At 58.0% G+C, this 115,343-nt stretch carries 99 protein-coding genes (1 of these 99 only partly in view); 62 read left to right on the forward strand and 37 right to left on the reverse strand.

All coding sequences use genetic code 11. The features are described 5' to 3' along the window. Positions 1-307 precede the first annotated feature (307 nt). The 3 genes from gntR to gntU all read left to right on the forward strand — a co-directional run bounded on the left by gntR (position 308) and on the right by gntU (position 3,324). Complete coding sequence (gene gntR, locus F3J41_RS20130) at positions 308-1,303, forward strand: gluconate operon transcriptional repressor GntR (RefSeq protein ID WP_021507996.1); 996 nt, start codon at positions 308-310, stop codon at positions 1,301-1,303. A 141-nt stretch (positions 1,304-1,444) separates the two neighbouring features. After that, a complete protein-coding gene (gene gntK, locus F3J41_RS20135) occupies positions 1,445-1,981 on the forward strand; it encodes a gluconokinase (protein ID WP_010615889.1) in 537 nt (178 codons plus the stop codon). Between the two features lie 2 nt (positions 1,982-1,983). Continuing rightward, entirely contained in the window at positions 1,984-3,324 is a 1,341-nt protein-coding gene (gntU, locus tag F3J41_RS20140) for a gluconate transporter (RefSeq protein ID WP_021507994.1), read from the forward strand. Between the two features lie 81 nt (positions 3,325-3,405). Here the strand turns inward: gntU and F3J41_RS20145 are convergent, their stop codons facing one another. From F3J41_RS20145 to F3J41_RS20170, 6 genes are all read right to left on the reverse strand, one after another. Next, a complete protein-coding gene (locus F3J41_RS20145) occupies positions 3,406-5,031 on the reverse strand; it encodes a Na/Pi cotransporter family protein (protein WP_058757573.1) in 1,626 nt (541 codons plus the stop codon). Between the two features lie 108 nt (positions 5,032-5,139). Beyond that, positions 5,140-6,132: an ABC transporter ATP-binding protein gene (locus F3J41_RS20150; protein WP_021507867.1), complete on the reverse strand. Its 993-nt coding sequence runs from the start codon at positions 6,130-6,132 to the stop codon at positions 5,140-5,142. A gap of 2 nt (positions 6,133-6,134) precedes the next feature. Further along, positions 6,135-6,920, reverse strand: a complete 786-nt coding sequence (locus F3J41_RS20155; RefSeq protein WP_166712214.1) for an ABC transporter permease — start codon at positions 6,918-6,920, stop codon at positions 6,135-6,137. A gap of 1 nt (position 6,921) precedes the next feature. Next, positions 6,922-7,773, reverse strand: coding sequence for an ABC transporter permease subunit (locus F3J41_RS20160; protein ID WP_166712216.1), 852 nt, complete (start codon positions 7,771-7,773; stop codon positions 6,922-6,924). Then, a complete protein-coding gene (locus F3J41_RS20165) occupies positions 7,773-8,582 on the reverse strand; it encodes an alkaline phosphatase family protein (RefSeq protein ID WP_058770008.1) in 810 nt (269 codons plus the stop codon). The genes F3J41_RS20160 and F3J41_RS20165 overlap by 1 nt, the downstream gene beginning before the upstream one ends. 141 nt (positions 8,583-8,723) lie before the next feature. After that, complete coding sequence (locus tag F3J41_RS20170; RefSeq protein ID WP_058770009.1) at positions 8,724-9,785, reverse strand: ABC transporter substrate-binding protein; 1,062 nt, start codon at positions 9,783-9,785, stop codon at positions 8,724-8,726. A gap of 226 nt (positions 9,786-10,011) precedes the next feature. On the opposite strand from F3J41_RS20170, the gene F3J41_RS20175 reads away from it, so the two are divergent. The 4 genes from F3J41_RS20175 (at position 10,012) to ubiA (ending at position 12,693) form a co-directional block, all read left to right on the forward strand. Next, entirely contained in the window at positions 10,012-10,710 is a 699-nt protein-coding gene (locus tag F3J41_RS20175) for a UTRA domain-containing protein (protein ID WP_021507862.1), read from the forward strand. Positions 10,711-10,780: 70 nt separating this feature from the next. After that, the gene (psiE, locus tag F3J41_RS20180) at positions 10,781-11,191 is read left to right on the forward strand and encodes a phosphate-starvation-inducible protein PsiE (RefSeq protein WP_010616618.1); all 411 of its coding nucleotides are present in this window, start codon (positions 10,781-10,783) and stop codon (positions 11,189-11,191) included. A gap of 92 nt (positions 11,192-11,283) precedes the next feature. Further along, the gene (gene ubiC / locus F3J41_RS20185; RefSeq protein ID WP_010616617.1) at positions 11,284-11,802 is read left to right on the forward strand and encodes a chorismate lyase; all 519 of its coding nucleotides are present in this window, start codon (positions 11,284-11,286) and stop codon (positions 11,800-11,802) included. Positions 11,803-11,826: 24 nt separating this feature from the next. Continuing rightward, a complete protein-coding gene (gene ubiA / locus F3J41_RS20190) occupies positions 11,827-12,693 on the forward strand; it encodes a 4-hydroxybenzoate octaprenyltransferase (RefSeq protein ID WP_021507861.1) in 867 nt (288 codons plus the stop codon). 135 nt (positions 12,694-12,828) lie between these two features. Here ubiA and plsB read toward each other — a convergent pair whose 3' ends face one another. After that, a complete protein-coding gene (plsB, locus tag F3J41_RS20195) occupies positions 12,829-15,252 on the reverse strand; it encodes a glycerol-3-phosphate 1-O-acyltransferase PlsB (protein WP_031279763.1) in 2,424 nt (807 codons plus the stop codon). A gap of 125 nt (positions 15,253-15,377) precedes the next feature. Between plsB and F3J41_RS20200 the strand changes: the two genes are divergently transcribed. The 4 genes from F3J41_RS20200 (at position 15,378) to F3J41_RS20215 (ending at position 18,292) form a co-directional block, all read left to right on the forward strand. After that, positions 15,378-15,746, forward strand: coding sequence for a diacylglycerol kinase (locus F3J41_RS20200; protein ID WP_021507859.1), 369 nt, complete (start codon positions 15,378-15,380; stop codon positions 15,744-15,746). Between the two features lie 105 nt (positions 15,747-15,851). Beyond that, the gene (gene lexA / locus F3J41_RS20205) at positions 15,852-16,466 is read left to right on the forward strand and encodes a transcriptional repressor LexA (protein ID WP_031279762.1); all 615 of its coding nucleotides are present in this window, start codon (positions 15,852-15,854) and stop codon (positions 16,464-16,466) included. Positions 16,467-16,594: 128 nt separating this feature from the next. Continuing rightward, positions 16,595-17,920: an MATE family efflux transporter DinF gene (gene dinF / locus F3J41_RS20210; RefSeq protein WP_132465716.1), complete on the forward strand. Its 1,326-nt coding sequence runs from the start codon at positions 16,595-16,597 to the stop codon at positions 17,918-17,920. A gap of 159 nt (positions 17,921-18,079) precedes the next feature. Then, positions 18,080-18,292 (forward strand): CsbD family protein, encoded by a 213-nt coding sequence (locus F3J41_RS20215; RefSeq protein ID WP_021507857.1) that lies wholly within the window; start codon positions 18,080-18,082, stop codon positions 18,290-18,292. 70 nt (positions 18,293-18,362) lie between these two features. Here F3J41_RS20215 and zur read toward each other — a convergent pair whose 3' ends face one another. Beyond that, a complete protein-coding gene (gene zur, locus F3J41_RS20220; protein ID WP_132465719.1) occupies positions 18,363-18,884 on the reverse strand; it encodes a zinc uptake transcriptional repressor Zur in 522 nt (173 codons plus the stop codon). Between the two features lie 448 nt (positions 18,885-19,332). Between zur and traF the strand changes: the two genes are divergently transcribed. From traF to pspG, 3 genes are all read left to right on the forward strand, one after another. After that, positions 19,333-20,580, forward strand: coding sequence for a conjugal transfer protein TraF (traF, locus tag F3J41_RS20225; protein WP_058780893.1), 1,248 nt, complete (start codon positions 19,333-19,335; stop codon positions 20,578-20,580). 90 nt (positions 20,581-20,670) lie between these two features. Then, the gene (gene dusA / locus F3J41_RS20230; protein ID WP_132465722.1) at positions 20,671-21,666 is read left to right on the forward strand and encodes a tRNA dihydrouridine(20/20a) synthase DusA; all 996 of its coding nucleotides are present in this window, start codon (positions 20,671-20,673) and stop codon (positions 21,664-21,666) included. Between the two features lie 209 nt (positions 21,667-21,875). Further along, positions 21,876-22,142, forward strand: coding sequence for an envelope stress response protein PspG (gene pspG / locus F3J41_RS20235; protein WP_058770016.1), 267 nt, complete (start codon positions 21,876-21,878; stop codon positions 22,140-22,142). A 191-nt stretch (positions 22,143-22,333) separates the two neighbouring features. Here the strand turns inward: pspG and F3J41_RS20240 are convergent, their stop codons facing one another. After that, positions 22,334-23,317 carry a quinone oxidoreductase gene (locus F3J41_RS20240; protein ID WP_152391425.1) on the reverse strand — a complete coding sequence of 328 codons (984 nt, stop codon included), beginning with the start codon at positions 23,315-23,317 and terminating at the stop codon, positions 22,334-22,336. A 73-nt stretch (positions 23,318-23,390) separates the two neighbouring features. Here F3J41_RS20240 and dnaB point away from each other — a divergent pair, with 73 nt between their 5' ends. The 7 genes from dnaB to F3J41_RS20275 all read left to right on the forward strand — a co-directional run bounded on the left by dnaB (position 23,391) and on the right by F3J41_RS20275 (position 30,185). Beyond that, positions 23,391-24,797: a replicative DNA helicase gene (dnaB, locus tag F3J41_RS20245; RefSeq protein ID WP_021507851.1), complete on the forward strand. Its 1,407-nt coding sequence runs from the start codon at positions 23,391-23,393 to the stop codon at positions 24,795-24,797. Between the two features lie 128 nt (positions 24,798-24,925). Further along, a complete protein-coding gene (locus F3J41_RS20250; protein WP_031279759.1) occupies positions 24,926-25,417 on the forward strand; it encodes an Lrp/AsnC family transcriptional regulator in 492 nt (163 codons plus the stop codon). A 228-nt stretch (positions 25,418-25,645) separates the two neighbouring features. Continuing rightward, positions 25,646-26,260 (forward strand): YitT family protein, encoded by a 615-nt coding sequence (locus tag F3J41_RS20255; RefSeq protein ID WP_021507849.1) that lies wholly within the window; start codon positions 25,646-25,648, stop codon positions 26,258-26,260. Between the two features lie 45 nt (positions 26,261-26,305). Continuing rightward, positions 26,306-27,499, forward strand: coding sequence for an amino acid aminotransferase (locus F3J41_RS20260; RefSeq protein ID WP_031279758.1), 1,194 nt, complete (start codon positions 26,306-26,308; stop codon positions 27,497-27,499). A gap of 315 nt (positions 27,500-27,814) precedes the next feature. Next, positions 27,815-29,302 (forward strand): catalase, encoded by a 1,488-nt coding sequence (locus tag F3J41_RS20265; RefSeq protein WP_371815516.1) that lies wholly within the window; start codon positions 27,815-27,817, stop codon positions 29,300-29,302. A 106-nt stretch (positions 29,303-29,408) separates the two neighbouring features. After that, complete coding sequence (locus tag F3J41_RS20270) at positions 29,409-29,825, forward strand: secondary thiamine-phosphate synthase enzyme YjbQ (RefSeq protein ID WP_021507846.1); 417 nt, start codon at positions 29,409-29,411, stop codon at positions 29,823-29,825. A 3-nt stretch (positions 29,826-29,828) separates the two neighbouring features. After that, on the forward strand, positions 29,829-30,185 hold the full coding sequence (locus tag F3J41_RS20275) for an MmcQ/YjbR family DNA-binding protein (protein WP_021507845.1): 357 nt from the start codon (positions 29,829-29,831) through the stop codon (positions 30,183-30,185). On the opposite strand, the gene F3J41_RS20280 is transcribed toward F3J41_RS20275, so the two are convergent. Together F3J41_RS20280 and uvrA are read right to left on the reverse strand one after the other, a co-directional pair. Beyond that, on the reverse strand, positions 30,186-31,250 hold the full coding sequence (locus F3J41_RS20280) for an NAD(P)-dependent alcohol dehydrogenase (RefSeq protein ID WP_104187843.1): 1,065 nt from the start codon (positions 31,248-31,250) through the stop codon (positions 30,186-30,188). Positions 31,251-31,526: 276 nt separating this feature from the next. Continuing rightward, positions 31,527-34,355 (reverse strand): excinuclease ABC subunit UvrA, encoded by a 2,829-nt coding sequence (gene uvrA, locus F3J41_RS20285; protein WP_021507843.1) that lies wholly within the window; start codon positions 34,353-34,355, stop codon positions 31,527-31,529. A gap of 221 nt (positions 34,356-34,576) precedes the next feature. Between uvrA and ssb1 the strand changes: the two genes are divergently transcribed. After that, complete coding sequence (ssb1, locus tag F3J41_RS20290) at positions 34,577-35,119, forward strand: single-stranded DNA-binding protein SSB1 (RefSeq protein ID WP_021507842.1); 543 nt, start codon at positions 34,577-34,579, stop codon at positions 35,117-35,119. 50 nt (positions 35,120-35,169) lie between these two features. Here the strand turns inward: ssb1 and F3J41_RS20295 are convergent, their stop codons facing one another. The 3 genes from F3J41_RS20295 to F3J41_RS20305 form a co-directional block, all read right to left on the reverse strand. Next, entirely contained in the window at positions 35,170-35,634 is a 465-nt protein-coding gene (locus F3J41_RS20295) for an RES family NAD+ phosphorylase (protein WP_058774932.1), read from the reverse strand. After that, entirely contained in the window at positions 35,631-36,074 is a 444-nt protein-coding gene (locus tag F3J41_RS20300) for an antitoxin Xre/MbcA/ParS toxin-binding domain-containing protein (protein WP_058774931.1), read from the reverse strand. The genes F3J41_RS20295 and F3J41_RS20300 overlap by 4 nt, the downstream gene beginning before the upstream one ends. Positions 36,075-36,147: 73 nt before the next feature. Next, entirely contained in the window at positions 36,148-36,675 is a 528-nt protein-coding gene (locus F3J41_RS20305) for an isochorismatase family protein (protein ID WP_166712218.1), read from the reverse strand. Between the two features lie 126 nt (positions 36,676-36,801). Here F3J41_RS20305 and F3J41_RS20310 point away from each other — a divergent pair, with 126 nt between their 5' ends. Beyond that, positions 36,802-37,632: an AraC family transcriptional regulator gene (locus tag F3J41_RS20310; protein WP_058757554.1), complete on the forward strand. Its 831-nt coding sequence runs from the start codon at positions 36,802-36,804 to the stop codon at positions 37,630-37,632. 72 nt (positions 37,633-37,704) lie between these two features. Continuing rightward, positions 37,705-38,658: a DMT family transporter gene (locus tag F3J41_RS20315; RefSeq protein ID WP_166712220.1), complete on the forward strand. Its 954-nt coding sequence runs from the start codon at positions 37,705-37,707 to the stop codon at positions 38,656-38,658. Positions 38,659-39,568: 910 nt separating this feature from the next. On the opposite strand, the gene F3J41_RS20320 is transcribed toward F3J41_RS20315, so the two are convergent. Further along, entirely contained in the window at positions 39,569-39,964 is a 396-nt protein-coding gene (locus F3J41_RS20320) for a transposase (RefSeq protein ID WP_031279757.1), read from the reverse strand. A 527-nt stretch (positions 39,965-40,491) separates the two neighbouring features. On the opposite strand from F3J41_RS20320, the gene F3J41_RS20325 reads away from it, so the two are divergent. Further along, positions 40,492-41,748: a polysaccharide biosynthesis C-terminal domain-containing protein gene (locus F3J41_RS20325; RefSeq protein ID WP_058757552.1), complete on the forward strand. Its 1,257-nt coding sequence runs from the start codon at positions 40,492-40,494 to the stop codon at positions 41,746-41,748. Positions 41,749-41,756: 8 nt separating this feature from the next. Then, positions 41,757-42,707: an ATP-grasp fold amidoligase family protein gene (locus F3J41_RS20330; RefSeq protein WP_031279756.1), complete on the forward strand. Its 951-nt coding sequence runs from the start codon at positions 41,757-41,759 to the stop codon at positions 42,705-42,707. 54 nt (positions 42,708-42,761) lie between these two features. On the opposite strand, the gene F3J41_RS20335 is transcribed toward F3J41_RS20330, so the two are convergent. After that, entirely contained in the window at positions 42,762-43,043 is a 282-nt protein-coding gene (locus F3J41_RS20335) for a YjcB family protein (protein WP_058770027.1), read from the reverse strand. Positions 43,044-43,287: 244 nt separating this feature from the next. Then, entirely contained in the window at positions 43,288-43,716 is a 429-nt protein-coding gene (soxS, locus tag F3J41_RS20340; RefSeq protein ID WP_058757551.1) for a superoxide response transcriptional regulator SoxS, read from the reverse strand. A gap of 99 nt (positions 43,717-43,815) precedes the next feature. Here soxS and soxR point away from each other — a divergent pair, with 99 nt between their 5' ends. From soxR to F3J41_RS20360, 4 genes are all read left to right on the forward strand, one after another. Continuing rightward, positions 43,816-44,292, forward strand: coding sequence for a redox-sensitive transcriptional activator SoxR (soxR, locus tag F3J41_RS20345; protein WP_021507832.1), 477 nt, complete (start codon positions 43,816-43,818; stop codon positions 44,290-44,292). A gap of 43 nt (positions 44,293-44,335) precedes the next feature. Next, positions 44,336-45,004: a glutathione S-transferase family protein gene (locus F3J41_RS20350; RefSeq protein ID WP_021507831.1), complete on the forward strand. Its 669-nt coding sequence runs from the start codon at positions 44,336-44,338 to the stop codon at positions 45,002-45,004. Positions 45,005-45,360: 356 nt separating this feature from the next. Next, positions 45,361-46,710 carry an NCS2 family permease gene (locus F3J41_RS20355; RefSeq protein WP_166712222.1) on the forward strand — a complete coding sequence of 450 codons (1,350 nt, stop codon included), beginning with the start codon at positions 45,361-45,363 and terminating at the stop codon, positions 46,708-46,710. 136 nt (positions 46,711-46,846) lie between these two features. Further along, positions 46,847-48,496, forward strand: coding sequence for a Na+/H+ antiporter (locus F3J41_RS20360; protein WP_021507828.1), 1,650 nt, complete (start codon positions 46,847-46,849; stop codon positions 48,494-48,496). A 60-nt stretch (positions 48,497-48,556) separates the two neighbouring features. Here the strand turns inward: F3J41_RS20360 and F3J41_RS20365 are convergent, their stop codons facing one another. Beyond that, entirely contained in the window at positions 48,557-49,459 is a 903-nt protein-coding gene (locus tag F3J41_RS20365) for a LysR family transcriptional regulator (protein ID WP_021507827.1), read from the reverse strand. A 103-nt stretch (positions 49,460-49,562) separates the two neighbouring features. Here F3J41_RS20365 and F3J41_RS20370 point away from each other — a divergent pair, with 103 nt between their 5' ends. From F3J41_RS20370 to F3J41_RS20385, 4 genes are all read left to right on the forward strand, one after another. Next, positions 49,563-49,988: a CidA/LrgA family protein gene (locus tag F3J41_RS20370; protein WP_021507826.1), complete on the forward strand. Its 426-nt coding sequence runs from the start codon at positions 49,563-49,565 to the stop codon at positions 49,986-49,988. Next, positions 49,981-50,676 (forward strand): LrgB family protein, encoded by a 696-nt coding sequence (locus F3J41_RS20375; RefSeq protein WP_021507825.1) that lies wholly within the window; start codon positions 49,981-49,983, stop codon positions 50,674-50,676. The genes F3J41_RS20370 and F3J41_RS20375 overlap by 8 nt, the downstream gene beginning before the upstream one ends. A gap of 82 nt (positions 50,677-50,758) precedes the next feature. After that, positions 50,759-51,304, forward strand: a complete 546-nt coding sequence (locus F3J41_RS20380) for a YfaZ family outer membrane protein (protein ID WP_166712224.1) — start codon at positions 50,759-50,761, stop codon at positions 51,302-51,304. A 139-nt stretch (positions 51,305-51,443) separates the two neighbouring features. After that, a complete protein-coding gene (locus F3J41_RS20385) occupies positions 51,444-51,989 on the forward strand; it encodes a YfaZ family outer membrane protein (RefSeq protein WP_166712226.1) in 546 nt (181 codons plus the stop codon). 157 nt (positions 51,990-52,146) lie between these two features. Here F3J41_RS20385 and F3J41_RS20390 read toward each other — a convergent pair whose 3' ends face one another. The 3 genes from F3J41_RS20390 to acs all read right to left on the reverse strand — a co-directional run bounded on the left by F3J41_RS20390 (position 52,147) and on the right by acs (position 56,254). Then, complete coding sequence (locus F3J41_RS20390; RefSeq protein ID WP_058774927.1) at positions 52,147-53,799, reverse strand: cation acetate symporter; 1,653 nt, start codon at positions 53,797-53,799, stop codon at positions 52,147-52,149. Further along, positions 53,796-54,125 (reverse strand): DUF485 domain-containing protein, encoded by a 330-nt coding sequence (locus F3J41_RS20395; RefSeq protein WP_021313201.1) that lies wholly within the window; start codon positions 54,123-54,125, stop codon positions 53,796-53,798. The genes F3J41_RS20390 and F3J41_RS20395 overlap by 4 nt, the downstream gene beginning before the upstream one ends. Before the next feature lie 173 nt (positions 54,126-54,298). Further along, positions 54,299-56,254, reverse strand: a complete 1,956-nt coding sequence (gene acs, locus F3J41_RS20400) for an acetate--CoA ligase (RefSeq protein WP_166712228.1) — start codon at positions 56,252-56,254, stop codon at positions 54,299-54,301. A gap of 579 nt (positions 56,255-56,833) precedes the next feature. Here acs and gltP point away from each other — a divergent pair. The 5 genes from gltP to murP all read left to right on the forward strand — a co-directional run bounded on the left by gltP (position 56,834) and on the right by murP (position 61,507). Beyond that, positions 56,834-58,135 carry a glutamate/aspartate:proton symporter GltP gene (gene gltP, locus F3J41_RS20405; RefSeq protein WP_021507820.1) on the forward strand — a complete coding sequence of 434 codons (1,302 nt, stop codon included), beginning with the start codon at positions 56,834-56,836 and terminating at the stop codon, positions 58,133-58,135. A 172-nt stretch (positions 58,136-58,307) separates the two neighbouring features. After that, positions 58,308-58,487, forward strand: coding sequence for a type II toxin-antitoxin system HicA family toxin (locus F3J41_RS20410; RefSeq protein WP_371815511.1), 180 nt, complete (start codon positions 58,308-58,310; stop codon positions 58,485-58,487). 118 nt (positions 58,488-58,605) lie between these two features. Next, positions 58,606-59,010 (forward strand): type II toxin-antitoxin system HicB family antitoxin, encoded by a 405-nt coding sequence (locus F3J41_RS20415; protein WP_058780883.1) that lies wholly within the window; start codon positions 58,606-58,608, stop codon positions 59,008-59,010. A 146-nt stretch (positions 59,011-59,156) separates the two neighbouring features. Beyond that, positions 59,157-60,068: an N-acetylmuramic acid 6-phosphate etherase gene (gene murQ, locus F3J41_RS20420; RefSeq protein WP_166712232.1), complete on the forward strand. Its 912-nt coding sequence runs from the start codon at positions 59,157-59,159 to the stop codon at positions 60,066-60,068. Then, positions 60,068-61,507 carry a PTS N-acetylmuramic acid transporter subunit IIBC gene (gene murP / locus F3J41_RS20425; RefSeq protein WP_166712297.1) on the forward strand — a complete coding sequence of 480 codons (1,440 nt, stop codon included), beginning with the start codon at positions 60,068-60,070 and terminating at the stop codon, positions 61,505-61,507. The genes murQ and murP overlap by 1 nt, the downstream gene beginning before the upstream one ends. 94 nt (positions 61,508-61,601) lie before the next feature. Here the strand turns inward: murP and F3J41_RS20430 are convergent, their stop codons facing one another. Next, complete coding sequence (locus tag F3J41_RS20430) at positions 61,602-61,841, reverse strand: hypothetical protein (protein ID WP_166712234.1); 240 nt, start codon at positions 61,839-61,841, stop codon at positions 61,602-61,604. Between the two features lie 132 nt (positions 61,842-61,973). On the opposite strand from F3J41_RS20430, the gene F3J41_RS20435 reads away from it, so the two are divergent. Beyond that, positions 61,974-68,033, forward strand: coding sequence for an autotransporter outer membrane beta-barrel domain-containing protein (locus F3J41_RS20435; RefSeq protein ID WP_166712236.1), 6,060 nt, complete (start codon positions 61,974-61,976; stop codon positions 68,031-68,033). Positions 68,034-68,369: 336 nt separating this feature from the next. Then, positions 68,370-69,914 carry a PAS domain-containing methyl-accepting chemotaxis protein gene (locus F3J41_RS20440; RefSeq protein ID WP_166712238.1) on the forward strand — a complete coding sequence of 515 codons (1,545 nt, stop codon included), beginning with the start codon at positions 68,370-68,372 and terminating at the stop codon, positions 69,912-69,914. A gap of 3 nt (positions 69,915-69,917) precedes the next feature. Here the strand turns inward: F3J41_RS20440 and F3J41_RS20445 are convergent, their stop codons facing one another. Beyond that, positions 69,918-70,874, reverse strand: a complete 957-nt coding sequence (locus tag F3J41_RS20445) for an AraC family transcriptional regulator (RefSeq protein WP_021507815.1) — start codon at positions 70,872-70,874, stop codon at positions 69,918-69,920. A 102-nt stretch (positions 70,875-70,976) separates the two neighbouring features. On the opposite strand from F3J41_RS20445, the gene F3J41_RS20450 reads away from it, so the two are divergent. The 4 genes from F3J41_RS20450 (at position 70,977) to F3J41_RS20465 (ending at position 75,693) form a co-directional block, all read left to right on the forward strand. Further along, on the forward strand, positions 70,977-72,164 hold the full coding sequence (locus F3J41_RS20450; protein ID WP_058757539.1) for an MFS transporter: 1,188 nt from the start codon (positions 70,977-70,979) through the stop codon (positions 72,162-72,164). Positions 72,165-72,454: 290 nt separating this feature from the next. Further along, positions 72,455-72,664 (forward strand): DUF1471 domain-containing protein, encoded by a 210-nt coding sequence (locus tag F3J41_RS20455; protein WP_058757538.1) that lies wholly within the window; start codon positions 72,455-72,457, stop codon positions 72,662-72,664. A gap of 211 nt (positions 72,665-72,875) precedes the next feature. Next, positions 72,876-73,931 carry a YncE family protein gene (locus tag F3J41_RS20460; RefSeq protein ID WP_021507812.1) on the forward strand — a complete coding sequence of 352 codons (1,056 nt, stop codon included), beginning with the start codon at positions 72,876-72,878 and terminating at the stop codon, positions 73,929-73,931. A gap of 121 nt (positions 73,932-74,052) precedes the next feature. Beyond that, positions 74,053-75,693, forward strand: a complete 1,641-nt coding sequence (locus F3J41_RS20465) for a dihydroxyacetone kinase subunit DhaK (protein WP_166712239.1) — start codon at positions 74,053-74,055, stop codon at positions 75,691-75,693. A 283-nt stretch (positions 75,694-75,976) separates the two neighbouring features. Here the strand turns inward: F3J41_RS20465 and sbmA are convergent, their stop codons facing one another. Beyond that, positions 75,977-77,212, reverse strand: a complete 1,236-nt coding sequence (sbmA, locus tag F3J41_RS20470) for a peptide antibiotic transporter SbmA (protein ID WP_021507809.1) — start codon at positions 77,210-77,212, stop codon at positions 75,977-75,979. A gap of 294 nt (positions 77,213-77,506) precedes the next feature. Here sbmA and F3J41_RS20475 point away from each other — a divergent pair, with 294 nt between their 5' ends. From F3J41_RS20475 to F3J41_RS20490, 4 genes are all read left to right on the forward strand, one after another. Next, positions 77,507-78,244 (forward strand): gluconate 2-dehydrogenase subunit 3 family protein, encoded by a 738-nt coding sequence (locus F3J41_RS20475; RefSeq protein WP_058780874.1) that lies wholly within the window; start codon positions 77,507-77,509, stop codon positions 78,242-78,244. A 2-nt stretch (positions 78,245-78,246) separates the two neighbouring features. Next, positions 78,247-80,031 (forward strand): GMC family oxidoreductase, encoded by a 1,785-nt coding sequence (locus F3J41_RS20480; protein ID WP_021507807.1) that lies wholly within the window; start codon positions 78,247-78,249, stop codon positions 80,029-80,031. A gap of 11 nt (positions 80,032-80,042) precedes the next feature. Then, positions 80,043-81,362, forward strand: coding sequence for a cytochrome c (locus F3J41_RS20485; RefSeq protein ID WP_141496171.1), 1,320 nt, complete (start codon positions 80,043-80,045; stop codon positions 81,360-81,362). Positions 81,363-81,559: 197 nt separating this feature from the next. After that, the gene (locus F3J41_RS20490) at positions 81,560-85,063 is read left to right on the forward strand and encodes an Ig-like domain-containing protein (protein ID WP_166712241.1); all 3,504 of its coding nucleotides are present in this window, start codon (positions 81,560-81,562) and stop codon (positions 85,061-85,063) included. A 139-nt stretch (positions 85,064-85,202) separates the two neighbouring features. On the opposite strand, the gene F3J41_RS20495 is transcribed toward F3J41_RS20490, so the two are convergent. The 4 genes from F3J41_RS20495 to F3J41_RS20510 all read right to left on the reverse strand — a co-directional run bounded on the left by F3J41_RS20495 (position 85,203) and on the right by F3J41_RS20510 (position 91,257). After that, complete coding sequence (locus F3J41_RS20495) at positions 85,203-86,612, reverse strand: MFS transporter (protein WP_166712243.1); 1,410 nt, start codon at positions 86,610-86,612, stop codon at positions 85,203-85,205. 186 nt (positions 86,613-86,798) lie between these two features. Further along, positions 86,799-88,319: a p-aminobenzoyl-glutamate transporter gene (abgT, locus tag F3J41_RS20500; RefSeq protein ID WP_150360480.1), complete on the reverse strand. Its 1,521-nt coding sequence runs from the start codon at positions 88,317-88,319 to the stop codon at positions 86,799-86,801. Positions 88,320-88,501: 182 nt separating this feature from the next. After that, positions 88,502-89,947 (reverse strand): M20 family metallopeptidase, encoded by a 1,446-nt coding sequence (locus tag F3J41_RS20505; protein ID WP_166712245.1) that lies wholly within the window; start codon positions 89,945-89,947, stop codon positions 88,502-88,504. Beyond that, positions 89,944-91,257, reverse strand: coding sequence for an amidohydrolase (locus F3J41_RS20510; protein ID WP_059011921.1), 1,314 nt, complete (start codon positions 91,255-91,257; stop codon positions 89,944-89,946). The genes F3J41_RS20505 and F3J41_RS20510 overlap by 4 nt, the downstream gene beginning before the upstream one ends. 113 nt (positions 91,258-91,370) lie before the next feature. On the opposite strand from F3J41_RS20510, the gene F3J41_RS20515 reads away from it, so the two are divergent. Further along, complete coding sequence (locus F3J41_RS20515; protein WP_127833580.1) at positions 91,371-92,270, forward strand: LysR family transcriptional regulator; 900 nt, start codon at positions 91,371-91,373, stop codon at positions 92,268-92,270. 71 nt (positions 92,271-92,341) lie between these two features. Beyond that, positions 92,342-92,779 (forward strand): VOC family metalloprotein YjdN, encoded by a 438-nt coding sequence (yjdN, locus tag F3J41_RS20520; protein WP_058774910.1) that lies wholly within the window; start codon positions 92,342-92,344, stop codon positions 92,777-92,779. A 45-nt stretch (positions 92,780-92,824) separates the two neighbouring features. Here yjdN and F3J41_RS20525 read toward each other — a convergent pair whose 3' ends face one another. The 3 genes from F3J41_RS20525 to F3J41_RS20535 form a co-directional block, all read right to left on the reverse strand. Next, complete coding sequence (locus F3J41_RS20525) at positions 92,825-93,691, reverse strand: nucleoside-specific channel-forming protein Tsx (protein ID WP_021507798.1); 867 nt, start codon at positions 93,689-93,691, stop codon at positions 92,825-92,827. A 331-nt stretch (positions 93,692-94,022) separates the two neighbouring features. Beyond that, a complete protein-coding gene (locus F3J41_RS20530) occupies positions 94,023-95,381 on the reverse strand; it encodes a HAMP domain-containing sensor histidine kinase (RefSeq protein ID WP_058759279.1) in 1,359 nt (452 codons plus the stop codon). Further along, positions 95,378-96,037 (reverse strand): response regulator, encoded by a 660-nt coding sequence (locus tag F3J41_RS20535; RefSeq protein WP_021507795.1) that lies wholly within the window; start codon positions 96,035-96,037, stop codon positions 95,378-95,380. Before F3J41_RS20535 ends, F3J41_RS20530 begins: the two co-directional genes overlap by 4 nt. A gap of 189 nt (positions 96,038-96,226) precedes the next feature. On the opposite strand from F3J41_RS20535, the gene F3J41_RS20540 reads away from it, so the two are divergent. The 3 genes from F3J41_RS20540 to F3J41_RS20550 all read left to right on the forward strand — a co-directional run bounded on the left by F3J41_RS20540 (position 96,227) and on the right by F3J41_RS20550 (position 98,918). After that, a complete protein-coding gene (locus F3J41_RS20540) occupies positions 96,227-96,595 on the forward strand; it encodes a helix-turn-helix domain-containing protein (RefSeq protein WP_021507794.1) in 369 nt (122 codons plus the stop codon). Positions 96,596-96,703: 108 nt separating this feature from the next. Further along, positions 96,704-97,594 carry a LysR family transcriptional regulator gene (locus F3J41_RS20545; protein WP_058770045.1) on the forward strand — a complete coding sequence of 297 codons (891 nt, stop codon included), beginning with the start codon at positions 96,704-96,706 and terminating at the stop codon, positions 97,592-97,594. 112 nt (positions 97,595-97,706) lie between these two features. Then, positions 97,707-98,918 carry an MFS transporter gene (locus tag F3J41_RS20550; RefSeq protein WP_104187877.1) on the forward strand — a complete coding sequence of 404 codons (1,212 nt, stop codon included), beginning with the start codon at positions 97,707-97,709 and terminating at the stop codon, positions 98,916-98,918. A gap of 71 nt (positions 98,919-98,989) precedes the next feature. On the opposite strand, the gene F3J41_RS20555 is transcribed toward F3J41_RS20550, so the two are convergent. Further along, the gene (locus F3J41_RS20555) at positions 98,990-101,377 is read right to left on the reverse strand and encodes a glucose/quinate/shikimate family membrane-bound PQQ-dependent dehydrogenase (RefSeq protein ID WP_058770114.1); all 2,388 of its coding nucleotides are present in this window, start codon (positions 101,375-101,377) and stop codon (positions 98,990-98,992) included. Positions 101,378-101,659: 282 nt separating this feature from the next. Then, entirely contained in the window at positions 101,660-102,259 is a 600-nt protein-coding gene (locus tag F3J41_RS20560; protein ID WP_166712247.1) for a hypothetical protein, read from the reverse strand. A gap of 418 nt (positions 102,260-102,677) precedes the next feature. On the opposite strand from F3J41_RS20560, the gene F3J41_RS20565 reads away from it, so the two are divergent. The 6 genes from F3J41_RS20565 (at position 102,678) to F3J41_RS20590 (ending at position 109,941) form a co-directional block, all read left to right on the forward strand. Then, positions 102,678-103,916, forward strand: a complete 1,239-nt coding sequence (locus F3J41_RS20565; protein WP_031279748.1) for an MFS transporter — start codon at positions 102,678-102,680, stop codon at positions 103,914-103,916. Between the two features lie 310 nt (positions 103,917-104,226). Beyond that, complete coding sequence (locus tag F3J41_RS20570) at positions 104,227-105,648, forward strand: sodium:solute symporter family protein (RefSeq protein ID WP_058770048.1); 1,422 nt, start codon at positions 104,227-104,229, stop codon at positions 105,646-105,648. Position 105,649: 1 nt separating this feature from the next. Further along, positions 105,650-106,840, forward strand: coding sequence for an exo-alpha-sialidase (locus F3J41_RS20575; protein ID WP_021507787.1), 1,191 nt, complete (start codon positions 105,650-105,652; stop codon positions 106,838-106,840). Further along, entirely contained in the window at positions 106,837-107,514 is a 678-nt protein-coding gene (locus F3J41_RS20580; protein WP_021507786.1) for an SDR family NAD(P)-dependent oxidoreductase, read from the forward strand. The genes F3J41_RS20575 and F3J41_RS20580 overlap by 4 nt, the downstream gene beginning before the upstream one ends. Before the next feature lie 210 nt (positions 107,515-107,724). Beyond that, positions 107,725-108,693, forward strand: coding sequence for a glycosyltransferase family 8 protein (locus F3J41_RS20585; RefSeq protein ID WP_166712249.1), 969 nt, complete (start codon positions 107,725-107,727; stop codon positions 108,691-108,693). After that, entirely contained in the window at positions 108,694-109,941 is a 1,248-nt protein-coding gene (locus tag F3J41_RS20590) for an O-antigen ligase family protein (RefSeq protein ID WP_349844023.1), read from the forward strand. It abuts the gene before it with no gap. Positions 109,942-109,970: 29 nt separating this feature from the next. Here the strand turns inward: F3J41_RS20590 and F3J41_RS20595 are convergent, their stop codons facing one another. Then, positions 109,971-110,900: a glycosyltransferase family 2 protein gene (locus tag F3J41_RS20595; protein ID WP_166712251.1), complete on the reverse strand. Its 930-nt coding sequence runs from the start codon at positions 110,898-110,900 to the stop codon at positions 109,971-109,973. 205 nt (positions 110,901-111,105) lie between these two features. Between F3J41_RS20595 and F3J41_RS20600 the strand changes: the two genes are divergently transcribed. After that, complete coding sequence (locus F3J41_RS20600) at positions 111,106-112,200, forward strand: YncE family protein (protein ID WP_166712253.1); 1,095 nt, start codon at positions 111,106-111,108, stop codon at positions 112,198-112,200. Positions 112,201-112,275: 75 nt separating this feature from the next. Here F3J41_RS20600 and F3J41_RS20605 read toward each other — a convergent pair whose 3' ends face one another. From F3J41_RS20605 to F3J41_RS20615, 3 genes are all read right to left on the reverse strand, one after another. Further along, entirely contained in the window at positions 112,276-112,566 is a 291-nt protein-coding gene (locus F3J41_RS20605) for a DUF1330 domain-containing protein (protein ID WP_021507781.1), read from the reverse strand. After that, positions 112,566-113,447: a glutathione-dependent disulfide-bond oxidoreductase gene (yghU, locus tag F3J41_RS20610; protein ID WP_021507780.1), complete on the reverse strand. Its 882-nt coding sequence runs from the start codon at positions 113,445-113,447 to the stop codon at positions 112,566-112,568. The genes F3J41_RS20605 and yghU overlap by 1 nt, the downstream gene beginning before the upstream one ends. A 101-nt stretch (positions 113,448-113,548) precedes the next feature. Then, positions 113,549-114,568 (reverse strand): LacI family DNA-binding transcriptional regulator, encoded by a 1,020-nt coding sequence (locus F3J41_RS20615; protein WP_021507779.1) that lies wholly within the window; start codon positions 114,566-114,568, stop codon positions 113,549-113,551. Positions 114,569-114,668: 100 nt separating this feature from the next. Here F3J41_RS20615 and F3J41_RS20620 point away from each other — a divergent pair, with 100 nt between their 5' ends. Further along, positions 114,669-115,343, forward strand: the 5' portion of a protein-coding gene (locus F3J41_RS20620) for a Gfo/Idh/MocA family oxidoreductase (RefSeq protein WP_166712255.1). Its footprint extends 336 nt past the window's final position; 675 of the gene's 1,011 nt are visible here — the first part of the coding sequence; it begins with the start codon at positions 114,669-114,671; its stop codon lies beyond the right edge, outside the window.

Consider the following 115,343-nt stretch of genomic DNA (forward strand, 5'->3'; position numbering starts at 1 on the left):
CATCAGGGAATTCGAGCGCAGCGTCAACGGTAAAAAAATCGGGAAAGGGCTTTACAGACGCGAATGATAATGATTATTATTGTCAACGCGAATCCGGCTGCGTCTCCTGACAAACCGGGTAAGCACGACATTGCTCACATTGCTTCCAGTGTTTCTTAGCCAGCTCGGGTGCTGGCTTTTTTTTTGCCTGCGCCTCAGGCGAACGCCGTCCTTGGCACTTTATCCCTCTTCTCCTTCCGTGGCCGCAACGGCATAACATGACAAAAAAATGATAAACTCAGCGTATCTCTGACCTCAGGCGCACACGATGAAGAAGAAAAGACCGGTATTACAGGATGTTGCCGATCGCGTCGGCATCACAAAAATGACCGTCAGCCGCTATTTGCGGAACCCCGATCAGGTCTCTGCGGCGCTGCGCGATAAAATCGCCGTGGCGCTGGATGAACTCGGCTATATCCCCAACCGTGCGCCCGACATGCTCTCTAACGCCACCAGCCGCGCGATTGGCGTGCTGCTACCCTCGCTCACCAACCAGGTATTTGCCGACGTGCTGCGCGGCATTGAAACCGTGACCGATGAAGCGGGCTATCAGACGCTGGTGGCGCACTTCGGCTATAACCCGCACAAAGAGGAGCTGCAGCTGCGTTCACTGCTGGGCTGGAATATTGATGGCGTGATCCTCACCGAACGTTCCCACACGCCGGGCACGCTGCGCATGCTGGAAGTGGCGGGCATTCCGGTGATCGAAATGATGGATTGCGTCACGCCGTGTCTTGATATGGCCGTGGGCTTCGACAACGTCGAGGCGGCGCGGCAGATGACGCATGCTATCCTCAGGAAAGGCCATCGTCACACCGTCTATCTGGGCGCGCGCCTCGATGAGCGTACGCTGCAAAAGCAGCAGGGCTACGAACAGGCGATGCGCGAAGCCGGGCTGACGCCACACAGCGTCATGATGGAAGATGCCTCCTCCTTCAGCGCCGGTGCCCAGTTGCTGCGCGAGGCGCAGAAGCGCTATCCGCACACTGACAGCCTGTTCTGTACCAATGATGACCTGGCGGTAGGCGCGATGTTTGAGTGCCAGCGCCAGGGGTTGCGCGTGCCGGAGCAGATGGCGATCGCCGGCTTTCACGGCCACGACATCACGCAGGTGGTCAATCCGCGGCTGGCTACGGTGCTGACGCCACGCGAACGCATGGGGCGTGAATCAGCCGCCATGCTGCTGGCGCGGATTGGCGGCGATCGCAGCGTGACCGCGCCGCTGGATGTTGGTTTTGAGATTGCCGAAGGTGGCAGCATCTGATTTTGGCGATTTTTTGAGTCAGTTCACACTTTCGTGCTTTTCCGCCTGACAAGGGTTGCCAGCGTCTGAGCGCGCTCGGACAATGGCAATCAAAATTGTTATCGGTAACATTGGCAGCTTAACCTGCCGGAGCGCAAAACCATGACCACGCCATCTCCATCGCACCACGTCTTTATCCTGATGGGTGTTTCCGGCAGCGGAAAGTCTGCCGTCGCCAATCAGGTGTCTCATCAGCTCAGCACCGCGTTTCTGGATGGTGATTTCCTGCATCCGCGCAGCAACATTACCAAAATGGCGGAAGGCCATCCGCTGAACGACGACGATCGCCAGCCGTGGCTGCAGGCGCTGAATGATGCGGCGTTCGCGATGCAGCGTACCCAGGCGATCTCGATCATCGTCTGTTCAGCGCTGAAAAAGTCCTATCGTGACATCCTGCGTCAGGGCAATCACAACCTGAAATTCATCTATCTGAAGGGTGATTTTGCCACCATTGAGTCTCGTCTCAAGGCGCGCAAAGGCCACTTCTTCAAACCGCAGATGCTGGTGACACAGTTTGAAACCCTGCAGGAACCGGGTGCCGACGAGCCGGATGTACTGGTTGTCGATATCAATCACTCACTGGATGAGGTAGTTGCGGCCACGGTTGCGACCATCGAGGGCGCAATCAACAAGGGCTAGTCATGAGTACCGCAACGCTGGTGTTAACCGCAGCAGGCTCTGTCCTGCTGCTGCTGTTTTTGGTGATGAAAGCGCGTATGCACGCCTTTGTCGCCCTGATGTTAGTGTCGATGGGTGCCGGTCTGTTCTCCGGTATGCCGCTGGATAAAATTGCCGAGACCATGCAAAAAGGCATGGGCGGCACGCTCGGCTTTCTCGCCATTGTGGTGGCGCTGGGCGCCATGTTCGGCAAAATTCTGCACGAAACCGGTGCGGTCGATCAGATCGCCATCCGCATGCTGAAAACCTTTGGCGAACGGCGCGCGCACTATGCGATGGGCATTGCCGGGCTGATCTGTGCGCTGCCGCTGTTCTTTGAAGTGGCCGTAGTGTTGTTGATCAGCATCGCCTTTGCCGTGGCGCGTCGCACCCACGATAATCTGGTCAAACTGGTGATCCCGCTGTTTGCCGGCGTCGCCGCCGCGGCGGCCTTTTTGCTGCCCGGACCGGCACCAATGCTGCTGGCGGCGCAGATGCACGCTGACTTTGGCTGGATGATCCTGCTGGGATTGTGCGCGGCGATTCCCGGCATGCTGATTGCCGGTCCGCTGTTCGGCAACCTGATTGCACGCCATGTGACGTTCAGCGCGCCGCCGGAAGATCATCAGCCGGACGTCAGCGAGGGCCAGCTGCCGTCGTTTGGCTTTAGCCTGTCGCTGATTCTGTTCCCGCTGCTGCTGGTCGGGCTGAAAACCATCGGCGCGCGCTTTACCACACCGGATTCACGTCTGTATGCGTGGCTGGAGTTTATCGGCCATCCGTTTACCGCCATCCTGCTGGCGCTGCTGGTAGCGATTTACGGCCTGGCTTACCGTCAGGGCATGGATAAAGAGAAGGTGATGCAGGTATGCGGCAGCGCGCTGCAGCCGGCGGGGATTATTCTGCTGGTGATTGGCGCGGGCGGCGTGTTCAAACAGGTGCTGGTGGATTCCGGCGTTGGCCCGGTGCTGGGCCACGCGCTGACCGGTGCCGGCATGCCGATTGCGCTGGCCTGTTTTATTCTCTCCGGCGCGATTCGGGTGATTCAGGGCTCGGCCACGGTGGCCTGTTTAACCACCGTCGGGCTGGTGATGCCGGTGATTGAACCGTTGCATTACAGCGGTGCGCAGCTGGCGGCACTGTCGATCTGCATTGGCGGCGGCTCGATTATTATCAGCCACGTCAACGATGCCGGTTTCTGGCTGTTCGGCCGCTTCACCGGTGCCACCGAAGGCGAGACGCTGAAGACCTGGACGCTGATGGAGACGATTCTCGGCACCACCGGCGCCATCGTCGGGATGATCGCGTTTAGTTTGTTGTCGTAATGGCAATGCGCAATAAATTGCGCCGTTACAGATTAATGCACAGCCTGTAGCGGCGCGATTTATCGCGCGTTGTAAAAATGATTAATCCACCTCGCGCTCATCGTCCGGCTGATCCAGCACGGTGTACGCCACCGCACAGAACAGCGAATTCAGGCGCTTCATATCTCCCAGCAAACCTAAATGCAGCGAACTGGTTTCGATGCTTTGCACATTCTGCCGGTGCAGGCGCTCGACGTGGGCGTGGGAATAACGGCGAATCAGGATGCGGAAACGGTGCTTGGCACGGCGCAGGCGCTTGGCGCTGCTGACGTCGTGCGACAGAAACACCGACAGGCTCAGGCGTAGGTTGCTTAACACTTGCTCCTGCAGCGAATTCAGCTCCTCCAGCCCTTCCGGCGAAAACGCCCGGCGCGCCTGCAGCGATTTGTCCGCCACGTCGGCGCTCATGCGTTCGATAATGTCGCCTGCCTGCTCCAGATTCAGCGCCATCTCAATCACCTCGGCCCAGCGGCGTGAATCCTCTTCCGCCAGGTCCTCCTTCGGCATGCGCGCCAGATAGAGCTTAATGGCGGTGTACAGCACATCCACATCATCATCCAGCCGCCGCACTGCGCGCTCCTCGCGCAGTTCGCCCATCACCACCTTGTTGAAGCTCTCCAGCATCTGCTCCACCACATCGCCAATGCGCAGCGTCTCCCGCGCCGCGTTGGCCAGCGCCAGCGCCGGGGTATCCAGCGCGCTGCTGTCGAGGTGCTTAGGTTTGAGATGGGTCTGGTTTTCCGCATCGTCGGCGATCATGCGGCGGCACAGGCGCGCCATCGGTTCGGCAAACGGCACCATTACCAGACAGCGCACCAGGTTGTAGAACACGTGGAAGAAGATCACCATCTCTTCATCGTTAACCGGCAGCTTATCCAGCAGGTCGGCGATGTAATCGACAAACGGCAAAATAACGATGCTGCCAATCAGCTTGAACAACAGGCTGCCGAGCGCCACCCGCTTGCCGGCAGCATTCGATCCGCTGGCGTTGATCATTGCCAGCAAGCCGCTGCCGAGGTTAGCGCCAATCACCAGACACAGCGCCACTTTGAACGAGATAACGCCGGTGGCGGTCAGCGTGGCGGTAATCAGCACCGCAGCCAGGCTGGAGTAGCTGATGATGGCGAATACCGCGCCAATCAGCGCATCCAGCATGATATCGCCGGTCAGCGTGGAGAACAGTACCTGCACGCCGGCGGCCTGGGTAATGGGTTTGGCGGCGGCGACAATCAGCTGCAGCGCCAGCAGAATCAGCCCGAGGCCGATGGCCGCGCGTCCGATCTGACCGGCGCGCGTCTGTTTGCGGCTGAGGAAAAATACCACGCCAAAAAAGATAAACAGCGGCGACAGCCAGGAGAGATCGAAGGTCAGGATGCGCGCCATGATGGCGGTACCGACGTCGGCACCCAGCACCACCACCAGCGCGGGCGTCAGGCTGACCAGATTCTGCGCCACAAACGAGGTGACTAATAACGTGGTGGCGTTACTGCTCTGCACCAGCGCGGTAACGCCGATCCCGGCAAGAAACGCCATCGGTTTTTTTTCCACGCTGCGGCTTAACACGCGACGCAGATCGGCACCGTACACGCGCATCACGCCGGTGCGGACAATGTGGGTGCCCCATACCAGCAGGGCGACGGCGGAGAGAAGGTTAAGCAGGGTTAGCACGAATAAAGGCTCCTATGCGCCAGGCAGAAAACAGGCGGCTGCCTGCCTGGCGATAAGCACAGCCGATAAATACCTGCGTCGCGCTGCGTTGCCAATTTTTCGTTTAATTTAAGCGACCTGGCGCAACGTCGACATCTCTAACTGTAGTCCAATCTGCATGCCGGCGGGGTGTAAATCTGCCACGCTGCGGTTGAGCACATCCACCGACAACTCGACCTGATTTGCCAGCACGCGATAGCGGATCACGTTCCCGAGCAGGCTATGGCTGAGAATGGTGGCCGCGATGCCTGCCTGCGGTGCGCACAGCTGGATGGATTCCGGACGAATCGCCACCTGGCTGCTGAACGGCTGGCCGGTCAGCTGCGTTGCCTGTTCGGCGCTCAGCAGGTTGTAGTTGCCAATAAAGCCGGCGGCGAACAGATCCACCGGCTGGGTATAGAGCGTTTCCGCGTTGCCGTTTTGCACAATGCGACCGCGGTTCATCAGCACAATCCGGTCCGAGAGCGTCAGCGCCTCTTCCTGATCGTGGGTGACAAAAATGGTGGTCAGCTTCAGCTCCTGCTGAATGTGGCGAATCTGCTCGCGCAGATGGCGGCGAATGCGGGCGTCCAGCGCCGACAGCGGTTCATCCAGCAGCAGCAGGCGCGGCCGCGTCACCAGCGAACGCGCCAGCGCCACGCGCTGACATTGACCACCTGACAGCTGGTGCGGATAGCGGCGCGCGAAGTCGGTCAGCTCCACCAGCGCCAGCGCTTCCATCACGCGTTGCTGAATCTCACCGGCGGGCAGTTTCTGCATCTTCAGGCCAAAGGCGACGTTCTTCTCTACCGTCATATTGGGAAACAGCGCATAGCTCTGGAACACCATGCCAATGGTACGTTTCTGCGGCGGCAGCGGCACCAGATCCTGGCCCTGCAGCAGAATGGTGCCGCTGTCGACATCGGTCAGGCCGGCGATGCAGCGCAGCAGCGTTGACTTGCCGCAGCCGCTCGGGCCGAGCAGGGTGACAAACTCACCTTCGTCGGCGCTGAAATCGATGTTTTCAAAAATGGTGGTCGGGCCGTAGCTTTTATTCAGTTGGGTAACGTTCAGGTAACTCATGGTCAGCCTCGTTCAGGATTGAGGGCATTGGCCAGCCAGGTGACCAGCAGGACAACCGCAAAATAAGAGATCACCAGCGCGCTGGTGAAATGCCCGCTGCCGTTGCGCATGTTGTAGAGATAAACCTGCAGCGTTTCATAGCGGGTGCCGACCAGCAGGTTAGCAAAGACAAACTCACCAATCAGAAACGAGAAGGAGAGCAGCACGGCAATGAACACCCCTTTGCGCAGATTTGGCAGCACCACAAACAGGGCTGCCTGCCAGGTGCTGGCGCCCAGCAGATGAGCCGCGTCAATCAGCTCTTTCAGGTTGATGGCCTGCATGTTGTTGGCAATGGCGCGGTAGATAAACGGCAACGCAATGGTGAAGTAACAGCCGATGAGAATCCATGGCGTGCCGGTCAGCATCAGCGGGCCTGAGGAGTAGAGCTGCAGCAGCCCGACCGACGAGACCACCGGCGGCACGGCAAACGGCATCAGAATCAGCACGTTCATCACCGCGTCCAGTTTTGGATAATAGTAAGCGATTACAAACATCGCAGGCAGCACCAGCAGCAGGGAGAACAGCAGCGCACCCAAGCAGATCAGCAGCGAATGACCGAGCGCAGTGAGGAAGCGCGGATCGCTCCACAGCTGCGTCAGCCACTTCAGGGTAAAGCCCTGCGGCAGAATGGTATCGCTCCACTCGCTGGAGATGCCGTACAGCAGCGTCGCCAGCAGCGGTGCGGCGAGCACGATCAGCAGCAGCCAGACAATCAGGCGATGGTAGAGTTTTTCGACGCGAGACATGTCAGGACTCCTGTACGCGGGCATGCAGATAGCTGCGACGCACCAGATACTGCTGCACCATGGTAATCAGCGCCATAATCAGCACCAGCAGCATCGCCAGCGCGCCGCCGGTATTGGGATCGAGCGAGATATCGCCTGACACCAGCGCGGCGATGCGCACCGGCACCACGTTGAAGTTGCCGGTGGTCAGCGCGTAAATGGTGGCGTAGGCGCCCAGCGCGTTGGCCAGCAAAATTACAAAGGTGCCGAGCAGTGCCGGAAACAGAATCGGCAGGCCGATGTGCCACCAGTAGCGCCAGCGGCTGGCACCGAGCAGTGCCGCCGACTCTTCCCAGTCTTTCCGCAGCCCGTCAAAGGCCGGGTAGAGCAGCAGAATACCGAGCGGAATCTGGAACCAGGTGTAAACCAGCACCATGCCGTCGCGCGAAAACAGCTTAAAGCTGTCCAGCCAGCCGTAGTGGCGCAGCAGCAGCGTCAGGCAGCCGTTCAGTCCGAGCAGGATGACAAAGGCGAAGGCCAGCGGCACGCCGGCGAAGTTGCTGGTCATATTGGTGAACGACAGCAAAAAGCGCTGAAAACGCCCGGTGCCGAGCTTGTGCAGCGAATAACCGGCAAGCAGCGCGATCAGCAGGCCGTAAACGCTCGACCATAGCGAAATATCCAGCGACAGGCGAAAGGCCTGCAGGTAGAACGGTGAAGTGAGGATATCGCTGTAGTTATCGATGCCCCAGCGCTCGTTGATATCACTCCAGAAGCTGTTGATGGCAATCCACAGCAGCGGCGCGAGCTGGAAGGCGATCCAGAACAGCACGAACGGCAGCAGCAGCAGCGAGGCCAGGGTTTTGCCCTTCATCAGCGCGGCTCCGCCAGCAGACCGCGACACAGCGGTTTGTCGTGCGGGACGCCGAGCAGGGTGCAGACGGTGCCGCACAGGTCGGTTTGCTGCGGTTCCAGGTCGGGCTGCAGCGAGAAGCCGCGGCCAAAAACAAACAGCGGCACCTGCGTCTCTTCCGGCAGAATACCGCCGTGCGAGCGATCGTCGTTCATGCCGTGATCGGCGGTGACAATCACCTGATAACCGGCGGCCAGCCAGCCGGGCATCCACTGCGACAGATAGCCATCCGCCATTCGTGCCCGGTTACGGTACTGCGGTGATGACAGGCTGTGCTTGTGCCCGGCATCGTCGATGTTCATTGGGTGAATCAGCAGGAAATCGGGATCGTGCTGCAGGCGCAGGCTTTCGGCATCCTCAAACAGATGCGAGTCGGGGTAACCGTCGTCCCAGTAGAAATGGCCGTACTGGATCGGCAGGTCGGGTGCGTTAGTGTGGCGATCGCGCGCAGCGTTGAACGGCGAGCGGTTATACAGTTCGCTCACCCAGTGATAAGCGGCAGCGGCGGTAGTGAGTCCGGCGTCGCGCGCATAGTGGAAGATGCTGCGCTGATTGCTCAGGCGATTGACGCCGTTGTGAATGATGCCGCTGCGCACCGGTGGAATGCCGGTCAGAATGCATTCGTACAGCGGACGCGACAGCGACGGCAGTTCGCAGGTCAGCGTGTAATAGTGGCCGTTGCCCTGTTTGCATTCGGCAAACAGATAGCCCATGGCGTGCTGCGCTACCTGATTACTCAGCCCATCGAGTACCACCAGGATTGTTTTCATCCCCGCTCCCTCAGGTGCGCATGAATGCGCACCCTGTAAAAATTGGTGATAGGTACCGGCGCAATGTATCGCGCATTGCCGGAAAACGGATGCGCGATACATCGCGCCGCTACGGTATGTGCGACTGGCAGAACGTCTGCGTTACTGCTTCATGTTAATAACCACATTCTCCTGCCATAGGCGCGGCAGCAGTTTTGAGGTCTTATCCCAGGCAGCCTGATCTTTGATCGGACGGGCATTTTTATATTCCGACTGCGGCAGCAGTTTGGCCTGCACGTCTGCCGGCAGCGTTAAATGCTCGGCGCGAATCGGGCGCGCATAGCCTTTCGCCAGGTTGATCTGGCCCTCATCCGACAGAATGTATTCACGCGCCAGCTTCGCCGCGTTCGGGTGGCGGGCGTATTTGTTGATAATGGTGGTGTAGCCAGAAGTCACGGACCCGTCCGACGGAATCACCACTTCGTAGCGATTTTTATCAATCTGATCGCGGTAGTTCAGGCCGTTGAAGTCCCACACCACGGCGACCTGAATCTCACCTTTTTCGATGTTGGCGATCACCGGGTCGGTCACGCCAAGGCGGCCCTGTTTCGCCAGCTCGCCAAAGAACGCCAGCGCCGGCTTGATGTTCTTCTCGTCACCGCCCAGCGCATAGCTGGCGGCGAGGACGCCGTTTGCCGCCTGAGCAGCCGTGCCGACGTCCCCGATAGTGACCACATACTTACCTTTTTTCAGATCGGCCCAGCTGTGCGGTGCGTCTTTCACCTGCTGCTTATCGATCAGGAAAGCGATGGTGCCGGTGTAGGCCAGCATCCAGTTGCCATCGGCGTCTTTCGCCCACGCCGGAATCTGATCCCAGTGCGTCGGTTTGTAGGGTTGCGCCACGCCTTTGGCGACGGCAATCGGACCGAAAGCGGCGCCCACGTCGCCGATATCGGCGCTGGCGTTATCCTGCTCGGCGGCAAACTTCGCCAGCTCCTGCGCCGAAGACATATCGGTATCGCTGTGCTTGAGACCGTATTTGGTGCTGAGATCGTTCCAGGTATCTTTCCAGTTGGCCCAAGTGTCAGGCATACCGACGCTGTTAACCTGGCCTTCGGCGCGCGCGGCTTTTTCCAGCGCGGCAACATCGTTATCGGCGGCATGCGCGGCGGGCAGCGCAAGCAGAACGGCACTGGCTACTACAGAAGAGATAAACGCTTTCATCTCGGTTGCTCCGGGTGTAAGTTGTGGGTCGTCGTGGTCTAGTCCAGCAAGAACCGAGCCAATGTAGCCCGGATAGATGAAGGTTTTATGACCGGGGTGTTGAAATGGGATGTGGCGCGTCGTTCCACATGCGGTTACAGCGCGCTAAAGCGTGGGATGTGCCTTGTCACATTGTAGTCATCGAACTGTCATAGTGCAGATTTGCCCCAAAATGAGGCTGAAAAAAATGTCGTCGAAAACCGCAGATGTGATCGCCGCCGCACTATGCGAACGGATTGAAAACGGAGAGTTTGTCACCAGACGATTGCCGGCCGAGCGCGCGTTGAGCGAACAATATTCCACCACGCGCATCACGCTTCGTGAAGCGCTTGGCCTGCTGGAAGCGCAGGGCGTCATCTACCGCGAACTACGGCGCGGCTGGTTTATTGCGCCGCCGCGCCTCATCTATAACCCGGCACATCACAGTCACTTTCATGCCATGGCGCTGCAGCAGGGGCGCATTGCCAGCACTGAGGTGATGGAGGCGCGCGAGGTGCCGGCGCAGCTGGCAATTGCGCGTCATCTGCAACTGCTGGAAGGCGATCAGGTGTACCGCATTCGCCGCCTGCGCCGCATTGATGGCCGCGCGGTGTTGTACGTCGAGCATTACCTCAATCCGGCCTTCTTTCCCGGTCTGCTGCGTGAAGATCTCACCCGCTCGCTGACCGATCTGTATGACCAGCGCTACGGCATTCACTACGGCGGTGCGCGATTTACTATTGTACCCGGCCCGCTACCGGCACGGGCGGCGCCAGCGCTCAATGTGGCGAGCGGTACGCCCGGCCTGCTGATTACGCGTATCAACCGTGACCAGCATAAGCGGGTGATTGACTGCGACTGCGAGTACTGGCGTTATGACGCGCTATGCGTTGATGTTGAGGTGTAATGTATTGTGATTTAGATCACATTACAGCATGATAGCGCCAGAAGAATCTCGTCATCTGAGGCGCAAAATAATGACAACAAAACCAGCGGCGGGGCAGCTTATTGCTTCGGTATTACAGTGGGTACTGAACATTGGCCTGGTGATTCTGGCCGTTATTCTGGTGGTGTTTCTTGGTAAAGAGACCATTCACCTGGCGAATGTGCTGTTCAGCACCGGTGAGCAGGCGTCCTCGTATCTGCTGATCGAAGGCATTGTGATCTACTTTCTCTATTTCGAGTTTATCGCGCTGATTGTGAAGTACTTTCAGTCCGGCTATCACTTTCCGCTGCGCTACTTCGTCTATATCGGGATCACGGCGATTATTCGTTTGATCATTGTCGACCATAAAAATCCTTTCGATACGTTGTGCTACTCGGCGGCCATTTTGATTCTGGTGGTGACGCTGTGGCTGGCCAACAGTAACCGCCTGAAACGCGAGTAATTCCTCCCGTGACGCCAGCGTGGCACAAGCAGATGTGTCACGCTGAGCGCGGTGCGCTACACTAGGGCAACTTTTTTACCGGAGATGTCCTGATGTCGCATGACGCGCTGCGCCAGTTACGCGCACTGCACTGGCTGCCAGCCTCTTCCCCGTTACTTTCACCGCCGCTGCTTGACTGGCTGCTGGAAGAAGACTCAATGACGCGCCGCTTTGAGCAGCACTGCCAGCAGGTTACCGTACAACTGCTGCGGGAAGCGTTCATTACCGCCGATGAGATGCCGCAGGAAGCAGCGTTTCTGCCTGCCGACACGCGCTTCTGGCTGCGTGAAATCGTGCTGTGCGGTGACAATGAACCCTGGCTGATTGGCCGTACCGTGGTGCCGGAGAGCACGCTGAACGGCCCGGAACAGATGCTGCAAAATCTCGGCACGCGACCGCTGGGACGCTACCTGTTTTCCTCCTCGACGCTGAGCCGCGATTTTATCGATCCGGGCCAGATTGATGACCTGTGGGGACGCCGCTCGCGGCTGCGCCTGTCCGGCAAACCGCTGCTGTTAACTGAACTGTTTTTACCGGCGTCGCCGCTGTACCGCGCGCTGAAGCAAGGATAACGCCCCGTGCAAAAGACTTTAACCATGAGCAAATGGCAGGCCTATAGTCGCCTGATGCGTATTGATAAACCGATTGGCACGCTGCTGCTGCTATGGCCGACGCTGTGGGCGTTGTGGCTTTCCGGCATGGCGATTCCGCCGCTGTCGGTGCTGCTGGTGTTCGTACTGGGGGTGTTTGTGATGCGCGCGGCGGGCTGCGTGATTAATGATTACGCCGACCGTAACGTCGACGGCCACGTGAAACGCACCGCCGCGCGACCGTTAGCCAGCGGCGCGGTAACGGAGAAAGAGGCGAAGCTGCTGTTTGCCGGCCTCGGTCTGCTGGCGTTCCTGCTGGTGCTGACCATGAACCGCATGACCATTCTGCTGTCGTTTGGCGGGCTGGCGCTGGCGTGGGTTTATCCCTTTATGAAGCGCTATACCCATCTGCCGCAGGTAGTGCTGGGCGCGGCGTTTGGCTGGGCGATTCCGATGGGCTGGGCGGCGGTTAGTGAGTCCTTACCCTTTGTCTGCTGGCTGGTGTTTCTTGCCAATATTTGCTGGACGGTGGCTTATGACACCCAGTACGCCATGGTTGACCGCGACGACGATCTGAAGATTGGCGTGAAATCGACGGCGATTCTGTTTGGGCGTTACGACAAGCTGATTATCGGGCTGTTACAGCTGGCCGCGCTGGGCCTGATGGCGCTGGTGGGCATTTTACTGCATCTGAACGGTGCGTTTTACTGGTCGCTGCTGCTGGCGGGCGGGCTGTTTGTGCATCAGCAGAAACTGATTGCCGGGCGTGAACGTGAGCTGTGCTTCCAGGCATTCCTCAACAACAACTACGTTGGCCTGGTGCTGTTTATTGGCGTGCTGCTTAATACCCAGCCGTTTGTTGCGCTGTTTTGATGACGGGGTGATTAACCCCGGCGGCGCGCCGGTCGCCGTAGTGGGAAGCGCGTTCTTTTCACGCCTGAATTCTGACAACAAAAACCGCGGCGCAATCTGGCGTGTGACAGATGCGCCGCGGTTTTCAGTCGCCCATTAGTCGTGCGCTACGGCACTCTCAATGGTCAGACGGACATCGCTGGTGACCAGTTCGGCCAGCATCTGCCACATCATATTGGTACGTTCAGCATCCGCATCACCGGAATCACTGATATAGCCTTCATCACGCAGCGACAGCACCAGCGCGGTAAAGACCGCCTTGTCGAAGAACTCCGGCGCATTGATACCGTGCAGCACTGACAGACGCTGAGCCAGCGTGCGGCTCTCTTTCTCCAGCGTGCCACGGTTAATGGTCGGCTTGGCGCTGAGAATGGCGAAGGTGATGGCGAAACGCTGCAGCGTTTCACGAATCCCGGCCGCCAGCAGCTGCAGCGTACGGTAACGCGCCGCACTCATTTTCAGCTGGCCTTCCTGTACGGTGATCAGCCCCTGCCGCGCCATTTCGGCGCAGAGCGCATTCAGCAGGGCTGGCAGTTCGGCACTGTCCCAGCGCAGGAACAGTTCGCTCTTCAGCATCGGATAGACCAGGCTGACCTGGCGCAGCAGTTCCGCCTCGCTGATCTCCCGATGCTGCTGCACGATAGCGGCAATCAGCGACGGCATCACCAGCATATGGTGGATGTTGTTGCGATAGTAGGTCATCAGCACCGCCTGCTCGCGCGGCAGAATGATGATCTCGCCAATACTGTCCTGCTCGGTCTCGAACTTGTTCATGCCCATGGCGTGATCGAGCAGCGCTTCAGCGCTGAGATCCGGCACGGTTGACTCGGGTGAGTACGGCACATTGCGCAGCAGCTGGGTGTAGCACTCCAGCTGTTCCGTCAGCTGTTCACGCGTCAGCGAACGCTGGCGCGATGCCAGCAGCGCGGTCACGCACAGGTTCATGGCGTTGGCCGCGCCGGCTTCGTTGATGCGTACCATCAGACGTGCCGCGATATCGTTCACTACCGGCGTCATCCACGCCGGACGCTGAGGATCGATAGGGTCAATCGCGTCGCGCCACTCCGGAACCTGTTTGTTAAGATAGTTAACCAGCGACAGCGGCTCACCGAAGTTCACATAGCCCTGACCGAGGTTACGCAGCTTGCGCAGGCCGCGCACCATCTGCATGAAACCCTCTTTCTCTTTCGCGGCACCGCGCAGCTCTTTGGCATAAGTGCCGACTTCCATCACGTGCTCATAACCGATGTAGATCGGCACAAAGGTGATAGGACGGCTGCCGCCGCGCAGCAGCGCCTGTAACGTCATCGACAGCGTGCCGGTTTTCGGGTCGAGCAGACGGCCAGTACGTGAGCGCCCGCCCTCAACAAAATACTCAACCGAATAGCCGCGGCTGAACAGCTCGCCCAGATACTCGCGGAACACCGTGGAGTAGAGCTTGTTGCCTTTAAAGGTACGACGAATAAAGAAGGCACCGAGGCGACGGAAAATCGGTCCGGCTGGCCAGAAGTTGAGATTGATACCGGCAGCAATGTGCGGCGGCACCAGGCCCTGATGATAGAGCACGTAGGACAGCAGCAGATAATCCATGTGGCTGCGGTGGCATGGCACGTAAACAATTTCGTGACCATCCTGCGCCAGCTGGCGCACGCGTTCGCCGCCGTGCACGTTAATGCCCTGATAGAGTCGACTCCACAGCCAGCCCATCACACGGTCAGTCACGCGGATCGCTTCGTACGAGAAATCCGCCGCCACTTCTTCCATCATCTCGATGGCGTTCTGCTGCGCTTTTTCATGCGAAATTTTCTTGCTGCGCGCTTCGTCTTCAACCGCTTTCTCAATCGCTTTGGATTGCAGCAGCTTGTTGAACAGATCCTGGCGTGCCGGCAGACGCGGGCCGACGGCTGCCAGCCGCTGGCGGGCAAAATGAATGCGCGCGACACGTGCCAGCTTCTGCGCGATCGACTGATCGGTACCGTGTTCGGTGGCCATCTGACGCAGTGAAACCGTGGGCGAGAAGCGGACAAAGCTGTCGCGACCGTGCCACAGGATGGCAAAGAACTTCTGTATACCGTTAAGAATACGCAGATGTGGCGTCGGTTCGCCCTGAATTTCACGGCCTGGCGCACGGCCAAACATCACGGAAACCGGCAGCATCTGTACGTCCAGCGCCGCATTATTGCGGTGCAGATCGAGGTAGTCATGGAAAAGCTTGACCGACTCCGGGTTCGCCACGAAATAGGGGAAGACGCGCGGCCCATCGTGAATAAATACGTGGCGCGGCAGCAGGGTGCCGTCAATCTCCAGCGGCGCCAGCGGATCCGGCAGATCGTGCTTCAGGCACTGTGCGCGTAGCGTGAGCAGGTCCGCCTTTGAATCATAAGGCAAAACATACATCACCGGACGGGTCGGATCGATACCGTGTTCCGAGATCGGATCGGTCGGAATGACCTTACTTTTTACCAAAATAGAGAGTGGTAAATTCAACAATTTGTAATAGAGTTTACGCCAACCTGACATAGACAACTTGAAGCCTCTTGTTAGCAAAGCGCGGCAAGCATACCAGAAAGTGCGGCGAAGATCTGTGGCTGTGCCACCTCGCGCGCCCAGACATTGACGTCAAAAACAGTTAAGGGTTCCACAACATGGCAAATAACGTCACCGGTTTCCTGAGAATCATTAAAGCCGCCGGTTATTCCTGGCAGGGGCTGCGCGCTGCCTGGCAGCATGAAGCCGCTTTTCGCCAGGAGGCGATTGCCGCACTGGTCGCGGTTGCCATTGCCTGCTGGCTGGATGTCGATGCCATCACGCGTGTGTTGCTGATTGGCTCGGTGGTGCTGGTGGTCATTGTTGAGATCCTTAACAGTGCCATCGAAGCCGTGGTGGACCGCATCGGTCAGGAGCGCCATCCGCTGGCAGGACGCGCCAAAGACATGGGCTCGGCGGCGGTACTGCTGGCTATCTTACTGGCTCTGTTTGTCTGGATCGCGCTGCTTTGGTCGCATTTGCGATAAACATTCCACATTCATCAAGCCGCTGATTTTTCCCTCTGTTTCGGTTTTCATTTCGCCAATACCTGTATATACTCACAGCGACTGTATAAACAACCAGGGGGCGGGATGAAAGCGTTAACCAGCAGGCAGCAACAGGTCTATGACCTGATTCGCGACCATATTAATCAGACCGGCATGCCGCCAACGCGTGCTGAAATTGCTTCGCAACTGGGCTTCCGCTCGCCTAACGCTGCTGAAGAGCACCTGAAAGCGCTGGCGCGTAAAGGTGTCATTGAAATCGTCTCCGGTGCATCGCGCGGTATCCGCCTGCTGATGGAAGAAGAGGCGAGTGAAGGGCTGCCGCTGATCGGTCGCGTCGCCGCCGGTGAACCGCTGCTGGCGCAGGAACATATCGAAGCCCACTATCAGGTCGACGCCAACCTGTTCAAACCCTCTGCCGATTTCCTGCTGCGCGTCAGCGGTATGTCGATGAAAGATATCGGTATTATGGACGGCGATCTGCTCGCAGTGCATAAAACGCAGGAAGTGCGCAATGGCCAGGTGGTGGTTGCGCGTATCGATGATGAAGTCACGGTGAAACGCTGGAAGAAGCAGGGCGCGATTGTCCAGCTGCTGCCGGAAAACAATGATTTCCAGCCGATTGTCGTGGATACCCGTGAACAGTCGCTGACCGTGGAAGGGCTGGCCGTAGGCATCGTGCGCAACGGCGAGTGGCTCTGAAACCCGGTTGATCTCCCCCGCTGCGGCGGCGCACGCGCGCTGGCCGCAGTCTGCTTTAATCATACTTTTGTTCCCGGCCCGTAAGGCGCTCGCTCAGGCCGACTACCGTAACCCTCGGGATGGGGCTGATGCAGCTATTTTCCTCTTCTGATAAAGCGCTGTGGCGACTGGCGTTGCCAATGATCCTCTCCAATATCACCGTGCCGCTGCTCGGCGTGGTCGATACCGCCGTGATTGGCCATCTTGATAGCCCGATCTACCTCGGCGGCGTGGCCGTAGGCACCACGGCAACCAGCTTCATCTTTATGCTGCTGCTGTTTCTGCGTATGAGCACCACCGGTTTAACCGCGCAGGCGTTCGGGGCCGGCGATAAACAGGCACTGGCGCGCGCACTGATGCAGCCGCTGCTGATCGCCCTCGCCGCCGGGTTGCTACTGGCGCTGCTGCGTTCTCCTGCCAGTAGCCTGGCGGCAACGCTGATGGGCGGCAGCGCGGAAGTCCAGCAGCAGGCGCAGATCTTCATTGAAATCCGCTGGCTGAGCGCACCGGCTACGCTGGCTAACCTGGTGATTCTCGGCTGGCTGCTGGGCGTGCAGTATGCGCGTGCGCCGATGGTTCTGCTGATTGTCGGAAACCTGGTTAACATCCTGCTCGATCTGCTGCTGGTGCTGAAACTGCACTGGGGCGTTGCCGGTGCCGCCGCCGCCACGGCGCTGGCCGAATACGTGACGCTGGCAGTGGGATTAAGGATGGTGGCGCGCGTGTTGAAACTGCGCGGCATCGATTTCAAACTACTGAAACACAGCTGGCGCGGTGACGCGGCGCGGTTATTTCGCCTTAATCGCGACATCATGCTGCGCTCGCTCATGCTGCAGATTTGCTTTGCCTCACTGACCCTGCTGGGTGCACGCATCGGACCGGATGTGGTTGCGGTTAATGCGGTGCTGTTGATGTTCCTGACGTTTACTGCCTATGCGCTGGACGGCTTTGCTTACGCGGTGGAAGCCTGCTCGGGTGAAGCGGTAGGGGCAAAAGATCGCAGCCGGCTGCTGCTGATCTGGCATGCCGCCTGTCGCCAGGCGGGTATCGTTGCGCTGCTGTTTGCGGTTATTTATGCGCTCAGCGGCCCGCACATTGTTGCACTGCTTACCTCGCTGCAGCCGCTGCGTGAGATGGCCGATCGCTTTCTGCTGTGGCAGGTAATTTTACCGCTGGTCGGCGTCTGGTGTTATCTGCTGGACGGCATGTTCATCGGCGCGACACGCGGCCGCGAAATGCGTAACAGCATGATCATGGCAGCAGCCGGTTTCGGTATCACTTTGCTGACGCTGCCGTGGTTAGGGAATCACGGTTTATGGCTGGCGATCACGGTGTTTCTGGCGCTGCGCGGCCTGACGCTGGGATGGATGTGGCGCCGCCACTGGCAGCGTGACAGCTGGTTCAGTCAGCCATAAGCGCAGCGCAGGCACCAGAATAATCTGTAATTCCGTGCACAATCCGAAGCGGCTACTATAATTATCTCAAACGGCGCAGATAAGTAGCGCGTTATATGGTTATTTCCGGCATTACATGAGAAATACACCATCTCACTCAGGAAGACGTGGAGGATTGTTATGAACAAAGACGAAGCGAGCGGAAACTGGAAGCAGTTTAAAGGGAAGTTTAAAGAGAAATGGGGCAAGTTAACCGATGACGATTTGACCGTGATCGAAGGGAAACGCGATCAGCTGGTGGGTAAAATCCAGGAACGTTACGGTTACGCCAAAGATGAAGCTGAACGTGAATTGAAAGACTGGGAAAGTCAAAACAAAGATTACCGCTGGTAAGTCTCCCGCTTTAAGGATGATGCTCCTACCCGCTGATCGTTACAATCGGCCTGGCACACGGACGTGCCAGTTACCCTTTACGCACCTTCTTCTTACTTTCCACTTCATGATCGTGCTGACAGCTACCCGGCTGCGTGCAGGCCGCCACTTCGGCACAGTTTTCACACAGGCCGTGCGCCTCAATAACGCTATGACGTAAGGTAAAACCTGCCTGATCGGCCAACCCGGCAATGATCTTTTCCACGCCGTGCGCGTGCTTCTCACTGACGGCGGCACAGTTGTCGCACACCAGCATCACCGATGTGTGCGCCGGCTCGTCGAAATGGTGGCACACCACATAACTGTTATTTGACTCTACCCGATGAATAAATCCCTGCTCCAGCAGGAAATCCAGCGCGCGATAAATAGTCGGTGGTTTCGCCTGGGGTTCACTGATGCGCAGCTGGTCCAGCAAATCGTAAGCGCTAATGGAACCGTTCTGCTCCGCCATCAGGCGCAGCACTTCTGCGCGCTGCGTAGTGAGGCGCACGCCACGGTCAAGGCACAGAGATTCAGCCTGCGTGAGCAGTTTTTCGGGCGTGAGGTTTGGCATAAGCATTCTCCAGGTGATGGGTGATGTTATTTTATCACACAAACTTTTACGCTGCTGCCATTGCTTTTTTACCTTATATCATCCAGGAAATGTCCGGCTTTCAGCCACTTATCTGCCGCGTTACGTCCTGGTACCTCCTTCTGTTAAGCCATGCTTTTCCTTCCCGAGTTTTTTCTCACAGATTAACCCATCTTTTTGCTTTGCAACTCACTGACTTAGTGGCTATGGTTCAAAAGGTTTTAAGTAATTTCTGGCATCAATTTAGCTGACGTTCATATTTCTGCATAAAACAACAGCAGAATGGTGCGGGCGTGACCAATTCTGCGAATAGCAATGCTAATTCCTTTCAATTCACAGCAATAAAGCGTTAGCCAGCGTTCAGAATAGGGCTAATAAACTATTCCGTCGTAGAGACAGTCCACGACAATTAAAAGGTGATGGCAGACTCATGGTGAAGACATTATTCAGACGCAAGAAAATTGCTTATGTTGTTGGTTTTAATGCGGTATTTGTTACCTCATCAGCATTTGCTGCTGGCACCTGGTACGATGCGCGTAACGATGCCATGGGGGGAACCGGTGTCGCTTCCTCAACCTGGAGCTCGGCAGTGCTGGCTAACCCGGCATTGATGACCAAAGCGCAGCCTGAAGATAACGTCAGCATCATTTTTCCTTCAGCAGGTGTGCAGATTACTGACAAAGACAAATTAGTGGATCGCGTAGACGAAATTACTGATACGGTGGACCGCTATCGTGACGTGATCAACAACATCACGCTGCCGGAGATCATCAATGGCGCGCCTCAGGTCAGAGCCGCGGCAGGTGATATGGCCAATCAGCTGCGCGATCTGCGCGGTGATAAAGCGAATGGCACCGCAGGCGTGGCGTTAGCCGTCAGCATTCCCAACGAGACCCTTCCTTTCGCCTTCATCACCAAAGCCTACGGCACGGCGCACATCCGCGCTAACGTCGTACAGAGCGATATTGATTATCTGGATCAGGTCGCAAATGGCCGCATTCCTTTGCCGGGCGACCAAAATAATCTGCGATCCAGCGCCAACGGCTTGGCTGCGCTGATCACCGATTACGGTGTCGCAATGGCACATGAGTTCACCATCGCCGGTCACCCGGTCTCCGTTGGCGTCACGCCGAAGCTGCAGAAAACCTGGCTGTATAACTACACCGCCAGCGTTTATAACTACGACAAGAATGATATTAACGACAGCCGCTATCGCAGCACCGATACCGGTTTCAACGTCGATGCCGGTATCGCTACCGACTTCGCGGAGAACTGGACCTTCGGCGTGACCGGGCAGAACCTGGTCTCGCGCGATATCGACACCAAAGAGGTTAACGGCTATCGCGATACGTATCAGATTCGCCCACTGGTAACCACCGGACTGGCGTGGAATCGCGGACCCTTTACTCTGACCGGCGATGTCGATCTGACCGAAACCAAACGTTTTAAATCGCAGGAGAGCAGTCAGTACGCTGGCGTGGGTGGTGAATATCGCGTGCTGGACTGGCTGGCGCTGCGTGCCGGCTATCGCGCGGATATGAAGTCGAATGACACCGATGTGTTTACGGCCGGTCTCGGCGTGTCGCCGTTCAACAACGCGGTGCATCTGGACCTAGCCGGTTCGGTCGGCAAAGACAATACCTGGGGGGCCATGGTGCAGCTCGGGTTTAACTTCTGACCACACGATGACGGGCGGCTGTGTCGCCCGTCACAGCTGTGATATCATTGCGCAGTTTCTCATCACTTAACTGCGGATTTACTGCGTTTCATGACCGATACATTCTCTTCGCAACGTTTCTCCATCGCCCCAATGCTGGACTGGACCGACCGTCACTGTCGCTATTTTCACCGTCAGCTGAGCGGCGACACGCTGCTGTACACCGAAATGGTGACCACCGGGGCCATCATCCACGGCAAAGGCGACTATCTGGCCTATAGCGAGGCGGAGCATCCGCTGGCGCTGCAGCTGGGCGGTAGCGATCCGGCTGCGCTGGCAACCTGTGCAAAGCTGGCAGAAGCGCGCGGATACGATGAGATCAACCTGAACGTCGGTTGTCCGTCCGATCGGGTACAGAACGGCCGTTTTGGCGCGTGCCTGATGGGTGAGGCGGCGCTGGTCGCGGACTGTATCAAAGCGATGCGCGATGTGGTCAGCATTCCGGTCACGGTGAAAACCCGCATCGGTATTGACGACCAGGATAGCTACGCCTTCCTGTGCGATTTTGTCGGCACCGTGGCGCAGCAGGGCGGTTGTGATACGTTCATTATTCATGCGCGTAAAGCGTGGCTATCGGGTCTCAGCCCGAAAGAGAACCGTGAAATTCCACCGCTCGACTATCCGCGCGTGTATCAGCTGAAGCGGGATTTCCCGGCGCTGACCATAGCCATTAACGGCGGCGTTAAGACGCTCGATGAGGCCAAAGCGCATCTGCAGCACCTGGACGGCGTGATGATGGGGCGCGAGGCCTATCAAAATCCCGGCATTCTGGCGCAGGTTGATCGCCAGCTGTTTGGCCGCGAGACACCGGTGGCCGATCCGGTCGCCGTGGTGCGTTCCATGTACCCTTACATCGAAGCCGAACTGGCACAGGGCACCTATCTGGGACACATTACGCGCCACATGCTGGGCCTGTTCCAGGGCATTCCCGGCGCGCGCCAGTGGCGCCGTCATCTGAGCGAAAATGCCCACAAACCGGGCGCAGACGTCCGCGTGCTGGAAGCGGCGCTGGCGCTGGTGGCTGACCGCATCGTGCAGGAAGCCTGATCCCGCGAGCGGGCCTGGTCAGGCTGGCAGGACGGTTTAAACCGCACGGTTTCGTCGTGCGGTTTTTAATTCACCACCAGTTAGTCAATTTCACCAAATTAACTTCTCCTCTGTCCTGCATCAAAGCGATAATTCAATGGCTTAGCGATTGGCACGACCTGGCACGTATCTTGTAATACCTTCTGCATTACTGATACAGGAGAGCGCTCGTGGAAATATTATTCGTTATCGGCTTTTTTATGATGCTGCTGCTGACTGGCGTATCGCTGCTGGGCGTGATCGCCGCGCTGCTGGTGGCCACCGTGGTGATGTTTCTCGGCGGGCTGTTTGCGCTTGTTATAAAATTGTTGCCGTGGCTGGTGCTGGCGGTGGTCGCCGTGTGGCTGTATCGCGCATTTACCACGCCGCAGGGAGAGGTGAAACTTAACCGGCTGAAAAGGAAAATCAGCGACTTAGAGAAGAGAAGCTGGCGCTAAATGCGGTTACGATCACAGAGTTGGTGATTGCTTAGTACGAATTCGCAATTAAACATATTTTTTACTTATGTTTTCTGTCAGGATAGGTAAAGAAATTCAGACGAATTCATCGCCGCTGTCCCTACACCAGCGCGAACTATAAAAAAGAAAGAAAAGGGCTTCCTTCGGGAAGCCCTTCGTCATTTCTGCTATCAGGGAATCAACAGGCTGGAACCCTGAGTGGCACGACTCTCCAGCACCTGATGCGCACGTACCGCATCGCTCAGGGCAAATTTCTGCTGCTCCGGCACGTTAAGCTGAATAGCGCGGCTGGCGATGAGCGAAAACAGTTCGCCGCTGGCGCGATCGAGCTCTTCACGGTTGGTGATATAGCCAAACAGGGAAGGGCGGGTGACAAACAGCGAGCCTTTCTTGTTGAGAATGCCGAGGTCAACGCCGGTCACCGGGCCGGAGGCATTACCAAAGCTCACCATCAGGCCGTGGCGGCGCAGGCTGTCGAGGGAGGGTTCCCAGGTATCTTTACCCACTGAGTCGTACACTACCGCCACTTTTTCACCGTTGGTCAGTTCGCTGACGCGCTGGGCGATATCCTCTTCGCGATAATTGATGGTGGCCCAGGCGCCGGCATCTTTGGCGATCTGCGCTTTCTCCGCAGACCCGACGGTGCCAATCAAATGCGCGCCCAGCGCTTTCGCCCACTGGCAGGCAATCAGGCCCACGCCGCCTGCGGCGGCATGAAACAGGAAAATTTCATCAGCTTTTACTTTGTACGTCTGACGCAGCAGATATTGCACCGTCAGGCCCTTGAGGAAAGAGGCCGCAGCCTGCTCAAAGCTGATGCTGTCCGGCAGAATCACCAGCCGATCTTCTGCCACATTGTGCAGCTCGCTGTAGGCACCGAGCGCGGCCTGGCAATACACCACGCGATCGCCCGGCTTGAAACGCGAAACCGCGCTGCCCACTTTTTTCACGATGCCTGCCGCTTCAGTGCCCAGGCCGGACGGCAGCGAGGAGACCGGATACAATCCGCTGCGCACGTAGGTATCGATGTAGTTAATACCAATCGCCTTGTTCTCCACCTGAACTTCATAGTCGGCGGGATCGGCTGGTGTGAAATCGACCCAGTGCAATACTTCCGGGCCGCCGTGCTGGTTGAACTGAATTCGCTTTGCCATTCTGACTCCTGTGATTGTTCATCCTGGGACGGTATACTTGCGCGTCCCTTTCACGATCGGTAATGCATTCACTATGGCAGGAAATAAACCCACCAACAAATCGAACGAACCCCGCGATCGGCAGCTCGAAGGCGTGAAAATGCCGCCGCATTCTCTCGAAGCGGAGCAGTCGGTGCTCGGTGGGTTGATGCTGGATAACGAACGCTGGGATAACGTCTCCGAGCGCGTGGTCGCGGAAGATTTCTTCAACCGTTCGCACCGCATGATTTTCTCTGAAATGCAGCGCCTGCTAGAAGCCGGTCAGCCTATCGATCTGATCACCCTGTCAGAGTCGCTGGAAACGCGTGGCGAGCTGGAGATGGCGGGCGGCTTTGCCTATCTGGCCGAGCTGGCAAAAAATACCCCAAGTGCGGCAAACCTCGGTGCTTATGCCGACATCGTGCGTGAACGTGCGGTAGTGCGTGAGATGATTTCGGTGGCTAACCAGATCGCTGATGCCGGTTACGATCCGCAGGGCCGCAGCAGCGAAGAGCTGCTGGATTTCGCCGAATCGAACGTCTTTAAAATCGCTGAACAGCGCGCGAATAAAGATGAAGGCCCGCAAAATATTGAGCAGATCCTCGAAGCGACGGTATCGCGCATTGAAGCGCTGGTATCAACGCCGCATGATGGCGTCACCGGCGTCGATACCGGCTATCAGGATCTCAACAAGAAAACCGCCGGTCTGCAGGGTTCAGATCTGATCATTGTCGCGGCGCGTCCGTCGATGGGTAAAACCACTTTCGCCATGAACCTGTGCGAAAACGCCGCCATGCTGACAGACAAACCGGTGCTGATTTTCAGTCTCGAGATGCCCAGCGAACAGCTGATGATGCGTATGCTGGCCTCGCTGTCGCGCGTTGATCAGACGCGTATCCGTACCGGTCAGCTGGAGGATGAAGACTGGGCGCGCATCTCGGCCACCATGGGCATCCTGTTAGAAAAGAAGAACATGTTCATCGATGACTCGTCCGGTCTGACGCCAACCGAAGTGCGTTCACGCGCGCGCCGCGTGTTCCGTGAAAACGGCGGCCTGAGCATGATCATGATCGACTACCTGCAGCTGATGCGCGTACCGGCGCTCTCTGACAACCGTACGCTGGAGATCGCCGAGATCTCACGCTCGCTTAAAGCGCTGGCGAAAGAGCTCAATGTACCGGTGGTGGCGCTGTCGCAGCTTAACCGCTCGCTGGAGCAGCGCGCCGATAAGCGTCCGGTTAACTCGGATCTGCGTGAATCGGGCTCGATCGAGCAGGATGCGGACCTGATCATGTTCATCTATCGTGACGAGGTGTATCACGAAAACAGCGATCTGAAAGGCATCGCCGAGATCATCATCGGTAAACAGCGTAACGGCCCGATCGGCACAGTACGTCTGACGTTCAACGGCCAGTGGTCACGCTTTGATAACTACGCCGGACCGCAATACGACGACGAATAATCGCGCTTCCGCAGTTGCATGCACGATTTGTGCATGCATTTCACGTCATCAGAAAATAGTGTTGGACAACCTCGTCAATTATCAGGTTATCTGTAGCAAAGCGAATCCTATAACGCTGTGGATACAGAATGACTCAGGTAGACGATTACGACCTTAAGATACTGACACTACTACAATCTAACGGCCGCCTTACCAACCAGGAACTCAGTGATTTAGTCGGACTTTCGGCGTCGCAATGTTCACGCCGGCGCATTAATCTCGAACAGGCAAATCTTATTCTTGGCTATCACGCGCGGCTCTCGCCAGACGCGGTAGGGCTGGGCATGGTCGGCTTGATCGAGGTGCGACTAAAAAATCACACGCCCGATTACGAAGAGAGTTTTCACCGCATGGTGGAGCAGGAAACGGCGATTGTCGACGCGTTCAAAACCACTGGTGACGCCGACTATCTGTTAAAAGTCGCGGTGGCCGATTTAGCGGCGCTGAGCGCGCTGATCAGTCAGCTCGTCGCTGGCCATCAAAGCGTGGCGCACGTGAAAACCTCGGTGGTACTCAACCGTTTAAAAGAGAACGGCTTGATGATGATCCCCGAGCACAAAGTGCGCCAAAAGAGTGCATGATGTGCCAGTGTGGTGCATATTTGTGCCGTTTTTCGCGCAAAGCGCGCACCAAAAACCGAATTTGTGCATGAATCGATTATTTTACAGCAGATTGATGCACATAAACCTGCAATAAAGCGCCTTAGTTATCAATTGGATAATCGCTGGCACCCATCGGCGGCGACAGGAAGCCGCCGATGTGGTGCGTTTTTTGCAAATGAACGCCATCATTTGCAAAGAGATCGCGCCATGGATAACGCTGTACAACCTTCCCGCATTCCCCACACCCGTACAGAAGATGCGCTGGCTATCGTGCTTGGCACGCTGATGGTGTCGTTTGGCGTCATTTTGCTGAAACAGGCGGGCGCGCTGACCGGCGGTACGGCGGGCGTGGCTTTTCTCATTAGCTACCTGTCGCCGCTCTCGTTCGGCAGCGCCTTCTTTCTGATTAACCTGCCGTTTTACTGGCTGGCCATTCGCCGCATGGGCTGGGAATTTACCCTGAAAACCTTCTGTGCGGTGGGGCTGGTATCGCTGTTCACCCATCTGCACCCGCTGTTTATCCATTTTTCTGCGCTAAATCCGTTTTATGCGACATTGTTCGGTAACGTGGTGATGGGGATTGGGTTTATAGTGTTGTTTCGTCACAAAGCCAGCCTCGGTGGTATCAATATTCTGGCGCTCTGGCTGCAGGATCGCTCTGGTCTGCGCGCCGGCAAACTGCAAATGGCGCTGGATACCTGTGTGGTACTGGCCTCGCTTTTTGTGGTATCGCTGCCGATGCTGCTGGCCTCCATTGCCGGCGCGGTGATGCTCAATCTCATCATCGCCATGAATCACCGTCCCGGCCGCTATTTTGTTTGATGACGTCGACCCACACATTTATGAATAATCATGGAGATCTGCACCGTGTTTCAAAACGTTGATGCCTATGCTGGCGATCCGATTCTGTCGCTGATGGAAACCTTCAAACAGGACCCGCGTGACCACAAGGTGAATCTGAGCATCGGCCTCTATTACAACGAAGCCGGCATCATTCCTCAGCTGCAGGCGGTGGCCGCCGCGGAAGAGCGTTTGCAGGCGCAGCCACATCAGGCTTCGCTCTATCTGCCAATGGAAGGGCTGGGTCCGTACCGTAACGCCATTGCGCCGCTGCTGTTTGGTAAAGAGCACCCGATGCTGCAGGCGGGGCGCATTGCTTCCATCCAGACGCTGGGCGGATCCGGCGCGCTGAAAGTGGGCGCAGATTTCCTGAAGCGTTACTTCCCGGACGCCAGCGTATGGGTCAGCGATCCGACATGGGAAAACCATGTGGCGATCTTTAACGGTGCCGGTTTTAACGTTAACACCTACCCGTGGTACGACGACGCCACCAACGGCGTGAAGTTCGATGCCTTCATCGCCAAACTGAAAACGCTGCCGAAGCAATCCATCGTGTTGCTGCATCCGTGCTGCCACAACCCGACCGGTGCGGATCTGACCAACGCGCAGTGGGATCAAACCGTTGAGGTCCTGAAAGCGCAGGAGCTGATTCCGTTCCTCGATATCGCCTACCAGGGCTTTGGTGCCGGTATGGAAGAGGACGCTTACGCGATTCGCGTGATTGCCGCGGCGGGCCTGCCGGCGCTGGTGAGCAACTCCTTCTCGAAAATCTTCTCGCTGTACGGTGAGCGCGTGGGCGGGCTGTCGATTGTCTGCGACAGCGCAGAAGAGTCGGCACGCGTGCTGGGTCAGCTGAAAGCGACCGTACGTCGCAACTACTCCAGCCCGCCGAACTTCGGTGCTCAGGTGGTTTCCTGCGTGCTGAACGACGAAGCGCTGCTGAACAACTGGCTGGCGGAAGTGGAAGCGATGCGCCTGCGCATCATCGAAATGCGCCAGGTGCTGGTCAATGTGCTGAACAGTAAACTGCCCGGCAAAAACTTTGATTATCTGCTGAAACAGCGCGGCATGTTCAGCTATACCGGCCTGAGCGCGCAGCAGGTGGACCGCCTGCGCGAAGAGTTCGGTGTGTACCTGATCGCCAGCGGCCGCATGTGTGTCGCCGGTCTCAACAGCCGTAACGTCAATCAGGTGGCCGAAGCCTTTGCTGCCGTAATGTAACCGACGCGGTGCCTGTCAGCCCGCGGCTGGCAGGCACTCGTTCAGCCATCCACACATTGTCTGTTCCCGCTGTACCTTCTGCCGCACCCCGCTTTTCCACGCTTCTCTTTGCCGGCGATGCTGGCTGACGGCCGCATTCCGCATGGGTATAACACCTTAACCCCGGGTAATCGGGACGGGTCTTGTGTGTTCCTGTTAGTGAGGGCGCTATTTTTTGCCGGCGCGCTTTGGCGCACTGCCAGAGCGCTCGCCAATCACAATAAGGAACCGCCCATGAGCTATTTCCCTTCCGCACTGAAACCCCTCTGCATTGCCATGACGCTGGCGCTCGCACTGCCTGCTGCGGCCGTTGAGCTGACGCGTGATAACGGCGCGCCGGTCGGCGATAACCAGAATTCACAAACTGCCGGCGCCAATGGCCCGGTGCTGTTACAGGACGTGCAGCTGATTCAAAAGCTGCAGCGTTTTGATCGTGAACGTATTCCGGAACGTGTGGTGCACGCACGTGGCACCGGCGCGCACGGTGAATTTCGCGCCAGCAAAGATATCAGCGATCTGACTATCGCTGAGGTGTTTAAACCGGGAACGGTGACGCCGGTCTTTGTGCGCTTCTCCAGCGTGGTGCACAGCAAGCATTCGCCGGAAACGCTGCGCGATCCGCGTGGTTTTGCCACCAAATTCTATACCAGCCAGGGCAACTGGGATCTGGTGGGCAACAACCTGCCGGTGTTCTTCATCCGCGATGCGATCAAGTTCCCTGATATGGTGCACGCGTTTAAACCGGATCCGCGCACTAACCTCGATAACGATGCGCGCACCTTCGATTTCTTCTCCCACGTGCCGGAAGCCACGCACGCGCTCACCATGCTGTTCTCCAACATGGGCACGCCGGCAACCTATCGCGAAATGGACGGTAACAGCGTGCACGCCTACAAATTTGTGAACAGCAAAGGCGAAGTGCACTACGTGAAGTTTCACTGGAAAACGTTACAGGGCGAACGCAACCTCGATCCGGCTGAATCGGCAGCGATCCAGGGGCGCAGCTACAGCCACATGACAGAAGATCTGGTGGCGGCGATTAACCGCAAAGCGTTTCCGAAGTGGGATCTTTACATTCAGACCATTAAAGCCAGCGAAGTGGATAAGTTCGATTTCAATCCGCTCGACTCCACCAAAATCTGGCCGAACGTGCCCGAGGTGAAAGTCGGGCAGATGGTGCTGAATCGCAACGTCGACAACTTCTTCCAGCAAACCGAGCAGGTGGCGATGGCCCCGTCCAACCTGGTGCCGGGCATTGAGCCGTCTGAAGATCGCCTGCTGCAGGGCCGCCTGTTCTCCTATGCTGATACCCAGCTGTACCGCGTGGGCACTAACGGCCTTAGCCTGCCGGTGAATGCGCCGCGCGTACCGGTCAGCAACGGCAATCAGGATGGCATGATGGACAGCGGTAATGCTGATGACAAGGGCGTCAATTATCAGCCCAGCCGCATCTATCCGCGTGAAGAGCTGCAAAGCGCGCGTTACAGCCATACGCCGCTTAGCGGCAGTACGCAGCAGGCGATGATCGCCAAACCGCAGAATTTCCGCCAGGCAGGGGAGCTGTATCGTTCCTTTAACGCGAAGGAGCGGGGCGATCTGATCACCTCGCTCGGTGGCGCGCTGAAAAGCGCCGACGCGCAAAGCCGGCTGGCGATGCTCTCGTTCTTTTATAAGGCCGATAGCGAGTACGGCACGCGTCTGGCGGCGGTAACGCAGGACGATATCACCACGGTAAAAGCGCTGGCTGACAAGCTGAGCGACTGATGCGCCGGCGGCAGAGCAAGCGCTCTGCCGCTTTTTCCCGCTGAAGGGTTTACCTTTCGCCGACATGCTGCACACTTAAGTAAACGGTTTAACCCAGGAATGTGGCATGTGGCAGCAACAAACTCTCACGCTGAGCGCGAAGGCGCGCGGCTTTCATCTGATCACCGACGAGATTGTCGGCCAGCTTAATGGCTTAACGGACCTGCGCATCGGCCAGCTGCATCTGCTGTTGCAGCACACCTCAGCGTCGCTGACGCTCAATGAAAATTGCGATCCTACGGTGCGCAGCGACATGGAGCAGCACTTTCTGCGGCACGTTCCAGAGGATGCGCCCTATCAGCACGACTATGAAGGCGCTGACGACATGCCGGCGCACATCAAATCGTCACTGCTTGGCGTATCGCTGCTGATCCCGGTCAGCCGCGGCAAACTGCTGCTCGGCACCTGGCAGGGGATCTGGCTGGGCGAACATCGGGTACACGGCGGCGCGCGGCGCATCGTCGCCACCTTACAAGGGGAATAAAACATGAACACGTCGGATTTACTGACCTACTGCATGAGCAAACCGGGCGCTTCACAAAGTTATAAAGATGAGTGGGACGCAACCCAGGTGAAAAGCGATGGCGTGCTGTTTGCCATGGTGCATGACGTTGAAGGGCGACCAGCGTTGTCGCTGAAGACCTCGCCCGCGCTGGCGGAGTTATTGCGCGATGAACACCACGATGTGTTTCCCAGTGAACATCTCAATAAGTCGCACTGGAGCACGCTGTGGCTGGATGGATCGCTGAAGGATTCGCAGATTTACTATCTGGTTGATGCATCGTGGCAACAGGCTGACGCCACGCGCGCGGCGGGCGTCAGCCATGATGATGAGACGCGCTGATTAAGCCGCAGACTCTTCACGCAGGGTGTTGATATCAATCACGAAGCGATACTTCACGTCGCTTTTCAGCATGCGCTCGTAGGCGTCGTTGATCTGGTTCATAGCGATCAGCTCGATATCCGAAGTGATACCGTGCTTGCCGCAGAAATCCAGCATTTCCTGGGTTTCGGCGATACCGCCAATCAGTGAACCGGCAATGCTGCGACGCTTGAGGATCAGGTTAAACACCTGCGGTGCCGGGTGATCGTGCTCCGGCGCGCCAACCAGCGTCATGTTGCCGTCGCGCTTCAGCAGGGCGATAAACGGGTTGAGATCGTGCTGCGCGGCGACGGTATTTAAGATGAAGTCGAAGCTGTTGGCGTGCTGCGCCATCTGGTCAGCATCTTTCGAAATCACCACTTCGTCAGCGCCGAGGCGTTTGCCATCTTCAATTTTTGACGGTGAGGTAGTGAACAGCACCACGTGCGCGCCCATCGCATGCGCGATCTTCACGCCCATATGGCCGAGGCCGCCCAGACCAACGATACCAACTTTTTTGCCGGGACCGACATTCCAGTGACGCAGCGGGGAATAGGTGGTGATACCGGCGCACAGCAGAGGCGCAACGCCCGCCAGATCGAGGTTTTCCGGTACGCGGAGCACAAAGCTTTCATCAACCACCATGCTGGTGGAGTAGCCGCCGTAGGTGATGGCGCCGGTTTCACGATCCTGGCCGTTGTAAGTGCCAACAAAGCCGTTTTCACAGTACTGCTCGAGTCCTTCCTGACAGCTTGGGCAGCTGCGGCAGGAGTCGACCATACAGCCGACGCCGACTAAATCGCCCACTTTATATTTGTGCGTGTGCGCGCCAACGGCGGTGACGCGACCCACGATTTCATGGCCTGGCACCACCGGGAATACGGTGTTGCGCCATTCGTTGCGCGCCTGGTGCAGGTCCGAGTGGCAGACGCCACAGTACAACACTTCAATCTGCACATCATGAGCGCGCAGTTCGCGCGGCTTATAATCGAACGGGGCGAGTTTGGCTTTCGCGTCCTGTGCGGCATAGGCATGCGTAATATTCATGGTGTCTCCAGTCAGATGTGTCGTGAGTATTTTTTGCGAGGGGTCCGTTCAGTGATGACACTGAAGGACAGAGGCGCGTCAGCGGCGCCAAAAAGGAACGCAGTAAGAATAGTCAGCGGGACGCGATGCGTATATGCCTGAAGTTGTCTGTTTCTTGCCTGTTTCTGCATTTGCTAAGGCATTCAGACAATGGCATCGGCTGGCGAGTAACCGGAGCGGTGAGCCGTGGCGAGATCAGAAAAAACGCGCCGCAACAGCGGGTGCGGCGCGTTAAACCTATTTTTTCAGCATCGGCTTGAGGAAGCGTGCAGTATGCGATTTTTCGCACTGTGCAACGGTTTCCGGCGTACCGGCCACCAGGATTTCACCACCGCCGCTGCCGCCTTCCGGACCGAGATCGACAATCCAGTCAGCGGTTTTGATCACGTCAAGGTTGTGCTCAATCACCACGATGGTATTGCCCTGATCGCGCAGCTGATGCAGCACTTCCAGCAGCTGCTGGATGTCGGCAAAATGCAGGCCGGTGGTCGGTTCATCGAGAATATACAGCGTCTGACCGGTACCGCGCTTCGACAGCTCACGCGCCAGCTTAACGCGCTGCGCTTCACCGCCGGACAACGTGGTTGCCGACTGGCCAAGACGAATATACGACAGGCCGACATCAATCAGCGTCTGCAGCTTACGCGCCAGCGCAGGTACCGCATCAAAGAACTCACGCGCCTCTTCGATTGTCATCTCCAGCACTTCGTGAATGCTCTTGCCTTTGTATTTAATCTCCAGCGTTTCGCGGTTATAGCGTTTGCCTTTGCACTGATCGCACGGCACATAAATGTCCGGCAGGAAGTGCATTTCGACCTTAATTACGCCGTCGCCCTGACAGGCTTCACAGCGGCCGCCGCGCACGTTAAAGCTGAAGCGGCCCGGATTGTAGCCGCGCGAACGCGCTTCCGGCACGCCGGCAAATAGTTCACGCACCGGGGTAAAAATCCCGGTGTAGGTGGCCGGGTTTGAGCGCGGCGTCCGGCCGATCGGGCTCTGATCGATGTCGATCACTTTATCGAAGTGCTCCAGCCCGGCGATCTCGCGATACGGCGCAGCTTCACCGCTGGTGGCACCATTCAACTGGCGCTGCGCAATCGGGAACAGCGTATCGTTAATCAGCGTTGATTTGCCGGAACCGGACACGCCGGTGATACAGGTAAACAGCCCAACCGGAACCGTCAGCGTGACATCCTTGAGGTTATTACCGCGTGCGCCGCTCAGTTTCAGTACTTTGGACGGATCGCCTTTCACCCGCTCTGCCGGCACCGCGATTTCACGCTTGCCGCTGAGGAACTGACCGGTGAGAGAATCTTCGTGCGCCATGATGGCATGCACATCGCCCTCGGCTACCACCTGGCCGCCGTGCACGCCAGCGCCCGGACCGATATCGATAATATGGTCAGCGGCGCGAATCGCGTCTTCATCATGCTCAACCACGATCACGGTATTACCGAGATCGCGCAGGTGAATCAGCGTCGACAGCAGGCGCTCGTTGTCGCGCTGATGCAGACCGATGGACGGTTCATCCAGTACGTACATGACGCCAACCAGACCGGCACCAATCTGGCTCGCCAGACGAATACGCTGTGCTTCACCGCCGGACAGTGTTTCCGCTGAACGCGACATCGACAGATAATTCAGGCCGACGTTGACCAGGAAGCTCAGACGGTCGCCAATTTCCTTCAGCACTTTCTCGGCGATTTTGGCGCGCTGGCCGCTCAGCTTCAGATTGCGGAAGAAGTCCATAGCGTGGCCGATGCTCATATCCGAGATGGTCGGCAGGTTGGTGTCTTCCACGAACACATGGCGCGCTTCACGACGCAGGCGCGTCCCTTCGCAGCTGGCGCAGGCGCGGTTGCTGATAAACTTCGCCAGCTCTTCGCGCACCGCGTTGGATTCCGTCTCTTTGTAGCGGCGCTCCATGTTATGCAGCACGCCTTCGAACGGATGACGACGCACCGAGGTATCGCCGCGATCGTTGATATATTTGAACTCAATGTTCTCTTTGCCGGAGCCGTACAGAATCACCTCGCGCGCTTTGTCGCTCAGGCTATTGAACGGCGCTTCGACATCGAAATCCAGATGTTCCGCCAGCGAGCGCAGCATCTGGAAATAGTAGAAGTTACGGCGATCCCAGCCGCGAATGGCGCCACCGGCCAGCGACAGCTCCGGATTTTGAACCACGCGATCGGGATCGAAATATTGCTGAACGCCGAGGCCGTCACAGGTCGGGCAGGCACCGGCCGGGTTGTTGAACGAGAACAGGCGCGGCTCCAGCTCACGCATGCTGTAACCGCACACCGGGCAGGCAAAATTGGCCGAGAACAGCATCTCTTCGGTATCGGGATCGTCCATATCCGCGACGATCGCCGTGCCGCCACTCAGTTCCAGCGTCGTTTCAAAGGATTCGGCCAGACGCGTCGCCAGATCGTCACGCACGCGGAAACGATCGATCACCACCTCAATGGTGTGTTTCTTCTGCAGCTCCAGCTTGGGTGGATCCGACAGATCGCACACTTCGCCATCAATACGTGCGCGGATGTAGCCCTGCGCCGCCAGATTTTCCAGCGTTTTGGTGTGCTCGCCTTTGCGATCTTTTACCACCGGCGCCAGCAGCATCAGGCGCCGACCCTCTTCCTGCGCCAGGACCTGATCGACCATCTGGCTGACGGTTTGTGCCGCCAGCGTGACGTTATGATCCGGACAGCGCGGCTCACCCACGCGGGCAAACAGCAGACGCAGATAGTCATGAATTTCAGTGATGGTGCCGACGGTCGAGCGCGGGTTGTGCGACGTCGATTTCTGCTCAATGGAAATGGCAGGCGACAGCCCCTCGATGTGGTCTACGTCCGGTTTCTCCATTAAGGAAAGAAACTGGCGCGCATAGGCAGAAAGCGATTCAACATAGCGGCGCTGGCCTTCGGCATACAGCGTATCAAACGCCAGCGAAGACTTACCGGAACCCGACAGACCGGTCACTACAATGAGCTTGTCGCGTGGGATGATCAGGTTGATATTCTTCAAATTATGGGTGCGAGCACCGCGGACTTCAATCTTATCCATTCACCTTTCCCGGATTAGGCAACGCTCGCCATGCCTTGCCAGCACGACCAGCAGAAACGCATCATTATGGCACAAAAAATAAACTGAATAAATATCCAGTGTTTTTGCTATCCTGTCACGGTCGAAAAACTGGAATCCCGCTCGAAAGTGGGAAGCGTCATTGTGACGTGATACAATTTTTCGCTTAGACTTTTAGCATCAACTCATCGGGAGACAGCAACATGGCCAGTCGTGGCGTAAACAAAGTGATTCTTGTCGGGAATCTGGGTCAGGATCCGGAAGTGCGCTACATGCCGAATGGTGGCGCGGTAGCCAACATTACGCTGGCCACGTCAGAGAGCTGGCGCGACAAGCAAACCGGTGAAAACAAAGAGATCACCGAATGGCACCGCGTCGTGCTGTTCGGCAAGCTGGCCGAAGTAGCCGGCGAATATCTGCGTAAAGGTTCGCAGGTCTACATTGAAGGCCAGCTGCGCACCCGTAAATGGCAGGACCAGAGCGGTCAGGACAAATACACCACCGAAGTGGTGGTGAACGTGGGCGGCACCATGCAGATGCTGGGTGGTCGTCAGCAGGGCGGCAACGGCGGTGGCGCACCCATGGGTGGCCAGGGCGGCGGCAACAATAACGGCTGGGGCCAGCCGCAGCAGCCACAGGGTGGGGGCAACCAGTTCAGCGGCGGCGCGCAGCAGCGTCCACAGCAGCAGAGCGCACCGGCGAACAACGAACCACCAATGGATTTCGACGACGATATCCCGTTCTGATTGGCGTACCGATCACCGCGTTATCCAGCCCTCGCTTCTGCGAGGGTTTTTTATGTCCTGATAAGCCGGCGATCAAACATAAACGGTAACGCTTTCACACCCGGCAGATAGTCACTAAATGCAGGATGGAGAGGGTTCAGGATGGCGTTGTTTTCCATCGGGATAATCGTGGAAGGTAGCATCAGCGCGGCACCTTCAGCGGATTGCAGCCAGCCGGTGCCGAGATCCATTGTCGACAGTGGCGCTGGATCATGACGCCAGTCCGGCGGTAAAAATGCTTCAGCAAGATAGGCAACTTCAGCATCCGGGATGTCGATACTGAATAAGGTGTACTCATCCAGCACCGACTCTCTTCCGATATGGACCAGCACTTCCAGTGCTGCGAGTGACACCGACGTGGCAACATAAACGGTGGGATAGCCTTTATGATTCCAGCGTCCACCATACTGTTTTGCCCCATAACCGGACCAGGCTTCAGCCGCATACTGGCTCTTCGTCAGCCGATAAAAAATCACGAGAAAACACCGTGCTCCAGACGGCCGATCAGATCGAGCACATCCAGCGCACCGCTCTCCGTCGTCAGTAAGGTGATGGGCGCAACATTGCCTAACCCTTTCACCGGTCGGCTCAGCCACTGGGTGGCCTCTTCTTTATTACCAGCAAAAAGCTGAACGGCGGCATCCATCACGCGGACGAAGCGGGCGACACGTTCACTCTCGTCGGGTGACAGACTTTTACCCGTGCTTTTACGACGGGCAATGTTGCGTTCATTAATCCCTGTGACCTTCATGATTTCGGCACGCGTCATGGCCGACCAGTGACGGATATCATCAATGACGGCCACCGGCAAACCGGCTTCCAGCATACGCGTTAACTCAATACCACGTGGAGGCAGGCCTGCAACCCGCCACAGCGCGTTGTCATTGGCTCCAGGCTGAGGAACATAAGCTCGCATCTGAAAAACTCCATGCAGACAAGTGTCATGCTCTATTATTGACACTTGTCAGATTATTTCAATAGCGCAACCCTTAATGCGCGCGCCACTCCCGCAGTAATTCTTCCGTGGTTTTAACCCGCACCGGTTTGCCCGGCATGATCAAATCCGCCCACACTTCGTTGTGCTGATTAATCAGCTGCTGCGCCGACACATAAGTGCGATCGGCGGTGGTGTGGGCGTCGGCCGCCACGGTGATGTGATAGCCAAGGCTGGCCCCGACTTTGATGGTGGTATCGACGCAATAATCGGTGGCGCAGCCGCAAATGACAAAGCTTTCAATCTGATGCTGTTCAAGCTGCGCCGCGAGCCCGGTTTGCCAGAAGCTGTCGCAGGCGGTTTTGGTGATGTAAAGCGCGCCGGCGGGTTGTTCCAGTTCGGCGACTATGTGCCAGTCTGCGGAGTCAACGGCTATATCCGGCCCGCTATGCTGAATAAAAATGACCTGATCGGCGGCGGCCATCAGCTGATTAATGCGCGCGCAGCGTCCGGCGCGGTCGTAACGCGGCGTTGCCAGCACGCCATTTTGCATATCCACTACCATTACCACCCGTTGTGCCATTGTCGCCTCCTTTATAGGTCAGGCCCCAGTGTCGCGCTGAAGGGGTAGGCGCGTAAAGCGATTGGGCTTTGCTTTTTTTGTGCGCGCCGCGCATGCTTACTGCCTGATAGCGTATGGAGGTGTGTGGTGACGGTGGTTCCCGAAGTCTTTCCCTGTGAGCAGGATCGTGCGCAGTTTCAGCACTTTGCTGAGCTGCCGGGCATTGAGCTTTATCAGGCGCACATCTCCCGCTACGCTTTTGAGCCCCATACCCACGAAGCCTTCGGGATTGGCACCATTGAATCCGGCGCGCAGCGCTTTCGCTACCGCGGCACCAATTATGTCGCGCCGGTGCATTCGCTGGTGATGATGAATCCCGATGAACTGCACACCGGTGAATCGGCCTGCGCCGAAGGCTGGCGTTATCGCATGATCTATATCGATCCGGCGGAGATGGATCGGCTGACCGGCGATCGCAACTGGTGGTTCAGCGATGCGCTGCGCACCGATGCGCGCCTGGCACAACCTTTCTCCCACGCGCTGGCACAGATGTGGCAGGCGCAAAGTGCGCTGGAGCGGCAGGGCGCGCTGCTGGATCTGCTGGAGTGGCTGCGTCCGCTGGCGCAGCAGGGCGTCGCGCGGCCGCGCGAAGGCGCCCACCGCTTTGATGTGGTAAAAGCCTGGCTGCGTGATAACCTGGCAGAACCGGTGCGGCTGGAAGAGCTGGCGGCGCTGGTATCGCTGTCGCCGTGGCATTTTCTGCGCAGTTTCAAACAACACTTTCACGTCACTCCCCATCAAATGCTGATGGCCTTCCGCCTGTTCGAGGCCAAGCAGCGGCTGGCGCAGGGCGAGAGCGCCGCCAGCGTGGCGGCGGCGGTTGGCCTCACCGACCAGGCGCATCTGACGCGGGCGTTTGCCCATCGCTACGGCATTACGCCGGGACGCTATCAAAAGCAGGTGTTCAGCGGACGTTAACCGCAATCTGCTACAAGCCTTTCACCTTTTCCTGCGCCACACTGTGGCGGATTAAAGATAAAGGAAAGGTGTATGTTTGCAGGAATAGTGTTTGCCCTCGCGGCGGGGCTGATGTGGGGCATGATTTTTGTCGGGCCGCTGCTGATACCCGATTATCCGGGCACGTTGCAATCGGCGGGTCGCTATGTTGCCTTTGGTCTGGTGGTGCTGCCGCTGGCGTGGCTCAGCCGGCGCCGGCTAAAACAGCTGACGCGCCCGGACTGGACGGAGGCGGTGAAGCTGTCGCTGGTGGGCAATCTGCTCTATTACGCCTGCCTCGCCAGCGCGATTCAGCGCACCGGCGCACCGGTCTCCACCATGATCATCGGCACGCTGCCGGTGGTGATCACCGTCACCGCTAACCTCTGTTACGGCCATCTCGAAGGGCGCCTGCCATGGCGCCGGCTGATGCCCGCGCTGGTCATCATTGCTGCCGGTCTGGGCTGCGTTAACGCGGCGGAACTGCACGGGCAGGGGCCGGCATTTGAACTCTGGGGCTACCTGAGTGGCCTGCTGCTGGCGGTGCTGGCAGTGGTGTGCTGGACCTGGTATCCGTTGCGCAATGCGCGCTGGCTGCGCGAACATCCTCAGCACAAACCGTCGAGCTGGGCCACCGCGCAGGGACTGGTGACATTGCCGCTGGCGCTGGTGTTTTATGGGCTGGTGAGCCTGCAGATTCACTGGCAGCAGCCCGATTTCGCTTTACCGTTCGGCCCGCAGCCGGCGCGCTTTATCTGGCTGATGCTGGCGATTGGTTTGTTCTGCTCATGGCTGGCGGCGCTGTGCTGGAATGCCGCCAGTCAGCGTTTGCCAACGGTAGTGATGGGGCCGCTCATCGTATTCGAAACGCTCTCTGGCCTGCTGTGGACCTTTATTTACCGCCAGAGCTGGCCACCGCTGCTCACCAGCATCGGTATCGGCTGTCTGATTGTTGGCGTGATCTATGCCATGCGCATTAAACCGCAGCGGCTGACCGCACTTTCTTAACTCTGCCTCGCTGCTGAGTCATCCACTCAGCAGCGCTTTCCCCTGATATTTTAGGAATTTGACCAGCCGATAATTCCGCCTCAGTGACCTGATGCTGGCCGGCACGCGCATGCTATATAACCGACCAGCGCTACGGCCGCCCGGTTTTCATTCTCTTCCGCTATAAAACTCTCTGCCGTCAGCACGGTAAAAGGTCGACTTTCGCTGCCTTATAGCGTTCCGGTGGGATAAAAAAAGCGCATATCGGGCAACAATTCGCCGGTTTAGCGCGTAAAAAACTCTTCGCCAGTCGGATTTTTACCCGGCTGTGGCACTGAAATACCAGCGTGAGAAGCCACCTTAGCCTTAAGCGTTACCGGCATTGTTAAGAATGATTCCCAACAGCTGCCAGAAAAAAAGATTAAAGATGACGATGGATTTAAGCACAGTATTTACCGTGGATAACCGTTTTCGGCATTATAGTTTAAACATCATAACGTTTTTGAACCGGAGTATTCCTGGTGTGGTTTAAGAGTTAGCCGACTAGCGCTGATCGTCAAAGCGATCATAAACGCAGCGGCCAGATCCAGTTTAAAACTGAGCCAATGTGTGTGAGCGGTTACACCGTGTTGTTCATTAACGCTTAACAGAATTGTCTGTGATCAGGTCTGATTATTAGTAATCGTGAAGTAATAGACTAAGCACCAATCTCACCAAAATGAGATTGGGCTAAGTCTAAATGGCTTGAAACGCGAGGCTTTTGCTGGTGTGAATCAATTTTACCGCAAAAAAGGAAGTGATTCCGTGATGGCATTCATCAGGAAAAAGTGGTTCGAATTGTTATGTAGCGAATGCCGAATTTAATGATCTTCATCTCTTCTGGTAAGAACAAATCTCAGCATTAAGTCATATAACATCGGCCTCAATGGTATTAGCGATTATCGGAACCGGAAGGGTAATGATAAACGCTACGGCTAATATCCAGTAAACGACAGCTGCGACGGGTACCGATGTCGAAAGTGGTTTGCAGGAAGTTGACCGCCTGACGCTTTTCATTCGTAGTGAAGAAGTTTTTCAGCACGCTTTGCAGCATCTCCTTGTCGGAGCTCAGGGTCTGCAGTTCGCGCGTAAGGTTCTGCAGTTTATCCTCCAACTCCTTGATTTTTCTACCCTCCTCTGAAGAAAGTCCGGAGAACTTCTTCTTCCAGCTATAGAAGGTGGCCTCGGAAATGCCCAGCTCCTCACAAATCTCCCTGACTTTCACTCCCGTTTCAGAAGCTTTAATGGCATTTGTGATTTGCTCTTCGCTATATCGTGACTTTCTCATAAATGCTCTTACCTTTCTTATCAATTAGTGGATGAGAATTACTGTATTAATATCTGGTACTGCAAAAACGGTATTAATGCAGTATTAAAGTGCGCGATTAGAATTGCGAGGGTTAAATTAAGTTATTTAGAATAAATATCATCATGGGATAAATCTTATTTTATTCTGAATGCCATTGAACGCCTTCCTGGTGCTGGGTTTTTGATATAGATTCATTCCATCCCAAATGTAGAAAAATACGACAATCATTGGAAATTCGGCATAGCCTGCTTGCAAAAAACTCAGGATATGCCTGTGAACTTTTGTCCTGAATTCGGGTTGAAATCGTTTACATCCATCGGGCTTCGCACCAGGTTTAATCGGAATTTTCCTGAATTTAATCGCTAAACTCTGACGCGAGTCTCATTTTTCGGACCAGCCTGGTTTGAAGTTATTAAATTGTGTCAGGCCCACTGAGCGCTAGTTAATTCATTTCAAGGACGTTGTACCGAAAAGCAGTTGCTGTACGTAATACTAAGGACCAGTCAATGAAATTGAGCGTAATGTCTAATGCCGCCTGGATGATGTCTGAGAAGATCGTCTCGGTATTCGGCGTCATATTTGTGACCTCCTACGTGGCAAAATCCTTTGGCCCAACGGTGTTTGGCCAAATGGCATTTTCGACCTCGCTGTTCTCCATGGTGCAAACCGTGGCGATTTTTGGTACCGAAACCATCCTGTTCAAGCGCATCAGCAAAAGTGCGCCGAAAGGCCTGCGGTTAATGGCCGTGGCGCGGACCATGCGCCTGGTGCTGCTGTTGCTGACATCAATCCCGGTGTTGATTTGGGTCTGGTACAACATGCAGGAAAACTTCCTTGCGTTTGCACTGGCCTCGTTTATCTCGTCGGTGTTTGTTACCCAGGACACCTTCAGCGTTTATAACAATGCGCGGCTGGCGTCACGGCTCAATACCATTGCCAACTCGGCCGGCTTGCTGCTGGGCTTTGCCATGAGCTTCACCATCGCCTGGCTGCACCTCAATCCACTGTGGCTCACCGCCTCGATTGTGGCCGTCACGCTGGTGCCGTACGCCATCAAGCGCGTCAATTTCTATCGCGAACATCAGGATCTGGCGCCGCCGCAGGACAAGCGCACCACCTACCTGCGCTACCTGATGTATGCCGGCCTGCCGCTGGCTATCTCCAGCATCTTTATCTCGGTGCAGGTGAAAGCCGCACAGATGTTCCTCGCGGGCATCGCCTCAGCGCGCGACCTTGGCCTGTTCGCCGCCGCGAATACCATTTCGGCTTCCTGGATTTTTATCCCGGTTGCCATCATCACTTCCTGCTTCTCGGAGATTTTCCGCGAGCGTGGAGCAGCCGCGATCAAGCTCACCGCGCGGCTGAACGGCTATGTCATGGGAGTTTCATTGCTGTTATTAGCGGTGATCGCCTTGTACGGCGAAAAAATCATCATCGCTTTATATGGTCACGAGTACACACAGTCCGGAAGTCTCATTACGTTACTGTCGTTAGCAACCTGCTTTTCGGCAATGGGGACCGTCGCTTATCGCTACATGGTGAAAGAGGGCGGGTTTAACTATCTGTTGAAGAAGATCATTTGTCTGATGGTCATCAGCCTGCCGCTGTCGTGGTGGCTGATCCAGGGCTACGGCATCATGGGTGCCGCCTGGAGCGTCTTCATCACGGAGTTACTGTCCCTGACCGTAATGAATTACTTCTTCAAAAACGGCGTCATCCAAAAAATTCAGGTTTCCTCACTCAACTACAAAACCTACAAATGAGGTCAGATATGATCAGGTTGAAAGACGAACTCAGAAGAAGCGTACAGTATTTCATCAAAAAGATGCCCTGGGCTTACCAGGATCGCATCTACTACTTTCACAAATTCCGTAAGCTGCCGAACCTGCGTCAGCCGAAGGTGTTCAATGAGAAAGTGCTGTATCGCAAATTCGTCTACGGCGACTACCAGTGCTATGGCCGCCTGTCGGACAAATTTTCGGTGCGTGAGTACATTGCCGAAAAGGTGGGCAGTGAGTATCTGATTCCGCTGGTTTATGAGACCAGCGATCCGCACTCACTGCATACGCTGCCGAGCTGGAAGAACACGGTTATCAAGCCGAATCACGGCTCCAACATGGTCGAGATCCTGCTGGAAGAACCGGATGCGCTGAAAAAACAGCAGATTATCAGCGACTGCCAGCGCTGGCTGAAGACCGATTTCGCCAACGAGGCGCGCGAGATTCACTATCGCTATATTAAGCCGCGCATTCTGGTGGAGAAGTACATCGGCGATGGCAAAACCGCGCCCATCGATTACAAGTTTCACATGTTCAACAAGCGCGACGGCAATTTTGAATATGTGCTGCAGGTGATCTACAACCGCTGTAATCCGCTGCTGTCGATGAACTTTTACGTCAACAATCTTAACGAGGCGTATCACAAAATCCGTGATACCGGGCTGGATGTGTCACCGCTGCTGCCACAGCTGCAGCACGCGCTGGCACTGAGTAAAACGCTGGCCAGCGATTTCGATTATGTGCGTGTGGACTGGTATATCGATGGCGAACAGATCTACTTCGGTGAGCTGACGTTCACGCCAGGCGCCGGGCTGGTCACCGGGTTGGATCGGGGGCTTAATCAGATGATGGGTGATATGTGGATTCAGGATCGTCGCGATACGCAGAGATCGGACGTCACGGTGCCGGAAGTACCACTTCCAGCCGTATTGAAGAAAATTTGAAATCACACAGCAAAATAAAAAACCCCGCTTAGCGGGGTTTTTTATGCGCCGCGTTTACGGCATTGGCCAGTCGGCTGGTGTCTGGCTCATCACCTGAATAAACGCTTCTTTGGTGATGGACATAAAGTTATGCACGTTTTCCATGCTCAGCGTAATGCCGAGCAGACCGGTAACGAACCAGCATGACATCGCTACGCCCACGCCGCCGCACATCAGCGCCATCACGTGGTGGCTGTTCTGCCGCAATTTAATTTTCATGGTGCTGGCGAAGAACATCATTAGCGCGCTGAGCAGTTCCCAACGCATGACGATCAGACTGGTAGTTAACGTAGCCATCGGCGAAAAACCTCTTGAGATCAGTAATATCCCTGACATTCATCGGACATCACTGGCGGCAGAAAAGGGAGGTCAGGGAAGCCCTTCTGTCGTCTTAATACAGCTCGAATCTGTGACTTGGGTCACATTATATCACTGGATTTGAAAATTTGAACAAAATTTAGACCTGGTATGGCACGCTAAGAAAGGGCTGGAGGAAGGTGAAGAGGAGGGGAAAGGCGCGCCCGCGCGGGGCGCACTGACTTCAGCGTACCGGGCAGCACTCGCCGGTGGTGCGCTGGGCAAAGCTGTTCATGCCTTCGCTGCAGTCAAAGTTGACCAGACGCGGACGCTGCACCATCGCCTGGCGACGCATGCTGTGACGATAAGCGGTAGGGGTTTGCGAGAACTGACGGCGGAACACGCGCGAAAAGGTCTGCTGCGAGTCGTAGCCGTACTGCATCGCAATGTCGAATACCGGACGCTGCGTCTGACGCAAGGCTTCGGCGGCCAGCGTGAGACGGCGTTCACGAATATAACCACCCAGCGTTTGTTTCGTAACCGTACGGAACATACGCTGCAGGTGCCATTTCGAGTAACCCGATTTTGCCGCCACTTCATCAATCGACAATGTTTTATCCAGATTCTGATCGATCCAGTTAGTCAGTGAATGGATGATTTCCTGTTGCATCATAGCCTGTTCCTTCTGCAAGGTTATCGCCTGGTTTGAAATTCGCTGTTTTGCTGGGGTGCGAGTATAATTCCTCAAGTTAACTTGAGGTAAAGGCCCTAAATGAAAAAAGAACGCAATTACCCGAAACCGGTGCTGACGCCGGGCGAAGTGGCGAAACGCAGCGGCGTGGCGGTATCGGCACTGCACTTTTATGAAAGTAAAGGCTTGATCAGCAGCACGCGCAATGGCGGTAATCAGCGCCGCTACAGCCGTGATGTGCTGCGCCGCGTGGCGATTATCAAAATTGCGCAGCGCATCGGGATTCCGCTGGCGACGGTCAGCGACAGCCTGATGCACGTGCCGGCGAATAAGCGCATGTCGACGCAGGAGTGGGACGCGCTGACGCAGCACTGGCGCGAAGAGCTTGATAAACGCATCGAAACCCTGACGCGTCTGCGCAACGATCTTGACGGCTGCATTGGTTGCGGCTGCCTGTCGATGCGCGACTGTCCGCTGCGCAATCCGGGTGACCGCCTGGGGCAGCAGGGCTCCGGAGCGGTCCTGCTCGATCCGCAACAGGACGAGCCGCAGCGTTAATCCGCTATACTAGATGCCAACCCTTAGCAGCAAGGAATCGCGCATGATTACCGTTCACCATCTGGAAAACTCCCGTTCTCATCGGGTGCTGTGGCTGCTGGAAGAGCTGGCGGTGCCGTATCAAATCAAACGCTATCAGCGGGAAAATACCCTGCTGGCGCCGGACGAATTAAAGAAAGTGCATCCGCTGGGTAAATCGCCGGTGATTACCGATGGCAATCGGGTGATCGCCGAATCGGGCGCCATCCTCGAATATCTGCAGCTGAAATACGACAGCGAGCATCTGCTGGCGCTGCATGAGGAAGAGGAGCAAATTCAGGCGCGCTACTGGCTGCACTATGCTGAAGGTTCGCTGATGCCGCTGCTGGTGATGAAGCTGGTGTTTGCGCAACTGGGCAAAAAGCCGGTGCCATGGCTGCTGCGCCCGGCCGGCGTGGCGCTGAGTAAAGGCATTCAGAAAGCGTGGCTGAACAAGCAGCTGGCGCTCCACGGGCGCGTGATTGAGCAGCATCTGAGCCAGCAGCGCTTTTTTGCCGGTTCACGCTTCAGCATTGCCGATGTGCAGATGAGTTTTCCGCTGCTGGCGTTGCAGATGCGCGGCGCGCTGGGTGAGATGCCCGCCACGGCGCGCTGGCTGGAGAATATGCAGCAGCGCGCCGCGTGGCAGCGCGCGCTGGAGCAGGGCGGCCCGATTCAGTTCAATAACGGCTGAGGCGCAGCGGTAACGCAACGAAACAGGACGCCGCGACGCGCTGTCGCGGCACCGCAGCAAACCATCTGAAATGCCAGCCTTTTTCCTCCATGATTTCCTGCTCCCGCTAGCGTAACGCCAGCCATAATGGCGCCAGAGCTGCGCATTATCCTGCCTGCCAGGTGATTAGCAGTTGAAAACGCCACCCCAAACGCCAGATAATCGTTTGCCTTTTTTCCGCGTCACCCCTTTTTGACCTGGAATACGCGGCCACGTAATCGTTTGCCTGCTTTTCTCTCTGAGACATCTTCACCAGGATGATGCGCAAACGCGAGCCGCGCGGTGACCTATATCTTAAAAAACACAGAGGAATAACTATGTCTGGCGAATCACGCCCGGCCAGGGGAAAACTGGACGCCTGGTTCCACATTTCAGCACGCGGCAGCAGCGTGCGGCAGGAAGTGCTGGCTGGCCTCACCACCTTTTTAGCGATGGTCTATTCGGTCATCGTGGTGCCTGGCATGCTTGGTAAAGCGGGCTTCTCACCGACGGCGGTGTTTGTCGCCACCTGTCTGGTGGCCAGCTTTGGCTCCCTCATCATGGGACTGTGGGCCAACCTGCCGATGGCGATTGGTTGTGCCATCTCCCTGACCGCCTTTACCGCGTTCAGCCTGGTTCTGGGCCAGCACATTAGCGTGCCGGTGGCGCTGGGCGCGGTCTTCCTGATGGGGCTGCTGTTCACGCTGATTTCCGTGACCGGCATTCGCGCGTGGATTCTGCGTAACCTGCCGATGGGCGTGGCGCACGGCACGGGCGTCGGTATCGGCCTGTTTCTGCTGCTGATTGCCGCCGATGGCATCGGTCTGGTGGTAAAAAACCCGGCGCCGGGCCTGCCGGTGGCGCTTGGTCACTTCACCTCTTTCCCGGTGATCATGGCGCTGATCGGGCTGGCGGCGATTTTTGGTCTGGAAAAACGGCGGGTACCGGGCGGCATTCTGCTGACCATCATTGCGATTTCGCTGCTTGGGCTGATTTTCGACCCGGCGGTAAAGTGGCAGGGGCTGTTTGCCATGCCAAGCCTGCGTGATGCCAGCGGCCAGTCGGCAATGTTTAGCCTGGATATCATGGGTGCGCTGCAGCCGGTGGTGTTACCGAGCGTGCTGGCGCTGGTGATGACCGCGGTGTTTGACGCCACCGGCACCATTCGTGCGGTGGCCGGGCAGGCGAACCTGCTGGATAAAGAGGGCCAGATTATCAATGGCGGTCGCGCGCTGACCACCGACTCTATCAGCAGCCTGTTTGCCGGACTGGTGGGTGCCTCGCCCGCCGCAGTGTATATCGAGTCCGCTGCGGGTACTGCCGCCGGCGGTAAAACCGGCCTGACAGCGATTGTCGTGGGTCTGTTGTTCCTGCTGATTCTGTTTATGTCGCCGCTGGCTTATCTGGTTCCGGCCTATGCCACCGCACCCGCGCTGATGTATGTCGGCCTGCTGATGCTGAGCAACGTGGCCAAAATCGACTTCAATGATTTCGTCGATGCGATGTCTGGCCTGCTGACGGCGGTATTCATCGTACTGACCTGCAACATCGTCACCGGCATCATGCTCGGCTTTGCCGCGCTGGTGATTGGCCGCCTGTTTGCCGGCGAGTGGCGCAAGCTCAACGCTGGCACGGTGGTGATTGCTGTGGCGCTGGTGGCGTTCTACGCGGGCGGCTGGGCTATCTGACCGCAATCCGGGCGTCAGTCCGGATTATTCTCTTTATCGCACACGCCGCACATCGGGTAGCCCCGCCGGGCGGCGTTTTGTTTTACACTTTCCGACGCAACATCGCTTCGATTAATATGATTCGCCTAAGGAAAGCATGGAAATCTTCTTTACTATTCTCATCATGACGCTGGTGGTTTCGCTGTCCGGCGTTGCGGCACGTATCCTGCCGTTTCAGATCCCGCTCCCGCTGGTACAGATCGCGGCCGGCGCGCTGCTGGCCTGGCCAACCTTTGGTCTGCACGTCGATTTTGACCCCGAACTGTTCCTCGTGCTGTTTATTCCGCCGCTGCTGTTTGCCGATGGCTGGAAAACACCGATCAACGAGTTTCTGCATCACGGCCGTGAAATTATCGGCCTGGCGCTGGTGCTGGTGCTTATTACCGTGGTCGGTATCGGCTACCTGATTTACTGGCTGGTGCCGGGCATTCCGCTGATTCCGGCGTTCGCGCTGGCGGCGGTGCTGTCTCCGACCGATGCGGTGGCGCTCTCCGGCATCGTTGGCGAAGGGCGCATCCCGAAAAAGATCATGTCGATTGTCCAGGGCGAGGCGCTGATGAATGACGCGTCGGGCCTGGTGTCACTCAAGTTTGCCGTCGCGGTGGCGATGGGCACCATGGTGTTCACCTGGGGCGGCGCCAGCGTCGAATTCCTTAAAGTGGCGATTGGCGGCCTGGTGGCCGGTGTCGCCGTTTGCTGGCTGTATGGCCGTTCGCTGCGTCTGCTCAGCCGCTGGAGCGGTGACGACCCGGCAACGCAAACCGTACTGCTGCTGCTGCTGCCGTTCGCCTCTTACCTGATTGCTGAACACCTCGGCGTCTCCGGCATTCTGGCGGCGGTAGCGGCCGGTATGACCATCACCCGTTCCGGCATCATCCGTCAGGCACCGCTGGCAATGCGCCTGCGCGCCAACAGCGTATGGCAGATGCTGGAGTTTGTGTTCAACGGCATGGTGTTCCTGATGCTGGGCCTGCAGCTGCCGGACATTCTCTCCACCTCGATTGCTCAGGCGAACGCCGATCCTAACGTCGAGCTGTGGATGCTGTTCGCCGACGTCGGGCTGGTCTATGCGGCGCTGATGATCGTGCGCTTCGGCTGGCTGTGGATCATGAAGCGCACCAGCCTGCGCCTGCTTAAGAAAAAGCCGCTGGAGTTTTCCAGCTACTCGCTGCGTGAACTGCTGATCGCCTCTTTTGCCGGCGTGCGTGGTGCTATCACGCTGGCCGGTGTGCTGTCGATTCCGCTGTTCCTCAGCAACGGCGAACCTTTTCCGGCGCGCTACGAACTGGTGTTTATCGCCACCGGCGTGATTCTGTTCTCGCTGTTTGTCGGCGTGATTCTGCTGCCGATTCTGCTGCGCGGCATGGAGAGCCACGACAAAGTGGGACACCGTCGCGAAATCCAGAGCGCGCGTGCCGCGATGGCCGGCGTGGCGATCGAGAGCCTGCACAAAATGGAGCAGCGGCTGGAAAACGACGCTGAAGAGAACATCGATCCTGAGCTGCTGAAAGAGGTCAGCCTGCGGGTGATTGGTAATCTGCGTCGTCGCGTCGATGGCAAAGATGATATGGAACAGGCGCTGTTTGCGGAAAATCTGGAGCGCCGTTTCCGCCTGACCGCGCTGCGCGCCGAACGTGCCGAGGTTTATCATCTGCGCGCCACCCAGCAGATCTCCAACGAGACCATGCAGCGCCTGCTGCGCGATCTCGACCTGCTGGAAGCGTTGCTGATAGAGAAAGAGGAATAGCCGCCGCGTTTTGCTGCTCTCCGATCCCGCGGCCGCCTGACAGACAGGGCGGCCGCTTTGCTACAGCGATAGCCGTGGCGCGTTATCCGGCCAGTGTTCGCGGCAGCAGGCAATCCACGCCTGCGCGCTGCGCGACAGATAACTGCCTTCGCGCCAGATTAGCCCCAGACGCCACTGCAGCTCCGACTCCAGCGGCAGCCACAGCAAGGCCTGTTTATCCAGCCGCTGGCAGATCGGCTCCGGCAGGATCGCCAGCCCCATATCCGCCTGCACCATCGCGGCAAGAAAATCCCACTGCGCGCTACGCAGCGCGATATCCGGCATCACTCCCTGGCGCTGAAACGCTTTCATCAGCTGGCGGTTAAGCGAAAACTCTTCGTTGAGGATCAGCAGGGGATGCTGAGCCAGCTCGGCCAGCGTCAGGCTGGTGCGGTTGAGCCAGCGCGCGCTGCGCGGCAGCAGCACGCACAGCGGATGGCGCATCAGTTCCAGCGTATTCAGCGGCAGTTCCGCATCAATCGGCAGGGCGGTCAGCGCAATATCCAGCCCGCCGCTCAGCACCGCCTGCTGCACCGTCAGGCCACCAAATTCGGAGATTTTCAGCTGTACGCCGGGATAGCGGCGGCGGAACGCGGAGATCGATCCGGCAATCTGCATGCCGACCATTGGCGGAATGCCCAGCCGCAGCTCACCGGTTTTCAGCTGGTTGATGTCACTGATTTGCGCCTCCAGCTGATGAAACTCCTGCAAAATCGCCAGGCCGCGCTGATATACCGCCTGGCCGCTGTCGGTGAGATGCAGCTTGCGTCCCTCGCGCAGCAGCAGCGTACAGCCCAGCTCTTCTTCCAGCTGGCGCAGCATTTTGCTGATGGTGGGTTGCGTGACGAACAGCTTCTCCGCCGCGCGGGTAAAGCTCTGCTGACGCACCACTTCGGTAAAATATCGCAGCGCACGCACGTCCATAAACATTCCTTTTTTGCATAGTTTGAATAATTTTAATTCATTTCTTTCACACTCTGGCGCGGATTTATACTGAAACCCTGAATTTTGAGGGGGGAAGAGAGAAATGGCGTCCGCGCTTCGTCCGCGCACCACGGATATCCTGCAACGCGTCACGGTGCCGCTGCAGCTGGTGCTGTATATCGCCCTGTTCGTTGCCAGCGGTCAGCTGGTGAGCTGGCTGCATCTGCCGTTACCGGCCAACGTTGTGGGTATGGTGTTGCTGTTACTGTTGATCGTTAGCGGTATCGTGCCGCTGCGCTGGGTTAAAGCCGGGGCCAACTGGCTGCTGGCCGAAATGCTGCTGTTTTTTATTCCGGCGGTGGTGGCGGTGGTGAATTACAGCGACCTGCTGCGCAGTGAAGGCTGGCGCATCTGTGTGGTGATCGCCGTCAGTACGCTGATGGTGCTGGCGGCCACCTCGCTGGTGGTCGATCGCTTATACCGTTTCGAACTGGCGCGCGCCGCGCGTAAGCAGGGCGATCGTGACTGACTTTATCATTAGCCTGTTATGTCTGGCGCTGACGCTGCTGGTTTACTACCTCAATAAACGCCTGTACCGGCGCAGACCCACACTGCTGCTGATGCCGTTGGTGTTAACGCCGCTGGTGCTGGTGGCGCTGTTGCTGCTGACGCACGTCAGCTGGCAGGATTACATCGCCGAAAGCCACTGGCTGCTGTGGCTGCTGGGTCCGGCGACGCTGGCCTTTGCGGTGCCGGTTTACGAAAACCTGCACATTATCCGCCGCCACTGGCTGTCGCTGAGCGTGGGCGTGATCACCGCCACGCTGGTGGCCGTATGCAGTTCGGTGTGGCTGGCGCGGCTGCTGACATTACCGGAGAGCATCCAGCGTAGCCTGGCGGTGCGCTCCATCACCACGCCTTTTGCGCTGGCAGCGGCCCAGCCGATTGGCGGCCAGCCCGATTTGGTCGCGCTGTTCGTGGTGATTACCGGAGTGTTTGGCATGGCGGTGGGCGACGTGCTGTTTTTACGCATCGCGATTAAGCAGGGCGTGGCGAAGGGCGCCGGCTTTGGCGCGGCCTCGCACGGAGCCGGCACGGCACGCGCCTATCAACTCGGCCAGCAGGAGGGCGTGGTCTCCAGCCTGGTAATGATGCTCTCCGGCGTGCTCACGGTGTTGCTGGCCCCGCTGCTGGGTCAGCTGTTGTGGCATGCCTGACGGGCAAATTTGAGCCTGGGCTCATATCAGAGTTTCCTCGCTTTGCTTACCGTTTGCGCGCGTAAACAACAAGGAAGCGAGAATGAAAAATACCACATTAGCATTAGGCCTGCTGCTGGCCGCCACCGGGAGCAGTGCCGCTGAGATCGGCGGGCAGGGCGGCAGCCATTTCTGGACAGCCCGGATTAACAGCGACCGCACCGCACCAGGCGTGCAGGCAGCACTGGAGTATGTGCATGGTCATCAGCAAACCCATCTGCTCGACGCCAGCCTCGGCTACGGCTTTTCCCTCGGCGCGCTGCAGGTAGCACCGCGTATCGGTGCATTCTGGGCCGATGTGAAAACCACCTCAACATCGAGTCGCGGCATGAATGGCGGGATTCGTCTGATGGCGCCTCTGCCGCGGGCAGGGGCCACCTGGCTCTATCTGGATTACAGCCTGTCGCCTGATTTTGCCAACCACAATCTGCATGCGCTGCATCAGCTGGAAGCGGGCGTCTATTACCAGCCGGCGAAGTGGTTATCACTCAGCAGCGGCTATCGCTACCTCTCCGTCAACGGTGATTATGGCCATGCCGATCAAAGCCTGATGGATGGCTTGTTTATCGGCGCAGCCGTGCGCTTCTGATCCCTCCACGGCCGTTCGCGGCCGTTTTCTGCCCGCTGTAACCCATTTTTACGTAAAGCTTTCCAAATAAAGTTGTGTCACGTCGCCGCGCTGTTTACCCTTTGCGCCGAATTATGTGTCCTTCATGGAGTGGATTGTTATGTTTAAGCAACTTGTTACGGGAAGCGTTTTAGGTCTGGCACTGCTGAGCAGTGGCGCGCAGGCAATTGAGGGCAGTGTTGACGTGGGTGAGCACAGCACCAACCTGAACCTTGGCCTCGGCACCGCCTCACCGGGTCTGTTTCTGAAAGGCAACTGGCTGCGCAGCGATCACGACGGCAGCACCTACGGCCTCGGTATGGGTTATAACCTGGATGTGGGTGATTTCCGCCTGGCACCGACGGCGAAAGCGCTGTTCACCCATCCGGAAGATGGCCGTGATGGCTTCACCGTGGCACTGGGTGCCGGTGCGCAGTATAACTTCAACAGCATGTGGGGCCTGTACGGCGAATATTACTATGCGCCGGAAGCGTTCTCCGATCGTCTGGACAGCTATAAAGAAGCCTCAGGCGGCCTGAGCTTTACGCCGATTTCACTGCTGAACCTGCGCGTTGGCTATCAGTACATTGAGCTGAACAACAAAGGCGACCGCAAAGATAACGTGCTGGTCGATGGCCCGTACGTCGGTGCGTCGCTGCGTTTCTGATGACTGGACCAGGTGCGCATGAATGCGCACCCTACGAAATTCCGTAGGGTCGCCATTTATGGCGACCTGGTCAATCACCGCACTACGATCATGGCGACCTGGTCAATTACCGCACTACGTTCATGGCGACCTGGTCAATCACCGCACCCTCTCAATCTTAATGCGCTTTCCCCTGCGAAATGCCGACGCCCGTTTGTGAACGGATAAACTGTCCGCGGAATTTCGCGCGCTCCAGCGCCCCCTGCTGGGAATGATCGGTAATGGAAAACAGCCAGGTGCCGACAAACGCGACCAGCATCGAGAACAGCGCCGGATACTCATACGGATAGACTGGCGTTGCGTGTCCCAGTACCTGCACCCAAATGGTCGGGCCGAGAATCATCAGCACCACCGCCGTCAGCAGGCCCAGCCAGCCTCCCACCATGGCGCCGCGCGTGGTCAGCTTTGACCAGTACATCGACAGCAAAATAATCGGGAAGTTACAGCTGGCGGCAATTGAGAACGCCAGGCCGACCATGAAGGCAATGTTCTGTTTCTCAAACAGAATCCCCAGCGCAATCGCCACCACGCCCAGCACCAGCACGGTAATTTTCGACACCCGCAGCTCTTCACGCTCGGTGGCCTGGCCTTTGCGGATCACGCTGGCATACAGGTCATGCGACACCGCCGAAGCACCGGCCAGCGTCAGGCCGGCCACCACCGCCAGAATGGTGGCGAAGGCTACCGCCGAGATAAAGCCGAGGAACAGGCTGCCGCCGACCGCATTGGAGAGATGCACTGCCGCCATGTTAGTACCGCCAATCAGCGCGCCGCTGGCGTCTTTAAAGGCCGGATTAGCGCCGACCAGCAGAATCGCGCCGAAGCCGATAATAAAGGTCAGGAAGTAGAAGTAGCCCATAAAGCCGGTGGCCCAGAACACGCTTTTGCGTGCTTCCCGCGCATCGGCGACGGTGAAGAAACGCATCAGAATATGCGGCAGGCCGGCGGTGCCAAACATCAGGCCCAGACCGAGCGACAGCGCGGAGATCGGGTCTTTCACCAGACCGCCCGGCTGCATGATCGCGCTTCCTTTCGGATGCGCCGCCATCGCCTCGGTAAACAGCGTATTAAAGCTGAAACCGGTGGCTTTCATCACCATGATGGCCATGAAGCTGGCACCAAACAGCAACAGCACCGCTTTGATAATCTGCACCCAGGTGGTGGCCAGCATGCCGCCAAACAGCACGTACAGCACCATCAGAATGCCGACCAGCACCACGGCGATGTGGTAGTCGAGACCGAACAGCAGCTGGATCAGCTTACCGGCACCCACCATCTGCGCAATCAGATACAGCGCCACCACCACCAGCGAACCGCAGGCGGAAAGGGTGCGGATCGGCTTTTGCTGCAGGCGATAGGACGCCACATCGGCAAAGGTATAGCGGCCCAGGTTACGCAGGCGTTCGGCAATCAGGAACAGAATCATGGGCCAGCCGACGAGGAAGCCGAGCGAGTAGATCAGCCCGTCGTAGCCGGAGGTGTAGACCAGCGCGGAGATACCGAGAAACGAGGCGGCCGACATAAAGTCACCGGCCATCGCCAGGCCATTCTGAAAACCGGTGATGTTGCCGCCGGCAGTGTAGTAATCGCTGCGCGAGCGGGTGCGTTTGGACGCCCAGTAAGTAATGCCGAGCGTGGCCGCCACGAAGACCACGAACATGATGATCGCTTCGTAGTTGGTGGCCTGTTTTTGCACCGCGCCGGTAATGGCATCGGCGGCAAATACGCTGGCTGGTACGATAGCCAGCGAGGCGGAGAGCAGGCGCTTCATGATTTCACCTCGCTGACAATCTGTTTGGTCAGACGATCAAACTCGCCGTTGGCGCGCCAGACATAAACGCCGGTCAGCAGAAACGACACCACAATCAGGCCGACGCCGATGGGGATGCCGCGCGTCACATTGGTGCCGGCGTGCAAGGGCGTGCCGAGCCAGCCGGGCGCGAAAGCAATCAGCAGAATAAAGCCGACGTACAGTACTAGCATGATGAGGCTGAGCAGCAGCGCAAACGACTGACGTTTGTGCACCAGCTCCTGAAAACGCGGATTGCTTTCGATTTGTTGCCAGACGGCTTCCTGTTGGTTCAGGGCTTCGTTCATCACATTTTCTCCAGAGGCAAGGCAGACAGAAAACTCACGGCAACGTGATTTAACTGGCTGAATATTCTAGTTATTAAGGTTGTGCGATGGTGAAAAGCATACGGCGTAAGGATGGAAGAGCGGAGAGCTGCCTGCCGGGGACAGGCTGATACTCTCCGCCGGGTCAATGCCGGTTATGGCATGGTGATCGACTGTTTCTCCTCGAGCAATTTCTCCACCACGCCCGGATCGGCCAGCGTTGAAGTATCGCCAAAGTTGCTGGTATCGCCGGCGGCGATCTTGCGCAGAATGCGGCGCATGATTTTGCCGGAGCGGGTTTTTGGCAGCGAATCGGTCCAGTGCAACACGTCTGGCGTGGCAATCGGGCCGATCTCTTTACGCACCCAGTTGCGCACCTCACTGTACAGCTCTGGCGACGGCTCTTCGCCGTGATTCAGCGTGATATAAGCATAGATCGCCTGGCCTTTAATGCTGTGCGGTATCCCCACCACCGCGGCTTCGGCAATTTTCGGATGCGAGACCAGCGCGGACTCGATCTCCGCCGTGCCAAGCCGGTGGCCGGAGACGTTCAGCACGTCATCGACGCGGCCGGTGATCCAGTAATAGCCATCGTCGTCACGGCGCGCGCCGTCGCCACTGAAGTAGCGATTTTTAAACGTCGAGAAGTAGGTTTGCTCAAAGCGATCGTGATCGCCAAACAGCGTGCGTGCCTGGCCGGGCCATGAGTCGACGATCACCAGGTTACCCTCGGTGGCACCGTCCAGCGTATTACCTTCGTTATCCACCAGCGCCGGCTGGACGCCAAAGAACGGTTTGGTGGCCGAACCGGCCTTCAGCTCGGTGGCACCGGGCAGCGGCGTAATCATGAAGCCGCCGGTTTCGGTCTGCCACCAGGTATCGACGATCGGGCAACGGCTGTCGCCAATCTTTTTGTAATACCACTCCCAGGCTTCCGGGTTGATGGGCTCGCCGACCGATCCCATGATGCGCAGGCTGCTGCGCTGGGTGCCGGCAATCGCTTTATCACCCTCGGCCATCAGCGCGCGGATAGCGGTTGGTGCGGTGTACAGCAGCGTGACCTTATGTTTATCCACCACTTCCGCCATGCGGCTGGGCTGGGGCCAGTTGGGTACGCCTTCGAACATCAGCGTGGTGGCCCCGCAGGCCAGCGGACCGTAGATCAGATAGCTGTGCCCGGTAATCCAGCCCACGTCGGCGGTGCACCAGTACACATCATCGTCATGATAATCAAAAACATATTTGAAGGTGGTGGCAGCATACACCAGGTAACCACCGGTGGTGTGCAGCACGCCTTTCGGCTTGCCGGTGGAGCCGGAGGTATAAAGGATAAACAGCGGATGTTCGGCCTCGACCGCTACCGGCTGATGCTGATCGCTGGCTTTCGCCATCAGTTCATGCCACCACAGATCGCGGCCTTCGCGCCAGCCGGTCTCTTTGCCGGTGCGCTGGAACACCACCACGTTTTTCACGCTGGTGACGTTTGGATTGTTCAGCGCATCATCCACGTTTTTCTTCAGCGGAATGCTGCGTCCGGCACGCACGCCTTCGTCAGCGGTAATAACCAGTTTTGCACTGGAATCCACTACGCGTCCGGCCACCGCTTCAGGTGAGAAGCCGCCAAAAATGACCGAGTGCACGGCGCCGATGCGCGCGCAGGCCAGCATGGCGACCGCGGCTTCCGGTACCATCGGCATGTAGATCGCCACCACATCGCCTTTCTTCACGCCAAGGCCGGTCAGCACGTTGGCGAAGCGGCAGACGTCGGCGTGCAGTTCACGGTAAGTCAGGGTTTTGCTCTCGCTGGCGTCATCGCCTTCCCAGATAATCGCCGGGTGATCGCCGCGCGTAGCCAGGTGGCGATCGAGACAGTTGGCGGCAAGGTTCAGCGCGCCATCTTCATACCAGCGAATCGAAATATTGCCGGGGGCAAACGAGGTATTTTTCACTTTGCTGTAGGGCGTCATCCAGTCGAGGATTTTGCCCTGTTCGCCCCAAAAGGCCTCAGGATCGTCAACCGACTGTTGATACAGCGCCGCGTACTGATCGGCATTTATCAGGGCATTCGCTGCAATGGCAGCGGGTACGGGATGCTTGTGTATTTGGCTCATGGCTGACCTCCTTGAAGATGTTAATCATATGTCAATCAAAGGTTAATTGAAGAGTGAGGCCGGGCTTTGTTTCTGTTTTGCAGTCTGGATCACGACCTTGTGTAAGGCTGAAAAGTCACCCAATTCAATCTGTTTACCGGCGCAGGAAATGAGGCAAAACCACTGGCTGGATCAATAAAATTATGAACCAGCCGGTTAAATAAGCAGCAAACAGACCGGCACGTTTTTCAGCAATCCTGAGTAGCTATGCGGAAAATTATCGAATTAACACTTTTCATAACAGCGAGTTATGACAGGCGCATGTCAGCAGCATTTTATGCTGCCTGGCTGTGCAGGATTTAAGCTATTGCCCCAGGGGTTGCATTTACCGTAGTGAAAATGGTACTTATCTCGGCCCTGTTCAGCAGGTATCAACTCAGGCTGCATCATCGCGCGGGCGCATAATGCCGGCGCAGCGGTAACCGATGCAGTCCATTATAACCCTCTATTTTATCGGGCTTTTGCTCACTTCCCTGTGTGTAATGTCTTCTGCACCTTCGCAGCAGAGCAAAGGGGTTTTAACTGAGGAAATAACGCGTTATGAAAGGTTTTAAACTCACCCTCGCGTGGCAGATTCTGATTGCCCTGATTCTCGGCGTTATCGTCGGAACCGTGCTGCATAATCAGCCAGACGATCGTGAATGGTTAATCACTAACATTCTTACTCCTGCCGGCGACATCTTTATTCATCTCATCAAGATGATTGTGGTGCCGATTGTTATTTCCTCACTGATTGTCGGCATCGCCGGCGTGGGTGATGCGAAAAAGCTCGGGCGGATTGGTGTGAAAACCATCATCTATTTTGAAGTGATTACCACCATTGCCATTGTGGTCGGCATCACGCTGGCCAACGTATTCCAACCCGGCAGCGGCATTGATATGTCAACGCTGGCAACGGTGGACATCTCTAAATATGAAGCCACCACGGAAGCCGTGCAGGGTGCGCCACATGGCCTGGTGACTACGATTCTGTCACTGATCCCGCAGAACATTTTCGCCTCGCTGGTCAAAGGCGACATGCTGCCGATTATCTTCTTCTCGGTACTGTTTGGCATGGGACTGTCGGCGCTGCCGTCGGAGCATCGCGATCCGCTGGTGACCGTATTCCGTTCCATTTCCGAAACCATGTTTAAAGTGACGCACATGATCATGCGCTATGCGCCGGTCGGGGTGTTTGCGCTGATTGCCGTCACCATTGCCAACTTCGGTTTTGCCTCGCTCTATCCGCTGGCCAAGCTGGTGCTGCTGGTGTACGTGGCGATTCTGTTCTTTGCGTTCGTGGTGCTGGGTGCGGTGGCGCGCTTCTGCAAGCTGCGTATTACGACCCTGATGCGCATTCTGAAAGATGAGCTGATTCTGGCGTATTCCACCTCCAGCTCAGAGACCGTGCTGCCGCGCATCATGCAGAAGATGGAAGCTTACGGTGCGCCGAAGGCGATCACCAGCTTCGTGGTGCCAACCGGCTATTCGTTCAATCTGGATGGTTCAACGCTGTATCAGAGCATTGCGGCGATCTTTATCGCCCAGCTGTACGGCATTGACCTGTCGCTGACCGATGAAATCATTCTGGTGCTGACCCTGATGGTGACGTCAAAAGGCATCGCAGGTGTGCCGGGCGTCTCGTTTGTGGTGCTGCTGGCCACGCTGGGCAGCGTCGGTATTCCGCTGGAAGGCCTGGCGTTTATCGCCGGCGTCGACCGTATCATGGACATGGCGCGCACCGCGCTCAACGTCATCGGTAACGCGCTGGCGGTGCTGGTTATTGCCCGCTGGGAAAACCAGTTTGATACCAAACAGGCCGCCGCCTACGAGCTGCAGTTGCGCACGCAAAACGCCAGCTAAGCGACACGCTCTCTGACTGAACCCGCCTTCTGGCGGGTTTTTTTATATTTTGCAGACAAGTCCTGTCGTGGTGAGCGGCTGAAGAAAGTTTAAATTTATACCCACCATAACCACTAAAATTGAATCGGTGGTTATGGTGGGTATATAATATTCACGATGACATCAGGAGGTTGTGTTGAGCAGCAGGGAGCTGATTAGGATGTTGCTTGAACGAGGGTGGATTCTGGATCGTGTTAAAGGAAGCCATCATGTGTTTGTCCGTGCAGATAAGCCATATCACATCTCGCTTCCTCATCCTGAAAAAGACCTGGCAACCGGAACATTACGTAAGCTATTGAAAATTATGGACTGATATACGGGGGCTTTGCCCCCGATTTGGAACAATTAGCAATGTCAGGTGCAGCAGGCATTGCAATGCTTTTCATGTCCGCAGTAGATAATCAAGAAGGCAATTTACATAAGGACTCACCATGAGATTCCCCGTTTATTTGCACAAAACAGAAAACGGCAGCTGGTCAGGTTTCGTACCCGACGTACAGGGATGTTTTTTTGCGGGCAACACCGTTGACGAGGCATTGAGCGATGCATTTGGTGCAATCGATGCGCATGTGGAATCGTTAGCGGACGCAGGCAAGGCCATTCCAAAAGCAGCCAGCGTTGAAACCCATATTAATGATGAAGAGTGCCAGGGAGGTTACTGGGCTTTCGTTGAGATTGATCTCAGTCGTTACGAAGGTAAAGCGGTGAAGCTGAACATCACCCTGCCGCAAAACTTACTGTCCAAAATCGATAGCCACGTAGAAGCACACCGCGAATACGGCTCCCGTAGCGGCTTTCTCGCCGCGCTGGCACGCAGAGAACTGGCAAACATCTAGCGCTTCTTCTTAATCCAACCCGCCTTCTGGCGGGTTTTTTTATGTCCGCTGCCGCAAAAGGCAAAAAAATTGACCTAAGCAGGAGGAATTAACAATTCTATATGATATATAGTTTCAAGAATAAATTATTCCTGAAGGGAGCGAACATGAACATTGATCTGAGCCAGATGATCACCGAGGGCCGCAACCCGGCGAGCCAGAACATTGACGAGCTGAACACGGAAGCGATGCTGCGCGTCGTTAACGATGAAGACAAAAAGGTGGCGCTGGCGGTGGAAGCTATCGTGCCGCAGATTGCTGAGGTGGTGGATGCCATCACGGCGGCATTCAGCCAGGGCGGACGTCTGATTTACTGCGGTGCCGGGACCTCCGGCCGTCTCGGTATTCTCGATGCCAGCGAATGCCCGCCCACGTTCGGCACGCCGCGCAGTCAGGTGGTCGGGCTGATCGCCGGCGGCCACACCGCCATTCTGCAGGCGGTGGAAAACGCCGAGGACAACCGCGAGCAGGGCGCGCAGGATTTAAAAGATATCGACTTTTCGGCGCGCGATGTGCTGGTCGGCATTGCTGCCAGCGGCCGCACGCCTTATGTGCTTGGTGCGCTCGCCTGGGCGAAGCAGCAGGGCGCCTTCACCGCTGCGCTGACCTGTAATCCCAACAGCGCCATGTCGCAGGCGGCGGACGTCGCCCTGACGCCGGTGGTGGGCCCGGAAGTGGTCACCGGCTCGTCACGCATGAAAGCCGGCACCGCGCAGAAGCTGGTGCTCAATATGCTGACCACCGGCGCCATGATCCGCAGCGGCAAAGTGTACGGCAACCTGATGGTCGATGTAGAAGCCACCAATCAGAAACTGGTGCAGCGGCAAATCAACATCGTTAAGCAGGCCACCGAATGTGACGATGCCCGCGCACAGCAGGCGCTGGCAGCGTGCGGCGGCCACTGTAAAACCGCCATTGTGATGATACTGGCGGACCTGAACGCCGATGACGCGCAGGCGCTGCTGGCGCAGAACCACGGCTTTATCCGCCAGGCATTACACCACGCAGGAGCGCAATGATGGCGGCGATCACTGAAAGCTTATTACGCGATATCCTGCAGGCGGTCGGCGGCGCAGGCAACGTGGTGCACTGCGGTAACTGCATGACGCGTCTGCGTCTGACGCTGGCCGATGCCGCGCGGGTCGACAGCGCCCGGCTGAAAACGCTGCCCGGCGTGCTGGGCGTGATTGACAGCGATGCCCAGCTGCAGATTGTGCTCGGCCCTGGCAAAGCGCAAACTGCAGCGGAAAAAATGCAGGCGATGCTGAACAGCGCCACGCCAGAGGCGGCGGGCGATCTGCACAGCATCGCCAGCGCGCAGAAGCAGCAGATGAAAGCGAAGCAAACCAGCGCGCTGCACCGTTTTCTCTCCTGCTTTGCCACCATTTTTACCCCGCTGATCCCGGGTTTTATCGGTGCCGGATTGCTGCTGGGGTTTGCCACGCTGATTGAGCAGGTGTTTCATCTTAATCAGCCCGGGGAACACGCCCGCTGGCTGCTGGATACCGTGGCTTATATGAAGGTGTTCGGTAAAGGGTTGTTCACCTTCCTCAGTATCTTAATCGGCTATAACGCGCAGAAAGCGTTTGGCGGCACCGGCGTGAACGGCGCGATTATCGCCTCGCTGTTTGTGCTGGGGTATGTGCCGAACGCGACCGTCGGCTATTACAGCGGCATGCAGGATTTCTTCGGCCTGACCATCGATCCGCGCGGCAATATTATTGGCGTGCTGCTGGCGGCGATATTTGGTGCCTGGCTGGAGAAACAGCTGCGCAAAATTATCCCGGATAATCTCGATATGATCCTCACTTCGCTGCTGACGCTGTTAATTACCGGCGTGGTGACGTTCCTGGTGATCATGCCGATTGGCGGCGAGCTGTTTAAAGGCATGTCGTGGCTGTTTATCCACCTGAACAATAACCCGTTCGGCTGTGCCATTCTGGCCGGTTTATTCCTGATTGCGGTGATGTTCGGCATTCATCAGGGCTTTATTCCGGTCTATTTTGCGCTGATGGAAACCCAGGGTTTCAATTCGCTGTTCCCGATACTCGCCATGGCCGGAGCCGGTCAGGTCGGGGCCTCGCTGGCGCTGTGGTGCAAAGCCGACAAGCATTCGCTGCTGCGCAGCCAGATTAAAGGCGCTATCGTGCCAGGTCTGCTGGGCGTCGGTGAGCCGCTCATCTATGGCGTGACGCTGCCGCGTCTTAAACCGTTTATTACCGCCTGCTTCGGCGGTGCGCTGGGCGGCTTCTTTATCGGGCTGGTGGCGTGGCTCGGTCTGCCGGTGGGCATGAACACGGTGTTTGGCCCGTCAGGACTGGTGACGCTGCCGCTGATGACCTCTTCGCAGGGCATCTTTGCCGGTATGGCGGTCTATCTGGTGGGGCTGATCGTGGCGTGGATCGGCGGCTTCGTCTTTACCTGGTGGGGCGGCACCAAAAACGTCGATTTAAGCTAGAAAAGCCTGCGCGAGCAGACCGTCAAGAGGTCTGATGTCATTAAATGGATGATTTTACTGCAATTGTGGGCTGGCTCACAATTGCAGTATTTCGTTAGCGCTGCTTATTATTGAGCGTGAGAATTATCACCCGTCCAGACTTTACTGGAGTGGCTGAAGATAAATCACTTGATATTAATGCGTTATCACCATAAGCCTTATTTAAACCAGGGTTATAGCCTTTCATTTCCTGCGAAATTCTTATTTCATCCTCATAAATATCTCCGGGCTCGCTTTTGATCTGTGCAGCCATAAAGTCTATATAAGCAACAGCTTTCTCCTGATTTTCACGCATCAGCGGCACCCTCTGTGCCCATAATTAACCACTTGATTCGTTTTGTGAAAATAGAGTTCGCCCATCTGCCCCTTTGTTCTTTTTTTCGCTGTGCTTTCACAGCGTCGCTGATTGCTTGTTACTGGCGGTTGTATGAGATTCACCCGGAATCCCATTGCGCTAGGGATCGTCGCTGCGCAGGCGGTGTTTTATTTCCCCGGCGTGGGGGAAGCGGCAACACTGGGCGCGTATAATCCGCGCGATAATGACCAGCAGAGCGGCGCGCTGATCGTTAACGGCGGCAGCGCAACCTTAACCGGTAATCAGGCGTTTGAGCCGGGCATTGACGGGGCGGTCAACACCACGCTCGGCCAGGTGACCATCGCGGCGGGCGCACAATACCTTAATCAGGCACGGCTCGATCCCGGTCCGCAAAACCTCGCCATCACCGTGCCGGATCCCACTACCGGCGGCAACACCACCTTTCAGGTTTTTGATTCCGCCAGCCTGGTGGCGCAGGCACCGGTTACCGCCAGCACGGTGGTGCCGGATCTGCAAAACGTGAATGACAATCAGTATATCGACGCGCGCATCGCCGATGTCAGCGGCAGCGGCAGTTCGCTGGATGTCAGCATTGGTCAGGCTAACGCCAATAGCAGCGCCAGCACCAACGCCTGGACCATGGCGGCCAAAAACACCACGCTGTTTCAGGTCAGTAACGGCGGCACCCTCAACTGGAACAACAACAACCGCATCACCTTTAACGGTTCTGCGGCCAACGTCTCCGGCGGCCAGGTGACCGACAGCCTGGCGGTACAAAACCTCGCGACCTATAACGGCAGCTTTAGCGTGCAGACGCTGGACGGCAAAACCACCGCCTTCAACGTCACCAATGCCAGCCAGCTGCAAAGCTACAATAACTGGCTGGTGAGCCAGCTGCAGGCCGGCAATCTCGCGCCGGCCAGCTACCTCAGCGCGTTCAATCAGGCGGTCACTATCACCAACGGCGATATTGTCTATAACGTCAGCGCCACTGCGCCGGATGAAGTGACGCAGCCGATAGGTAGCCGCGTGGTGATCAATGCCGAAGGCGCCGGTTCGCAGGTCACTATCGCCGCCGGTAAAACGCTGGAAGTGGTAGGGGCCAGCGATGGCGCGGTACGCGTGGCCAGCGGGGCCAATGCCACCATCGACGGGAAACTGGCGAGCCGCGGCACCGCGCTGGCACTGGATGGCGCGACGGCCACCAACAGCAGCAGCGGCGTCATCAACGGCGGCTTCCTCAACCGTATTGATGGCACCGGCGTCGGCGCGGCCAGCAACAACGCCACGGCGGTAACGGTGCAAAATGGCGGCGATTTCACAAACAATGGCGTGCTTAACCTCGGTACTACCGGCAGCAATCTGACCAACGGCGTGGCGGGCATCCGCCTTGATGCCAATGCGCAGGCCAGCAATAGCGGCAATATCAATGTGGGCGTCAACGGTTCCAGCGCGCGCGGCACCACTTCCGGCGTGCTGCTCACCAGCGACAGCAGCCGATTTACCAACAACAGCGGCGGCACGATTTATCTCGGGCGAGGCGCGCAGAACAGCCTGAGCGACAACGTGGCGGAGACCGCCCTGAACCAGAGCGGGCTGACCAGCGGCATTGCGCTGCTGGCCAACGCTAGCGCCACCAACGACGGGGCGATTGTGATTGGCTCGCGCGTACAGAACGCCGCCGGGATGTCGGTCAGCGGTGCCAGCAATGCCACGCTGATCAACAGCGGCACCATCGACGTCAACGGCAGCGCTGCGCGCGTGCCGCGCGAGAACGTCGGCATGCTGGTCACTAACAGCAACGGTACGCTGGAGAATCGCGGCACCATCAACCTCAACGGCGTTAACGGCACCGGCCTGAAAGTGCTGGCCACCAGTGGTAACAGCGCCGCCGCCAGCTCCACCGGGATCATCAACGTGGCGGGCGGAGCCGATCCGGCCAGCGGCACGCGCAACTTTGGCGTTTGGGTGGAAGGTCAGGGCAGCGGCACTGCCACAGCGAACGTGGACGGGCCGATTAACCTCACCGGCAACGGCGCGATTGGCGTGCACGCGCGCGGCAACGCCACGGTTAATGTAACGCAGAATGCCATTCCCCGTTTCAGCACCGGCAGCAATCAAATTGGTTTTTTTGCCTATGGCCCGAATGCGCTGATCAACGTAGACGACAACAACGCGTTTGACGTCACCACCACTAACTCGACGCTCTTCCGCATCGAACAGGGCGCGACGTTTGACGGGACTAATACCACGCTGACCGCCTCCGGCGCGGGTGCGGTGGCGGTGAACGGCACCGGCGGTGGCGGAACATTGGTGAAGACCAACAACGCCACGATTAACGTCAGCGGCACCGGCGCCACCGGCGTCAATATCGAGGGCGGTGCGCAGGGCAACATTGACGCGGCGACCACCATTACCCTCAGTGGCAGCAACGCCACGGGCGCGATTGCCGACGGGCAGAAACATACGCTGACCGGTGCCAACAGCCGTGCGCCGGTCGCCAGCACGCGGCTGACCTCCGCCGCAGAACTCAATTCGGCGCAAAACGGCATCACCGGCTATCTGGCGCGCAACCGCGCGCAGCTCAGCAACAGCGGCAACATCAACTTCAGCGGGGCCAATACCACCGGCCTGCGCGTGGAGAGCGGGGCGACCGGCAGCAACAGCGGCAACATCAGCATCAGCGACGGCGGCACCGGTATCGCGGTGAACAGCGCGGGCAGCACCTTCGCTACCACCGCCAGCAACAGCGGCAACATTGACGTCAATGGCGGCAGCATCACCCGCCGTACGCGCGGCGTCAGCGCCAGCGGTAGTCAGGCCGTGGCGAACCTCAACGGCGGCACGCTCACGCTCAACGGCAGTGGCGCCATCGGCGCCGAAGCGCTGGACGGTGCGCTGGTGAATATCGCCGCCGGATCGACGCCGATCTTTAACAATAGCGACCAGATCGCCTATCACGCCGCAGGTAACGGATCGCGCATCCGTGCCGCCACCAGCGCGCTGGATGTCAGCACGCGTGGCTCGACCGGCTACCGCCTTGACGACGGCGCGGCACTGAGCTTCAGCACGTCGAACAGCCTGAGCGCCAGCGCCGCCAGCAGCACCGGCGTGATTGTTTCCGGCAGCGGCAGCAGCCTCAACAGCGCCAACCTCAATCTGACCGCCAGCGGCGAGGAGAGCACCGCCGTGCGCGTCGAGGGCGGCGCAGCGGCGACGCTCGACGGCAGCAGCACCATCACGCTCAGCGGTAACAACGCGGTGGGCGTACTGGTGAATACGCTGCGCAGCGATCTCAGCAATGCGCTGGACGGCAGCGCTGCCGCCACCCGCGTCACCAGCAACGCCCGCATCAGCGGCGCTGGCAACGGTGCCGTGGGTTTCGACCTGACCAACGGCGCGGAACTCGAGAACAATGGCGCAGTGACGCTGACCGGCAGCAACAGCATCGGCATGCGCTCGCGCGCCGGCAGCACGCTGACCAACAATGGCGTGGTTAACGTCAGCAGCGGCACCGGGTTAGATGTCGGCGGCAGCGGCACCACGCTGGCGCAGGGCGGCAGCATCAATGTCGATAACGGCGTGGCCGGCGTGCGCATCAGCGACGGCGCGCAACTGGCGCTGACTGGCAGCGATACGCTGATCACCACGCGCGGCACGGCGCACGGCATTTTGCTCGACAGCGGCGCGGCGGCGCTCAGCGCGCGCGACGCCACCATCAACGTACTGGGCAGCGGCAACGGCATCGAAAACCGCGCGGAGCTGGACAACGTTAGCCTGAGCAACCTGACGCTTAACGTTGGCGATGGCAACGGCATCCGCACCGCCGTCGCGTTCGATCCTGCCTCCACCGTGACCACCAATGTATCCGGCAGCGGTAACGGCCTGACTATCGCCAACGCCGATGGATCGACCACCGGCGGCGATCTTACGCTGGGTTCGGGTTACGTTTTCAATGTCACCGGCGCCGGCGGCACCGGGATTCGCGCCAACACCACGGGAAATATCGTCACCGCCGCCAGCGTTAATATCACTAATGCGGCAGGCGGTTCGGCGCTGGTCTCCAGCACCGCCGGCACCATCGTCAACCGCGGCACACTGCGCTCCAGCAGCCTGACGGCGCCGGTGGTCGATCTGCGCGGCGGCAAAACGGTATTCGAAAACCTTGGCACAATCGTAACCGCCACGGCGCAAAGCGTGGCGGTGGCGGGCAGTAACGCCGACGATGTGATTTTGCTGACCCAGGGTGACGTGCTGGGCGACATCAATCCTGGCGGCGGCAGCGATACGTTCCGCTGGACCGGCGGCACGCTCAACGGCAGCCTGACCATGGGCGCAGACAACAACAATATCGCCGAGGTCAGCGGTGTCGATCTCAGCACTACTTACCATCTCACCAGCGGCACCGGCACCGGTAACAGCCTGACCTTTGACCAGATTACGGCGCGCGGCGGCAGCTTCAGCGCGGATGACCTGAGCAAAGGCGTTAACCTCGGCAGCGGCTGGAGCATCATTAACTTCGCGGATAGCCGCTGGACGCTGACCGACAATCTGCAGCTGGCGCACAGCACCATCAACATTGATGGGCGCTCAACGCTGTATGCCGGTGACAACGTGCATCCCACGCTGGCGGGCGGCACAGCGGATTCGCTGCAGGTGAATAACAGCGGTACGCTGGATCTTACCAATGGCAGCGGTTCGCCAGGCAATACGCTGGACATCAACGGCTCGCTGGCGTCGATGGGCGGTCAGGCGAATCTGGTGACGCGCCTGAATGACGGCGGCGCGCTGAGCAACCAGTTTACCGACCACATCAACGTCAGCGGTAACGCCAGCGGCACCACGCTGCTCAACGTCAGGCTCGATGCGGCAAGCAGTGCGGCGCTCACCGATCGCAACCGCAACGGCGGCATTGAGGGCAATGAAGGCATTTCGCTGGCGCAGGTGGGCGGCAACGCTGGCCAGAACAGCTTTGCGCTCAGGGATGGCTATCTCGGTGCCGGACCGTGGCAGTACCGGCTGTACAGCTTCGCGCCGGGCAGTAGCGATCCGGCGCAGCGCCTGCTGAGCGGCAGCGGCAACAATTACTGGGATTACCGGCTGGCAAACTACTACGTGTGCGAGGACAGCGACAGCTGCCAGCCAGCGCTGGTGACCAGCGGATTTGGCACGCCACAGCGCTACGATGCGCGTCCGGCGGTGGTGCCGCAGGTGCCCTCGTACATTTCGGCACCGGTTGGCCTCGCCTATTACACCGCCGCGATTATTGATGACCTGCACAAGCGTCTTGGCGAACTGCGTCACGAGCAGACGCGCCCGGCGGGTCAAGGCGGTGAGATGTTCCTGCGCTATATCGGCTCGAACCTGAAATACAAAAGCGACCGCAGCTTTAGCGATTACGGCTACGGGTTTGACCTCGAGTACAGCGCGGTGCAGCTTGGCGGCAACCTGCTGCGTCTCGACGGTGAGCAGGACAGCCTGCGCGGCGGCGTGGCCTACACGCGCGGCAATACGCGCATCCGTCCGCAGGCGGCAGACGGTTACAGCAGCACCAGTTTTGACAGCGACAGCCTGGCGCTGTACGGCACCTGGCAGCGCCAGAGCGGCTTTTACCTTGACGGCGTGCTGTCGTTTGACTGGCATCGTGGTGAAACCGACATTGCGCGCCAGCAGCGCGAGGCAAAGCTGAAGGGCCACGGCTGGACCGCCTCGCTGGAGAGCGGTTATCCGTTTGAACTCGGCGAGGGCTACAAGCTGGAGCCGCAGGCGCAGCTGATGTACCTGAAACTGAACATGAACGATTTCACGGATGAGGACAATAACCAGGTGCGCTATGGCGATTATCACCAGACGATTGGCCGTCTCGGCGCGCGTCTCGACCGCAGCTGGACCGATGACAGCAACCGCCAGTACACGCCTTATCTGCGCGCGAATTATTACAAAGGCTGGGGCGGCACGACGCAGGCGTCGGTGTCGGCTGCCGATAACCCGGCGCTCGGCGCCAGCTTCAGCAGCGGTAATTTTGGCCAGATGTGGGAAGTGGGTGCCGGCGGCACGGTGACGCTGCAGCAGGATGTGGCGCTGTACGCCGAAGCGGATTACCGCAAGGAGATCGACGGCAACGGCGCCAGAGGCTGGCGTTACAACCTCGGCGTGCGCTGGCAGTTCTGACAGTATGTGCAAATGACGCGGTCGCCGTGAACGGCGACCCTACGAGAATGGGCATGTTGCGGGATGTGCAGGGATGCGGTGATGGTACGTTTTTCTGTAGGGTGCGCATTCATGCGCACCGCTGCCGACACTGCGTTCAGCCAAAGCTCGATCTCATTTACCCTAAATGATTTTTTATCGATCCCGCCCGCGGCCAGAACTGTGAAGCGCCGCGCACTCCGGCTTTATTAAGAACAAAAATTAAATAGCCGCGCTAAAGCCAGGCCATTGTGCTGCCGAAAAGGTAAAAAAGTATTATCGATTTCTCTTCAGCCTGCGTTTTGCAAGGACTCACACATGCGTAATAACCAGCCCATCACCCAGCGTGAATTCGTCTTCGACGATCGCGCCACGCTGATGTCGACCACCGATCTCAACAGCCACATCACCTACGCCAACGACGCCTTTATTGAGGTCAGCGGATTCACCCCGGAAGAGGTCAACGGCCAGCCACACAACATGGTGCGTCATCCGGATATGCCGCCGGAAGCGTTCGCCGATATGTGGAGCACGCTGAAGCAGGGCGAACCCTGGACCGCGCTGGTCAAGAACCGGCGCAAGAATGGCGATCACTACTGGGTGCGCGCCAATGCCATTCCGGTGGTGCGCGAGGGCAAGCTGCAGGGCTATATGTCGGTACGCACCAAACCGTCGGCGGAGGAGGTCCGTCAGTGCGAGACGCTGTACCGTGATTTTCGTGAAGGGCGTGCCAAAGGGCGTCGCTTCCATAAAGGGCTGATTGTTGGCAGCGGCTGGCGGCGACTGACTTCAGTGCTGAAAACGTTGCCGCTGCGCTGGCGCATCCGCAGCACGCTGATCGCGCTGCTGCCGTTGTCGATACTGGGCGTCTGGCTGCTGGGCATGGCACCGCTGGCGATTGGCTGCTTCAGCGGCGGCATGGCCGGGCTGCTGCTGCTGGCCAGCCTGTGGCTGGAGCAGCAGATCTCGCGCCCGATGGAGCGCATGTGCCGTCAGGCGCTGAGCGTGGCCACCGGCGCCAGCCACAAAGTCGAGCACATAGATCGGGTGGATGAGATCGGCATGACGCAGCGCGCTATCGGCCAGCTGGGCCTGATGTTCCGCTGGCTGGTGGATGACGTCAGCGGCCAGGCGATCAACGTCCTGAGCGCCAGCGACGCCATCGCGCGCAGCAATGATGAACTGAGCCGTCGCACCGAGCAGGCGGCGGCGAACGTGCAGCAAACGGCGGCGACCATGAACGAAATGACCGCCACGGTCAAAAGCAATACAGAAACCGCCAGCGAAGTGAATACGCTGTCGGCCAGCACCAGCGCAGCGGCGATCAAAGGCGGTGAAGTGATGCAGGAGATGGTCGGCATGATGGCGGAAATTGCCGACAGCTCGAAGCGTATCGCCAACATCACCAGCGTGATCGACGGCATCGCTTTCCAGACCAATATTCTGGCGCTGAACGCGGCGGTGGAAGCGGCACGTGCCGGTGAGCAGGGTAAAGGCTTTGCGGTGGTAGCGGGCGAGGTGCGCAGTCTGGCACAGCGCAGCGCCAAAGCCGCCAGCGAGATCAAAAACCTGGTGGAAACCAGCGCCGGCCGCGTGCAGTCGGGCAGCGATCACGCCGATGCGGCCGGCCATACGATGCAGGCGATTGTCGATCAGGTGCAGAATGTCACCGCCCTGATCGCGCAAATCAGCGCGGCGACGGCCGAACAATCCATCGCGCTGAGCGAAGTCAGTAGCGCGGTGGAGGATCTCGACGACATCACCCATCAGAACGCGGCGCGCGTGGCGGAAGGTGCAGAAGCCTCCGGCCGAATGGCGCATCAGGCCAACCGGCTGGTTGAAGCGATCAGCGTGTTTCGCTAAGTTTCACGACGCTTCACGTCCGGCGCGCAGCGCGCCGGGCGGTGTGCCGACAATGCGTTTGAAGGCGCGACTGAAGGCGGCCAGTGAACCGTAACCGAGGTGGAACGCCACGCTCTCCACCGCTTCGCCATCGTTAACAATACGCTCCACCGCCAGACGCATGCGCAGTTCGGTAAGGTAGCGCAGCGGCGTCATGCCGGTGGCGTTTTGAAAGCGCGCGGCAAACACCGAGCGTGAACTGCCGGATTCGCGCGCCAGCCGCTCCACCGTCCAGTTTTCGCCGGGCGCGCGGTGCATGGCCGCCATCGCCAGGCTGAGGCGCGGATCGCGCAGGGCCTGCACCAGCCCGCTGCCCTGACCACAGCCATTCTCCACCCAGCCCCGCACAATTTGCGCCGCCACCACATCGGCCAGCCTCGACAAAATGCCGGCAAAGCCCGCTTTGCGCTGACGCGTTTCACGCTCCATGGCATCCAGAATCGGCTGGATTTCCGGGTATTGCGCCAGCAGTGTGCTGACCAGCATCACATCCGGCATGGTGTGCACCAGCGGCTGCATGCCGCCCAGCTCAAACGCCATGCAGGCGCTGAATAAAATCACATCGCTGTCATCCGGGCAGGCATCCGCGTCCGGCGCATCGTTAATCGCGCACACGCTGTCGCAGATGGGTTTGCTGTTAAACGTGGCGATCGGCACGCACACCGCATCTTCGCCGGAGATCAGCGCGTGCGGCTTACCGTGCGGAATCAGCAGCGCATCGCCCGCCTGCAGCGGATAGACGGTGCCGGAAGCGGAGCGAATCAGCAGCGAGCCGCGGCCAACAAAGTGCAGCTGTGCCTTGCCCGGCGCGTCATCATATTGCAGGCCAAACGGCGCATGCAGCGCGATGCGCTGATATTTGACGCCGTACAGGCGCATGCCCATCAGCAGTTCGCTGGTCAAATCTTCATAGCGGCTCATACAATCCAGACGAATTATCAAAAAACAAAGTTTCTGTATCATAGATCGTCTTGCGTCGTCTCTCTATGCTTACAGCCTGATATTTTGTGATGGGGATCGCAGATGAGTCTGGATACTGAAGTAGTGGAAACAAGCATTGCGGTAGAGAAACCCGCATGGGGCGCGGTGTTCGCCATGGCGTTTGGCGTCTTCGGCCTGATCACCGCAGAATTTCTGCCGGTGAGCTTGCTGACACCAATTGCCGACTCGCTACGCGTCAGCGAAGGGCAGGCGGGTCAGACGGTCACGGTTACCGCGCTGGTGGCGCTGCTGACCAGCCTGGTGATCGGTAACGTCACGCGCCGCCTCGACCGCCGCCTGGTGATGCTGGCGTTCACGTTGCTGCTCATCGCCTCGGCGCTGCTGGTGGCGTTTGCCGAAAATCTGCCGATGATTTTACTGGCGCGCGTGCTGCTCGGCATGGCGATTGGCGGCTTCTGGACACTGTCGACCGCCATTACCATGCGGCTGGTGCCCGCCGATCAGGTGCCGCGCGCGCTGTCGATTGTGTTCAGCGGTATTTCGCTGGCCACCATCATTGCCGCGCCGCTGGGCAGCTATCTTGGCGGGTTGATTGGCTGGCGTAACATCTTCCTGCTGACCGGTGTTTTGGGCGTGCTGGCGCTGTTCTGGCAGTTCTTCACCCTGCCGTCGATGCCGCCGGAGAACAAAGCGCGCAGCGGCGGCGTGCTGGACCTGCTGCGTCAGAGCGTGATGCGCTGGGGCATGCTGGCGGTGATCATGATGTTTACCGGCCATTTCGCCTTCTTTACCTATCTGCGCCCGTTCCTGGAAACCAGCGCGCAGCTGAATGTGAATCAGCTGTCGCTGGTGCTGCTGGCGTTCGGCGTGGCGAACTTCTTCGGCACCTCGCTGGCCGCGTGGCTGGTGACGCGCAGCGTGTCGCTGACGCTGACCGGCATGGCGCTGGTGATGAGCGTGACGGCGGTGCTGCTGGTGAGCTTTGGCCACGTCTCCTGGCTGGTGGCGAGCGGCGTCGCGCTGTGGGGGCTGGCGTTTGGTTCAATGCCGACTGGCTGGTCAACCTGGCTGTCGCGCGCGGTGCCGGACGACGCCGAATCGGGCGGCGGGCTGCTGGTGGCAACTATTCAGCTGGCGATCACCGCCGGTGCGGCAGCCGGTGGCTGGATGTTCGATCTGCAGGGCGCGGGCGGCGTATTCCTTGCCAGCGGCGTGCTGATGCTGCTGGCCGCCATCACCATCTTTACCCGCGTGCGGCATCACGGTTAAATCCGTTTACCGCCATCAGGCGCGCCGCGACACGCTTCAGGGTGTGTCGCGGTGCCGCTTTTGCCGCCCATGCTGGTCTCACCAATCGCAGCAATAAATCCTGCCTTTTAATCAAATCGTGGTTTTTTAACCCTTTGCGCACAGGTTGCGCTAAACGTGCTTTTTATAGTCAAAATATTCGAAAGACTTAGGCAAATCTCTGCGCTTTTTTTTGATCGGTTGCCGGCCTACTATATCTCTCATCAAGGCGATGTCGCCTTATTCAATCAAACATCTTTAAGGAAATGACCATGAAAACCATCAAAACTTTTGCTGCTGTTATTGCTCTCTCTGTTCTGCCATTTGCCAGCTTCGCGCAAAGCGTGACCGCTACCGCCTCTACGCTTGACGGTGCTGAAGCGCAAATCGCTGCTAAAGCCCAGGAACTTGGTGCTTCCTACAAAGTGACTGAAGCCAACTTCAACAACGGCGTTCACATGACCGCAGAACTGACCCAATAAGTTTGCCCTACCCTCTGTGCTGACAGGGTGCCTTCGGGCGCCCTGGCGGCGTTGCTAACGCCATAAAATCCTGTCCCTTTTCCGCATAAATGATTATTATTCGCAAAAACTAACATCCTTATCGGCTCGCCTCGGGCTGAATTTCCTATTGGTTGCAATGTCGGGCTTTCATTTCACTGCCGCACGGCGGTGGTTTTGCTATGGAGAAGTTATGAAAGCGAATAAAACAATGCAGTGGGCGCTGCGTCCGCTACTGGTGGCCACGGCGCTGCTGTCCTGCAGTGCACTGCAGGCGGCGGAAACGCAGCCGCTCAATCAGCCGATCGCCAAAGGCGCCTACGAACTGGCCTTCAGCAACAGCGACAACGCGCTGTTCCTCGCCACGGCGCAAAACGCCGGCAATCCGCAGGGCGGTACTGTTTACCGTCTCGATCCGCAGAATCTGGCGGTGAAACAAACCATCAGCACTGAGCTGAAGACCTTTGGTGCCGCCATCAATCAGCACACCAACGTGCTGTACTTTGGCAACACGGTCAACGGCGCGCTGACGGCAGTGGATGCCAGCAGCGGTAAGGTGATCAACACGCTGGTGCTGGATGGCCGCAAGCGCGGTGACACGGTTCGTCCGCTGCAGCCGCGTGAACTGGTCGCGGATGCGCTAACCAATCGCGTGTACATCACCGGTCTCGGCGCGCAAAGCGTGGTGTGGGTGGTGGACGGCAAAACGCTGCAGCTCATCAGCACTATCCCGAATACCGGCAAAATGGGCACCGGGCTGGCGCTGGATGCCGCCGCGCAGAAACTGTATGTCACCAATGCCGATGGCGAGCTGGTCACCATCAATACCCGCCTGAACGCGATTGAAAAGCGCCAGAAAATTGACGGTGATAAAGAGCACTTTTTCCTGAATATTGCGCTGGATAGCAAAGGCCACCGCGCTTTCCTCAGCGATGCGAAGCAGCCGCAGGTGCTGGTGCTGGATACCCGCACGCAGCAGGTGATTCAGCGTATTGAGGTACCGGAATCGCTGGCGGTGCTGTTCAATGCTGACCGTGACGAGCTGTATGTCACGCACCGTAAAGCCGGTGAGATCAGCATCATCGATGCCAGCAGCTATAAAGTGAAACGCACGGTGAAAGCGCCGGGCCTGCCGAACAGCCTGGCGCTCTCCGCCGATGGCAACACGCTGTTCGTCAGCATCAAGCAGCCGGGCTCACGCAAGGAACCGCCAAAAAACCCGGACAGCGTGTTACGCATCGCGCTGTAGGGCGTAATTATCCGAAACTCAGGGGCGACGTGTGTCGCCCTTTGCATTTCCGGCCTTGATCCCCCCTTTCCCGCCCGGCTTACGCTACCTTTAGGACGACAACACCTAAGGGGAGAGTGCAATGAGCCAGTTTTTTATGCATGAAAAAAACGATCTGGTGAACGAAGCGATCGAAGGCGTGTTACTCAGCACACCGTGGCACAATCTGACCCGTCTCGATCTGGGCGATGAGATTCGCGTGGTGGTGCGTTCGGACTGGGATAAAAGCAAAGTCGCACTGATTTCCGGCGGTGGCTCCGGCCATGAACCGGCGCACGCGGGCTTTGTCGGCAAAGGGATGCTGACCGCTGCGGTGTGCGGCGATATCTTCGCCTCGCCGAGCGTTGATGCGGTGCTGAACGCCATCGTTAACGTCACCGGTGAGGCGGGCTGTCTGCTGATTGTGAAGAACTACACCGGTGACCGGCTCAATTTTGGCCTCGCAGCGGAGAAGGCGAAAAATCTCGGTTACAAGGTGGAGCTGGTGATGGTGCAGGACGATATCGCGCTGCCGGATAACCCGCAGCCACGCGGCATTGCCGGCACCGTGCTGGTGCACAAAATCGCTGGCTTCGCCGCGGAGCACGGCCAATCGCTCGACGAGGTTAAAGCGCTGGCGCAGCAGGCGATTGACGCCACATTCTCCATCGGCCTGGCGTTTGCCACCTGTCACATTCCGGGTGAAAAGCGCGACGATCGTGTGGCAGCCGGTCACAGCGAGCTGGGGATGGGCATTCACGGTGAGCCGGGCGTAATCACGCTGGACACGCAAAACAGCCGCAAAATTACCAGCATCATGACCGATCAGCTGGCGCAGGCGCTGCCCGACGGCAAACAGGCGCTGTTGATGATCAACAATCTCGGCGGCTTTTCCCAGCTGGAGCTGGCGCTGCTCACGCGCGAGGTACTGCAGTCGCCGCTGGCGGCACGCATCACCCATTTAATTGGCCCGGCAACGCTGGTCAGCGCGCTGGATATGAAAGGGTTTTCGCTGACGCTGCTGGCGCTGGAAGAGGCGTTTTTCGAGGCGCTGCATGCGCCGGTGCAGGTGCTGGGCTGGACGCCGATGTACGACTTTGCGCCCATCAGCCTGCAGCGCGCTGAACGCATCGGCAGCGTGCTGGATTTCGATCCTTCTGATAACGCTGAAGTGGCGCAGGTGGTTGAGCACGTGACGCAGACGCTGATCGATCTGGAGAGCGAGCTGAATGCACTGGACGCCAAAGTCGGCGATGGCGATACCGGCTCGACCTTTGCCGCCGGCGCGAAGAAAATCCAGCGCGGCCTGCGTGAACAGCAGCTACCGCTGGATGAGTTGCCTACGCTGCTGGCGCTGGTAGGCGAACAGCTGGCGACGGTGATGGGCGGATCGAGCGGCGTGCTGATGTCGATTCTGTTTACTTCGGCCGGACAGCAGCTGGAGGAGGGCAGCACGCTGCCGCAGGCGCTGATGCACGGGCTGGAACGGATGAAGCACTACGGCGGCGCGCAGCCGGGACATCGCACCCTGGTGGACGCGCTGCAGCCGGCACTGGAGGCGTTAGCGGCCGGAGAGTCGCTGGCCGTGGCGGCAGCCGCTGCGCAACGGGGCGCCGACGCGACGGCGCAAATGCAGAGTGCGAAGGCAGGTCGTTCGGCTTATCTGAATCAGCAGAGTCTGGATGGCGTGAAAGATCCGGGCGCGTACGCCATCGAGAAGGTGTTTGCGGTGCTGGCGGGCTGAGGATGGGACGGATGGGTGCGGGGTTTGCCCTCACCCTAACCCTCTCCCGCAGGCGGGAGAGGGGACTGTCCGGAGTGATGCCGGAGTACAGCGCGGTTCTGCACCCGGTCCTCACCCTAACCCTCTCCCGCGGGCGGGAGAGGGGACTGTCCGGAGCGATGTCGGAGTACAGCGCGGTTCTGCACCCGGCCCTCACCCTAACCCTCTCCCGCAGGCGGGAGAGGGGACTGTCCGGAGCGATGTCGAAGTACAGCGCGCGCTCCTGCCGCCGAGCTTTTTCCGCTTACTCCGAGGCTTCGCGCAGCATCTCGTCGTGCGGAATATCCTGCAGAATCTGCTCGAAGCTGCGCAGACGTTTGTAGATCGACATCAGCGTAATCAGCGTGGACCACGAGGTGATCAGATACTGGAAGGAGGAGCGCACCTGGTCGAACACGTTGGTGATCTGGTTAAGCAGCCCCAGCGTGATGGTGCCCGCAACAATCGAGGGGAACAGCACGAACAGCCCGAACACATTGTCCACCTGCAGATAGAGAATGCGCGTGATGTTGAAATAGAGGTAGTGGAAATAGAGGCGGAAATAGTTGTGACGCACGCGGCTGAACAGCTCCTGCACCGTAGGCGGCGCGGCGCGCTGCGGATCGTCCTCGCCGTACACCAGCTCTTTACGGTACGCGGCTTCCACGCGCTGATTGCGAAACTCCAGCCCCGGCAGTTTAATCCCCACCAGCGCCAGCAGCGCGGTACCAAACAGCGACCACAGCAGCGCGGCGATCACCAGCGCATAAGGGATATTGCCGAGGATCGGCACTTCTTTCACGTGATGCGATAGCGTCACCAGCACCGGCAGAAACGCCACCAGCGTCATGATGGCCTGGATAAAGCTGATGCCCCAGTCCTGCAGCGTACTGGCGAAGCGCATGGTGTCTTCCTGCACACGCTGTGCGGCACCTTCTACCAGACGCAGGCGCTGCCAGTTATGCATGTAGTAGTTGTTCATCGCGGTACGCCAGCGGAACACCCAATGGCTGACGAAAAACGAGTTCATCACGCCGATCACTACCGCGATCAGCGCAATGCCGAGAAACGCCAGCACCTGCACATAGAACTGATTGATGCTCACCGAGCCAGCTTTGGTCAGCGCCTGCTGAATCATGTCGTAAAACGGACCATACCAGGCGTTAACGCCGACGCCTACCTGCACGCCAAACCAGGTGACAAAGATAATCAGTAACGATCCCCATACCGACCAGCGCTGCCACGGATGGTTGTCGATGATGCGCCACACCAGCGCAAAGGCGCCGCCCATGATCCAGTAGTAGGCATAAAACCACAGCTGGCTGGCGTGGATAAAGCGGCTGGCGTTGGTCGGCAGCGGCTGCTGCATCGCCGCCTGCAAAGCGGGAAAGCGCGCCGGAAAATCATTGAAAAAGCCAAACCAGGCAAAAATGGCAATCAGGCTCCAAATCGCGGCCGAGCTGAAAAACAGCGCCGGCCGCGGAAAATAGGACTTAAACATAGGCACTCCGCTGTTGTGTGTACTCTTTATACCGCTTCCGGCATTTATCTGTCTGTTGTCGGTTGTATCCGACGATGACAGCATCGCCGCATTTATGTAAAGCGGCAGAGTTAGTTGTTAAGTTTTTTGTGCTCATTTGTTTCGGGAAACTAAATTATTAACGGCGATGGTGTTACACTACGCCAACTGTTACCGGTAACAGTCTTGCTGTATCCCTTAAAACGCCAATAAAAATCATTACAACGCAACTACTTAACTTTCATGCCGCATTATATGCGGTAATGAGGCAATGTCATGTCAGAAGAAAAAAAGGGTCACACTCGCCGGGATTTCCTGCTGAGAACCATCACCCTGGCGCCGGCAATGGCGGTAGGCAGTACGGCGATGGGCGCACTGGTCGCGCCAATGGCCGCCGGTGCGGCAGCGTCGTCGGCCGCTGCGCCGCAGCAGGCGCGCGAGTATCAACCGGTGTGGTTTACCGCCGAAGAGTTTGCCTTCATCAAAGCCGCCGTGGCGCGCCTGATCCCCAACGATGAACGTGGTCCTGGCGCGCTGGAAGCTGGCGTACCAGAGTTTATCGATCGCCAGATGAATACGCCGTATGCCACCGGCAGCAACTGGTATATGCAGGGACCGTTCAATCCGGATCTGCCAAAAGAGCTCGGCTATCAGCTGCCGCTGGTGCCGCAGCAGATCTACCGTCTCGGCCTGGCCGATGCCGATGGCTGGAGCAAACAGCAGCACGGCAAGGTATTTGCTGAGCTGACGCCCACGCAGCAGGACGCGCTACTGAGCGCCTTCGAAAACGGCAGCGCGCAATTCCCGCAGGTGCCGGCCAAAACCTTCTTCGCCTTTCTGTTGCAAAACACCCGCGAGGGCTACTTCAGCGATCCGATCCACGGCGGCAATCAGGGCATGGTGGGCTGGAAGCTGATCGGCTTCCCTGGCGCACGCGCCGACTTTATGGATTGGGTAGAGCGCGGCGAACGTTATCCGTTCCCGTCAGTTGATATTCGCGGCGAGAGGGCGTAACCGTGGCAAATGCGTTAAAAAAAGTGGATGTGGCGATCGTCGGTTTCGGCTGGGCCGGGGCGATCATGGCGAAAGAGCTGACCGAGGCCGGTCTGCATGTGGTGGCGCTGGAGCGCGGGCCGCATCGCGATACCTATCCGGATGGATCCTATCCACAGTCGATTGATGAACTGACGTATAACATCCGCAAAAAGCTGTTCCAGGATCTGTCAAAAAGCACCGTAACTATCCGTCACGATGCCTCACAAACCGCCGTACCGTATCGTCAGCTGGCGGCATTCCTGCCGGGCACCGGCACCGGCGGCGCCGGCCTGCACTGGTCGGGCGTGCACTTCCGCGTCGACCCGGTCGAGCTGAATCTGCGCAGTCACTACGAGCAGCGTTACGGCAAAAACTTTATCCCGGAAGGCATGACTATTCAGGATTTCGGCGTCAGCTATGACGAGCTGGAACCGTTCTTCGATCAGGCGGAAAAAGTGTTCGGCACCTCCGGCAGCGCCTGGTCAATCAAGGGCAAAGTGGTGGGCAAAGAGAAAGGCGGCAACCCGTATGCGCCGGATCGCTCCAGCGACTTCCCGCTGCCCGCGCAGAAGCGCACCTGGTCGGCTCAGCTGTTTGCCCAGGCGGCAGAGTCGGTGGGCTATCACCCTTACGATATGCCGTCGGCCAACACCTCCGGTCCTTACACCAATACCTACGGCGCGCAGATGGGGCCGTGCAACTTCTGCGGCTACTGCAGCGGCTACGCCTGCTACATGTACTCCAAAGCGTCGCCGAACGTTAACATTCTGCCCGCGCTGCGCCAGGAGCCGAAGTTTGAGCTGCGCAACAACGCGTATGTGCTGCGCGTCAACCTGACCGACGATAAAAAACGCGCGACCGGCGTCACCTATCTGGACGGTCAGGGACGTGAAGTGGAGCAGCCGGCGGATCTGGTGATCCTCTCCGCCTTCCAGTTCCACAACGTGCACCTGATGCTGCTGTCCGGCATCGGCAAGCCGTACAACCCTATCAGCAACGAGGGCGTGGTCGGCCGTAACTTTGCCTACCAGAACATCTCCACGCTGAAGGCGCTGTTTGATAAAAACACCACCACCAATCCGTTCATCGGTGCCGGTGGCGCCGGCGTGGCGGTGGATGATTACAACGCCGATAACTTTGACCATGGTCCGTACGGCTTTGTCGGCGGTTCACCGTTCTGGGTCAACCAGGCGGGCACCAAGCCGATCTCCGGCCTGCCGACGCCAACAGGCACGCCGAACTGGGGCAGCCAGTGGAAAGCGGCGGTGGCGGATACCTATAACCATCACGTGTCGATGGATGCGCACGGCGCGCACCAGTCGTATCGCGCTAACTACCTCGATCTCGATCCCAACTACAAAGATGCTTACGGCCAGCCGCTGCTGCGTATGACCTTTGACTGGCAGGACAACGACATCAAAATGGCGCAGTTCATGATCGGCAAGATGCGCAAAATCACTGAAGCGATGAATCCGAAGATGATCATTGGCGGCGCGAAAGGGCCGGGTGCCCATTTCGATACCACCGTGTACCAGACCACGCACATGAGCGGCGGCGCCATCATGGGTGAAGATCCTAAAACCAGCGCGGTGAACCGCTATCTCCAGAGCTGGGATGTGCCGAACGTGTTTGTCGCCGGCGCTTCTGCCTTCCCGCAGGGACTGGGCTACAACCCGACTGGCATGGTGGCGGCGCTGAGCTACTGGTCCGCCAAAGCGATTCGTGAACAGTATCTGAAGAACCCCGGCCCGCTGGTACAGGCATAAGGAACATGGCGATGATCAAAAGTTTAACAGCCCTGTTGCTGGGCACCCTGTCGTTCGCCGCGCTGGCGGAGGATACCGCTGCCGATGCGCTGGTGCAGCGCGGTGAGTACCTGGCGCGCGCCGGTGACTGCGTCGCCTGCCACAGCACCGCAGGCGGTAAACCGTTTGCCGGCGGACTGGCGATGGCGACGCCGATTGGCACCATCTACTCCACCAATATCACGCCGGATAAGGCAACCGGCATTGGTGACTACAGCTATGACGACTTCCAGAAAGCGGTGCGTCACGGCGTGGCGAAAAACGGCGACACGCTCTATCCGGCGATGCCCTATCCATCTTATGCGGTGGTCAGCGATGACGACATGAAGGCGCTGTATGCCTACTTCATGCACGGCGTGGCGCCGGTGGCGCAGGCTAACAAAGAGAGCGACATTCCGTGGCCGCTGTCGATGCGCTGGCCGCTGGCGATCTGGCGCGGCCTGTTTGCGCCAGATGTGAAGGCGTTCCAGCCGGCCGCGCAGGAAGATCCGGCGCTGGCACGCGGTCGCTATCTGGTGGAAGGACTGGGCCACTGCGGTGCCTGCCACACGCCGCGCAGCTTCACTATGCAGGAGAAGGCGCTGAATAACGGCCAGGGCAATGATTACCTTGCCGGCAGCAGCGCGCCGATTGACGGCTGGACCGCCAGCAACCTGCGCGGTGACAACCGCGATGGCCTGGGGCGCTGGAGCGAAGCGGATCTGCAGCAGTTCCTGCGCTATGGCCGTAACGATCACACGGCGGCGTTTGGTGGCATGACCGAGGTAGTGCAGCACAGCCTGCAGTATCTCAGCGATGCGGATATCAGCGCGATTGCCCGTTACCTGAAATCGCTCGGCGCGAAAGATCCGTCTCAGGCGGTGTTCCGTGAGGATGACGCAGTGGCCCGGGCGCTGTGGAAAGGTGACGACAGCCAGCCGGGTGCCGGCGTGTATGTCGACAGCTGTGCGGCGTGTCATAAAACCGACGGCAGCGGCTATCAACGCTTCTATCCGGCACTGCGCGGTAATCCGGTGGTGATGGCAGAGGATCCGACGTCGCTGATTCACATCGTACTGGTAGGCGGCACGCTGCCGGGCGTGAAAGGCGCACCGACCGCGATCACCATGCCGGCGTTTGGCTGGCGTCTGAACGACAGTCAGGTGGCGGATGTGGTGAACTTTATCCGCAGCAGCTGGGGCAACGGCGTGCAGACCAAAGTCACGGCGAAACAGGTGGCGAAACTGCGCCAGGATGACAGCGTGCAGCCAAAACAGGGCAGCGCGGATATCCGGGTGCTGGAAAAGCAGTAAGCCTGTCTTAAGCATTTCCTTCAGGTCATGACGCGGTTCATGGCCTGAAGAGTGCGAAAAATCCCACTTAAATTCATTACCTTAGATTTTCCTTTCAGACGTTTCTTGTAAGAGATTCCTTCCCCTGCGTTTAAAAATCCCTGCCGCTTATTAAGCGTTACTTTAACGATATTAACTCTGGCGAAAAGGATGACCATATGTCTGTAGGCTATTACGACCCGACCAAACCGGGGCAGGAGAACTACGTCAATTCACCTTATCAGTACTGGAAAGGGGTGATTGAGGATAAGAGCGTCAGCTATATCGAATTTGCCATTAACGGCCAGCTGTTTACTACGCAGGTAAACGCGGACGGCAGCTGGGAGTATCAGCTGCCGCTGCGGCTGGAAGAGGGGAGCCACAATCTCACCATCCGCTTTTTCGACCGGGCCGGCAACGCCGGGATTCCGTTCCAGACGCGGCTGGAAGTCGATCTCAGCCCGCCCGATATGCCGGCGATTATGCGCGTACTGGATGATTTTGGACCGGTGCAGGGCCCGGTTGGCAACAAAGGCTTTACCGATGATAAAACGCCAGCCATTTCCGGTTATGCCGAGCCGGACAGCATTGTCCGCCTGTACAGCAACGGCGTGCTGACTGGCAGCGTGCAGGCGGCGAAAAATGGTCAGTGGACCATTACGCCGGCACTGAGTGACGGTGAACAGCGCCTGTCCGTTACCGCCACCGACAAATTTGGTCAGGTGAGTGTCGATTCCCCGGTCTATACGCTGTTCGTCAACTCGCCGCGCATCGACAAGCCGCAGCTGCTGGAAGTGTTTGATAATGAAGGGGTGAACATCGGTGTGATCAAAGCCGGTAGCGCAAGCGACGATCGCAGTCCGCGCCTGAGCGGCAACGCGCCGCTGGACGCAGAAAACGTCATCATCTACGTCAACGGGGCACGCGTCGGCGTGGCACCGGTGATTGACGGGCAGTGGCGCTGGGAGAGTAACGTTGATCTGCTGGGCTACGGTGAAAACACCATTACTACCCGCGCGCAAAATAACCGTGGTGAGTTGAGCGATGCGAGCGAGCCGTTTACCTATACGGTGGTGCCCACCGCGCCGGTGAAGATTGAGTATGCGCTGGATAATTTTGGCCCGGCACAGGGCAAACTGGAAAACGGCGCGCTGACTGATGACTTCACCCCCACGCTCAAAGGCACGGCGGAAGCCAACAGTATCGTCTATGTATATGCCACACGCGAAAACGGCAGCTGGTGGCTGAAAGGCAGCACCCAGGCGGATGCCTTTGGCCACTGGCAGGTGGAAATCGCCCGACTGGATGGCGGTGCCGGCCCGTATCACTTCCAGGCCAGTAACAGCCCGACGCGCGATCCCGCTGCGCCGCTGTTCGACCTGTATGTGTCAGATAACGGCACCCGCCTGAAGCCCACCATTGACGCGGCACACGATAATGTCGGGCCCGAGCAGGGCAAATTAATCAACGGCGCCACCACCGATGACATGGCGCCGACGCTGCAGGGCAAAGCCGAAGCCAACAGCATGGTGTATATCCATGCGCGGCATATTGATGGCCACTGGGTGGTATTAGGCAGTGTTAAGGCCGATGCCTGGGGCAACTGGATAACGGAAGTGCGCGCGCTGCGCGGGGGATACGGCACTTATGAGTTTCAGGCTGCCAAAACCCCCGATCGCGACACCAGCGCCGAGGTGTTCAGTCTCAACATGGTGCCGGAAAAACCCGGTATCGTTTCTGCCTGGGATAATTTTGGCGCGCAGACCGGCGTGCTGCATCAGGGCGATGTCACTGATGACCTGACGCCAACGCTGAAAGGCCATGCTGCAGCAAACAGCGTGGTTTATATCTATGCCCGCCACGTGAACGGAGTATGGGTGACGCTCGGCAGCGCCGTTGCGGATGCTCATGGTCACTGGCAAAGCGAAGTGCGCGCGTTACGCGGCGGCTTTGGCAAATATGAGTTCCAGGTGTCAGACAGCCCGGTGCGTGACGCCGCCGCCGATGTTTTCGACCTGACGATAATCTCCGGCAAGACAGAGATTATTTCTGCGTGGGATGACAGCGGACCAAAGCAGGGCCAGCTGAAAAGCGGTGATATCACCGATGATATGACGCCAACCCTGAAAGGCACGTCTGCACCCAATAAGGTGGTGTACATTTTCGGCTGCCATATTGAGGGCCACTGGGTATTAATGGACTCGGTCACAGCGGATGCTACGGGTAACTGGAGCTACCAGTCTTACGATCGCTCGCCGTGGAAAGGACTGACGCAATTTCAGGTCAGTGATAGCGCCATTCGTGATGTGAATGCGCCAACCTTTCTGCTGGAGATCAATGTCGATCCGCCGAAGGTCGATCACAAGGGGCTAGTGTGGAATTTCAACGACGGTACCCAGCAGGGCTGGATCGCCAGCGGTCTGTATCACAAAAATGACAACATCGGGGTTAAGCGCTGGAGCGCAGGCAATTCCTCTTATGAGTTGGGTTCCATGACCAACGGTTCAAACACCAACGGATTCAAAGGAGAAGTGGTTTATCGCTATATTCAGGTCGAAGCGGGTAAAACCTACCAGTTCGATTTTGATGGCTACCGTATTCCTGGCGGTAGCCTGAAACCGAAAATCGGTCTGGACGTTAATGGACAGAAAGTGATTCCCAACATGGGGCTGGATGCTGCCTGGAATCATTTCAGCGGACTGTATACCGCCAGCAAAACAGAAGTGGTTCGCGTGGCGGTAACCAATGAGGTTAATAACGGTAACGGCAACGATTTCGCTATCGATAACATCGGGGTTAAAGAAATCAGCCGGGTTCGTGGACAACCTGATCTGGTGAAAGACGCTAACGGTCATCCGCGCTATATCGATTTTAAAACCGGGGTCAGTTATACCATCGACGACAGTCTGAAAATGACGCTGATTAAAGGACCGAATATCGGCGGCGAGCAAAAAACGCTGAAGCATGGCGAAATTATTGTTGGCCGTGGCGGTCAGATGAAGCTGGATTTCGACGGCGTGGCGGAGAAAGTGGTGCTGAAATCGGATTATGTGCACAGCAAAGGCAATTACATCGATTTCTATGACACGCAAGGTAAATTGTTGCACAGCTATGAGCTGAAGGCGCATCCTGGCACCCTGCGAAGCGACATTGTCGAGTACCACGCCCCGGCCGGTAAGCTGATCGGTTCAGCCGTGGTGCGCGTCAATCCGGCAGAAGTGGATTCGGTGAACAATCCGGGCGGCGTGCGCATCAGTGACGTTGAATGGGGCATGCATGACGATCATGTCGGTATCACTGCCTTTGATGTTCCTGCCGTCATCACCCTGGGCGATGAATTCGCCGTTTCCTTGAGCGATGTGCTGGCGCAGGGCAAGCAGGGCGACACCATCGATATGACGGGTCACGGCAAAAACGTCCTGAGCGTAGCGGTTGACGATATCCTGCAGGTTGGAAGTCAGGATCTGTTCGTGAAAGACGGCAAAACCCAGCTGCTGATCAAAGGCGATGCGCAGGACGTGGTAAAACTGGATGACATCCTCGGCGACGGCGGTGACGTGGGCGATTGGGTGAAACAGCAGGGCAGCACCACGGTGGCTGGCGTGAAGTATCAGGTTTACAGCCACAGCGGCGTCGATGCCGACGTGCTGATCCAGGAAGGGGTGAAAACCGAACTGGTGTAAATCCGGCGGGGGCGGAAACGCCCCCCAAGGTTTGCACCAGGACGTAGCGGTGCGATTTATCGCGCGATGAATCGTGCCGCTCCAAAGGGGGCGCATTGAAGGGCTGAACCGGCCGCCGCCCACCCAGCGCCCATCCGGTTTAAATGTTCTCCAGATCCAGCCCCCGCGTCTTCGGCCCGTAAATCCCGACCGACAGCATCACCATCAGCATGCTCAGCACGATAAACACGATCACGCCCTGACTGCCGGCATACTGCAGAATCAGGCCAATCAGAATACTGCTGAAAGCGGTCGACAGCCGGCTGAACGAATAGCAGAAGCCGACGGCGCGCGCACGAATGTGCGTCGGGAAGATCTCGGTCTGATAGGCGTGATAGCTGAAGGTCAGCCAGGCGTTGCTGTAGGTGATCAGGAAACCGCACACCACCATCAGCAGCGAGTTGCTGGTCAGCGCGAACAGCGTGCCGAACACCACCGTCATCAGCGATGAAAAAACGATCTGCCATTTGTTTTCCAGCCGGTCGGCGTAGCGGCTGCAAATCAGCGAGCCGAGCGGATAGGCCAGCGTGATGAAAAAGGCGTACAGCAGGCTGTGGGTGACGGTGGCCCCCTTGCCGGACAGCAGCGCTGGCAGCCAGTTACCGAAGCCGAAGAAGCCAATCGCCTGGAAGAAGTTCATCACCACCAGCATCAGCGTACGCTGGCGATAAGCCGGTGCCCAGATTTCGCTAAAACGCCCTTTTTTCGGCAGCTGTGCCGCCGCATCGCGCTGAGAGAAATCGTCTCCCGGCGCAATGCCGCAGCGTTTTTCCATCTCGCTCAGCACCCGGTGCGCGTCCTGATGCCGCCCCTGCTGCGCCAGCCAGCGCGCCGACTCCGGCAGATTTTTCCGGATAAACCAGATTACCAGCGAGCACAGCGCACCGGCGATCACGACCCAGCGCCAGCCTTCGAGGCCAAGCAGGGTTTGCGGTACCAGCCACCATGACATCAGCGCTACCGTCGGCACCGACAGGAACTGAATGAAAAAAGAGAAGGCAAACGCGCGGCTGCGCAGATGGGCCGGCACCCACTCCGACAGATAGGTATCAATGGTCACCAGCTCGACGCCCAGACCGATTCCGACCAGGAAGCGGCACAGAATAATCATCTCTGCGCTGTGCTGGAACGCCATCAGCAGTGAGAACGCACCGTACCACGCCAGCGCGCACATAAAGGTCAGGCGACGGCCGAAGCGGTCGGCATAGGGCGTCAGCAGGCTGGCACCGACAAACAGGCCGAGAAAGGTCGCCGAGGCGAACGCCGCCTGATCGGCGATACCAAACACGCCCGCGGCGCCGGTGTGGAACACGCCTGCGGCGACCAGCCCGGCGCTGATGTAGCCGGTTTCAAACAGATCGTACAGCTCGAAGAAGCCGCCGAGCGCCAGCAGCGTAATAAAGCGCCACAGCCCGGCGGAAGAGGGCAGAGCGTCGATGCGCCCGGCCAGCGTCTGGCGTTCGGTCGCGATGCGATCGGTCGCCACCCCTGTCGAATAGGTGGTTGTCATTATGATTGTTACCTCGGTGTTTGCAGGATCCGCCCGGTGGTGGTTTGTCAGAAATCATTAACCGTTAGCAAGCGAAGAAATAGCAGAATAATCAATTCGTCCGGGGTTGCCGAGAGGCGTAGCGGTGACATTTTGGCAACGTGCGTTGCAGTTCACAGAAAGCGGTACGCCGTCCATGGCGCCAGGTCAGGGCAGATGCGGATAAACGCCCGGACCGATGGGCAGGCCCAGCAGATACCACACCAGCAGCAGCGCGATCCACGTCACAAAGAACACCAGCGGATACGGGAAGATCAGCACGTAGTAGGTGCCGAGCTGCGCATCTTTTTGATAGCGCTGCAGGAAACCGAGGAACAGCGGCAGAAACGGCGACATCGGCGCCAGCGGCAGCACGGCGGAATCGGCGATGCGGAAAATCATCTGGGCAAACGCCGGGTGAAAGCCGAGCAGCATAAACATCGGCACAAACACCGGCGCGAGGATCGACCAGATCGCCGAGCCGCTGGCGATAAACATGCACAGAAATGCCGAGAGGAACATCAGGCCGAGAAAGGCCGGCGCACCGCTGATGCCGGCGCTCTCCAGCATATCGGTCAGGCCGATGGCCATAAACTTGCCCATGTTGCTCCAGTTGAAGAACGCCACGAACTGCGACAGCGGAAACACCATGACGATAAAGCCGGCCATGCTCTTCATCGGATCCACCAGCAGTCGGGGGATGTCGTCAGCGCGGCGAATCTGCTGTGTCATCGCGCCATAGGCAATCGCCACCACAAAGAAGAACAGGATGATGATCGGCACGATGCCCTGAATAAACGGCGAAGGGATGATCCCGCCGGTTTTCGGGTTGCGCAGCGGCGCATGCTCCGGCACCACCAGCAGCGCCATCACGCCGATGAACACCAGCGCGGCGAGACCGGCCGCCTTCAGGCCGCGATTCTCCTGCGCCGTCAGCGGTGGCAGGCGATCGTGATGGCCGCTGTTCCAGACGGGCAGGCGCGGTTCGACAAATTTATCGGTCAGCAGCGCGCCGGCCACAGTCAGTACGATGACCGAGCTGGCCATGAAGAACCAGTTATCGATCACGCTGACGTGGACCGTGTCGCTGACCGCTTTGGCGGCCTCTGTACTGATGCCGGAGAGCAGTACGTCGGTGGTGACGATCAGCAGATTCGCGGTAAAACCCGACGCGACGCCGGCAATCGCCGCCAGCAGGCCCGCCACCGGATGACGCCCGACGGCAAGGAAGATCAGCGCGCCGAGCGGCGGCATCACCACCAGTGCCGCATCGGAAGAGATATGGCTGAAGAACGCGATAAACAGCACCATATAGCTGGCGTAGCGACGGCTGACGCGCGACGCCATTTTCACCATCAGCGACTGCAGCAGCCCGACTTTTTCCGCCAGCCCGGCCCCGATCACCAGCGCCAGAATGGAGCCCAGTGGGGTGAAGCCGCTAAAGTTTTTGATGATGTTGGGCAGGATCCATTGAATGCCCGCCACGCTCAGCAGGTTATTGACCCGCACCAGTTCGCCATTGGCGGGATTTTTAACAGCCACATCGAGGCTGCTGAGAAGCGCGGTGGCGATCATCAGCACCACGATCAGGTAGACAAACAGTAAGAACGGGTTCGGCACTTTGTTGCCGACCCGCTCAATCCAGCTGAACAGCTTGCCGGGGCTGCGATTTTCGGTCATCACTTCCATCGGTAGATCCTCATGAGTCGTCTTGTCAGTTATGTTTGCGTAATGCTTATATTTTTTTAATGGTGATGCGTTGGTACCAGGTCGCCATAAATGGCGACCCTACACGGTAAGGAGCGGTGACCACCGGTCACGCCCTCGTAGGGTGCGCATTTATGCGCACCTGGCGTAATGCGTTGCTGAACTCAGGATGCTAATGTCGATGGCTGCACGCCGGCCGGAATCGGGCACACGTACGGCTGCTCAAGGCGCACGCGGTCAAACTCTTCACGACAACGCGCCAGCGCGGCATCATCGTGCAACAGCGTCAGCGCGGTGGCGGCCAGCACTTTGGCGGCAAGGCACATCCCTTTGTGGGCAATCGGCGTGCGGCCCTGCGCCACCAGCTGCCAGGTGTGCAGCGGCGTGCCGAAGGCAAAACAGGGGGCAAAACATTGCGCCGTCGGCGTTACCCAGCTCACATCCCCAACGTCGGTTGAGCCGTACAGCAACTCGCGCGTGACCGCATACGGCGCTACCTCATCCATCAGCACTTTATCCCCCAGCGCCTCAGCCCAGGCGATACCCGCTTCGCCGCCGGTGCGCGCCGCATTCAGTCGCGCGTTACGCAGATCGTCTTTGCTCAGCGTGGCGCGGATCGCTGCCGCAAATGCCTGTTCCTGCGCGCTGTAGTGCGGCAGACCAAAATGGTGCAAATTACGTTCCATCACCGCTTCCAGCGCGCGGTTGGGCACATAGTTGGAGCAGGCTTTATCAAAACGTACCGTCATCTGCGTGTCGGTCATCAGCGCCGCGCCTTTGGCGATGTTAATCACGCGCTGGTAGATATCCTGGGCCTGGTCGAGCTGCGGCGCGCGAATCAGGTACAGCACTTCGGCATCGGCCTGCACCACGTTGGGCGATACGCCGCCGGTTTGGGTGACCGCATAGTGCAGACGCGCCTCCTGCACGATGTGCTCGCGCAGGAAATTCGCGCCGGTGTTCATCAGCGTCACCGCGTCCAGCGCGCTGCGCCCGAGATGCGGCGAGTTAGCGGCATGCGCCGCCACGCCTTTGAAGTGAAATGCCGCCTGAATATTGGCGAGGGTGCTGAGGTTGAACATGCCGCTGAAGCCTTCCGGGTGCCAGGTGACGGCAGCATCGACATCATCAAACAGCCCGGCGCGCACCATGAAGGTTTTACCCGAGCCGCCCTCCTCGCCGGGGCAGCCGTAAAAGCGCAGCGTGCCGCGTTCGCCCTGTTCTGCCCACCAGGCTTTGATGGCGAAAGCGGCGGCCAGGCCAGCGGTGCCGAGCAGGTTATGGCCGCAGCCGTGACCGTTGCCGTTTTCCACCAGCGGGTCAGGCGTGGCGCAGCCCGCCTGCTGGCTCAGACCGGCCAACGCATCAAACTCGCCGAGGATGGCGATCACCGGCTGGCCGTGGCCGATTGAGGCGATAAACGCGGTGTCGAGACCGCCGACGCCGCGCTCGACCTCAAACCCCTCCTGCGCCAGCGCATCGGCCAGCAGCGCAGACGATTGCGTCTCTTCGAAACGGGTTTCCGGTACGTCCCAGATCGCATCGCTGAGGGCACTGAAGCGCGCCTGATGCTGGTCGATGTAGCGATCGATGAAGTCGTGCGCGCTCATCGGGCACCGCCGAACTGCGTCTGATTAAGCGCCAGCGTAGCCAGCATCTGCACGGCAGTGGCCATCACCGCTTCATCAAAGTCGAACCGCGCATTGTGATGGCCCGCCGCCAGCTCGCAGCCGAAGATGACGTAAGACGCCTGGCCGCCGCGCTGCTGCACGCGCTCCATCATATAGGTGGCATCTTCGGAACCGGCCGCCTGCTGTTTGCTGTCTATCACCGAACTGAACAGACCCAGCGCTTCGGCCTGCTGATGGATAAAACTGACCCACGCCGGGCTTGGCGTGCAGCTGCGTGCGCCGCCCATCAGCGTGACCTCGTGCTCAACGCCATACATCGCTGCGGCACCGGCAATCACGCGCAGCGCCTGCTGGTAGATATCGTCGTTGACCTGATTACTCGCGCCGCGCGTTTCCACCTTCATCAGCGCAACATCCGGCACCACGTTGCGTCCGCTGCCGGCCTGTAAGACACCAACGTTAACGCGCGCCACGCCGCCGCTGTGCTGCGGCAGAGTGTGCAGCGCCAGCGTGGCCTGTGCCGCCGCCAGCAGCGCGTTGCGTCCCTCTTCCGGTTTGCCACCGGCATGCGCGCCGACCCCGGTAAAACGTACGTCCAGTTTGGTCGTGGCGAGAAAGCTGTCGCTGCCGCAGACGATCTCGCCGGGCGGCACGCCGGTGCCGAGGTGAATGGCGGTGAACAGATCGACATCATCAAGCACGCCCGCGGCCACCATCGCTTTGGCACCGCGTACGCCTTCTTCGGCTGGCTGAAAAATGAGTTTTATGCGACCGCTCAGCTGGTGTTTCATCGCCATCAGCACGCCCGCCAGCGCCAGACCTATGGTGGTGTGACCATCGTGGCCGCAGGCGTGCATCATGCCGGGATTGCACGAGGCGAAGCCTTCGCGCGTCGGCAGGTGATCGGCGGCGGCGCTCTCCGTCTGGTCGAGCGCGTCCATATCAACACGAAAGCCCATCACCGGACCGGGACGTCCGGTGTCCAGCGTCGCCACCACGCCGCAGAAACCGCCGGAGAAGTGGGGCAGCCACTGTGGCAGCGCGCCCTGCTGCAGCGCCCGCGCTTCCTGCTGCGCCAGCACTTCAGCAGACGGCAGACCCATGCGCGCATCGGCATCAATCACCTCACGGCCCAGCTGCAGCTGATAACCAAGACGATGCAGCTCTTCCGCTACCAGCGTGGCGGTGCGGAACTCCAGCCAGCCGGATTCAGCATACTGGTGCAGGTCGCGGCGCCATGTCTGCATCTGCGGTATCCGTGCGTTGACGAGGTCGGAAAGGGTGTTCATCGGCTGTTCCTTAGTGTTGGTTTTTTATGCATTCAACCGAATCTACACAATGGTATTAGGGCGCATAAGATGCGAATATCTTGTGACCGATAGACAACGGTTATCACCTGATCATGGCGTCCAATCTCAAACTTCATCAGCTGCGCGCCTTTGTTGACGTGGCGCGCCAGGGCAGTATTCGCGCCGCCAGCCGGCTGTCGGGCCTGTCACAGCCGGCATTAACCAAAGCGATTCAGGAACTGGAGCTGGCGCTGGGCGCGCGCCTGTTCGAGCGTCGTCAGCAGGGTGTGATGCTGACCGATGTCGGTGAAACCTTTTTTCGTCATGCCTGTCTGGTGCTGGAGGAACTGCGCGTGGCGCAGGAGGATATCCAGCAGCGGCTCGGTCTGGCCGGTGGCAAAGTGAATATTGGGGTGGGCGGCAGCATTGCGCGTACCGTGATGCCGCAGGTGATAACCCAGTTTCATCGTGAATATCCACTGGTGAAAGTGCGTATCGTCGAGGGCCAGCTGGTGTCGATGGTGCATGAACTGCGGCAGGGCGCGCTGGATTTCACCATCAATACCTACGACCGGCATCACTTCGATCAGGAGCTGATTTTCGAGCGGCTGATGCAGCGCGAGTATCAGGTGGTGATGCGTAAAGGGCATCCGATGGCGCATGCGCGCTCGCTGGCCGAGTTGCAACACTGCGACTGGACCATGCCGACGCCGCAGGGCAGTTATTACCGACTGCTGCATGACCTGTTCGGTGAGCGCGGCATGGCACCCAAAATCGCGGTGACCTGCGAGACCTTTATGGCCTGCACCAGCCTGGTGGCGAAGAGTGATTTTGTCAGCATCATTGCGCGCGACGTGATTGAAGACCCTACGCACGGCGGGCAGCTGATCGCGCTGGATCTCGACGATCCCCTGCCGAAAGCCACCTTCTATCTGATTCAGCGTAAAGACACCGCGCTGACGCCGATGAGCGCTTACATGGCGCAGCTGTTCCGCCGCTACTGCCAGCCGTGACGGGCGAAAAACTGCATCGTCTACACTTTAAGTGTACGACACGCGTTAACGCACTCTCAACGGAGGTTACGATGCAGGTGAGTCCTTATTTATTTCTCTACGGCCGCTGTGAAGAAGCCATTGCCTTCTATCTGGAGGCCACCGGCGGTGAAATTCTGCAAAAAATGACGTTTGGCGATATGCCGGAGCAGGGCGAGCAGGTGGGCGATCGGTCGGCACCGCCGCTGCCGCCGGAAAAGATTATGCATGCGCATCTGCGCATTGGTCAGGGCGAGCTGATGCTGAGTGATGGCAATACCGCCCAGCCACCGGCGTCCGAACATGCCGGTTATGCGGTGAGCCTGGCCACGCCAGATGAAGCGGAGGGTAAAGCCTGGTTTGATAAGCTCTCTGCGGGCGGCAAAGTGACCACTGAATGGCAAAAAACTTTCTGGTCGAACGGCTTCGGGATGTTTATCGATAAGTTCGGCATCCCATGGCGCATCAACGTGGTGAAGCCACAGGCGTAACAGACTGGCGTGGCCGCGATGGTGAGCGGCCACGCCGGAAGCGGTTTAGAAGTTGTAACCCACCACCAGGTAGTAACCCCAGCCGGTTGATTTCACTTCAAACGGACCGTTGCCGAAGTTGAGCTCCTGGCCATCAGCCCACTGGCCGCCGTTGTGGAAGTAACGCGCCACGGTAGAGACATGCCAGTGATCGTAGTTCAGCGACAGAATGTGGCTGGAGGCAATTGAGTTGCTGGTGCGTGAGCGGTCAGACTTGTCACGCAGATCGGAACCCCAGTCAAAGTTGGTGAAGCCGATATAGCTCAGCTTGCCGCCCCACAGGTCGGTAATCGGTACAAAGTATTTCACCTTGAAGCGATAACCATCCCAGCTATTTTCATTCGCCGCGCCGTAGTTTTCCCACTGGTATTTCGCGTACACGTTCAGTGACAGGCCGATATCGCTATGGGTATCGATGTCAGTACCCAGACCCATGTACCAGGTGTTCTGACGGCTATCGCTGTTGCGACCCATGTCGTAGATGTAGTTGTTTGCGAAGTACCACTCTTTGAACGGTCCGAATGCCAGGCTGGTGCCGGTCAGCTTATCGATGGAGAAGCGTGGCTCAATTTCCATGAACATCGGCGAACCGTGGTCAAAAATACCGTTGGCATTGCTGTTACCCACGCCAAAGAAGTTGGTCAGGTCAAGGTAGCCGTAGAAATCAAACCAGTCCTTTTTAGTAAAGGCTTCGTATTCGAGATACACATCATTGTTGAACTGGGGTCCGAAGCGGGTGTGATAACTGCCTACCACGTTCACGCTCTGATGCCACCAGTCAGAAAGGTACTGCGGATCGCTTTCCGCCGCCTGTGCGGCGCCGGTCCAGCTACTGGCCAGTAAGGCCCCTGCTATCAGTGTTTTAAATTTCATTATTTTTTAACCACTTGCTCGTGATCGCCGCGCAAATGCTGCGATCGGGTGAAATCGATCCCAGGGGATGGGCAGTGTGCTGTTGTCGCCGGTCTGACGCGCCGGATTTTCAGGCCCGCGTAATGTGCCTGTAACAGAGCGATAGAAAATAGATTTTGATCACGTTTGTCAAAAAGTGTTGCATTTCGATTCAGTAAATATGTGAAGTTGATCACATAAAGGCCGTGTAACGAACGGAACCCCGCAACCGTTTACGTTGTCGGGATACGCAGAGAACTGGCGGGAGAAGAAAATAGCCGGCGCGGATTATCGCGCCGGAGGAGGGAAGACGTCAGGGTAGGGTAACGCGCACCTGCAGGCCACACACTTCACCCTGCGGGTTCAGGCAATTCGACAGAGCCACCTGCATCTGATGCTTTTGCGCCACGCTGCGCACGATCGACAATCCCAAGCCGCTGCCCTGCGCCTGGACATCCGGCGAGCGGGTAAAGCGATCGAAGGCGCGCTCGATAAACGACTCCGGCATGCCGGGGCCGTTATCGACAATATCCACTACCGTATGATGACCGACGCGATGCAGCAGCACATCCACCAGGCTGCCCTCCGGCGTGTGCAGCATGGCGTTGCCGATCAGGTTATCGAACAGGCTGCGCAGATCGGATCGGCTGGCGTGCAGACGATAGTGCGCGGTGCCGTTGAAGCCGATATCAATGCCGCGCTTGTCCGCCACCACCATCAGTTGCTCAATGCTCTCCTTCAGCAGGTCATCAAGCTCAATGGTCTCGACGCTGGCGACCACGGACTGATCCTCCTGGCGTGAGATATTCAGCAACTGCGTCACCAGATGGCGCGTGCGCGTGACGCCCGCTTCCAGCTGATCAAACTGGCGGCTGGCTTCGCCCGGCAGGATGTGCTGACGCAGGTTCTCCAGCTGTAACGTGACGGCGGTGACCGGCGTGCGCAGTTCATGCGCGGCATCCTCAAGGAACTGGCGCTGTGACGACCAGGCCGCGCGTAGTTTATCCAGTAGCGAGTTATAGGCATCGACCAGCGGCAGCACTTCGTCCGGCAGACCGTCCGGCGACACGCTGTGCGGATGCAGGGTTTCCTGCGCCGCAATCTGGCGCGACGCTACGCGCAGATCGCGCGTAATGGCCCGTACCACCAGCCAGATCACCAGCAGCGACAGCGGCATCATCAGGATGAGCGGAATGATGGCGGAGAGTACGCGTTTCACCATCAGGCTCTTCATGTAGCCGACGTTGTGCAGCACCTGAATATTGCCGATCTCGCTGCCCAGCTCGCCGGGACGGGTGTAAACGCGCCACTGGCAGTCATCGCCGCAGTCGCCAACTTTTAAATCTGACCAGCCTTTTTTGCTCTGCAGGGGCGCATGCAGCGCCGGCCAGGAACTGGCGCGCAGATGATTATTGGTGTCCCAGAGCTGAACGATATAGGTACTTTTCAGCTTCTCCTGCTGCATCACCATCGGCATCAGTGCCGGCATGCGCTGGCTGCTTGACCAGGCATCGGCAATTTTGGCGAGCTGGTCGTCCTTCATGGTGCCCATCATGTCGCCATAGCAGTGGTAGAAATACCAGGTGACACCGCCGATCATCGCCAGATGCAGCAGCACCAGCGTGGCCAGCAGTTTGTTGCGCAGCGACCGCATAAACGTAAAGGATCTCATATTGCCGGTACCCGCCAGCCCAGACCGCGTACGTTGCGAATCACTTCGTTATCGAGTTTGCGCCGCATGCCATGAATCAGCACGTCCACGGCGTTGCTGGTGACCTCTTCGCCCCAGCCGTAGATGCGGTTTTCTAACTGCTCACGCGACAGGATCGCGCCCGGGCGTTCCAGCAGCGCATAGAGCAGGGCGTATTCACGTGCGGTCAGCTGCTCGCGCTGGCCTTTGTACAGCACTTCACGCGTCATCATATCGAGCTGCACGTCGCCGTTGCCCAGCAGGGAGTCCGCCGCACCGTGGCGGCGTCGGGTGATGGCTCGCATACGCGCCAGAACCTCTTGCAGATCAAAGGGTTTGAGTAAGTAGTCATCGGCGCCACTGTCCAGGCCCTGGATGCGCTGCTGCACGGTATCACGCGCGGTCAGCACCAGCACTGGCGTCATGTCACCGCGCGTGCGCGCACGGCGCAGCACATTGATGCCATCTTCACGCGGTAAACCGAGATCGAGCAGGACGCAGGTGTAACCGCCTTCCTGCCAGGCGTTGCTGGCAAATACGCCGTCACGCACCCAGTCCACCGACCAGCCGGCGGCCTCCAGCGCCTGCTGCAGGTTGGCGCCGATCATTTCATCATCTTCTACCAGCAGCACACGCATGATGCCCTCCTGAATAACTTGTCGCAGTGTAGCGCCCGATAATTAGCGCAGAATTAACCTGGCGCGCTGTTTCGTCGGGAAAGCCGTTTTTTTGCTTGCTAATTCTGCGCTAATTTTCTGCTAATTAAGGGATAAATTTAACGCGCTACAGTGACGTCACTGGACATTTTACCGACGCCGGAGGAAGTCATGAATCAGCGCGAATTTATCCGTAGTTTGCTGGAGTGGATTGAAAAAAATTTAGGGCACGATCTGCATCTGGATGAAGTAGCACGCCGCTCGGGATATTCCCGCTGGCATCTGCAACGTCTGTTCCGTCAGCACACCGGTTTTTCACTGGCAGAATACATTCGCCAGCGCCGGCTGACTGAGTCAGCGCTCACGCTGATCAACAGTGACGAGGCGATTCTGCAGGTGGCGATGAGCTACGGCTTTGATACCCAGCAGGCTTACACCCGCACCTTTAAAAATTATTTTCGCGTCACGCCAGGCCAGCTGCGGCGTCAGCGTCGCGTCGAGCCGGACCGCCTGCTGTTTCCGCTAGCGGTGGCGGTGTGACATCCCTCGCCCGATTTCCCGTGGCCGCTGCGTAACGGGAAATCGGGTGCGCATTCGCGTTTTTGCTTTTAAGCTGCGGTTCTCACTCTTTCAAATCAGCCAGAGAACATGGACAACAGCGATAATCTCACCGCCATGATGCTGTTTGCGCGCGTCGTTGAGCGGCAAAGTTTCAGCGAAGCGGCCCGTACGCTGGGGGTATCAAAATCGCACGTCAGCCGCGAAATCGCCCGGCTGGAGGTGCGGCTGGGTATCAAACTGCTGCAGCGCACCACGCGCAAAGTGGCGCTGACCGAGCTGGGTCAGGCTTACTATCCGTTCTGCACCCGCATGCTGGAAGAGATGCATCGCGCCGACGCGTTTGTGCAGCAGGTGCATCAGCAGCCTGCCGGCAACGTGCGGCTGCAGGCGCCGATCACCTTCGGCTGCCAGTGCGTGGTGCCGACGCTGAATACCTTTATCCGCCGTCACATTCACATCAACGTCGATCTCGAACTGACCACCAGCGACGATCCGCAGCCCAGTGCGGACGTGGCGATTGTGATCCGCGCGCGTGCGCCGGAAGTCGCAAACTACCGCGAACTGAGCAGCATTGACTGGGGACTGTATGCGTCGCCAGCGTATCTGGCCGCGCATCCGGCCATCGATCATCCCGAACGTCTGATGCGCCACGATCTGCTGCTGTTTCACGGCCCGGCACACACGGCGGCGTTGCCGTTTCGCCGTGATAAGCAGCGCCTGGCGCTGGATGTGCACAGCCGCTTTCGCGCGAATAACAGCATGGCGCTGCTTAATGCGGCCCTGGCCGGAACCGGCGTGGCGTATCTGCCCGCCTATATGACGCAGGAGGCGCTGGCGCGCGGCGAGATTCAGCAGGTGCTGCCGGAATGGCAGATGGATCGCCTGCACAGTTACCTGCTGCTGAAAGAGCAGCCGCAGCCCTCGTCACCGATCACCTTACTCTGCGACGCGCTGATCACCGCGCTGGGTGCGTCATGATTGTTGTTTTATGGCAACAATAGCGCGCTGGCTGGCAAATATCCGCTTCTCCCTGTTTTCTGTGTGCTACCGCTGATAGTCTGCTAAAAAAGCCAAAAACAGGGATATCACTATGTCGCACTCTTCTATCGCGTTAGCGCCTGAGCAGCAACACTGGCGGCGCAATTTGTGGGTTTGCGTGCTGGGCTCGTTCAGCACTATCGTCGCCATGACCCTGCTGCTGCCCTTTCTGCCCCTTTATGTGCAGCAGCTGGGCGTGCAGGAACCGGCCGCGATTGCGCGCTGGTCAGGCGCCGCCTACGGTGCCACCTTTCTCAGCGCGGCGCTGACGGCACCGCTGTGGGGCAAACTGGCGGATCGCTATGGCCGCAAGCTGATGCTGATCCGCGCCAGCCTCGGAATGGCCGTCGCCATGTCGCTGATTGGTATGGCCACCGCGCCGTGGCAGCTGGTAGCGCTGCGCCTGCTGGCCGGTCTGCTCGGCGGCTATGCGTCGGGCTCCACCATTCTGGTGGCGGCGCAAACGCCGAAAGCGCAGACCGGCTGGGCGCTGGGCGTGCTGTCCTCCGGCATCATGGCCGGTAATGTGGTCGGCCCGCTGCTGGGCGGCGTGCTGCCACCGCTGATCGGTATCCGCCACACTTTCTGGCTCACCGGCGCGGTGATTTTTCTTGCGTTTCTCGCCACCACTTTTCTGCTGAAAGAAGCGCCACGTGCGGCGAAGAAAGCCGCAGCCGGGGAGGGGGATGAGCCGGAGGCGTCGATCAACCGGCCAGTGGTGCGGCTGATGTGGCTGTCGGGCATGCTGCTGATTTTTGCCAATATGTCGATTGAGCCGATTATCACGCTGTATATCGCGCAGTTTGTTCATGGCGATCACGCGGTGACGGTAACGGCCGGGCTGGTGATGGCGGCCGCCGCGCTGGGCAGCATTCTCTCCGCGCCGCGCCTTGGCCGGCTGGCCGACCGCATCGGACATGCGCGCGTGCTGATTTATGGCCTGCTGGTCTGCGCGCTGCTGCTGATTCCGCAGGCGTTTATTAGCGCGGCGTGGCAGCTGGTGCTGCTGCGTTTCCTGATGGGGATGGCGCTGGGCGGCCTGATGCCCTGCGTGACGGCGTTGATTCGTCATAATGTGCCGCAGCGGCAGGTCGGGAAAATGCTGGGCTATGCGACCTCGGCTCAGTATGTCGGCCAGGTGAGCGGCCCGCTGTTCGGTGGCTTTATCGGCGGCGCGTTTGGTATGCGCCCGGTGTTTCTCGCCACCTGTGTGATTATGGCGCTGTGCGCGCTATTGAATGCGCGGGTGCTGCGTAAAGCTTAACCGCAGGATCATGCCTGACCGGCGTGAAAAAAAAGCGGGCATTGCCCGCTTTTTTACTTCAGTGCGAAAAATTACTTCGCATCTGGCAGCGCATAGGCAATTACGTAATCGCCCAGCTTGGTACCAAACGAACCGTGACCACCGGCCGCGATGACAACGTACTGCTTGCCATTCACTTCATAGGTCATCGGCGTAGCCTGGCCACCCGCTGGCAGACGCGCCTGCCACAGCATCTCACCGGTGTTGGTATCGAACGCGCGCAGGTAGTTATCTGCGGTCGCGCCGATGAAGAACACGTTACCGGCGGTGGTGATTGGGCCACCCAGCATTGGCATACCCATTTTGAACGGCAGCGGAACCGGTGCGCTATCGCGAACGGTACCGATACGTTTCTTCCACACGGTTTCGTTGGTCTTCAGGTCGATCGCTGAAACGTAACCCCAGGCCGGCTGTTTACACGGCAGACCAAACGGCGACAGGAACGGGTTCAGCTCGACGCCAAACGGCACACCGTACTGCGGCTGAATGCCGGTTTCAGTACCGGAACCGCCTTCTGCGCCCTGCGGTGGTTCAATCGGGTTGCCCGGACCGCGCGGAATCAGCTTAGACACAAACGGCAGCGCCATTGGGTTAGCGATGGCGATCTGACGATGGGGATCAACCGCGATGCCGCCCCACTCGAACATACCAAGGTTGCCCGGGAACACCAGCGTACCCTGCTCAGACGGCGGCGTGAACGGACCTTCGTAGCGCAGACGCTTGAAGATCACGCGGCACACCAGCTGGTCATACATCGTCGCGCCCCACATGTCCTTGTCCGTCAGGTTCTGCTTCGGACGGAAGGTCAGTTCGGAGTACGGCTGGGTCGGTGCCACGTGGTCACCTTTCGCCGCGCCCTGCGGTACCGGCGTCTCCGGTGCAGGCACGACCGGCTTACCGGTACGACGATCCAGCACAAAGATGTTACCGGTTTTCGCCGGGGCATAAATCACCGGTACGGTGTTGCCGTCTTTGTCCGTGATATCGGCCAGCGTCGGCTGTGACGGCAGGTCCATATCCCACAGATCGTGGTGCACGGTCTGATACGACCACACCAGCTTACCGGTGGTGGCGTTCAGCGCCAGAACGCTGCTCGCGTAGCGCTCCTGCTCTGGTGTGCGGTTACCGCCCCAGATATCCGGGGTGGAAACGCCCATTGGCAGGTAAACGGTATCCAGTTTTGGATCGTATACCGCCGGCGCCCACGAGTTCGGCGAGTTCATGGTGAAGGTGTGTTCATCGGCCGGAATCGCGTTAGGATCTTTCGCGCCCGGGTCGAACACCCACAGCAGTTTACCGGTGTTGACGTCAAAGCCACGGATGGCACCAGACGGCTCACGGGTAGAGTAGTTATCGGTGACCGCACCAGCAATGACGATGGTGGTGTCAGTGATAACCGGCGGTGACGTAGGCTCATACTGGCCTGGCGTCTGTACCGGCTGCTTGTGCTGCAGATCCAGCTCACCGTTGTTGCCAAAGGATGGGCAACGGGCACCGGTATCGGCATCCAGCGCGAACAGACGACCGTCGTTCACTGGCAGATAGATGCGGCGTGAGCACAGCGCAGGCTGGCTGTTGGCGGCATCGGCAGCAGCAGGCACTTCATGGTATGAAACACCGCGGCAGGTCACGTGCTGGAAGGTAGGATTCGGCTTCAGGCCCGGATCGAATTTCCACTTCTGCTTACCGGTCGTCGCATCCAGCGCAAACAGAATCTGGTGTGGCGAGCAAAGGTACAGCGTGTCGCGGATTTTAATCGGCGTCACTTCGTCAGTGATTTCACCCGGATCGTTGGCGGTTTTGAGATCGCCGGTCTGGAACTGCCAGGCAACCTGCAACTCTTTCACGTTGCTGGTGTTGATCTGCTTCAGCGGCGAGAAGCGGGTGCCCTGCTGGTCACGCGCGTAGGCTGGCCAGTCAGCATCGTTGATGTTACTCAGCGGCTGGGCCTGCGGGACGTTAGCGGCTTCCGGCAGGTTGCCATTCAGCTCCTGCGGATCGTGGAATACTGCCCACGCCAGCACCAGTACGCTGGCTACCAGCGCAACGGCCATCGCACCCAGCGCACCTTTACCCGCATGATTCAGGCCGCGATACACAAACGGCAGAATCAGCCAGATACCGAAGATCACCAGCACGTCGGTACGTGGGGCCAGCGCCCAGAAGTCGAAGCCGACTTCCCATACGCCCCATACCAGCGTTGCCAGCAGCAACAGGGCATACAGCAGCAGTGCGGAACCGCTACGGCGCCACAGCAGAACAGCGGTGATCAGCATAATCACACCGCCAATAACGTAGTACCAGGAACCTCCAATGGCGGCTAACCAAACGCCGCCAATCAGCATAAATGCGCCCGTCAGCAGTGCAAACAGCACCGTCAGGAAGCGAATTACGCCAAAAGATGAGGAAGCTTTCCCCATAATATTGACCTCTTTCTTTGCCATAAAATCAAAGGAAACAACCGATTAGGCTGTATCCCGACATAGAGTACGAAGTGACTTAAGGTGTTCTGTCAGTGCTTTTCCGTTAAGCAGGATGATCCCTTTGCGTTAAATTTTATCTTAAAAACGTTAACAGGTTTGATTTTTTTAGCGCTTTGCTCTTTTTATCAGGCAGTGACACGACATTTTATGAGGATATTGCGCCATCCTGTCCGGCGTAATCGGGTGATAACGCCGACGCGCAGAATTTTGTGTAAACGTTTACCCAGTGAGGAGCGGATGACAACTCCGCTGCGTTTGCCAGCCGCTTAGCTGTAAATGCAGGTAATCTTCGGCCGGTAATTTGAGCTGGGGCGTACGTAATATTACCTCTGCTTGTGTTTCCCGCAGCGAAGCGAGCAGAAAAGGAAAGCTGAACTTGAGATAATTTTCACGGAAGAAGTCATCGCTCAGAACAATACCGCTGAAGGGAAAATCGGTAATATTTTTCCACTCGGTTCCCGGCGGCGCGAGATCGTAAAGCCAGAAGGAAAAACGAGACGCCACAGCGCGTAAAGCGGATCCTGCCTGACGTAAAGTGGCATAGTTGATCGCCAGCCTTACATTCTCATGTTGCAGGCTGGAATAATTATCCACGTCATGCAAAAAGGACATCACACTATTTCCCGCCAGTGGAATAATTATTAATCCCGCAGCATCCGCTGACTGATAATGTTGAGTAATTATCTCGCCTTCATGAAGTAATGCATCACGCTCCGGCACGCAATGCATTAAGGACGCTGAATAACACGCGCCGATAGGTGTGCCGTCGAAGCGACAGACACGCTCAGTGACATAAGGATGGTATGAATTGTTTTCCATTTATCTCTATGAATAAATTAATGAACGATAGCGTCTTAATTATTATAAGGACGGGAAGACTGCTGTGATTATCACAGGGGGCAATATAGATCGATTCGCCGGCAAAGATCACCTTTTTTAGCTGTTTCTGATAAAGAGATAAAAAGCGTTGTGCTGGCGGTAATTAACGTTTTATTGAATTATCTGGAATGTTTTGACTATTTTCACAGTAAAACAATCAGTCTGCTAATATTCTGCGCGCCAGCTTTAACCCTGAATCCGTATAAACACCTGTTTTTACAGCGCACATCCAGCCATTGCCTGCTCCGGTCAGTTATCGCACTCTATGGCGTGAAAAACATAAGGAAAGCCGATGGTGGCTTTTCACCAGGCCGGTGCCATGACGCCGGCCGGTTCTGCTTCAGGATGGGATAAAACTATGGGTTCACCGGTCACCGCAGCGGAAGATTCGCTGCTGCGACACAGGTCGTTCGTCGCCTTCTGGCTGGCGCGTACCTGTTCATCGTTTGGTTTTCAGATGTTCTCCGTGGCCGTCAGCTGGCAAATCTATGCGCTTACCCACAGTGCTATGGCGCTGGGCATGATCGGTCTGATGCAATTCTTACCTTCTGTATTGCTGGCGCTGCCGGCGGGTCATCTTGCGGATCAGTATGACCGTCGCCGCATCGTGCTGCTGGGGCAGCTGATTGAGTGGCTGGCGCTGCTCGGGCTGGTGGCGCTGACGCTGCTGCATTGGGCGGGCCGGATTGAAATCTGGGGACTGGTGTTCCTGATTTCGCTGGCCAAAGCGCTGGAGTGGCCGGCAATCACCTCAATGCTGCCAGCGTTGGTACCGCCGCCCATCCTCGCGCGCGCCATGGCGGCCAGCTCGGTGGGCGGTCAGGCGGCGGTGATTGTCGGTCCGACGCTGGGCGGCTTACTGTACGTGGCCGGGCCGGAGGTGGTGTACGGTGTTTCGGCGCTGTTCTATCTGCTGTCGATTGTGCTGGTCAGCCGTTTGCGCTACGAACGACCGCCGCAGGCACGTATTCCGGCCAGCCTCAGCACCATGTTTGCCGGTGTCCGCTTCATCCGCGAGCGCAAAGATGTGCTTGGGGTGATCTCGCTCGATCTGTTTGCCGTGCTGCTGGGCGGCGCCACGGCGCTGCTGCCGATCTTCGCCCAGGATATTCTGCATACCGGTCCGTGGGGGCTGGGCATGCTGCGCGGTGCCCCGTCGGTCGGGGCGCTGCTGGTTGGGGTGTGGCTCAGCCGTCACAAGCTGGAAAAGCACGTGGGCATGATCATGTTTGGCTCGGTAGCCGGTTTTGGTCTGGCTACGCTGGTATTTGCGCTGTCGACGCAGCTGTGGCTCTCGCTGCTGGCGCTGGCGGCACTCGGCGGCTTCGATATGGTGAGCATGGTGATTCGCGGCGCGCTGGTGCAGCTGGACACGCCGGATGAGATGCGCGGGCGCGTCAACGCGGTCAACGCCATTTTCATCAATACCTCTAACCAGCTGGGTGAGTTCGAATCCGGCCTGTTGGCCGCATGGTTCGGTGCGGTGCCCGCAGCGGCGATTGGCGGTGTCGGCACCCTGGTGGTCGTGGCGCTGTGGATGGCGCTGTTCCCTCATCTGCGCAAACGGCAGAAACTGGAAAACGACAGTCTCGCCTGACGTTCGAGGCTGCCCGGCGCGGTGGCCGTGACCAGGTGCGCAGTCTGCCTCGCTATCTCACACAGCCAGGTTTGATTATTATTAATCACATTTGACTGTTTGTGAGCATGATCAAACTAATTAAGCGCCAGTTAATCTATAAATTGCCCTGCCTGTGCGTAAATTTATTCATTTTTGAGTGAAGTAAATCATTTTGCACGGTGCGGGGTAGCCAGCGCAGCGACGCAACAACAATAATCATGGCCGCCTCATTAACGGTGCGTGTGAAGCCCGGCACGCACCACGACCCTACGTTATCAATGAGGCGAACATGAAACAGTTCTCTGCAGAAGGGATGGTGATTATTGTCGGGATTGTCATTGCCTACATCCTGTTCACTACCTGGCTGACCTGGCGGTTGCGCAGTAAAAACAGCGGCGACTTTATGGCGGGTTCAAACGTGATGCCAGCGTTTGTGGTCGGCGTGATGCTGATGTCTGAATACATTGGTGCCAAGTCAACCATCGGTACGGCGCAGGCGGCTTTTGAGGATGGCTTTGCCGCGTCCTGGTCGGTGATCGGTGCCGCTATCGGCTTTCCGCTGTTTGGTATTCTGCTGGTCAAACGCATCTACAACACCGGCAAAATTACCATTTCCGGCGCGATTGCCGAGCGCTATGGCAACTCCACCAAAAATATTATTTCTATCATCATGATCTACGCGCTGCTGCTGGTGAACGTCGGCAACTATGTCAGCGGTGCGGCGGCGATCTCTACGGTGCTGAACCTTGACCTCACCACGGCGGCGGTGATCACCGCGCTGGTCAGCACCTTCTATTTTATGTTCGGCGGCATGAAAGGCATCGCCTGGGTGACGCTGCTGCACAGCGGCCTGAAATATATCGGTATTCTGGTCATTCTCGGCGTGGCGCTGCACATGACCGGCGGCGTCAGTCCGATGATCAAAGAGATGCCGCACTTTTACTGGACCTGGGACGGTAACGTCGGGCCCAGCACCATTTTTGCCTGGATGATTGGCACCATCGGATCGATCTTCTGCACCCAGTTTGTGATTCAGGCTATCGCCTCGACCAAAAGTGCGGCGTCTGCGAAGCGCGCCACCTGGGTCGCCTTCTTCTTCTGTATGCCGATTGCCATCGCCATTGCGCTGATTGGCGTTGCGGCAAAATATCTGCATCCCGAGATCAACAGCCTGTACGCGCTGCCGGTGTTCCTGCAGGACATGAGCCCGTGGCTGGCAGGGATTGTCACCACCTCGCTGGTGGCCTCGATTTTTGTCAGCGTCAGCACCGTGGCGCTGGCCATCGCTTCGCTGGTGGTGAAAGACTTTTATGTGCCATACCGTAATCCGACGCCGGAACGCGAATTTCGCATGACGCGCTGGCTGTCACTGCTGATCGGTTTTCTGCCGCTGATCTTCGTGCTGTTCGTACCGGAAGTGCTGAAGCTATCGTTCTTTACCCGCGCCATCCGCCTGTCAATTTCGGTGGTGGCGATCATCGCTTTCTACCTGCCGTTTTATAAAAGTACGCGCGGCGCGAACGCCGGCCTGATTGGTGCCTGCGTCATGACCTCGCTGTGGTATCTGCTGGGCGATCCGTTCGGCATCAACAATATGTACGTCGCGCTGGTCACACCGGCGGTGATCATGCTGATTGACCGCCTGATCCCGTCACGCCAGCCGCAGCGCAAAAATGCACCTGATTCATCAATGCAAAACAGTGGAGCCTGACATGACCGACTCAACCATTACCGTCGAACGTAACGGTAAGCTTCATCCGCACGCGCAGGACGCGCAGCAGCTCACGGCGATGCTGCCTTCGGTCTGTCCGCAGAATCACGCCGCTAACCTGCTGCCGTTACCGAACGGCGACCTGCTGTGCGTGTGGTTTGGCGGCACGCAGGAAGGCATCGCGGATATTTCGGTGTGGTGCTCGCGGCTGGCGCAGGGCAGCGCACAGTGGAGCGATCCTCAACAGTTATCCGACGATCCGGCGCGATCGGAACAGAATCCGGTGCTGTTTCTCGATCCCGAGGGCGTGCTGTGGCTGCTGTGGACCGCGCAGAAGTCCGGTAATCAGGACACGGCGATTGTGCGCTATCGCCAGTCACACGATTTGGGTCACAGCTGGAGTGCCATCGATACGCTGCTCGATCAGCCGGGCACGTTTATCCGCCAGCCGCTGGTGGTACTGCCGAATGGCAACTGGCTGCTGCCGGTGTTCTATTGTCGCACCCAGCCGGGAGTGAAATGGGTGGGCAATGATGACATCAGTGCGGTAAAAATCTCCAGTGACAAAGGCCAGAGCTGGCGCGATGTGGCGGTGCCGGACAGCCTCGGCTGCGTGCACATGAACATTACGCTGCTGCAGGATGGCAGCCTGCTGGCGCTGTATCGCAGCCGCTGGGCTGATTATATCTACCAGAGTCGTTCGGACGACGGCGGTGAAAGCTGGAGCGCGCCACAGGCGACCGATCTGCCAAATAATAACTCATCGATTCAGGTGACCACGCTGCACAACGGCCATCTGGCGCTGGTGTTTAACGCCATGAGCGCACGTGATGCCAGCGAGCGTCGCCTGTCACTGTACGACGAAATCGAAGACGAAGATGACGCGGCGGTGGCCGTGGCGGCGCAGCCGGTGGTTCAGGGCGCACGCACCGCCTTCTGGGGGGCTCCGCGCGCACCGATGACGTTGGCTATTTCTGCCGATGGCGGGGTGAGCTGGCCGTGGCAGCGTAATCTGGATGAAGGGGACGGCTACTGCATGACCAACAATTCACAGCAGAAACTGAACCGTGAGTTCTCCTATCCCAGCATTAAGCAGAGCGCGGACGGCGCACTGCACATTGCCTACACCTATTTTCGCCAGGCCATCAAGTACGTGCGCGTGGAGGAGAACTGGGTGAGGGACAAAGCATGAGCCGCCATGCGCTGGTGACCGGTGTCAGTTCCGGCATTGGTGCGGCGATTGCCGATGAGCTGCTGACACAGGGCTGGCAGGTCACCGGTTTTAGCCGTACGCCGGTGGAGAAAGATCATCCGGCGTTTACCTCCGTCAGCGTCGACCTGTTTGACGCCGGTCAGCTGAAACGGGCTTTGGCCGGGCTGGCGAAGGTGGATGCGCTGGTGCACGCGGCAGGCATGATGCTGGCCGCGCCGCTGGGTGAGCTGGAGGAAGAGCAGGGGGCGCGGCTGTGGTATCTGCACGTGCAGGTGGCGCAAATCATGGCCAACACCTTGCTGCCGCAGATGGGCCACGGCGATCGTATTCTGCTGCTCGGCAGCCGCACGTCACGCGGCGCGGCGAATCGCAGCCAGTATGTCAGCACCAAGGCGGCGATGGTGGGCATGGCGCGCAGCTGGGCCGCCGAACTGGCTCCGCAGGGCATTACGGTCAATGTGATCGCTCCCGGTGCCACCGCCACGCCGATGCTGCTGCAGCCGGACCGCGCCAGCTCGCCGCCGAAACTGCCGCCTATCGGACGCTATATCCATCCCGAAGAGGTGGCCGCGCTGGCTGGCTTTGTGCTATCGCCGGCTGCCGCTGCCATTACCGGACAGGAGCTGGTAATTTGCGGCGGCGCGTCGCTGTAGTTTTATTCTCCAGCGTGCTTCTCCCATCGTAAATAACAGGATGGGAGAGGCTGCTTTTGTCTCGTCTGCGAAAACTCCTGGCTTACCGTGCTACGCTTTCTTTGGGTTTACCAAAGTGGTAATCTTTTACCGTTTTATGCTAAATCCAATTTTATTGTCTACATATTAAGTGGTTACGGAGTGTAGCGCTCCGCAGCAGAGAAGCGCGCAATGAATCATGATGTTCTTCAGGAAATAAACGCCGAACCACTTTTTCCGGTACAGAGCGATCAACATATTGTTTTTGGCGTTGACGGAAAGTTTAAAGCGCATGCGCTAATCACGATTCTGTCCATCATGAAACACGCCGGAGACCGCGTGTATCATTTCCATCTGATCTCTTCAGAACTGACACCGGCCGATAACCCCCGGCTCGCCAGGCTGTTTCAGGGATCGCGCCACGGCGTGACGCTGCATCATCTGCCGGATCAACTATTTGCCACGCTGCCGGTCACCGAACTTTTTACCCGTGCGACCTACTACCGCTTTCTGGCACCGCTGATTTTGCCGCAGGCGGAAAAACTGCTCTATCTTGATGCCGATATGGTATGCATTAATCCGCTCAATGAACTGTGGCAGATCCCGACCGGCCCTGAGGCGGTTGCGCTGGTGGTCGGTGAAATTGCCTCGCTGCAGCCGGTGCTGGCCAAGAATGCCGGCTTGCGCGGCGAGCGCTATTTTAACGCCGGCATGATGCTGATTGATGTGGCGCAATGGCGCGCTGACAATATCAGCGAACGCGCGTTTACTTTACTGTCCGAACACGGGCGAAACTTCCAGTATCTCGACCAGGATGCGTTGAATATTTTACTGGAAGATAAAGTGACCTTTGTTTCTCCTCGCTTCAATACCCTGACCATGCTGGCCCATGACGATCGTGGCTATACGCTCGACGTGCCGGCGGAAACCTGCCTGATTCATTATGCCGGTGCGGATAAGCCCTGGCAGGTATGGAATCAACAGTTTGTGGTTCACCACTATCGCGATATTTATCAGGATTCACCGCTGTCCACCATGGCGTTTGACCAGCCAGTCAATGCGCAGCAGGCAAAAAGAATGTATAAGTCGCTTTTTCGTCAAAAAAGATGGTGGCAGGCCATTCTGTGGCGCCTGAAACATATCAAGATGAGGTATTGTTAAGTGCAAGCTCACGCTTTTCGCCAGCTGATGACGGGAAAAAATATTTACCAGCTCTGTTTTGTGCTGCTGAGTATCGCGCTGGCGTCGTCACTGGTGGTTGAAGCCTTACCGCGCAAAATATTCTATTTTTCCAGTTATCTGGTGGCTCTGTATTTAGTAATTCTGGCGGTGAAAAAACAGTGGCTAACAGATAAAACGGCCATAACGGTAGCGCTTCCGCTGCTGTTCATTGGGCTGGTCAGGCTCATCTGGGCAAAGATGTTTTCCCACGCTGAATTCAGTGACGTGGTGAATAACTACTTCCAGGGCGGTAAGCTGTTTATTATCGCGGCTTTTCTCAGCTATTTTATCATCGCCTGGCGCCACTATCTTAGCCGTCCACTCCTGATAACCTGCAGCGCCATCTTATTTGTCGGGCTGCTGGTGACGTTAGGTTTCGCTATCAGTGAACACGCAAAAACGCTGACCCGCATCAGATTGCTGACCGATTCCGCCGGTACCGTCTCTTATCTGATTACCGCGCTGGCGCTCTGTACTTTGTACACCGGCCACCGGGTAATCTCCCATCGCGGCGGACAAATGATCTTATTCAGCGCGGTCTTTGTCGTGAATATGATGCTGATGATTCTGACCGAGTCACGCGCCGGCGTATTAACCCTGCCACTGATTTATCTGGCCTGGTTTTATTTTACCCATCGCTGGGCGGGTAAAATTTCGCTGGTGGTGTTAGCGCTGTTTATTATCGTGGGCGCTTTATTTATGCCGGGCAGCGTCTGGCAGCGCTTAGACAGCATTCACAATGAAGTTGATACTTATCAGACCAACAATAACACCTCGATTGGCGCCCGTTTCTCTATCTGGAAAGGCGGCTGGCACAGCGTTTCGTGGTCGCTGCTGGGGCAAAGTCCGGATCAGCGCACGGCAAAAGCACGGGAATACATCACGCAGCATGAGCGCCACAATCCCGAAGCGTATAAAAACGTCATGTATCACCTGCACGATGATTTCCTTGAAACGCTTTCGCTGCAGGGGATCGCTGGCGCACTTTCCCTGCTGATTTTTTACCTGGTGCTGCTGATAGTAGCCGCACGCCGCGGCGTCGCCGGATTAACGCTGCTGCCGCTGTCAATTATCATCTTCGGGCTGACCGACACGGTGTTAATTCAGAGTGGTTCGGTGCTGATCCTGGTGATGGCGATTATCATCAGTTATGCCATGATTCATCCGCCTGAGAAAGCATCGTCCTGATAAACCGGCGCCGGCATAGCGCCCGGTAGTTACAGCGGTTTGTTTAACTTCAGAGCCAGGTATTTCTTTTTAAAGCTGGTTCTGATTTTACTATCGAAAAGAAAAGACAGCGGCCTGATTTTAGTGATCGCCTCAATAACCTGCTTCCTGTCGTCAGGATTATCCAGGGCTTCCCGATGTTTATGTGCAATATTAATCCAGTGGCAGGATAGCAGATTACGATAGCGCTCCTGCAACACCTCATCCATATGCTGCGTTGCGCTCACTAAGAGTGAAATTTTGTGTTTATCCAGCTGGCTGGATAAGCTGTTGCCGCGTTTAAAATAGAGATAAGGGCTCTGGCGGCTATAAGCGATTGCATCACTGCTGACCAGGATTTCCGGGAAAAGCCAGGCGTCCTCGTAGCAGGTATAATCCGGGAAGGGATGTGCCAGCAGCATGGTGCGCTTAATAAACTGACCGATAAAGTGCGCCTGCAAATCGCGATGGATCAGGAATTTTTCAATAGCCTGATGCCGTGACAGTGTTTCCGCCTGCATGCCCTGCCACGTGATGTGCTGAGGCCGGGATTCATATACCTCATTAAGCGCCGTGAACAGTGCATCCGGACGATGGCTTTTCAGGTAGCGGACAATATCGGCGAGGGCGTCGGCCAGCAACTGATCGTCGCCATCCAGCATCGTAATATATTCACCGCTGCACTGCTGAACGCCAAAATTACGCACCCGGCCAATGTTGCGGTAATCAATATTAAATACTTTCGCCTGCGGATGCCGCCGGGAAAAATCATCGAGTAACGCTGCTGTGTTGTCGACGGATGCGTCATTGATAAGAATAAATTCAATATACTGCTCAACACCATGACAGGCCTTTTCTAAACTCGCCAGCGTGTCAGGCAGAAATTTTTCACTGTTATGGGCTGTTAGCAACACACTGATTAAATAGTCAGGAACCATCATTTTTTAAGTCAACATCTGAGGCAGGAATGCCGTCAAGCATACTACAAGTGGCAATTTGAGGGGAGGGCATTGACGCAGCGCAGCCCTGCGCCTGCTGCCACCGATCAGGCACATTTACGGCTGATACAATAATGCGTATGATTCTCATTCCTTTTTATACTTCCTGCTCGCGCAGGTAACCCATCGGTCCTTACCGGAGACAGCAATGACTTCATCATTACGCCCGCGCGCCACCGCGCTGGCTCTGGCGCTGCTGGCAGCCATGAGCCTGAGCGCCTGTCAGGCGCCGGCTAAAAAATCAGTAGCGCCTGCCGCCGCGGCTAAGCCAGCGGCAGCGGAGAAGGTACAGCAGCGTGAACTGGGCGACGGCCTGTATGAAATGGCCTATGTGCCGGGCGATCCGGCTGCGCTGTATGTAGCCAGCGCGCAGGCATTTAAAACCGTCAACGGTGGCGTGCTGTATCGTCTGGATGCCCGCACGCTGGCGACGCTGGGCGAAACCCATACCGATCTGAAAAACTTTGGCATGACGGCTTCACCGGACGGCAGCGTGCTGTACATTACCAACACGCTGGACGGTGGCGTGACAAAAGTGGACGCCAGAAGCGGTAAAGTGCTGCAGCGTCAGCTGTTTGGCCGGAAAAACGACAAAGGCAATCCGGTTGGCGCGCGTGAAATCCTGCTGCATGACGGCCTGCTGTACATCGGTGCGATTGAGAATCCGGCGATGATTTGGGTGGTCGATGCGAATACGCTGCGGCTGAAAACCACCATCAAAAACGCCGGCAAGTGGGTGACCGGGTTGCTCTATTCGGCATCAACCGACCGTATTTACGCGGCGAACGGCAGTGGCGAAGTGCTGGTGATCAATCCGCGCAGTCACAAAATTGAGCAGCGCTGGACGCCTGGCGATGGCAAAGAGTATCTGCTGTTAAATCTGGCCGAAGATGCCGCCAATGGCCGCCTGTACGTCACTGACAATTCTAAGGGCAAAACCACGCTGGTGTTCGATGAGCGCAGCGGTAAGGTGATCAAACGCCTGGATGTCGGCGATTCGCTTGGCATCAAATTCAATGCGAAGCGCAACGAGATTTACATCAGCCAGCGACTCGGCGGCAAAGTGCTGCAGCTGGACGCGACGACCTACGCAGTGAAAAATAGCTGGACGCTGCCGACCCACCCTAACAGCCTGCTGGTGTCGCCAGATGGTCAGACGCTGTACGTGACGGTGAAGCAGGGACTCAATAAAGATCGCTCGCCGCAAGGGCCGGATAGCGTGGTGCGGATTACGCTGGATTAACCGCGCTGGGTTTAATCGCGGCGCGAGGGATCGCGCCGCAGATAACCCTTGCTTAGCAACGGGTTACGTCATCCATTACGCCACGCCGTTCACCAGCAGTACGCGGTAGTTGGCGCCTTTCAGGCGATGCGCTTTGGCTTCCTGGTAGGCCGGGCTGAAGTACCAGGCTTTGGCGGCCTCGGCATCTTCAAACTGCAGCACCACCACGCCTTCAGCATCGCGCCCTTCCAGTACCTCCAGATCGCCGTAAAACGCCAGTGGCGTGATGTGGTGATCGCCACGCGCCGCGCCGGCTTTCTGCGAATAGGTGGCCAGCTCGTCTTTGTCCAGCGTTTCGTCTTTAATCATAACGACATATGCGGCCATTATTGTTCGCCTCGCGCCTGACGCTTGTCTTCAGTATTGGTATCAAAATCGCTCGCATCGTGCCGTTCCAGCAGCTGATCCTGCGGCTCGGCGCCAAATGCCCGGTTTACTTTACGTCCGCGGATCACCGCCGGACGGTCGGCAATCTCTTTTGCCCAGCGCACCACATTTTTGTACGACTGCACATCGAGGAATTCGCCGCCGCCGTACTGGTTATTCAGCACCAGATTGCCGTACCACGGCCAGGTTGCGATATCGGCAATGGTATATTCGTCGCCGGCGAGGAAACGGTGGTCCGCCAGCTGGCGATCCAGCACATCAAGCTGACGTTTGGCTTCCAGCGTGAAGCGGTTGATGGCGTATTCAATTTTTTCTGGCGCGTAGTGATAGAAGTGGCCGAAACCGCCGCCAAGGTAAGGCGCGGATCCCTGCAACCAGAACAGCCAGTTCAGGGTTTCCGTGCGGCCCGCCACGTCAGAGGGAATAAAGTGGCCGAATTTATCTGCCAGATAGAGCAGGATATTGCCGGATTCAAACACGCGCAGTGGCGGCGTGATCGAGTGGTCGCGCAGCGCCGGAATTTTTGAGTTGGGGTTAACCTCAACGAAGCCGCTGGAGAACTGATCGCCGTCGCCGATGCGGATAAGCCAGGCGTCATACTCCGCTTCCTGCACGCCGAGCGCCAGCAGCTCTTCCAGCAGAATGGTCACTTTCTGGCCGTTTGGCGTCCCCAGCGAATAGAGCTGCAGCGGATGCTTACCGACCGGCAGCGTTTGCTCATGCGTCGGCCCGGCGGTTGGACGGTTAGTCTTCGCCCCGTTACCTTTGGCTTCCGGGTCCCAGGTCCAGACTTTCGCGGGCTGATACTGATTTTCCGACATAATGCGTTCGCCTTGTTGTGAAAAGATTTTTGCTGCTACTGAGTGTAGCAGCACGCTATCACGCCGATTTAACCGCGCTGGCGATAAAAGACAAAGTCGAATCAGGCAAAATTCTCTTGCGTAAACAGCATAAAGTCGACTTTACCGGGCTGATAGGTCTCTGGTTGCTCACCCTCTTCCAGATGTCGCAGTAGCAGCGTTAGCGCCAGTTGTGCGTGACGCAGGGTGTTTTGGTCGAGCGTTAGCGTCAGCACGCGTTTGGCCAGCAGCTCACGGGTGGTTTGGTAAAGTTCGTGCGTCACATACACCACCTTGCCGCACAGCCGGTGGCGCGCCAGCGCTTCGTGAATCTGCGTGTTGCCCATGCCGGTATTGTACAAGCCGACAATCTGCTGCGATGCGGCCAGCGTTTTCTCAAGCAGCCGGCTGATGCGCTCGCGCTCGTCCTGGCCTGCGATGATCTCCCGCAGCCGCAGATGCGGGAAACGCTCCGCCAGCACTGCCTGAAACCCTTCGATGCGCAGACGGTGCGCGGCGTAATCAGCGCGACCGCTAACCAGCACCACATCTCCCGCCACGGGCAGCATGCTGCCGAGCATCAGCGCGGCGGTGCGTCCCGCCTTCAGCTGATCAATACCGACATGGCACAGGCGCGGCGCATCAGGCAGATCGGCCACCAGCGTGATGACCGGTACGCCACGCGCTTTACAGGCCTCAAGCGCCGCGTAAATCAGCGGATTTTCATGGGCGAAAACAATCAGCCCGTCCATCTTTTTGCTGCTGGCTTCGATATGCGCCGCCAGCTTTTCGGGCGCATGCTCCGGAATCAGCGTGCGGTGCAGCCGCAGGCGACGATAGCCGAGCTCATCAGCCAGCCGGGCAAAATCCTGCGCCAGCTGTTGAAAGAAGAAGGAACCGTTACCGCTCAGCAGCACCTCTATCTGCCACGCGTGGCGGTGCTCCTCCGGCAGGATGCGTTTCAAACCCGCTTCGCGCGCCGCCAGTAAAATCTTTTTCGTCATCGCGGGCGACACGCCGCCCCGGTCGTTCAGCACCCGATCTACCGTGGCGACGCCCACACCCACCCGCTTAGCCAGTTCGGCCAGCGTCATTGTTTTCATCTGAGTGAATTCCATCAAAAACCGCGTTCAGACAGCCTGCCAGAAAGCGATATTTTGACAAGACCGACGATGCCGAAGTGTGAGCAACAGGAGCGTTATCATGCGCAGTGCGCAACGTTTTGCCTTGATTGGCTGTGGATTTATTGGCCAGGTGCATGCCGCAAACCTGGCGCGCCATCCCGGCGTTGAGCTGGCGCTGGTGTGCGATATAGACACCGCGCGCGCCGCTGCGCTGGCAGAGCAGTTTGGGGCGCGGGCCGCCAGCGTGCCGCAGGCGCTGAGCAGTGAGGCCATTGATGCGGTGCTGATTGCCAGTGCGACGCCGACCCACGCTCCGCTACTGGAGCAGGCGGTACTGGCGGGCAAAGCGGTGTACTGTGAAAAACCGATCGATTTGTCGCTGTCACGCGCCCGGGAAGTGGTAGCCAGCATTTCCCCGCTGCAGGTGCCGGTGACGGTAGGATTCAATCGGCGTTTTGATCGCAGCCATGCACAACTGAAAGCCCAGCTGCAGCAGGGCGTGATTGGACGCAGCGAGCTCATCCAGATGGTGTGCCGCGCCTCTGAACTGCCGCCGCTGAGCTATCTGCAGGCGTCCGGCGGACAGATGCGCGACCAGGCCATCCACTTTTTCGATCTGCTGCGCTGGCTAACTGAGGATGAAGTGGTCACCGTGGGCGCGCTCGGTGCCGCGCTGGCGATGCCGGCGATCCGCGACATTGACGTCGATACCTCAGTGCTGATTATGCGCCTGCAGCAGGGCGCGCTGGCGCAG

It is taken from the genome of Pantoea sp. Ap-870 (assembly GCF_011752515.1).
GTDB classification, from domain to species: domain Bacteria; phylum Pseudomonadota; class Gammaproteobacteria; order Enterobacterales; family Enterobacteriaceae; genus Pantoea; species Pantoea dispersa.

Coding starts and splice junctions, on each gene's coding strand:
- lexA (WP_031279762.1), top strand. CDS start 15,852: ATGAAAGCGTTAACCAGCAGGCAGCAACAGGTCTATGACCTGATTCGC.
- yjdN (WP_058774910.1), top strand. CDS start 92,342: ATGCAGGTGAGTCCTTATTTATTTCTCTACGGCCGCTGTGAAGAAGCC.
- F3J41_RS20320 (WP_031279757.1), bottom strand. CDS start 39,964: ATGAGAAAGTCACGATATAGCGAAGAGCAAATCACAAATGCCATTAAA.
- murP (WP_166712297.1), top strand. CDS start 60,068: ATGGCGGCGATCACTGAAAGCTTATTACGCGATATCCTGCAGGCGGTC.
- F3J41_RS20360 (WP_021507828.1), top strand. CDS start 46,847: ATGGAAATCTTCTTTACTATTCTCATCATGACGCTGGTGGTTTCGCTG.
- F3J41_RS20605 (WP_021507781.1), bottom strand. CDS start 112,566: ATGGCCGCATATGTCGTTATGATTAAAGACGAAACGCTGGACAAAGAC.
- F3J41_RS20485 (WP_141496171.1), top strand. CDS start 80,043: ATGATCAAAAGTTTAACAGCCCTGTTGCTGGGCACCCTGTCGTTCGCC.
- F3J41_RS20215 (WP_021507857.1), top strand. CDS start 18,080: ATGAACAAAGACGAAGCGAGCGGAAACTGGAAGCAGTTTAAAGGGAAG.
- F3J41_RS20165 (WP_058770008.1), bottom strand. CDS start 8,582: ATGAAAACAATCCTGGTGGTACTCGATGGGCTGAGTAATCAGGTAGCG.
- F3J41_RS20490 (WP_166712241.1), top strand. CDS start 81,560: ATGTCTGTAGGCTATTACGACCCGACCAAACCGGGGCAGGAGAACTAC.
- F3J41_RS20200 (WP_021507859.1), top strand. CDS start 15,378: ATGGCAAATAACGTCACCGGTTTCCTGAGAATCATTAAAGCCGCCGGT.
- F3J41_RS20315 (WP_166712220.1), top strand. CDS start 37,705: ATGTTTGCAGGAATAGTGTTTGCCCTCGCGGCGGGGCTGATGTGGGGC.
- ubiA (WP_021507861.1), top strand. CDS start 11,827: ATGAGCAAATGGCAGGCCTATAGTCGCCTGATGCGTATTGATAAACCG.
- soxS (WP_058757551.1), bottom strand. CDS start 43,716: ATGATGCAACAGGAAATCATCCATTCACTGACTAACTGGATCGATCAG.
- F3J41_RS20355 (WP_166712222.1), top strand. CDS start 45,361: ATGTCTGGCGAATCACGCCCGGCCAGGGGAAAACTGGACGCCTGGTTC.
- F3J41_RS20255 (WP_021507849.1), top strand. CDS start 25,646: ATGGATAACGCTGTACAACCTTCCCGCATTCCCCACACCCGTACAGAA.
- F3J41_RS20160 (WP_166712216.1), bottom strand. CDS start 7,773: ATGAAGGGCAAAACCCTGGCCTCGCTGCTGCTGCTGCCGTTCGTGCTG.
- F3J41_RS20565 (WP_031279748.1), top strand. CDS start 102,678: ATGGGTTCACCGGTCACCGCAGCGGAAGATTCGCTGCTGCGACACAGG.
- F3J41_RS20280 (WP_104187843.1), bottom strand. CDS start 31,250: ATGAATATTACGCATGCCTATGCCGCACAGGACGCGAAAGCCAAACTC.
- F3J41_RS20545 (WP_058770045.1), top strand. CDS start 96,704: ATGGACAACAGCGATAATCTCACCGCCATGATGCTGTTTGCGCGCGTC.
- murQ (WP_166712232.1), top strand. CDS start 59,157: ATGAACATTGATCTGAGCCAGATGATCACCGAGGGCCGCAACCCGGCG.
- dusA (WP_132465722.1), top strand. CDS start 20,671: ATGACCGATACATTCTCTTCGCAACGTTTCTCCATCGCCCCAATGCTG.
- F3J41_RS20175 (WP_021507862.1), top strand. CDS start 10,012: ATGTCGTCGAAAACCGCAGATGTGATCGCCGCCGCACTATGCGAACGG.
- F3J41_RS20380 (WP_166712224.1), top strand. CDS start 50,759: ATGAAAAATACCACATTAGCATTAGGCCTGCTGCTGGCCGCCACCGGG.
- psiE (WP_010616618.1), top strand. CDS start 10,781: ATGACAACAAAACCAGCGGCGGGGCAGCTTATTGCTTCGGTATTACAG.
- F3J41_RS20560 (WP_166712247.1), bottom strand. CDS start 102,259: ATGGAAAACAATTCATACCATCCTTATGTCACTGAGCGTGTCTGTCGC.
- zur (WP_132465719.1), bottom strand. CDS start 18,884: ATGCCAAACCTCACGCCCGAAAAACTGCTCACGCAGGCTGAATCTCTG.
- F3J41_RS20525 (WP_021507798.1), bottom strand. CDS start 93,691: ATGAAATTTAAAACACTGATAGCAGGGGCCTTACTGGCCAGTAGCTGG.
- F3J41_RS20475 (WP_058780874.1), top strand. CDS start 77,507: ATGTCAGAAGAAAAAAAGGGTCACACTCGCCGGGATTTCCTGCTGAGA.
- F3J41_RS20615 (WP_021507779.1), bottom strand. CDS start 114,568: ATGAAAACAATGACGCTGGCCGAACTGGCTAAGCGGGTGGGTGTGGGC.
- F3J41_RS20555 (WP_058770114.1), bottom strand. CDS start 101,377: ATGGGGAAAGCTTCCTCATCTTTTGGCGTAATTCGCTTCCTGACGGTG.
- F3J41_RS20390 (WP_058774927.1), bottom strand. CDS start 53,799: ATGAAGCGCCTGCTCTCCGCCTCGCTGGCTATCGTACCAGCCAGCGTA.
- F3J41_RS20595 (WP_166712251.1), bottom strand. CDS start 110,900: ATGATGGTTCCTGACTATTTAATCAGTGTGTTGCTAACAGCCCATAAC.
- F3J41_RS20450 (WP_058757539.1), top strand. CDS start 70,977: ATGAGTCTGGATACTGAAGTAGTGGAAACAAGCATTGCGGTAGAGAAA.
- F3J41_RS20270 (WP_021507846.1), top strand. CDS start 29,409: ATGTGGCAGCAACAAACTCTCACGCTGAGCGCGAAGGCGCGCGGCTTT.
- F3J41_RS20570 (WP_058770048.1), top strand. CDS start 104,227: ATGAAACAGTTCTCTGCAGAAGGGATGGTGATTATTGTCGGGATTGTC.
- yghU (WP_021507780.1), bottom strand. CDS start 113,447: ATGTCGGAAAATCAGTATCAGCCCGCGAAAGTCTGGACCTGGGACCCG.
- F3J41_RS20460 (WP_021507812.1), top strand. CDS start 72,876: ATGAAAGCGAATAAAACAATGCAGTGGGCGCTGCGTCCGCTACTGGTG.
- F3J41_RS20465 (WP_166712239.1), top strand. CDS start 74,053: ATGAGCCAGTTTTTTATGCATGAAAAAAACGATCTGGTGAACGAAGCG.
- F3J41_RS20300 (WP_058774931.1), bottom strand. CDS start 36,074: ATGCGAGCTTATGTTCCTCAGCCTGGAGCCAATGACAACGCGCTGTGG.
- F3J41_RS20385 (WP_166712226.1), top strand. CDS start 51,444: ATGTTTAAGCAACTTGTTACGGGAAGCGTTTTAGGTCTGGCACTGCTG.
- F3J41_RS20515 (WP_127833580.1), top strand. CDS start 91,371: ATGGCGTCCAATCTCAAACTTCATCAGCTGCGCGCCTTTGTTGACGTG.
- F3J41_RS20600 (WP_166712253.1), top strand. CDS start 111,106: ATGACTTCATCATTACGCCCGCGCGCCACCGCGCTGGCTCTGGCGCTG.
- F3J41_RS20440 (WP_166712238.1), top strand. CDS start 68,370: ATGCGTAATAACCAGCCCATCACCCAGCGTGAATTCGTCTTCGACGAT.
- traF (WP_058780893.1), top strand. CDS start 19,333: ATGGTGAAGACATTATTCAGACGCAAGAAAATTGCTTATGTTGTTGGT.
- ssb1 (WP_021507842.1), top strand. CDS start 34,577: ATGGCCAGTCGTGGCGTAAACAAAGTGATTCTTGTCGGGAATCTGGGT.
- gntR (WP_021507996.1), top strand. CDS start 308: ATGAAGAAGAAAAGACCGGTATTACAGGATGTTGCCGATCGCGTCGGC.
- ubiC (WP_010616617.1), top strand. CDS start 11,284: ATGTCGCATGACGCGCTGCGCCAGTTACGCGCACTGCACTGGCTGCCA.
- F3J41_RS20540 (WP_021507794.1), top strand. CDS start 96,227: ATGAATCAGCGCGAATTTATCCGTAGTTTGCTGGAGTGGATTGAAAAA.
- F3J41_RS20170 (WP_058770009.1), bottom strand. CDS start 9,785: ATGAAAGCGTTTATCTCTTCTGTAGTAGCCAGTGCCGTTCTGCTTGCG.
- F3J41_RS20155 (WP_166712214.1), bottom strand. CDS start 6,920: ATGTCTCGCGTCGAAAAACTCTACCATCGCCTGATTGTCTGGCTGCTG.
- F3J41_RS20445 (WP_021507815.1), bottom strand. CDS start 70,874: ATGAGCCGCTATGAAGATTTGACCAGCGAACTGCTGATGGGCATGCGC.
- acs (WP_166712228.1), bottom strand. CDS start 56,254: ATGAGCCAAATACACAAGCATCCCGTACCCGCTGCCATTGCAGCGAAT.
- sbmA (WP_021507809.1), bottom strand. CDS start 77,212: ATGTTTAAGTCCTATTTTCCGCGGCCGGCGCTGTTTTTCAGCTCGGCC.
- F3J41_RS20335 (WP_058770027.1), bottom strand. CDS start 43,043: ATGGCTACGTTAACTACCAGTCTGATCGTCATGCGTTGGGAACTGCTC.
- F3J41_RS20150 (WP_021507867.1), bottom strand. CDS start 6,132: ATGAGTTACCTGAACGTTACCCAACTGAATAAAAGCTACGGCCCGACC.
- dnaB (WP_021507851.1), top strand. CDS start 23,391: ATGGCAGGAAATAAACCCACCAACAAATCGAACGAACCCCGCGATCGG.
- gntU (WP_021507994.1), top strand. CDS start 1,984: ATGAGTACCGCAACGCTGGTGTTAACCGCAGCAGGCTCTGTCCTGCTG.
- dinF (WP_132465716.1), top strand. CDS start 16,595: ATGCAGCTATTTTCCTCTTCTGATAAAGCGCTGTGGCGACTGGCGTTG.
- F3J41_RS20535 (WP_021507795.1), bottom strand. CDS start 96,037: ATGCGTGTGCTGCTGGTAGAAGATGATGAAATGATCGGCGCCAACCTG.
- F3J41_RS20530 (WP_058759279.1), bottom strand. CDS start 95,381: ATGAGATCCTTTACGTTTATGCGGTCGCTGCGCAACAAACTGCTGGCC.
- F3J41_RS20550 (WP_104187877.1), top strand. CDS start 97,707: ATGTCGCACTCTTCTATCGCGTTAGCGCCTGAGCAGCAACACTGGCGG.
- F3J41_RS20330 (WP_031279756.1), top strand. CDS start 41,757: ATGATCAGGTTGAAAGACGAACTCAGAAGAAGCGTACAGTATTTCATC.
- F3J41_RS20350 (WP_021507831.1), top strand. CDS start 44,336: ATGATTACCGTTCACCATCTGGAAAACTCCCGTTCTCATCGGGTGCTG.
- F3J41_RS20585 (WP_166712249.1), top strand. CDS start 107,725: ATGAATCATGATGTTCTTCAGGAAATAAACGCCGAACCACTTTTTCCG.
- F3J41_RS20325 (WP_058757552.1), top strand. CDS start 40,492: ATGAAATTGAGCGTAATGTCTAATGCCGCCTGGATGATGTCTGAGAAG.
- F3J41_RS20240 (WP_152391425.1), bottom strand. CDS start 23,317: ATGGCAAAGCGAATTCAGTTCAACCAGCACGGCGGCCCGGAAGTATTG.
- F3J41_RS20430 (WP_166712234.1), bottom strand. CDS start 61,841: ATGCGTGAAAATCAGGAGAAAGCTGTTGCTTATATAGACTTTATGGCT.
- F3J41_RS20275 (WP_021507845.1), top strand. CDS start 29,829: ATGAACACGTCGGATTTACTGACCTACTGCATGAGCAAACCGGGCGCT.
- F3J41_RS20250 (WP_031279759.1), top strand. CDS start 24,926: ATGACTCAGGTAGACGATTACGACCTTAAGATACTGACACTACTACAA.
- gntK (WP_010615889.1), top strand. CDS start 1,445: ATGACCACGCCATCTCCATCGCACCACGTCTTTATCCTGATGGGTGTT.
- F3J41_RS20580 (WP_021507786.1), top strand. CDS start 106,837: ATGAGCCGCCATGCGCTGGTGACCGGTGTCAGTTCCGGCATTGGTGCG.
- F3J41_RS20505 (WP_166712245.1), bottom strand. CDS start 89,947: ATGAGCGCGCACGACTTCATCGATCGCTACATCGACCAGCATCAGGCG.
- F3J41_RS20305 (WP_166712218.1), bottom strand. CDS start 36,675: ATGGCACAACGGGTGGTAATGGTAGTGGATATGCAAAATGGCGTGCTG.
- uvrA (WP_021507843.1), bottom strand. CDS start 34,355: ATGGATAAGATTGAAGTCCGCGGTGCTCGCACCCATAATTTGAAGAAT.
- F3J41_RS20395 (WP_021313201.1), bottom strand. CDS start 54,125: ATGAACGAAGCCCTGAACCAACAGGAAGCCGTCTGGCAACAAATCGAA.
- F3J41_RS20365 (WP_021507827.1), bottom strand. CDS start 49,459: ATGGACGTGCGTGCGCTGCGATATTTTACCGAAGTGGTGCGTCAGCAG.
- F3J41_RS20510 (WP_059011921.1), bottom strand. CDS start 91,257: ATGAACACCCTTTCCGACCTCGTCAACGCACGGATACCGCAGATGCAG.
- F3J41_RS20370 (WP_021507826.1), top strand. CDS start 49,563: ATGGCGTCCGCGCTTCGTCCGCGCACCACGGATATCCTGCAACGCGTC.
- F3J41_RS20495 (WP_166712243.1), bottom strand. CDS start 86,612: ATGACAACCACCTATTCGACAGGGGTGGCGACCGATCGCATCGCGACC.
- F3J41_RS20265 (WP_371815516.1), top strand. CDS start 27,815: ATGACGCTGGCGCTCGCACTGCCTGCTGCGGCCGTTGAGCTGACGCGT.
- gltP (WP_021507820.1), top strand. CDS start 56,834: ATGAAAGGTTTTAAACTCACCCTCGCGTGGCAGATTCTGATTGCCCTG.
- soxR (WP_021507832.1), top strand. CDS start 43,816: ATGAAAAAAGAACGCAATTACCCGAAACCGGTGCTGACGCCGGGCGAA.
- F3J41_RS20575 (WP_021507787.1), top strand. CDS start 105,650: ATGACCGACTCAACCATTACCGTCGAACGTAACGGTAAGCTTCATCCG.
- F3J41_RS20455 (WP_058757538.1), top strand. CDS start 72,455: ATGAAAACCATCAAAACTTTTGCTGCTGTTATTGCTCTCTCTGTTCTG.
- F3J41_RS20435 (WP_166712236.1), top strand. CDS start 61,974: ATGAGATTCACCCGGAATCCCATTGCGCTAGGGATCGTCGCTGCGCAG.
- F3J41_RS20415 (WP_058780883.1), top strand. CDS start 58,606: ATGAGATTCCCCGTTTATTTGCACAAAACAGAAAACGGCAGCTGGTCA.
- abgT (WP_150360480.1), bottom strand. CDS start 88,319: ATGGAAGTGATGACCGAAAATCGCAGCCCCGGCAAGCTGTTCAGCTGG.
- plsB (WP_031279763.1), bottom strand. CDS start 15,252: ATGTCAGGTTGGCGTAAACTCTATTACAAATTGTTGAATTTACCACTC.